Consider the following 112,444-nt stretch of genomic DNA (forward strand, 5'->3'; position numbering starts at 1 on the left):
TGCCGCCGCTTCGTCCTCGCCGAGATCGCCGTCCTCCAGGCGTGCCGCAACGATCATTTCGATGCCCGAGTTCCTCAGCCGCTCGATGTCGGCAGCGTCAACCACGTGGCCCTTGGGCAGAGTCCCATCCGGCATCTTGATTGAGTGTGCGAGTACGAGCCCTTCCGCGCCGCCGACATCAAATTCGCCAAAAATCATGCCTTGTCACCTTTCGGAGACGCGACGTCGCGCGAGCGCAAGGATTGGATAATCTGCGCAAGGATCGCAACGGCAATCTCAGCCGGGCTCGAGGCGCCGATATCGAGCCCGATCGGGCCTTTGATCCTCGAAAGTTCGCCCTCGGAAAGGCCCTCCTTCTTCAGCCGCTCGAGACGCGAAACGTGGGTCTTGCGGCTGCCGAGCGCACCGACATAGAAGCATCCCTTACGAAGAGCCTCGGCGATCGGCAAATCATCGATCTTCGGGTCGTGCGTGACCGCGACGACAGCTGTATAGGAATCGAGCGGGCGGTCCTTCAGCACATCGGCCGGCCAGTCGGCGGTGAGATCTATGCCAGCGAAACGCTCCGGCGTTGCAAAGGCGGTTCGCGGATCGATGATGTGGACGTCGAAGCCTGCAAGCGCCGCCATCTGCGCCAGAACCTGGCTGATATGGACCGCGCCGATGATGACGATATGGGCTGGCGGCCGGTGCACATTCAGAAAGTATCTGCCACCATCGATCTCGCAGATGCCGGACTTGCCGGAACGGAATGCCGCAGCGACGGTATCGCTCAGTGCGCTGTCTACCGGCCCGCCTTCGACGATCACGCGATCCGTCCCATGCTCCAGATTGGTGACCAGTATCACGGCCTTGCGTGCCCGCCGGGCGGCGTTCAATTGCTCCAGATTGGCGGCGTCCATCAGGTAAGCCTTTCGACAAAGACGCGGATGCGGCCGCCGCAGGATAGCCCGACGCGCCAGGCGGTCTCGTCGGCAACCCCGAATTCCAGCATCCTCGCCTTGCCGTCGCCTATGACGTCCATTGCCTCCGCGATCACCGCACCTTCGACGCAGCCGCCGGAGACCGAGCCCTCGAAATTTCCGTCATCATCGATCACCAGATGGCTGCCGACAGGACGGGGTGCCGAGCCCCAGGTTTCGATGACCGTTGCGATGGCAACGTTGCGGCCGCTTTTCATCCATTCCTCCGCCGTCATCAGGGGATCGAGGCCGAAAGACGTCTCGCTCATGCATAACCTCTCATTCTGTCGAGATAGCGCCGCGGATCGTGCGCCGGCGATCTGCCCGCGCCGAGCGCCGCAGCGAGGTCGCTCAAGGATGATAGATTGTGAACCGGACGGAATTCGTCAACATGCGGCAGCATGGCGCGAACCCCGCGAGCCCGCGGCTCGAAGCCCTCGAAGCGCAGAAGCGGGTTCAGCCAGATCAGCCGCCGGCAGGATCGGTGCAGCCGGTCCATTTCTTCTGCCAGCAATTCGATGCCTTCACGCTCCAGACCGTCGGTGATCAGCAGCACAAACGCGCCCTGCCCGAGGACGCGGCGTCCCCACAGCCGATTGAATTCCCTCACCGTTTCGCCGATACGGGTACCGCCCGACCAGTCCTTGACGGCGGCGGCACATTCGTTCAGCGCCTCGTCCGGATCCTTGTGGCGCATCTGCCTGGTGACATTGGTAAGCCGCGTGCCGAAAAGGAATGTATGGACGCGGCGCCGGCTCTCCGTCAGCACGTGCATGAAATGCAGGAAGATACGGGTGTACTGGCTCATGGAGCCCGAAATATCCGCAAGCACAACCAAAGGAGGCTGGATTTCTTTGTGTTCACGATAACGTGGCAGGATCAGCGACCCGCCGGTGCGCAGCGCCGAGCGCATCGTCGCGCGCGGATCGACCTGCCGGTGAACATGCGATTGCCTGAAACGCCGCGTTGGAACGCTGTCGAGCGGCAGTTGCAGCCGCGCGAGTTCCTTTCTTGCCAAGGCGATTTCCGCCGCCGACATCTGTGCGAAATCCATCCGCCGAAAGACTTCGTTTCCGGAGGTCGTGAACCGCGCGTCGATTTCGACATCCGGCTCATCACGAGTGGGCCTGTTGTCGCGCCGATCACCGAGGAGCGCATCGCTGGCGCGCGTTTCGCCGGCCTTTGCCTTTTCCCTTTCACGGTTGTCCGGCGCCCGCGGCAACATCATCGCAATCATCTTCTCCACGAGATCGCGGGAGCGCCAGAAAAGCCGGAAGGCTTCGTCGAAAACCGGTTTGTCCTCGTGCCGTTTGACGAACACCGAAAAGAGCGCCGCGTGGAATTCCTCGCGCGAACCCATGCCGATCGCCTCGACAGCTTCGATAGCATCGGCAATCGATCCCGGGCCGATCTTGAGCCCTGCGTTACGGAGCACTCTGGCGAAGAAGACGAGATTGTCGGCAAAGCGGCCCTCGGCCGGCGGCAGCGGCGGAGCGACCGACCCATCCTGCACCCCTTGCGTCTTCGTCTTCAACCCGCTGCCCTCAGTACGTCCTTGACCTCCGTCAGCACACGAGCGCCCTCGCCGCCCTGAATGCGCGCAATGTCGTCCTGGTATTTCAGGAGCGTGCCGATCGTGTCGGAAATGGTCTCCGGATCGAGCGCCAGACGGTCGAGTTCGGTCAGGGCCGTCGCCCAGTCGATCGTCTCTGCCACGCCGGGATTCTTGAAGAGATCGAGCGTTCGAAGCTTCTGCACATAGGCGACAATCTGCTGCGAGAGAGCCTCGTTGCAGCCTGGCACCTTCCGGCGGATGATCTCCAGTTCCTGCGCGGCCTCCGGATAATCGACCCAGTGATAGAGGCACCGGCGCTTCAACGCATCGTGCACTTCGCGCGTCCGGTTGGTCGTGATGATGACGATCGGCGGCTCGGCGGCCTTGATGGTTCCAAGCTCGGGGATCGTCACCTGGAAATCCGAGAGCACTTCCAGCAGGAAGGCTTCGAAGGCCTCGTCGGTACGGTCGAGCTCGTCGATCAGGAAGACCGGCGCACGGCCTTCCACGGACGAAAGCGCCTGCAACACGGGGCGACGGATAAGGTAGCGTTCAGAAAAAATATCGGATTCGATACGGCTGCGGTCGGTCAATCCAGAAGCTTCAGCAAGCCGGATCTCCAGCATCTGCGCCGGATAATTCCACTCGTAGACGGCCGATGCGATATCGAGGCCCTCGTAGCATTGCAGCCGGATCAGTGGCCGATCGAGCGCCTTCGACAGCACCTTCGCGATCTCGGTCTTTCCGACGCCGGCCTCTCCTTCAAGAAACAGCGGCCGCTTCATCTTCAGGGCGAGAAAGAGCACCGTCGCCAGCGACCGGCCTGCGAGATAATCCTCTCTTGCCAGCATGGCGATCGTCTCGTCGATAGACGCGGGTGGCAGTGGATGATCGGGCATTTGTCCTCCCTTTTGGGGAGTTATAGCGTGTGGTAGTCCCGGTTCATATAGAGCAGGGCCGGTTTTGTTTCGTTGAAACGCACGGCCACGACCTCACCGAAAATGATGTGATGGGTGGACATCTCCTTGATTTCCATCACCCTGCAATCAAAGGAGGCAAGCGAATCCCAAAGCACCGGGGCACCTGTGACAAGCTTGTCGAATTTGCCGGTCGCAAACCGCTCGTCGTTGCTCATCGGCTTGCGTCCGGAAAAGGCGTCGGCCAGCGCCTGATGATGCGCGCCGAGCGTGTTCAGCGCGAAAATGCCGCTCTGGAAGAAGATATCATTCTTCGGATTGCTGTTGTTGAGGCAGACAAGGACGCAAGCCGGATCGTCGGACACCGAACAGGCTGCGGTGATGGTGACCCCGCGCCGTGTCTGGCCAAGCACCGTCGTCACGAGCTGCACATGACCGCCGAAACGGCTCATGGCATCGCGATACAGCTGCGGATCGATCGGCTGCCTGTTCAACAAATGCTGTCTCCTGCGGCCGCGCCGCCTGTTCTTGTGCCGCTAATATGGATGCCATCGGTTACCTTTTCTACAATGAAGCCGACGAAATGCCGCGCATTCCGCCTGTTTTTCTTTGACGATTGCCGCCGGGCCGCTAAAAGGGCATGAAGGGCGACAGGGAAGCGGCGATTTTCATGAATATTCTGCGTGGCATAGCGGCTTTTTCGATGCTGTTTCTTGCAGCAGCCGAAAGCAATGCCGCGGGCGTCACGATCGGCGTCGTCGCTCCGCAGGGCGGCGACCTGCAGCAGCTTGGCGGGCAGATTTTCGCCGGAGCGAACTATCAGATCACCAAGGACGGCAATACGATCGTCACAATCAACGAGCCCTGCGAGGAAAACAGTGGTGCCGCGATTGCCGATGCACTGGTGAACGCCAAGGTGCAAGTCGCAATCGGCTTTCTCTGCAGCGAGACGCTGGAAAGCGCACTGCCGAAGCTCAAGGATGCAAACATTCCGGCGATCACCGTCTCGGTACGCGCACGCATTCTGATGGAAGACGCATTGAAGAACGGCTGGCCGCTCTTTCGGCTGGCGCCAGCTGATGGCGCTGAAGCCGCACGCATCATCGAAGCGATCCTCAACGACTGGGAGGCGGCGCCGATCGCCCTCATCGAAGACGGCACCATCCATGGCCGCGAACTGACCGAAGCCATCCGGAATGCGCTTGAGGAAAAGGGGTTGAAGCCCGTCTTTACGGACACCTATCGCCCCGGTCAGGACCAGCAGATCGCCCTCGTCCGCCGCCTGAAGAAGGCCGGGGCCACGAAGGTTTTCGTCGGCGGCGACCGCGCCGACGTCGCAGTCATCGCCCGGGATGCCGCAGCGGAGAGGATTCCGCTCGCTATTTTGGGCGGAGATGCGATGCGCGCGGCAAACCAGCCGCTGCCGCTTCCCGACGGCGTGCGTGCGGTCACCATGCCGGAATACGACACTTTGCAGCCCGCGCAAGCTACAGCGGCGGCATTGCGCGCCCAAGGCATCGAGCCTGAAGGTTATGTCCTGCCGGCAGCCGCAGCAGCGGCCGTCGCGCAGCAGGCGGTAACGGCCGCCACGACAGAAGGAAAGACGGTAGCGGAAAAACTCGTCGGCACGACGTTCGCTACGCCAATCGGCGATCTGACCTTCACGGCTGGCCAGGAGCTTTCGGAGAACCCTTACAGACTGTTGGAATGGCGCCGCGGCACCTTCGCCGCGCCTGACGGGCCTAAAGATTAGCCCGAGACGAAAATGGCGTTTTATGCGGAGGTCACAGGTGCAGCGACGATGCTGTTGCCCGTTCGGTTGAGCCCTGCTAAACCGCCGCGAGTTCCTCAAGGAGAGAGAAGAGTGTCATGACCCTGCCGATCCGGATCGCCCCCTCCATTCTGGCTGCGGACTTTGCCAAGCTAGGACAGGAGGTGCGCGATGTGACGGCGGCAGGCGCAGACTGGATCCATCTCGACGTCATGGACGGCCATTTCGTCCCGAACATCTCCTTCGGCGCCGACGTCATCAAGTCGTTGCGCTCCTATACGGACGCGACTTTCGATTGCCACCTGATGATCTCGCCGGCCGATCCTTATCTGGAAGCCTTCGCAAATGCTGGCTGCGACCGCATCACCGTTCATGCTGAGGCAGGACCGCATCTTCACCGCTCGCTGCAGACGATCCGCAATTTCGGTAAGAAGGTCGGCGTGACGATCAATCCGGCAACGCCGTTGTCGGCGATCGAGAGCGTTCTCGACGACATCGACCTCATCCTCATCATGTCGGTAAATCCCGGCTTCGGCGGCCAGAAATTCATTCCCGCGATGGCCGGGAAAATTGCATCCGCGAAATCCCTGATCGGTGACAGGCCGATCGAACTTCAGGTCGACGGCGGGGTCACGGTTGAGACCGCGCCGATCATCGGCAAGGCCGGCGGCAATGTGCTCGTCGCCGGTTCGGCGATTTTCAAGGGTGCCTCCGTCGAAGCCTACCGCACCGCCATCAGCGATCTGCGAAGCGCTGCAAACGACGGGCGCTCATGAAATCGGCGTATCGTTGACGATGGACCGGATACGCGCTGCCAGACCACCCTATTTCGAGCTGTTTGGCGGCGCCGCGGTTTGGGGCCTCATGATGATGGCCTCGGCGATGGCGTCGCTTTACATGCGCAACCGTTTCGAGACGGAACACGCGGCCGAATTGGCGCTTCTCTATTTCGCCGGCGGCCTTTTCTCCTGGCCCTTCATGCTGCCGATCGGCCGCTTCTTCGCCTACCGGCGCCGGATCGAGACACGCTTTGCCGCCTTCTTCGTCTGCCTGACGGCGGGAACGATGCTGATGACGGCATTTCTCTTTTCGATGGACTACCGCATTTTCTATTCGCGCTGGCATGCCCCGTTTGGCAGCCTCGTATGGACCTACCAGTTCATCTTCACCGGCGCGAATGCGGTCTATCAGTTCCTGGTGCTCGGTCTGCGGCTCTTCCTGCCGTTCGGTCTCGTCTGCCTGCTTGCAACCAGCTACGTCCTTGCAAAACGCATGCGTTGAGATTACCGCGCGTCTTTGCTACAGGGGCGCCAGATAGTCTTCCTCGCAACGAAAGCAGTGAGCCATGATCCCGCGTTACTCCCGCCCAGAGATGGTCGCCATCTGGTCGCCCGAAACCAAGTTCCGCATCTGGTTCGAGATCGAAGCACATGCCTGCGACGCGTTGGCCGAACTCGGCGTCATTCCAAAGGAAGCGGCAAAGACGATCTGGGAAAAGGGAGGCGCGGCAGAGTTCGACGTTGCCAGGATCGACGAGATCGAAGCGGTTACTAAACATGACGTCATCGCCTTCCTGACGCATCTAGCTGAATTCGTCGGGCCAGACAGCCGTTTCGTGCACCAGGGCATGACCTCGTCCGACGTGCTTGACACAACGTTCAACATCCAGCTGGTGCGGGCCGCCGACATTCTGCTCGCCGATATGGACCGTGTACTCGCAGCACTCAAGACGCGCGCCTTCGAGCACAAGGACACGGTCCGCATCGGCCGCAGCCACGGCATCCACGCAGAGCCGACCACCATGGGGCTCACCCTCGCCCGCTTCTATGCCGAGATGGGCCGCAACCACGCCCGCCTCGTCGCAGCACGCGCCGAGATTGCCACCGGTGCGATCTCCGGAGCTGTCGGCACCTTCGCCAATATCGACCCTCGCGTCGAAGAACATGTCTGCGCCAAGCTCGGCCTCACGCCTGAGCCGGTCTCGACCCAGGTCATTCCGCGCGACCGCCATGCGATGTTCTTCGCCACACTCGGCGTCATCGCATCGTCGATTGAGAACATCGCAATCGAGATTCGCCACATGCAGCGCACCGAGGTTCTGGAGGCCGAAGAATTCTTCTCGCCGGGCCAGAAGGGCTCGTCTGCCATGCCGCACAAGCGCAACCCGGTGTTGACCGAAAACCTAACCGGACTTTCCCGCTTGGTGCGCATGTCGGTCGTTCCGGCACTGGAAAACGTAGCGCTGTGGCACGAGCGCGATATCAGCCACTCGAGCGTCGAGCGCGCCATCGGCCCGGATACGACGATTACCCTGGATTTTGCCCTGAACCGCCTGGCCGGCGTCGTCGAAAAGCTCGTGGTCTATCCCGAGAACATGGAGAAGAACCTCAACAAGTTCCGCGGCCTTGTCCATTCGCAGCGTGTTCTCCTGGCCCTTACCCAGGCAGGCGTTTCCCGGGAGGACGCCTACCGCCTCGTGCAGCGTAACGCCATGAAGGTCTGGGAACAGGGCAAGGATTTCCTCGAAGAACTGCTCGCCGACGAGGACGTCCGCTCGGCACTTTCGGAAGACGATCTCCGAGAAAAGTTCGACCTCGGTTACCATACCAAGCACGTCGATACGATCTTCAAGCGCGTTTTTGGGTGAACTGGATCTATTCGAAAACGGCGCCGCAGCAACGGCGCCGCTGTCATTTCTGCCTTGCGCGATCTCGATGGCGAGCGCGTTTGTTTTCCGGCTCTGCGGCTTCATAGCTCCGCCCGGATTGCATTGCCCGCCTCCGTCCGGCTTTTCCCAGTCAGCTCTTCGTGCCTGTATTGATCAACCGGCAGGTTTGACAACAGTCAAATAACGGCCCCAAACCCGCCTGGACAATGACGGCCGAGACTGCGAGAACGCAGATGGCCGGCCCGTCCGCCCAAGCGGGTAAGGACGTGCTGCTGGCAAGAAAGCCTCATTCAAAGACATCCTCAGATCAACTTTGAAGGAGGCTGCAGGTTCCGCTTGCGTGACGCAGGCTGCATCGCGCCTTACGCAGGCGTAATCAATTTTCTGTAGAGATGCCATGTTGCGTGGCCGAGGATAGGCATCACCAGTGCCAGCCCGACAAATAGCGGGATCGTGCCGATGACCAGCGCCGCAGCAATGATCAGGCCCCACAGCATGATCGGCACCGGATTGACGACAGTTGCGCGTATCGAAGCTGCCATAGCAGCCACGAGTCCTACATCGCGATCGAGAAGCAGGGGGAAGGTGACGACGGTCGTCGCCAGAACCACGATGGCGAAGACCAGCCCGAGCAGATTGCCCCAGATGATCAGTTGCATGCCTTCGGGCGTACCGAAGATCTGGGAAATGAACACTTCGATCGACCGCGGGAAAACATCGCCGAACAGGTTCGTGTAGAGCGTCTGCGCTGCGACGAGCCAGACGATGAAGAAGCCGAACAGCAGCAGCCCGCCGACGATGATCGACGGCAAGGCCGGCGAATGTCTGACGTCGAGCGCATGCGTCCACGACGTATCAAGACCGGCCTCGCGGCGGCGGCTGATTTCGTAGAGTCCGATGGCGGCAATCGGCCCGATCAGCGCAAATCCGGACATAAGCGGAAAGATCATCGGCAGAAGGTTGGCGTCCGACGACGCAAGGGCAAGGAAAATGCCGGCAATCGGATACATGAGGCACAAGAACACGTAATGGGAGGGCTTTTCGCGAAAATCGTCCAGCCCGCGACGTAAAGCGTCGAAGACGTCCGCGGTGCTGATCTTGTTGATAGCGAGACGTGCGTAGCGCTCGCCTGATCCTGTCATAACATGAAATGCCGACATGGCTTTCTCCTCCGTAAGCCGATCGGCCGGCGGCGGAAATGCATCGGCATTGACGCAGCCGACACGAGAAACCGCAACCGGCAATGGCGCGATCATAACGAATTTCACCGCCCTTGTCGCGCTTTCCCTTGACAGAACCGTCAAGCTTTCTCACATCGGCGGGATCATGAAAGCTTCAGACATCGATATCCTCATCATCCCTGGCTACACGAATTCCGGCCCCGACCACTGGCAGAGCCGCTGGGAAGCAAAGCTCAGCACGGCGCGACGGGTCGAACAGGCCGAATGGTCAAAGCCAGTCCGCGACGATTGGGTCGCCCGCATCGCCGAGGAGGTGAACGCCTCGTCCCGCCCCGTCGTCCTTGTCGCCCACTCGCTCGGAATTCCCTCGGCAATCCATGCGATCCCGCATTTCCGGAAGAAGGTGGCCGGCGCTTTCTTCGTGGCACCACCGGACGTCGCCAACCCGAATATCCGCCCGAAACACCTCATGACGTTCGGCCCCTACCCGCGCGATCCGCTGCCGTTTCCTGCGATTACAGTGGCAAGTCGCAACGATCCCTTCGGCAGCTACGAGCATGCCGATGACATTGCAGCAAGCTGGGGCTCGCTTTTGATCGACGCCGGTGAATCCGGCCATATCAACGCGGAGTCAGGTCATGGCCCCTGGCCCGAGGGAACGATGGTCTTTGCGCAGTTCCTGAGCCGCCTGAAGCCTTAGGCTCTGGAAAGCCGAAAGTTTTCCACGTCTTCCAGGCACTGCTTAACAGTTATTTTATTCAATGACTTCAGACTGCAGGCACGCGAATTGAGCGAGCGCACAGTGAAGCAGCGAAAACAGATCAGCGCGATCAATACTGGCAACAAGCTTGCGATGGAACCGGCACCGGACACCTCCGATCTGGCCGAGCGCGAGAGCCGTTGGAACTATGCGCTCGTCGGCTCCGGCCTCGGCGTCTGGGACCACAACAACCTCACCGGCACGAAATACTACTCCAATACATGGAAAGAAATCCGCGGCATGGCTCCACACGAGCAAGCCGACGGAGACTACGAGGAATGGCTCAAGCTTCTTCATCCCGATGACCGCGATTTCGTCATAATGGCCATCGAGAGGCAGATCGCAGGCGACCCGGATTTTCACGTCTTCGAGTACCGGGAGCGCCACAAGGACGGCCGCTGGGTCTGGATCGAATGCCGCGGCGCCTGCGTGGAATGGGACGAAAGCGGCGCTCCTGTCCGCATCGTCGGCACGGACACGGACATCACGGCCCGCAAACAATCCGAAGAGATGCTCGAGCACCTGTCGCGCAGGCTGGATCTCGCTCTCGACATCTCGCGCATAGGCGTTTTCGAAGCCGATCTTAACGCTGGAACAGTCGAGTGGGACGACCGCTTGCTGGCGATGTACGGGCTTGAAGGCACGCCTCGCGTGAAGCTCAGCGAGGCATGGGAGCAGGCCTTGCACCCAGACGACCGCGAGCGCACGCTGAAGAACCTAGAAGCAAGCCTGGAAAAAGACCGCGGCCTGCTGCAGGAGTTCCGCATCATCCGCGGCGACGGCGCCGAACGCGTCATTCGCGCCCGTTCGGCTTTCTTCTTGGATGCCGAGGGAAAGCGCAAGCTCATCGGCGCAAATTGGGATGTCACCGAAGAGGTCAGTCTTCGCAACGATCTTCAGAAGGCGAAAGATCTGGCGGAAGCCCGTAACCGGGAACTCGAAGCCGCCAGGGAAAACATCGAGCATCTGGCGCTTCACGATTTTCTCACGGAACTCCCCAACCGCCGCTATCTCGACCGCATCCTCGACGAGCGTTCCGCCGGATGCCGCGAGAGTGGCTTGACGCTCGCGATCCTGCATATCGACCTCGATCGCTTCAAGCAGATCAACGACACGCTCGGCCACCGCGCCGGCGACGCCATGTTGAAACATGCAGCCAGGGTGCTGAAGGATTGCGTTCGCTCGAGCGATTTCGTTGCGCGCATCGGTGGCGACGAGTTCGTCGTGCTTTGCACGATCGACAGCTCTCCGAAGAAGCTTTCCAATATGGCAGCCCGAATCATCCGCGAACTCAGCAAGCCGGTCCGCTACGAGGGCCATGACTGTCGCTTCGGCGCCAGCATCGGCATCGCCGCGGAAAGCGGCAAGGATCTCGACGCAAAGCAGTTGTTACTCAACGCCGATATCGCGCTTTACCGTGCCAAGGCCGCAGGCCGCAACCGCCATGAATTCTTCTCCAAGGACGCCCGCCGCACCATCATCGCGGCCAAGCGCTTGTCGGACGAAATGCTGCAGGGACTGGAGCGCAACGAATTCATTCCCTTCTATCAACTGCAGTTTCATGCCCATACCCTTGAAGTTGCCGGCGTGGAGACGCTGGCGCGCTGGCGGCATCCGGAACACGGATTGCTGACACCCGGCCACTTCCTGACGATTGCCGAAGATCTTGACGTCGTCTCAGCGATCGACGGCCTGATCCTGGAACGAGGGCTGGCCGATCGCGCCGCATGGGCGAGAGAGGGTTTCGTCACTCCGAAGCTCTCGGTGAATGTCTCTTCTAGGCGCCTGGGCGATCCGGGCCTTGGCAAGAAACTGCGGGCGCTGAAGATCGAGCCGGGCATCCTGTCCTTCGAGCTCCTGGAATCCATATCGCTTGACGATTGCGACGATGCAGTCCTGTCCAATCTCAGGCAATTGCGCAAGCTCGGGATCGATATCGAGATCGACGACTTTGGTACCGGCCACGCCTCGATCGTCAGCCTGCTCAAGCTCAGTCCGCGCACGCTGAAGATCGACCGGGAACTGATCCGCATGCTGCCGCAGTCGGCCGAGCAGAGAAAGCTCGTCCGTTCCATCATCGATATCGGCCGTTCGCTGAACATCCTTGTCACGGCCGAGGGTGTCGAAAGCATGGATCATGTCCGCATCCTTGGCGATCTTGGCTGCGACATGCTGCAGGGCTATGCGCTGGCTCGACCGATGCCGGCCATGCAAATACCGGCTTTTGTACGCAATGCGGGATGGCGGCGGCACGACGCAGACGCCTACGCCCTTCAGAGCGTTCTTCGCCAGCAGATCAAAAGCAACCGCAGCAAATAAAGCCTGCATAAGGGGCCGCGCGGTCGGCTTTGATTCCACCGCATCACAAAAAACTGTAAGCTTATCTCCAGAAAATCTTCGATTCTCTTGGGTCGCGTGCCTACATATCTGGAATCCGGGGAAGGAGTGACAGGCGCATTGTGAAACTCTCTCTTTTCCTTTATGGGGACGCCACGAGATCCATCCACTCGCGCTATCCCAAGAGCGCCAACGACAGAGAACAACTAAAATGAACCGTCGCCGCCGTATCTACGAGGGCAAGGCCAAGATTCTATATGAGGGACCGGAACCGGGGACTTTGATCCAGTTCTTCAAGGATGACGCCACGGCCTTCAACAAGAAAAAACACGAAGTCATCGATGGCAAGGGCGTTCTGAACAACCGAATTTCGGAATACATCTTCAGCCATCTGAACAAGATCGGCATCCCGACGCACTTCATCCGCAGGCTCAACATGCGCGAGCAGCTGATCCGGGAAGTGGAGATGATCCCGCTCGAGATCGTTGTGCGCAACGTCGCTGCCGGTTCGCTGGCCAAGCGCCTCGGCATCGAGGAAGGCGTGGTTCTGCCCCGCTCGATCATCGAATTCTACTACAAATCCGATGCTCTCGACGATCCGATGGTCTCGGAAGAACACATCACCGCCTTCGGCTGGGCAAATCCCGCCGAGCTCGACGACATCATGGCACTCGCCATACGCGTCAACGACTTCATGACCGGTCTCTTCCTTGGCGTCGGCATTCAGCTTGTCGATTTCAAGATCGAATGCGGCCGGCTGTTTGAAGGCGACATGATGCGCATCATCCTTGCCGACGAGATTTCTCCCGATTCTTGCCGCCTCTGGGACATCGAAACCCATGAGAAGATGGACAAGGATCGCTTTCGCCGCGATATGGGCGGGCTTCTCGAAGCCTATTCCGAAGTAGCGCGTCGCCTCGGCATCATCAACGAAAACGAGCCTGTGCGCGGCACAGGCCCGGTTTTGGTCAAGTAAGACGTTCTGGTCAAAGACAGGGAAGAAGAAGTGATCAAGGCTCGTGTAACCGTCACGCTGAAAAACGGCGTTCTCGATCCGCAGGGCAAGGCAATCGAAGGGGCGTTGAGCGGCCTCGGCTTCATGGGCATTGGCCATGTCCGCCAAGGGAAGGTCTTCGACCTCGAACTCGAAAGCGCCGACAAGGCCAAGGCCGAAGCCGACCTCAAGGCCATGTGCGAAAAACTCCTCGCGAACACTGTGATCGAAAATTATACTATTTCGCTCGACTGACGGTCGCCGAGGACTTGATGGCTGACCTGACGTGGGAATCACGGTTTGAAATCTTGAGAAAAACCCAGTCCGATAGAAAAAAGGGACAGAGGGACAATTGTCGAGATATCAACAGCCTCAGCAACCATATGCGGGCCATGCAGGGCGACACGAAGAACCTGCGTGGCACGATGAGCCAGGTCCTTGATCGCCTGGGCCGCATTGAAAATCGTCACGAACTTCGACAATTGGCAGAAGCACAAGCAAGGTTTGAACCGCACCCATGAAATCAGCCGTCGTTCAACTTCCGGGCCTTAACCGCGATCGCGACATGATCGCAGCGCTGACGAAAATCTCCGGCCACGCGCCGGTGACGATCTGGCAGACGGAAACCGATATTCCCGATGTCGATCTGATCGTTATCCCGGGCGGCTTTTCTTATGGCGATTATCTGCGCTGCGGCGCGATCGCGGCTCGCATGCCGGTGATGCAGGCGATCGTCGACAAGGCCCAGAAAGGCGTCAAGGTGCTTGGCGTCTGCAATGGCTTTCAGATCCTCGTGGAAGCCGGCCTGCTGCCGGGTGCTTTGATGCGCAACGCCTCGCTGAGGTTCGTCTGCCGCGAGATTAAGCTTGAGGTCGCCAACGCCAATACAGCTTTCACCCGCGCTTATGCCAAGGGTCAGGTCATACGTTGCCCGGTTGCCCACCACGACGGCAACTATTTCGCGGATCCCGAGACGTTGGCTGAGATAGAAGGCAATGGCCAGGTGGTTTTCCGTTATGCGCACGGCACCAACCCGAACGGATCGATCAACGACATTGCCGCGGTGATGAACGCCAGGGGCAACGTTCTCGGCATGATGCCGCATCCGGAAAACCTGATCGAAGCAGCCCATGGCGGCTCCGATGGACGCGGTCTGTTTGCTTCGGCACTCGACCTGATCGCTGCCTAACCCTTGCCGCGCAAGACGCCTTTAGCAGGTCCACCGGAGCAAAGATTGATGCGCCCTTCCACGAATATCGCCGCCGTTGCGGCGGCAAGCACGCTTTGCATTTTGCTCGCGTCGTGCCAGTCCAGTGCGCCCTCCTCCGGACCGGATCGCAGCGCGCTTTCCACCATGGAGCGCGTCGCCGTCGGGGCCAATTCGTGCTGGTTCAAGTCCGGCGATGCTGCGTTTTCGGCCTACCGCCTTGCGCCGGAACTCAACTCCTTCACCGGCCGCCCGCGAATTCTGGTTGTCCACAAGAACAGCCCGGAAGGCCGCCCGCTGCTCGTCGTTCAGGCAGAAGGCAACCCCGCCCGCCTTCAGGCCTTCGGACCGATGATGTCTGAGCCGGTCTCCACTCGCATTGCTAGCGATGTGACCCGCTGGTCCGGCGGCGGAAAAACCTGCCGCTGATCAATCCCAAAAACGGGACTTTTTGATTTCTTCCGCAGCATCGGCCCGCGAAAGCCCGATGTCGCGCAGCTGCCAATCCGCCATCTCGCGCAAGGCTCGCCGCCCCTGGCGTTTCACGCTCCAGCAAGACAACATTTCCAGGATTCGCGAAAACAGCCCTTGCGCCGACGCGGGTTCCAAAATGCAACGCTCGCCAACGGCAACAATTGATACAATATGCTGGTCGACCTTCTGGTTGATAGACATTGTCATAAAGTCCGCTTCATCACCGATGATTGTTCATACTCTTGACAGATAAAGGGTGACAATCTATCAAATTGTTACCATGACAAATTGGCTCCCTGATCTTTCGCGCGGCTCCGGCCCGGTCTACATGCGTCTGGCAGACAGCATAGAGTCAGCCATCGCCAGCGGCGCCCTCCCCGCTGGCAGCAAACTGCCGCCGCAGCGGAATCTTGCCTACGATATCGGCGTGACGATCGGCACAATCGGCCGGGCCTATGCTTTGGTGCACGAACGCGGACTGGTGGCGGGCGAAGTCGGGCGTGGAACCTTCGTGCTTGATCGCGCAGAGACGGCGCCGGGAGAACAGGCCGATCCTCTGACGATGTCGCTTGGAGGCACGCGGGTTCTCGACGCGCCGGCGAACAAGATCCGCTTCGACACGACTGCGGCTCCCGATCTCGGACAGGGCCGCATTATCGGTCAGATCCTCGCCAAAATCGGGGAACAGAACATGTCGGAGATATCCTCTTACTCACGCAACTTTCCGCGAAACTGGTTCCTGGCCGGGCAGAAGTGGCTGGCGCGAAACGGCTGGACGCCGGAGACGGAGAATATCGTTCCCACGCTGGGGGCCCATGCGGCCGCCGTGTCGATCATCTCGGCCGTGTCTTCGCCCGGTGACAAGATCGTTTTTGAAAACCTGAGCTACACGCAGGTGAGCCGCAGCGCCCGCCTGCTGGGCCGGCGGACGGCAACCGTCGATTCCGACGAGTACGGCGTTCTTCCTGATGATTTCGAGCGGCTATGCCAGCAGCAGCATCCCAAGATCGCCTTTCTGATGCCGACCGCGCACAACCCAACCCTTGCAACCATGCCCTATGAACGCCGCGCAGCGATCGCTGCGACGGCGCGCAGACATGGCGTCTGGCTGATCGAGGACGATCTTTATGGCGGTATGACGGGCGACGAGATCCCTTTGCTGGCGTCGCTGGCGCCCGACCGCACCTTCCTCGTCAACGGGCTTTCCAAATCCGTCGCTGCCGGCGTGCGCGGCGGATGGGTCGCCTGCCCGCCGCATTTTGCCCAGCGGATCAAGGTCACGCACAAGATGATCACCGGCGGCTTGCCCTTCATTCTTGCGGAAACCTGCGCGCGCCTCGTCGAAAGCGGCACCGCCCATGCCATGCGCAAGGCAAGCATCACCGAACTTGCCACGCGCGAGCGGCTCGTTCGCGAATTGCTCGAGGGGTTCGATTTCGAATCACATCCGCATGTTCCCTTCCTCTGGCTGAAGCTTCCCGATCCCTGGATGTCCGGCACCTTCAAGAACGCCGCGTTTCGCGATGGCGTGCTCGTCGATGACGAGGATGAATTCAAGGCTTCGCGCGCCGACAAGGTCTATCACCGCGTGCGCATAGGCTTCTCCTCGCCGAAGGACAAGGACGCGCTCAAAGACGGGCTGATCATTCTAAGGAGCCTGCTGGAAGGCGGCGGCTCGGCCTATGTCGGCGAAATCTAACGTCCTCCCAGCCTAAAAGAATGAAATTTCCGGTGGCGGCTCAGGCTGGACTTGCGCGTTATCTTAAGACGAATTCGACGCCTTCGATGACCGTGTCCGGCCAGGATTGCCCGGCGCAAGCAACGAGCGGTTGATCCCGGCCTTCTGCACGAGACGATTTGAAAGGACTGGATGAGTTCACGCTGCTAGGGAAGGCGCAACACAGGACCTCGTTCAGGCTTGGAAGCGACTCATGCTACCAATTTACCTGAACGCCCGGTCCCAAAGCGCTTCGTCCTCTCTTTGTTGACGGTGGACATTTTCCTGTCGCCTGGCGTCGCTACATAGGTTAAAGACACCGCAAAACGCGCAACGGCAGGGACTTTCGAGAGCTCATGACCATATCCAATACCCGCCCGATCACCCCCGAACTCATCGCCAGCCACGGTCTGAAGCCGGATGAATATCAGCGGATACTGGATCTGATCGGCCGCGAGCCGACCTTTACCGAACTTGGCATCTTTTCGGCCATGTGGAACGAGCACTGCTCGTACAAGTCTTCCAAGAAGTGGCTTCGCACGCTGCCGACCAAGGGGCCGCGTGTTATCCAGGGCCCAGGCGAGAACGCCGGCGTTGTCGATATCGACGACGGCGATTGTGTGGTCTTCAAGATGGAGAGCCACAACCACCCCTCCTATATCGAGCCTTATCAGGGCGCTGCGACAGGCGTCGGCGGCATCTTGCGCGACGTCTTCACCATGGGCGCCCGCCCGATAGCAGCGATGAACGCTCTTCGTTTCGGCGAGCCTGATCATCCGAAGACCCGCCATCTCGTCTCTGGCGTCGTCGCCGGCGTCGGCGGGTATGGCAATTCCTTCGGCGTTCCGACGGTCGGCGGCGAGGTCGAGTTCGACGCCCGCTACAACGGCAACATCCTCGTCAACGCCTTTGCGGCGGGGCTGGCGAAGTCGAATGCCATTTTCCTGTCGCAAGCCAAGGGCGTCGGCCTGCCGGTCGTCTATCTGGGCGCCAAGACCGGCCGCGACGGCGTCGGCGGCGCGACGATGGCCTCGGCCGAATTCGACGAGTCGATCGAGGAAAAGCGCCCGACCGTCCAGGTCGGCGACCCCTTCACCGAAAAGTGCCTGCTGGAAGCCTGCCTTGAACTGATGCAGACCGGCGCCGTCATTGCCATCCAGGACATGGGCGCGGCGGGCCTCACCTGCTCGGCAGTCGAAATGGGAGCCAAGGGCGATCTCGGTATCCTGCTCGAGCTTGACAAGGTACCGGTCCGCGAAGAGCAGATGACCGCCTACGAGATGATGCTCTCGGAGAGCCAGGAGCGTATGCTCATGGTCCTCGAGCCGGACAAGGAAACGATCGCCAAGGCGATCTTCGTCAAGTGGGGCCTCGATTTCGCGATCGTCGGCAAGACCACCGACGACCTGCGCTTCCGTGTCGTGCATCAGGGTGAGGAAGTCGCAAACCTGCCGATCAAGGAGCTCGGAGACCAGGCGCCGGAATACGACCGCCCCTGGCGGCAATCCGGCAAGCGTGCTCCCCTTCCCGCTGAGCTCGTAGCAGCACCGGACGATTATGGTCAGGCGCTGCTGCAGCTCGTGGGATCGCCGAACCAGTCCAGCCGCCGCTGGGTCTACGAACAGTATGATACGTTGATTCAGGGCAATTCGCTGCAGCTTCCAGGCGGTGACGCCGGCGTTGTCCGCATCGAGGGCCATCCGACCAAGGCGCTCGCATTCTCTTCCGATGTCACGCCGCGTTATGTCGAGGCCGATCCGTTCGAAGGCGGCAAGCAGGCTGTCGCCGAATGCTGGCGTAACATCACCGCCACCGGAGCCGAGCCGCTGGCCGCGACCGACAACCTCAATTTCGGCAATCCGGAGAAGCCCGAAATTATGGGCCAGTTCGTCGAAGCAGTAAAAGGCATCGGCGAAGCCTGCCGTGCACTGGATTTCCCGATCGTTTCCGGCAACGTCTCGCTCTACAACGAGACGAACGGCATCGCGATCCTGCCCACCCCGACGATCGCAGGCGTCGGCCTGCTGCCAGACTGGCAGGCGATGGCACGCATCGGCGGCGCATCCGAAGGCGATCAGTTGATCCTGATCGGCACGGACGGCAGCCATCTGGGCTCCTCGATCTATCTGCGCGATATTCTCGGCAGCAGCGATGGTCCGGCGCCCGAAGTGGATCTCTTCGCCGAGCGTCGCAATGGCGATTTCGTCCGTTCGGCAATCCGCAACGGCCAGGTCACCGCCTGCCACGATATCTCTTCCGGCGGCCTCGCCCTGGCGCTCGCGGAAATGGCGATGGCATCGGGCAAGGGCCTGATGGTGACGCTTGCCGAGGGCAAGGGCGCGCCGCATGCCCTCCTCTTCGGGGAAGACCAGGCACGCTACGTCGTCGCGGTCAGACCAGACGTCGCCGATTTCGTCTGCGCCAATGCCGAAGGCGCCGGCGTGCCCTTCCGCCGCCTCGGCACGCTTGCCGGCAGCGACCTCGTTGTCGATGATCTTTTGTCGCTCCCCATTCAGGAATTGCGCAACGCCCATGAATCGTGGTTCCCTGAATTCATGGATAGCGCAGAGGCACTTGTCGCTGCGGAATGATGTGCAAGGAGTTACGATCATGGCCATGAAACCCGGCGATATCGAAGACATGATCAGGGCCGGGATACCCGGTGCCAAGGTAACGATCCGCGACCTTGCTGGCGACGGTGATCATTACGCCGCCGAAGTCGTGGCCGAAGCCTTCCGGGGCAAGAGCCGCGTCCAGCAGCACCAGATGGTGTATGAGGCCCTCAAAGGAAACATGGGCGGCATCCTGCACGCACTGGCGCTGCAGACATCGGCCCCAGAATAATGGTTCGATAGCTGAAAATGCCCGGTCACAAGCCGGGCATTTTTTGCAGTCCTCCATCCGCGACAAGTGCGGCAGGCACCGGTCCGGCCGTCAGCAGCGTGAAATCGAAGGTTGCGCGCAGGTCCGGCCCCAGCACGTATTGCCGGTGGACCCGCAGAAAATCCAGCTTGATCTTCTTGTAGTGTTCCGGCGTCAGCATCTGCTTGACGCGGATGAACTGCATTCTTGCCTGTGGGGCGTCCGGATGGCCTGCCGCGGCGACAACCGGCACCTTGTAGAAATGGATGGCGCCGGTCAGGCAGTGGACGTCGAGCCAGAAGACGGATCGGCAGCGCGCGATCAGCCCAACACGGGCGCGCAGCGCTTTTGCCGATGACAGCAGCGCGCATTGCAACACCGCCGAACCAAGCGAAGCAAAGACGACCTGCTTGCCGTCGAAGAGTGCCGGCTCCTTCTCAAGCAGCAAACCGACGACATGCGCAGCAACGCTCGAGCCCATGCTGTGCGACGAGATCACATATTCGTCAGCATCCTCCAACAGCGCCTCGCGCGCCGTAGTCGCACAGCGTTCGAGCCATGCGTCGAACTCGGGCCGATCCATGCGCCCGAGCGCAACCGCCATTTCCCAATCCGCGAAGAGATGCAGTGTGTAGAAGCGTTCGGCGAAAGACAGGAAAAGATAGAAGAAGGCAGCCGCTGCCGGCAGGCTCCAGATCATATGCCGGACATTGAGACCGAAGCCCATCGGCGCCAACGCGATCACGGCCATCAGCATGAGGCCGAGCAGCATCAGCACGAATGGAAATGTAAAGAATAGACCGAAGCGCCAGGCATGGCGGAAATAGCCGACCAGTCCCCCGTCCATGATGATGCTGCCGCAGGCGGCAAAGCCGTCGACTATGCGCTTTGCCGCCGGCTTGGCGCTAAGCTGTTCCACCAGCACGTCGTGATCGAAAACATGAATCCTGCTTTCGGTCTGCCAGAAATCGGAGGCGGCGAGCACGTCGAATTTTGCAAATCCGTGGCGATTGTCAATTTCGCCCAACTGCGCCTGGAAGCCCCAGGCCTTTCCGCTCTGCCTGGCGGTTCGCTCGTAGCGCGCCCGGTGGGCCTTGCCGTCCAGCGGCTCAAAACCGGGGAAGTGAAGCACCACCCTTTTCTTGATCAATCTCATAAATATCTTTCCGGCGAGCTCGGCGCGCCAAATCGCAAAACGCGCATGCATGTGAAATGTGGCGGAAAAAGTTCGCCTGCTGTTGAAGCAGCGCTTGCTAACCGAAAGCATCCGCAATTCAATAGCCATGAAGCGTTTTGGTTGCTGGAGGGACAGAATGGCTGACATCATGAAGGAACTCGTGAGCGGCGTTGTCGAGACCGTTCTCAGGGAAATCCTCAAGAAGACTGCGGTTCGAAACACCACCAAGCGAAAGAAGCGAAAGACACGCTCTTCCACGACCGGCCGCTTCACCCGCACTGCCTCAGCAGCCATTAAACCCGCCCGCAAGCAGGTGAGCAAACGGCGTACCGCCACTTCCCGCAGCAGGCAGCGCAGCCGCTAGGCGTTCCGGCATCGTGCCATCATCTACCGTAAGCATGCTTATCTTTTTTGATTTTGGCGGCTGGAATTTGAGCCGTCACATGCTATTTAAGGCTCACGATTGAAACGGCAGGCCTTTAACCTGCCTGTTGGAAGGATTAGGCCTTATGAGCGGTATAAACGAATTCATCGACAACGAAATCAAGACCAACGACGTCGTCCTTTTCATGAAGGGCACGCCGCAGTTTCCGCAGTGCGGTTTCTCCGGCCAGGTCGTCCAGATCCTCGATTACCTCGGCGTCGACTACAAGGGCATTGACGTGCTAGCCGATTCGGAAATCCGCCAGGGCATCAAGGACTATTCGAATTGGCCGACAATCCCGCAGCTTTACGTGAAGGGCGAGTTTATCGGCGGCTGTGACATCGTGCGGGAAATGTTCCAGGCGGGCGAGTTGCAGCAGCATTTCCAGGAAAACGGCGTGACGGTTCGCGCCGCTTGACAGGTCACCGGGCGTCCGTCCGGTTTCCAAATCTGTTCTAATTCGAGTTCAAGGCGCTGTGCCAACAGCGCCTTGACCTGTTTATGGGATTTTCATCGTGACAGATTCATCTCAAGCCGTGTCCGCGGGCCAGACGCCCATGGGCAAGCGTGAATTCATCGCGCTGGCTGCCTTTTTGATGGCAACCAACTCACTGGCGATCGATATCATGCTGCCGGCTCTGCAGCAGATCGGCTCCAATCTGGGCGTGGAAAGCGAAAACCACCGGCAATTCGTCGTCTCGTCCTATCTTCTCGGCTTCGGTGGCGCTCAGCTCTTCTATGGCCCGATTTCCGACCGCTTCGGCCGCCGCCTGCCGCTTCTCGTCGGCCTGGCAATTTATATCGCGTCCGCGATTGGGATTGCTTTCATACCCTCGTTTGCCGGCTTGCTCGTTCTGCGTTTCATCCAGGGCATCGGATCTGCCGCCACGCGAGTCATCACCATTTCGATCGTCCGCGACATCTACGGCGGCCGGCAGATGGCCGAAGTCATGTCGCTGATCATGATGGTGTTCATGATCGTGCCGGTCGTCGCGCCCGGCAGCGGCCAGATCATCATGCTCTTTGCGAGCTGGCACATGATCTTCGTCTTCATCGCCGCAATGGGGGCGGCAATCGCCGCATGGACCTTCTATCGCCTGCCCGAGACGCTCGATCCGCGCAACATGCGGCCCTTCACGGCGCGCTCGATCCTCAGTGGTTTCCAGCTCGTTCTGACGAACCGCATTGCACTTTGCTATACGCTTGCGACGACCTTCATCTTCGGCTCGCTATTCGGATTCATCAACTCCGCTCAGCAGATCTATGTTGGCATTTACGATCTCGGCGTTTATTTCCCCTTCGCCTTCGCCGCTGTCGCGGTCTTCATGTCGATTGCGTCGTTTCTCAATTCACGCTTCGTCGGCAAGTTCGGCATGCGTCGGCTGTCGCATGGATCGCTGCTCGGTTTCGTCGCCGTCAACACGCTGTGGATGATCGTGCAGGTCGTTGGCCCGCAGCCCATGCCCTTCTTCCTATTCATCGGCTTCTTCGGCATTGCGATGTTCCAGTTCGGCTGGATCGGGTCGAACTTCAACTCGCTCGCCATGGAGCCCCTCGGCCACGTGGCGGGTACTGCCTCCTCCGTCCTCGGCTTCATGAGCACGATCGGCGGCGCAATCATCGGCGCGGCTATCGGTCAGGCCTTCGACGGGACCGCGTTGCCGATGGTCTCGGGTTATTTCGCAGTGTCGATCATCGGACTCGTCTTCGTCCTGATTGCCGAGAAGGGCCGTCTGTTTCGGCCTCACAATCCGCGTCTCTGAGCGATCCACTTTCCATTTTACATTCACTGGATTTGACGAATGGTCCTGCAGCATAAACCGCACACTGAAAACCAGGGCTCCAGCCGCATCGGCATGGGATTTACGGAATTTGTCATAACCATTGCGATCATGACTGCCAGCATCGCCATGGCAATCGACAGCATGCTGCCGGCGCTTCCCGCCATCGGCCGCTCGCTGAGCGTGACGAGCACCAACGACGCACAACTGATCATCGGCGTCTTCTTCTTCGGCTTTGGTGTCTCGCAGATCGTCTTCGGCAGCCTCTCCGACACCTTCGGCCGCCGCCGCATCCTGCTCGGCGGCCTTGCCGTCTACGTGCTGGCGATGTTCGGCGCGGCACTGATCGGCAGCTTCGAGATGCTGCTCGTCATGCGCTTCGTCCAGGGAATTGGTGGTGCCGCGGTGCGTATCACCACGATGGCGATTGTCCGCGACTGCTTCGGCGGCCGCGAAATGGCTCGCGTCATGTCCTACGTGATGATCGTCTTCATGATCGTGCCGATCGTCGCGCCTTCCGTCGGCCAGCTGATCATCAGCTACGCCGACTGGCACTGGATCTTCATCCTGCTCGGCATCGTCGGCGCGATCCTCTTCCTCTGGGCGCTGCTGCGCCTTAAGGAGTCGCTGCCGGTCGATGAGCGCATCCCGCTCTCTGTCGGCTCGATCATCGATGGCTTCAGGACAGTTCTCACCAACCGCATCACCTGCGGCTATATGATCGGGCTCACGATGTTCACGGGCGTAATCAGCGCCTATGTGATCTCCGTGCAGCAGGTTTTCGGTGAAGTCTACGGCCTGGGCGATTGGCTGCCGGTCGCCTTCGCGGCAACGGCAGGCGGCATTGCCATCGCCAATTTTGCCAACGGCTTCTTCGTGCGCACCTTTGGCATGCGCCGCATCTCGCACACCGCAATGATCCTCTTTACGGTGATTTCGGCATTCGGTTACGTCATGGCGCTCGATGGCAATGTCAATTTCGCGTTGGATTACGCTCTGTTCTCCATTCTGCTGATGATGTTTGCAGTCATCGCCACCAATTTCACGGCAATCAGCCTCGAACCGATGGGCAATCTTGCAGGCACGGCGACCGCCATCACCGGCTTCGTCTCGACCTCCGTCGGCGCGCTGCTCGGAGGAGGCGTCGGCCAGCTTTTCAATGGCACCGTCCAGCCGCTCTTTGCCGGCTTTGCGGTCTTCGGCACGATCAGCATTGTCGCCACGCTCTTTGCCGAAAAGGGCAAACTCTTCACCCACCCGGGCGACAGCCCGCAACCCGAGCCGGGTGCTGCGCATTTGTGAAATCTGGCCGCGTCAGACGCGGGCTGAGACATCATCGCGTTGAAAAATGACTGGCCGCGGGCCGGTAGGCCCCAGTCTTTGCCGGTACCGAACGGATCCCCAATATCAGCGGAACCGATCACAGCGGATCATACAACATATTCCAGGTGCGCCTCGCTGGCGGCGACCAAAAACTTCTTGCGCACCTCAGCGGCCGGTGTCGCATCGTTGAAGGCATCAAGACATGTGACCTCGGCGCGGTAAAGCGCCGGGCCATCGTGGATCGGCCATTCGGTGACCATCAGCTTGTAGGCATGGTGGACCGTTCTGACAACGCGAAAGCGCCCGCCGAGTTTGATCCTGACGGGCTGGAATTTGCCGATATCCTTTTTCCCCATGACGCAGTACCTCACGCAAAACATTCGACTCAACGAATCACCTGGCGACTCGTTCCAGCGCAATCGCACGGGCAGCGAGCAAACTGACGGGCACGCCGCTCGCAATGATGCGGATGCCTTTTATGACGTTCTGTTCATCTGGCGTTCATATTTCTTGTGGCCATCGCCCTTTCGGGCTAGTCTGCCCTGGCAACGATGGAGCAAGAGATGATCAAGACCACCGTCGCGGCTTCTGTATTTGCCGCTTATGCCTTTGCGATGTTCGCAATCGCATCCCTTCCGCAAAACTCGCCCGGCATCCCGGTCGATCAGGTGACGACGAGTTCCACGAACTAAACGCAGCCCGACGCGAAACACCCCGCTTTGAAGCGGGGCGGTATCGTGATCAAATCAGCTTGGGAGGAAATATGTCTCTCCCTCTATGTCGGGCATTGATCGAGGCTTACGCCCCCCAAGGTCTCACACCGTGAAAACTTCCCGCCGCAGCAACTCCCACGACGCCTTGTCCGGAGCGACCAGCAACCCGCCGTCGACGTGATGCGGCAGGTAAGCCGTTCCATCGAAACGCGCCGCATGGGCGCCTGCCTCCTGGCAGATCAGCGTTCCCGCCAGATGATCCCACGGCATCAGCTTGTTGTACATCAGGTAATGCACGTGCCCCGACGCGAATGTCCTGTATTCATGCGCGGCGCAGCGGTAGTTCACGAGAAAGCGTACCTTTGCGAGATTCGAGAGGATTTCCGGACGCTTCTCTTTCGGCAGGTAGCCGGTCGACGCCATACCGACCATCTGTTCCAATGCCACCGGCGCTGCCACGGAAAGCCGCTCCGACTCGCCCTCCGGCCGTCGCAGCCAGGCGCCGCTCCCCTTCTCCGCCATCACCCAGTCGTCGCCCATGGGGTCGTAGATGATGCCCGCAACGGTTTCACCCCTCGACACGACCGACGCCATGACGCCGAAGGCGGGAATGCCGGAAGCAAAATTGAAGGTGCCGTCGACCGGATCGACGACGATCGCAAGATCTGCTCCCTGCAGCTTGCCGAGCAGCGCAGGATCGGCAGCAACCGACTCCTCGCCGATGAAGACTGCACCCGGCCATCGTTTTGCCGCCTCAGCCTTCATCATCCGCTCAGCCTGCTCATCGGCTTCCGTTACCAGGTCAGTCGCCTCGGTCTTGACCCGTACGTCACCGCTGCCAAGCTTTCGGAAGCGCGGCAGTATCTCGGCCTTCGCCGCCCGCCTGAGGAGATCGCAGAGCGTCGTCACGTCAATTGTCGAAGTCATCGCATGTCCTTATTTTGAGCGTAAGCCAGTTACGCGCTCTTCGGTTACGGCTCTGTGACCATCAGGGCGGAGAAATCGAAAAGCTTCGGATCGAGCAGGTGTGAGGGGTTCACATGCGCGAGCGCCCGCAGCATCGTGTCCTTGCGGCCCGGCATGCGTCGCTCGATATCCGCAATCATATCCTTCATCGCATTGCGCTGCAGGCCGTCTTGCGAACCGCACAGATCGCAGGGGATGATTGGAAACTGCATGGCAGCCGCAAATTTCGCCATGTCGTCCTCGGCGCAATATGCAAGGGGCCTGAGCACCATGAGGTCGCCCTCGTCGTTGAGCAGCTTCGCCGGCATGGAGGCGAGACGCCCGCCATGGAAAAAGTTCATGAAGAAGGTCTCGAGGATATCCTCGCGGTGATGCCCGAGCACCAGGGCATCACAGCCCTCCTCCCGCGCGATGCGGTAAAGGTTGCCCCGGCGAAGACGAGAACAGAGCGAGCAGTATGTCCCGCCCTCCGGTACCTTCTCCTTCACGATCGAATAGGTATCCCGGTGTTCGATGCGGTGCTTCACGCCGATCTTCGTCAGATAATCCGGCAGGACATGCTTCGGAAAGTTCGGCTGGCCCTGGTCGAGGTTGCAGGCGATCAGCTCGACCGGCAGCAGTCCACGCCATTGCAAGTCGAGCAGCAGCGCCAGCAAACCGTAGGAATCCTTGCCACCGGAAATGCCGACCAGCCAGCGCTTCTGACCCTTCAGCATGCCGAAATCGTCGAAGGCTTGGCGAACCTGCCGGAGCAGGCGCTTGCGCAGTTTGTTGAACGAGACGGAATGCGGGGCATCGGCAAAGAGCGTATGGCCGGTCACGCCGTCTTCGGCGGCCTGTCGGAATTCCTCATCGATGTTGGCTGCGATATTCATCGTCCTACCCACTCCAATAATTCTGCCTTAGCAGAAAGCCTGGCGTCAACGAAGCATCAATCGCCGAAAACCGACCAGCCTGTGCGCGCTGCAAGCATTTCCAGCGCAACGGCCCCAAGCTGCGAATTGCCCACCTTGTTCAAACCTGGCGACCAGGCGGCGATAGAGGCGACCCCCGGGGCAACGGCGAAGATGCCGCCGCCGACGCCGCTCTTGCCGGGAAGGCCGACATGATAGGCGAAATCGCCCGAGCCGTCGTAATGGCCACAGGTCAGCATCAGAGCATTGATGCGCCGCGCACGCTTCGGCGACACGACCGAATGGCCGGTCATGGGATTGCTGCCGCGGGCTGCAAGGAACAGCCCGGCCTTTGCTAGTTGCTTGCAACTCATAGAGAGCGCGCATTGATGGAAATACACGCCAAGCACATGTTCGACCGGATGATCGATGTTCTTGTAGGCGCGCATGAAATTGGCGAGCGCGAAATTCCGGTATCCGGTCTGCGTCTCCGAGCGCGCCACCTTCTCGTCGATCGTTACCGATTCGTCGTCGGCGAGATAGCGAACGAAGCGCAGCAGCTCACCTATCGCTTCGCGCGGCGCATGACCTGCCATCACGACGTCGGTGACAGCGATTGCCCCTGCATTGATGAAGGGATTGCGCGGGATTCCATGCTCATGCTCGAGCTGGACAATAGAATTGAAGGCTGAACCGGAAGGCTCGCGCCCGACGCGCTTCCAGAGTCCCTCGCCGACCTTGCCGAGCGCTAAGGTCAGCATGAAGACCTTGGAAATGCTCTGGATGGAGAACGGCACGTCGGCATCGCCTGCGCGGTAGATCTTGCCGTCGACCGTCACGACCGCCATGCCGAACTGGTTAGGATCGATCTTTGCAAGCTCGGGGATATAGTCTGCGACCTTGCCCTCGCCGATACGGGGCGCCAGCTCCTTGTAGATGCTGTCGAGGACGGCCTGCAAATCTACCATGGCTTCTCTCCAGAGAACAAAAAAGCCGCCCAGCAGGCGGCTTTTCCGTATGCGAAAACGCCTCGCGTTGATTAACGCGAATAGAATTCGACCACCAGATGCGGCTCCATGACGACCGGATAGGGAACGTCGGAGAGCGAAGGAACGCGGGCGAAAGTCGCAACCATCTTGTTGTGATCAACTTCGATGTACTCCGGAACGTCGCGCTCAGCGAGGCCGACGGATTCCAGGACGGTCACGAGCTGCTTCGACTTCTGGCGAACCTCGATGACGTCGCCGGCCTTGCAACGGTAGGAACCGATATTGACGCGAACCCCGTTCACAGTCACGTGGCCGTGGTTCACGAACTGGCGGGCAGCGAAAACGGTCGGAACGAACTTGGCGCGATAGACGATCGCGTCGAGACGGGACTCCAGAAGACCGATCAGGTTTTCCGAGGTGTCACCCTTGCGGCGGTTGGCTTCGTCGAAGATCGCGCGGAACTGCTTCTCGCGCAGGTCGCCGTAGTAACCCTTCAGCTTCTGCTTGGCGCGCAGCTGCACACCGAAGTCCGAAAGCTTACCCTTGCGGCGCTGGCCATGCTGGCCCGGGCCGTATTCGCGGCGGTTCACCGGGGATTTCGGACGGCCCCAGATGTTTTCGCCCATACGGCGGTCAATCTTGTACTTGGACGATTCGCGCTTGCTCATCGTATTTCCTTTCAGAGTGTTAGGACGGTTCTTTACAAAACCGCGCGAAGGAAACACGCCCTCCTTTGGCCTTCTTTCGAAAGCCCGACAGGACTATCCCATTACGCGAACAGGACAAATCCACGGGACATGTCAAATGAAACACCGGACATTGCTGCCCGGTGCACGCGGTCTTTAGGGGCTCGCCATAAAAATGTCAACAGCGGAGGCACGTTAAGGGATATGGCGTTTATCGCTATATTCAGCAGTCCATTGATCGCTAGCGCGAACGTCACATCGGTGGATCGAAAACTCCCAGGACAATTGGACGATATTGTGAATTGTCCGCCTGATGTTTGGCAATGCGAGCCGAACTAGAAGCTCATCGAAGATATGAGTTCTGACCGTGCCGGTAATATGACCTTGTAACGTTCGACCGACGCATCACCGAGCCCGTCCGGCGATGGCAAGGCCTTTATCTGTCAAAAAGTCAGCTGTGGGTTATTCCGCCGCCTGTCGCGCATCATCAGGCGCATTCGCATCGCCCGGCGCAGTCTGGCAGTTCATATCCGGGAAAGCTACGATGCGCTTACCCGCGAAATCCGTGTGCACGACGATCGTACCCTGTTCCTCGAAATAGCCAAGTAGGCGCCTGGCCCTGCGAGCCGAATGTGTGCCGTAGGCGCGCGCTATGCGGGCGTCGGATGGGCAAGGCTCGCCGCAGACCGCGGCCTTGGCCAGCATCAGGAACACGCCCTGCAGATCGTCGGTCACGCCGGTTGAAAGCGACAGCGCCGTCGCCCAGGTTCCCGTCCCGGCCGTTGCGGCATCGACGCCCGACCGCGAGATTGCCACGTGCCGGCGGAACTCCGGCAGCGACATCGGTGGCCCGGGCATGCGGCGCATGCGCAGCCGCACCAGGAATTCCTGATAGAGTACCGAATCCGTCCGGAAGCTCGAAGCCGGATCGTCGAGGATTTCCCGAAGCACGGCCGTAAGCCGTTCCTCGCGCTCCTCGGCGGTGAGATCCGGATGGTTTGCACGCGCCTCGGCCGGCACTGCCGTCGCAGCGGGCGCGGAACGCGAAAGTTCTGCCAGAATGTCCGTCGTCGGCCGCGGCGCCGGTGTCGCCCGGCGCATGACTGGTCTCTGGAATTCCTCAGGATCAGGCGTAAAGATCAGATCCTCGACATCCCGCGGGGCATCGGGCAGTGGCATCAGCTTCGGGCTCGACGAACGCGCCGACGTTTCCACGGCACCGATCTGGATGGGCAGCGGACGGCGCGAGAGTGCCGGACCGAGGGCCACGAAGTTGCCGCGCTTCAGATCGCGGAACATTTCCGCCTGGCGCCGGTCCATGCCGAGAAGATCGGCGGCACGGGCCATGTCGATGTCGAGGAAGGTACGGCCCATCAGGAAGTTCGAGGCTTCCGCCGCAACGTTCTTCGCAAGTTTCGCAAGGCGCTGCGTGGCAATCACGCCCGCCAGCCCCCGTTTGCGGCCACGGCACATCAGGTTCGTCATGGCGCCCAGCGACATCTTGCGGGCGTCTTCGGAAACATCGCCACCGACCGAAGGGGCAAACATCTGAGCCTCGTCGACGACGACGAGCACCGGGTACCAGTATTCGCGATCGGCATCGAACATACCGTTAAGAAAAGCGGCCGCAGCGCGCATCTGCTGCTCGATGTCGAGGCCTTCCAGCGTCAGGACGCAGGAAACGCGATGCTGGCGGATACGGTTGGCAATGCCGGCAAGCTCAGCTTCGGTCCGCTCGCCATCGACGACGACATGGCCGAATCGGTCGCTGAGCGTGACGAAGTCGCCTTCCGGATCGATGATGACCTGTTGGACCCACTGCGCGGACTGTTCAAGCAGCCGTCGCAGCAGATGCGACTTACCGGAGCCAGAATTGCCCTGAACGAGAAGGCGGGTCGCCAGAAGCTCCTCGATATCGAGCGTCGCCGGGGTGTTCCCTGACGCCATTCCCATATCGATACCAACCTGCAAAGCAATGACCTATTCAGATGAGACTCAATGATACGAAGCGCCATTGTCTTGAAACGGCGCACTTCGGTCTATCAAAGATTTCCGCGGATTTCGCCCACACGATTGCGAAACCCACAGCGAATGCGGATCGTCCCCAACGCGGTCTGGCGCTCATCGCCGGGCCGGCTTCCTAGGCTGCGCATGCGCCCATGCCATGCGCAATGCATTTTCGAGATCCTCCCCGCCCAGCCGCGACAGTTCGGCGGCGGTCCAGCCCCGCCTGCCCCATGCGTTCGGCACCGGCGAGAAGGCATCTGGTAACATCATGCACTTGAATTGCTGTTCGTCGGGCGTGAAATTGAAGTTCGCCGTCCGGCCGTCGGCACTGAGCGTGACGTAGATCCGGGCGACCTTGAACGCCATTCGATCGAAATGCGGGGCCACGACCGTGCCTTCCAGTGATAGCGCGATGCGCCGCAAGTCCTCGCCCGTCGCCATGTCACGCCTACCTTCGACATTGATCCGCACGTGCCCAGTACCTATCACGATTGAGTACCGGAAGCGTCACCTGACTTTCAGCCCGAAACCCTGCATCAAGCGTGTCGTGGAGAAATCCGGATTGCCGGTGGTAAAGACCGCAAAGTCGAAATCGTCGGGGTGAACGGAATCGGCCACCTGCGGCACAAGGCTTCGCGCCCGCCTAGCGATTGCCTCCGCCGGATCAAGCCAATCCACGGGCCATGGCGCCAGCCTCCGGAAAAGATTCGCCATGAAGGGATAATGCGTGCAGGCAAGTACGACGATGTCCGTCTTGCGGCCGTCCTTTTCGACAAAGCATTGGTCGATCTCCGTCATGACGGCCTCGTCCGAGACGGCATCACCGCGGATATAGGCCTCCGCCATGCGCGCCAGGTTTTCCGAGCCGACGAGGCGTACATGGCATTGCTGTGCGAAGGACTGGATCAGATCGCGCGTATAGGCGCGTTTGACCGTACCGGGCGTAGCAAGCACGGAGACGAGCCCGGATCGCGTCCGCTCGGCGGCGGGCTTGATCGCAGGCACAGTACCGACGAAGGTCGTCTGGGGAAAGGCTGCGCGTAGATCGGCACCGACCAGCGTGAAGGCCGTATTGCAGGCGATGACGCAGACTTCCGGATCATACTGGCCAAGAAGCCTGCCAAAAAGCGTGATGATACGCTCCTTCAGCGCCTGCTCTTCCCAGCCCCCATAAGGAAATCCCGCATCATCGGCGATGTAGATGAAGCCGCGTTCCGGCATCAGCACACGGGCTTCGCGGAGCACGGTGAGCCCCCCGATGCCGGAATCGAAGATCAAAACCGGTTTCAGCTCATTCGCCGCTGATGTCATCTTTTGGCTGTTCCTTGGCGTCTGCAGGCGGACGGCTTCCGCGCGGATACTTGCGCGAAAAGCGGTCAAGGGAGGATATCACACCGCGCAGTACGCTGATTTCCTGTTCCGTGAAGGCGCGGCGGGAAAGGACTGCCCGCAGATTGTCCACCATTTTGGGCTTTTTCCCGGCAGGATGGAAGTAATTGCGTGCCTCTAGCGCCTCTTCCAACTGGTCGAAAAGGCCGAAGAGCTGTTCCTTTGTCGATTGCGTCTGCGACATCGCCTGGAACGGCACGGCACCGGCATCCTCCATGCCGGATTTCATCCACTCGTAGGACATCAAAAGCACAGCCTGCGCGATGTTCAGCGAGGCGAAGGCGGGATTGACCGGGAAGGTCACGATCTCGTCGGCGAGAGCCACTTCCTCGTTGGTGAGGCCCCACCGTTCACGGCCGAAAAGGATGCCCGTGCCTTCGCCCGAGCGAAATTTCGCCCGCAGCGTTTCAGCCGCCACCACCGGGGAACGCACCGGCTTGAAGCCATCGCGTTCGCGCGCCGTCGTCGCATAGACGAAATTGAGGTCAGCGACCGCCTGCTCCAAGGTGTCGAAAACCTTCGTGCCTTCGATGACATGATCGGCTTTTGAGGCGGCAGCCTGTGCCTTCTCGTTCGGCCAACCGTCGCGCGGATTGACGAGGCGCAGTTCGGCAAGGCCGAAATTCGCCATCGCGCGCGCCACCATGCCGATGTTCTCGCCCATCTGCGGCTCGACCAGAATGATGACCGGCCCTTCGGCTAAAAGTTTACGCTCGCTGTTCGTGCCTGCCATGAATGCCGTCCTTGCTTTCATGCGGGGAATAGCTTTGCACGATCGAAACGGCAAGGCCCTGCCGCAGGATAGACCTCTGGGAGGCGGCGCCGATCAACTCGCAGTCTTCACCCGCCCTTGGCGATGGTCACCATTTCCGCCTTCAGCGACCGCAGTTCCTTCGGCCCGGCACTCTCCATCATGATGTCGTCGATCAGTGGCTTGCTGCCATCAGTGACCATCTCGAAACGTACTGACGAGATCGTCTGCGCCTCAGGACCAATGCCGCAGGCCATCTTGCGGAAGCGCACGACGATCTCCTGCCTGCCCTCCGCAGCCCCCTGAGGTGTCAGCGTCAGGTCTTGGAGCGGGCATGCGTCCTGGGCATTGACGATCACGTCATGGTCGAAGGGCGAGATGCCCTCCTCCATCGCCGGGTGCTTCAAAGCCTCCTGATACTTTGCGACAAAATCCTTGCTGTAGAGTTTGTCGAGCGTTGGGGGGTCGAATATGTCGATCCATCCGGTGTCGTTGCCCGACCAGTTCTTGACGGTCGCATCCATGATTTCCTGCACTGGCGCCGTAATCTCCGCTCCGTTGCAAACCGCAGGAAGGCCAGCAACGGCGAGAAGCAGAAGGGCGATCTTCCTCATGTTGAAATATCCGCTCCGAAAGGCAATTTCGACGGACACTAGCCGAGTCTCGAAACTTGGCAAGGCACGCCAAAATGCGCTTCGAACGGCGCTTGCGGCTTTGCGTTCCCGGCTCGCAATGCTATAGCGCTCGGGATTTTCCATCACCCACCGGGACATGCGTCCCCATCCAAGCTTACGAGGCAGATACATGAAGAAGATCAAGGTCGCCAATCCCGTCGCCGATCTCGACGGCGATGAAATGACTCGCATCATTTGGCAGCTCATCAAGGACAAGCTGATCCATCCGTATCTCGACCTCGACATCGACTACTACGATCTTTCGGTCGAAAACCGGGATGCGACCAATGATCAGGTCACTGTGGACGCCGCCAACGCCATCAAGAAATACGGCGTCGGCATCAAGTGCGCAACGATCACGCCGGACGAAGCACGCGTGAAGGAATTCAGCCTCAAGGAAATGTGGAAGAGCCCGAACGGCACGATTCGCAACATCCTGGGCGGCGTCATCTTCCGCGAACCGATCATCTGCAAGAACGTTCCGCGCCTCGTTCCGGGCTGGACCCAGCCGATCGTCGTCGGCCGTCACGCCTTCGGCGACCAGTACCGCGCAACCGACTTCAAATTCCCTGGCAAGGGCAAGCTCACCATCAAGTTCGTCGGCGAAGACGGTCAGGTCATCGAGAGGGAAGTCTTCAACGCGCCGGGCGCAGGCGTTGCCATGGCCATGTACAACCTTGATGAATCGATCCGCGAATTCGCCCGCGCCTCGATGATGTACGGCCTGATGCGCAAGTGGCCGGTCTACCTCTCGACGAAGAACACCATCCTCAAGGCCTATGACGGCCGATTCAAGGATATCTTCGAGGAAGTCTACGAGAGCGAATTCAAGGATCAGTTCAAGGAAGCCGGCATCACCTACGAGCACCGCCTGATCGACGACATGGTCGCTTCGGCGCTGAAGTGGTCCGGCGGCTACGTCTGGGCGTGCAAGAACTACGACGGCGACGTCCAGTCCGACACTGTCGCCCAGGGCTTCGGTTCGCTCGGCCTGATGACCTCGGTTCTGCTTACCCCGGACGGCAAGACGGTCGAAGCCGAAGCCGCTCATGGCACGGTCACCCGCCACTACCGCCAGCACCAGAAGGGCCAGGAGACCTCGACGAACTCGATCGCCTCGATCTTCGCCTGGACCCGCGGCCTCGCGCACCGCGCCAAGCTCGACGACAATGCCGAACTCGCCCGCTTCGCCTCGACGCTGGAAAAGGTCTGCGTCGACACCGTCGAAGCCGGTTTCATGACGAAGGACCTGGCACTGCTGATCGGCCCTGACCAGCCGTGGCTCTCAACCACTGCCTTCCTCGACAAGATCGACTCCAACCTGCAAAAAGCCATGGGCGCCTGAGGCACCTTGAGATATCGAACAAACAAACGGCGGGTTCTTCCCGCCGTTTTCATTTCAGGGAGAAGAATGGGGAGCACAACAATGTCTACGACCATCCGCCCGCTGCAGCCGTCTGATCGCCTCGCCTGGGAGGCTCTGTGGGCCGCTTATCAGCAATTCTACCAAGTCGTTATTCCGCTGGAGACCACTGGGCTGACCTGGAGCCGCTTCCACGACCCGGCCGAAGAGATGTACGCACTTGGCGCCTTCGACGGCGATGATCGCCTCACCGGCATCGTGCACGCCATCTTTCACCGCTCCTGCTGGCTGCCGCAATGGACCTGCTATCTGCAGGACCTTTATGTCGAAGCCGACAAGCGCGGCCTTGGAACAGGGGCGGCCTTGATCGAGGCCGTTGCCGAACTTGCGCGCAAGAATGGCGCCGGGCGCCTCTACTGGATGACACATGAGACCAATGTGACGGCGCAGCGCCTCTACGACCAGATCGCCGAACGCTCCGGCTTCATCCAGTACCGCAAATCGCTTTGAGCGAAAGGCTTGATTTTGCTTAAGCCCACGCTAAACCGGACTTAAGAACAAGTGGAGGAAAACATGGCGCAAGAGCTGGTATTCTATACGAACCCGATGTCGCGCGGCCGTATCGCCCGCTGGATGCTGGAAGAGACCGGCGTTCCCTACCGCACGGAAATCATGACCTTTGGCGGCACGATGAAGGCGCCGGAATACCTGACCGTGAACCCGATGGGCAAGGTGCCGGCGATCCGCCATGGCGATACGATCGTCACGGAATGCGCCGCGATCTGCGCCTATCTCGCCGAGACCTTTCCGGAACACGAGCTCGCTCCAAGACCGAATGAACGCGGCAGCTATTACCGATGGATGTTTTTCGCCGCCGGTCCACTTGAGGCCGCTGCCACGAACCGTGCACTCGGCTTTGTGACACCCGCCGAAAAAAGCAGGATGGCTGGCTACGGCAGCTTCGGCGACGTCATGGACACGCTCGAGAAAGCTGTCAGCGCCTCGCCCTATATCGCCGGCGACCGCTTCACCGCCGCCGATGTCTACGTCGGTTCGCATATCGGCTGGGGCATGGGCTTCGGCACGTTCGAAAAGCGCCAGGCCTTTGCGGATTATCTTGGCCGCGTGACCAACCGCGACGGCTACAGGCGAGCCACCGCGCTGGACGACGAAGCGTTGAGATCTTCCCCGCCTTCTGCATGACGTCGTGGCTTCGTGCAGCCGCGCGCCGCCGACGTCACCAACCAGATCTCCGGTTCTGTCAGGGCCGCGGGCATGGAGTACGCAGAAGAGCGTCTCGAAGGCCTTGCAGATCTGTATACGGGAACCTGTATGGGGAATGCATGATCAATCGATCGGCACTGTCTTGCGTAAGGTTATGTCGAACAAGGCAGCTCTTTTTCCGTTAGGTGAGGTTTCAAGGGTTTTTTAGACTTCCCTTTTTCCGGTAGCGCCCAGGCGGCTTGCCGTAGGCCGACTTGAGATGCGGTTGAAAGATTGGTGATTGGGGTGGCCGGATCCCTTCGCAATCTCGCTGATAATGAGATCCGTGCGGACGATATCGCCTGCCGCGCAATGCAGCCGCAGCCGCTTGACGGCGCCGCCAGCGTCTTGCCGTAAACTGCGTGATAAATCCTGTGCCAGTGATGGCTCGACATGCCGGCGATTCCAGCAAGGAGCTCCATATCCAGATCCTCGTCGAGATGACCGTGGATCTAGGCCAAGACCCGCCGCAAGCGGATCTGGTTTCCAAGCCGTTTCGCCATCTCGTGCAAATCGTTCGGCTGCAGAAAACCGTAACCGATTTGACAAATCCTGCGGAACTGCGTCCCGTTCACCCGGGCAAACAGAGGCGGAGGGTTAGCCTCCGCCATTCGAACCGGAATGGCAGATGAAATCAGCTTGCGAGCGCTGCCGCCACCGCCTCGATCGCCAGGTCGGCCTTAGAGCCGTCTGGACCGCCCGCCTGTGCCATGTCCGGCCGACCGCCGCCGCCCTTGCCGCCAAGGGCAGCAGATGCGACGCGCACGAGATCGACGGCGCTGAAGCGCGCCGTCAGGTCCGGCGTTACGGCAACGACTGCACTCGCCTTACCGTCGTGCGAAACGCCGATCAGCGTCACGACGCCCGAGCCGATGCTGGACTTGCCATCATCGGCAAGGCCCTTGAGATCCTTCGGATCGACGCCGGTAACCGCCTTGCCGAGGAATTTTACCCCGGCGACCTCCCGCGTCGCGTCCGCCGAGCCGCCCTGCCCGCCGCCCATGGCAAGCTTGCGCTTGGCATCGGCAAGTTCCCGCTCGAGCTTGCGGCGTTCGTCCATCAACGCTTCGACGCGCGAGAGTACGTCGGCAGGCTGAACCTTCAGCGACAGAGCAAGCGCTTTCACGCGCTCGTCCTGTTCGGCCAGATATTCGCGGGCGGTATCACCGGTGACAGCCTCGATGCGGCGGACACCCGCGCCGACGGCACTTTCTCCGAGGATGCGCACAAGCCCGATCTGACCGGTCGCGGAGACATGCGTGCCGCCGCAAAGTTCGATCGAATAGGGCTTTCCGGCCTTCGTGCCGCGCACGCCCTGCCCCATAGCGACGACGCGCACTTCATCGCCGTATTTCTCGCCGAACAGCGCCATCGCCCCTTCGGCAATCGCGTCGTCGACGCTCATCAGCCGCGTCGTTACCGGCGCGTTCTGCAGCACGATCTCGTTTGCCATCTCCTCGACGACCTTGAGCTCTTCGGCAGACATCGGCTTGGGATGCGAAACATCAAAACGCAGGCGTTCGGGCGCGACCAGCGAACCCTTCTGCGCCACGTGCGTACCTAGCACTTCGCGCAGCGCCTCATGCAGCAAGTGCGTTGCCGAATGATTGGCGCGCAGGCGCGACCGGCGGGCATGGTCGACAGTCAGCGCGACGGCATCGTCGGCCTTCAGCGAACCTTCGACAACAGTCCCTGAATGCACGAACAGGCCTTCGCCCTTCTTCTGCGTATCGGTGATCTCCACTTTCGCATGGTCCGAGCTGATGATCCCTGTGTCGCCCATCTGGCCGCCTGATTCGCCATAGAACGGCGTCTGGTTGACGACGATCTGCACCTTGTCGCCGGTCGAGGCGGATGGGACGGCAGCGCCGTCCCTGACGATCGCCTGGACGACGCCTTCGGCGGTCTCCGTGTCGTAGCCCAGGAATTCGCTCGCGCCATGCTTCTCCTTGAGTTCGAACCAGATGGTCTCGGTCGCCTTGTCGCCTGAGCCGGCCCAGTGCGAGCGGGCTTCTGCCTTCTGGCGCTCCATCGCATCGGTGAAGCCGGCGAGATCGACGCCGATTTCGCGGGCGCGCAGCGCATCCTGCGTCAGGTCGAGCGGAAAGCCGTAGGTGTCATAGAGCTTGAATGCCGTCTCGCCGTCGAGCATATCGCCCTTGCCAAGCGTCGTCGTCGCCTCGGAAAGCAGCGACAGACCGCGCTCCAGCGTCTTGCGGAAACGGGTTTCCTCGAGCTTCAGCGTCTCCGAAATCAGTGCTTCGGCGCGCGCGAGCTCCGGATATGCGCGGCCCATCTGCTGGACGAGCGTCGGCAGCAGCTTCCAGATCAGTGGTTCCTTGGAACCCAGGAGTTGAGCATGGCGCATTGCCCGGCGCATGATGCGGCGCAGCACGTAGCCACGGCCCTCGTTCGACGGCAGCACGCCATCGGCAATGAGGAACGCGGAGGAGCGCAGATGATCGGCGATGACCCGGTGGCTCGCCCGGCGCTCACCCTCGGCCTTGACGCCCGTTGCCTCTTCCGAGGCTTCGATCAGCGCGCGAAACAGATCGATATCGTAATTGTCGTGCTTGCCCTGCAGCACGGCCGCCACGCGTTCCAATCCCATGCCGGTATCGATCGAAGGACGCGGCAGGTCGACACGCTCGTCCTTCGTCAACTGCTCATACTGCATGAAGACGAGGTTCCAGATCTCGATGAAGCGGTCCCCGTCTTCTTCCGGAGAGCCGGGCGGGCCGCCCCATATGTGATCGCCGTGATCGTAGAAGATTTCCGAACACGGACCGCACGGGCCGGTATCGCCCATCGCCCAGAAATTATCGCTGGTTGGAATGCGGATGATCTTTTCGTCCGAAAGCCCGGCGATCTTCTTCCAGAGGTTAAAGGCTTCGTCGTCCGTATGGTAGACGGTCACCAGCAGGCGCTTTGCGTCGAGGCCGAATTCCTTGGTGATCAGGTTCCAGGCCAGCTCGATCGCCCGTTCCTTAAAATAATCGCCGAAGGAGAAATTGCCGAGCATTTCGAAAAACGTATGGTGTCGCGCGGTATAGCCGACATTGTCGAGGTCATTGTGCTTTCCGCCGGCGCGGACGCATTTCTGCGCCGTCGATGCCGTCCTGTAGGGGCGCTGTTCCAAGCCGGTGAAGACATTCTTGAACTGCACCATGCCGGCATTGGTGAACATCAAGGTAGGGTCGTTGCGCGGCACGAGCGGGCTCGACGGCACGATCTCGTGGCCGTTCGTCTTGAAAAAGTCGAGGAAGGTCGACCGGATATCGTTCACGCCGCTCATGCTATGCCCTTCAATGCTGCCCAAGGCAGGTCAAACTCAAATCCAGTGGCTTTTATCGTCCGCATTAACCACTGTCCAGCAGACAAAGAGAACCGGCCGCATTCTGATCAAGGAATGCGGCCGGTTTCGATAAATCGAAGCTGAAGCTACAAATTACATATCCGTGTCTGTATCGTCATCGTTTGCATCTGGCCCGCCATTTTGCAGGAATCGGTCCGCAATCAGTCCCGCATTCTGCCGAAGCGCCATCTCGATCTCGCGGCCGAGATCCGGGTTGTCGCGGATGAAGAGCTTGGCATTCTCCCGGCCCTGGCCGAGACGTTGGCTGTTATAGGAGAACCAGGCCCCGGACTTCTCGACGATGCCGGCCTTGACGCCAAGGTCGATCAATTCGCCAGTCTTCGAGACACCCTCGCCGTACATGATGTCGAATTCCACCTGCTTGAAGGGAGGCGCCATCTTGTTCTTGACGACCTTGACGCGGGTCTGATTGCCGACAACCTCTTCGCGCTCCTTGACAGCGCCGATGCGGCGGATGTCGAGGCGGACGGAGGCGTAGAACTTCAGCGCGTTACCGCCTGTCGTCGTTTCGGGCGAGCCGAACATGACGCCGATCTTCATGCGGATCTGGTTGATGAAGATGACCATGGTGTTCGACTTGGAGATCGATGCCGTGAGCTTGCGCAGCGCCTGGCTCATCAGGCGGGCCTGCAGGCCAGGAAGGCTGTCGCCCATCTCGCCCTCGATTTCGGCGCGCGGTGTCAGCGCTGCAACGGAGTCGACGACGAGAACGTCGACGGCGCCCGAGCGCACCAGCGTATCGGTGATTTCGAGCGCCTGCTCGCCGGTATCCGGCTGCGAGATCAGGAGGTTCTGGAGATCGACTCCGAGCTTGCGGGCATAGACCGGATCGAGCGCATGTTCTGCATCGACGAATGCGCAGATGCCGCCCTTCTTCTGCGCTTCGGCGATCGTCTGCAGGGCAAGCGTCGTCTTGCCGGAGCTTTCCGGTCCGTAGATCTCGATGATGCGGCCTTTGGGCAAACCGCCGATGCCGAGCGCGATATCAAGGCTGAGGGAACCGGTCGAAATGGTTTCGATCTCGACAACGTTCTCGTTGGAGCCGAGTTTCATGATCGAGCCCTTGCCGAACGACCGCTCAATCTGTGAGAGTGCCGCTTCAAGCGCCTTGCTTTTGTCCACCGATTTGTCCTCTACGAGCCGCAATGAATTTTGAGACATCCGATCCACCTTTAGGTTATTGAAGCCGCTTGAGCAATGTCTGGTTTGTACCCTATTTGTTCCGATCGCGCAATGGCTGCCCAAACAGTTGAAAGAAAAAGGTAAAAAAGCCCGTGTTCTATGTATGTTTTATCACTGCAAAGCAACGCCTTAGGAATCGTAACGCCAAGGATGGCGCATGCGGCGCCCTGGTACGATTCGTTTCATCCAACGGGTGGGGGCACTCCGGCCGATGAAAAGAATCCTCGTTCTCGGCGGCGCCCATATCGACCGGCGCGGGCGCATTTCCGGCGAGACCGCGCCAGGCGCCAGCAACCCGGGCGCCTGGTTCGAGGAACCGGGCGGCGGCGGCTTCAATGCTGCGAGAAACCTTGCACGTCTCGGCGTCGACGTCACCATGATTTCGCCGCGCGGCGGCGACCCGGCGGGCGAGATGGTGACGGAGGCTGCAAATGCAGCCGGCATCACCGACCGGCCCTTCGTCTTTCTCGATCGCCAGACACCGAGCTACACGGCGATCCTGGAGCGGGACGGCAACCTGGTGATCGCGCTCGCCGACATGGAGCTTTACCGTTATTTCGTCCCGCGCCGGCTGGCGATCCGCTGGGTGCGCGAAGCCTTCGCCTCAAGCGACCTCATCCTTTTCGATGCGAACTTGCCCGAAGAGACGATCGTGGCGATTGTCAGCCGGGCCAATAGCCTTGGCGTACCTGTGGCCGCGATTGCGATATCGCCGGCCAAGGTGGTCAAGCTCAAGGCCTGCATCGGTGGCATCGACCATCTCTTCCTCAACGAAGCGGAGGCCGCAGCCCTGACCGGCCAATGCCCGGACAAGCCGGAGGATTGGGTGTCACTGCTTGGTGACATCGGCCTGAAGAGCTGCGTCATCACGCGCGGACAGCGCGAACTGATCGCCTTCGGCAAAGGTGGTACCTTCTGCCTGCAGCCACCACCGGTCGAGACCATTGCCGACGTAACGGGCGCCGGGGATTCGCTTGCAGCCGGCATCCTCTCTGCCTTGATGCAGGACCTGCCGCTCGAGGAGGCCCTGCGGCACGGCGTGGCCGCTGCTGCACTCACGGTCCAGTCACCCTATGCCGTCAACGAAAAACTCTCGTCGGAACTGCTTGCCGAAACGCTAGCCCTTGTTCAGCGTGCCAGAATTCTACATTGAAGCGGCAACATCGATGAAACGGAAGAGACAATGACGAAACCGATCTCCCCCCTCCTGCCCGTCTCCTATTCCAAGGAGGTTGCCGCCGCAAAGCAGCGCGGCGCACCGCTGGTGGCGCTTGAATCGACGATCATCACTCACGGCATGCCCTATCCCGGCAATATCGAAATGGCTCGCAGTGTCGAGGCGATTATCCGTGAGCAGGGTGCCGTTCCCGCAACGATTGCCGTCATTCACGGGGTCCTGCATATCGGCCTGGAGCCGCAAGAGCTCGAGAAGCTCGCGAAGGAAAAGGACGTGATGAAGGTCTCGCGCGCCGATCTCGCCTTCGCGATCGCCGAGCGCCGCACCGGTGCCACAACGGTTGCTGCCACGATGATCGCCGCAGCCCGTGCCGGCATCAAGGTCTTTGCGACCGGTGGCATCGGCGGCGTGCATCGCGGTGCCGAAGTAAGCTTCGACATCTCGGCAGACCTGCAGGAGCTTGCCCGCACCGGCGTCATCGTCGTGTGCGCCGGCGCAAAGGCGATTCTTGATATTCCAAAGACGCTCGAGGTACTGGAGACCAGCGGCGTTCCCGTCGTCACCTACGAGAGCGCCGAATTCCCCGCCTTCTGGTCCCGTTCCTCTGGCCTACGCAGCCCGCTGACGTTGAACAGCCCGGCCGCCATCGCCAATTTCCAGATCACCCGCGAACAGCTCGGCATCGAGGGGGGCATGCTGATTGCCAATCCGGTTCCGGAAGAAGATGAAATTCCGCGCGAGGAGATGGAAATCTATATCGAGCGGGCACTCGACAGCGCCGAGCGTGACGAAATCAGCGGCAAGAGCGTGACGCCCTATCTACTCGGCACGATATTCGATCTGACAGACGGCCGGAGCCTTCAGACGAATATCGCGCTTGTCGAGAACAATGCACGCCTGGCAGCAGAAATTGCCGTGGCGCTCGACGATTGAGATCATGACGGGAGGCGCTCGCCGCCTCCCTATTCGCTTTCCAGGGTTTCCTTGACGACGACGGCGAGCTGCTTCAGCGAGAAGGGCTTCGGCAGGAACCCGAACTTGGCGTCCGGCGGCAGGTTGCGGGCGAAAGCGTCTTCCGCATAGCCGGAAACGAAGATGAATTTCAGGTCCGGATATTTCTTGCGCAGTTCGCGAAGCAGCGACGGCCCGTCCATTTCCGGCATGACGACGTCAGAAACGACGATATCCACCTTGCCGTCCAGTTCGTCCATGATGTCGAGCGCTTCGACGCCCGAGCCGGCCTCGTGCACAGTGTAGCCGCGCGTTTCCAGCATGCGCTTGCCGCCACGGCGCACCGCTTCCTCGTCCTCTACCAGCAGAATGACGGCGTTGCCCGTCAGATCTTCCGGTTGTTCGGGCTGAGGTGCGGCCGGCATTTGTGCTGCCGCGCCCGCCTCGGCCGCCGCAACAGCATCCGCTTCGGCGGCGACAGCCGCGTCGATGACGTGGCGCGGCAGGAAGACCCGGAAGGTCGTTCCCTTCCCGACTTCGGATTCCGGCTGAATATAGCCGCCGGATTGTTTGACGATGCCGTAGACCATCGCCAGCCCGAGACCCGTTCCCTTGCCCACCTCCTTGGTCGTGAAGAAGGGCTCGAAAATCTTGTCCATGATGTCGGGCGCAATGCCGGTGCCGGTATCGGCCACCTCGATCAGCACCATGTCCTCATGCGGCATGAAGGAATAATTGAAAGCGGCCACCTCCGCCGCCGTCACGTTGCGGGTGCGCAGCGTCAGCTTGCCGCCTTCGGGCATCGCGTCGCGCGCATTGACGCAAAGGTTGATCAGCACCTGCTCGAACTGGGACAGGTCAGTCTTTACCGGCCAGAGATCGCGGCCGTATTCGACATCGAGCTTGACGTTGGTGCCGGATAACAGCCGGTCGACAAGCATGCGCAGGTCGCCCACGACGTCCGTGAGGTTCAATACCGTCGGACGCATCGTCTGCTTGCGCGAGAAGGCAAGCAGCTGGCGGACGAGAACCGCGGCGCGGTTCGCATTGCGCTTGATTTCCATCAGGTCTGCAAAGCTTGCATCAGATGGGCGCGCTTGCAGCAGCAGGTGGTCGGAAGACAGAAGGATCGCCGTCAGCACGTTGTTGAAGTCGTGCGCGATTCCGCCGGCAAGCGTGCCGACCGCATTCATCTTTTGAGTCTGCGCCATCTGCGCTTCCAGCGCCTTCTGCTCCGTCATCTCGACGGCATAGACGATCGCTGCCTCTTCCGGCGCCTCGTCGCTCTGGTCGATGACGGCGTTGACGTAGAAACGGAAATGGCGCGCTTCGTCGTTGGGCATGCGCGAGTCGATCGGCGGGATATCCCCCTGGCGGTCCTTTGCCGCCACCAGGGCATCCTTCAGCCTCTGTCGATCGCTTTCCTGAAGGATCACTTCGAGCGCTGCGCCATTTTCGACGTCATCGCGCGAAACGATGCCGGAGAAGAGCTTGAGGAATGGTGCATTCGTGCGCAGGATCCGACCGTCGCCGTCGACCGATGCGATCGCCATCGGCGTGTTATTGAAGAAGCGCGTGAAGCGCATCGCCGCGGCAGAAGCGGATTGCTCGTTTTCGCCGCCCGATTGCCGCCTGAGCACGATCGTCCGGCTCTCGCCCGGCGCCCCATCTCGCATGGACGTCACGCTGTGTATGATCTGCACCGGCAGGCTCTGTCCGTTCGCCTTCTTGAGGTCGAGGTCGAGCGTATCGGTTTTCTTGAGGCCGGGCTCGGCCTGAACCGACTGGATCAGTGCCAGCCCGCCGCCCGCCACGAGATCTCCGATCGTCATCGAGCCGGGCACGAACTTAGTAAGATCGAGCCCCAGCCATTCGGCAAGGGTTGCGTTCAGGTAGAAAATCTCGCCCTTGCGCCCTGCCGAGAAGAAACCTGCCGGCGCATGGTCGAGGTAGTCGATTGCGTTCTGCAGTTCCTTGAAGAAGCGCTCCTGATCGTCTCGTTCGGCGGTAATGTCGCTAATCTGCCAGATATGCAGCGGCTTGCCGGCGCCTTCCTCGGGTCGCAGCGTTCGCGCCTTGAGACGGTACCAGTGAGCGCCGGAATTGTTCGTTGCCGGGCCAAGGGAGCGCAGCAGACGGAATTCCTCCTGGCCCTCCTTGCCCTCGCGCAGCCCGTTCGACAGACGGTAGAGCGCTTCGTTCGATTCGCGGTGGCGAGAAAGCAGCGCTTCGAGCGTCTGCACTTCGGTCGGTTTGCGGGCGCCAGTCAGCTTGCCATAGGCCGCATTGGCATAAATGATCCGGCCCTTGCCATCGGTAATCAGCGAACCGTCCGGATGGCTATTGAGAAATGACCGGGCGAGGCTATCCGACTGCCGCTGGGGCATGACCTCGATGAAGCCGATGACCGAGGAAACAAGGAAGAAGATGCCGACCATGGCCAGCACGCCCAGCACGCCGAGGACCATTTCGTTTTCGAGCGAATCCTTGAAGTACACAAAGCTGCCTGCGGCTGCGACAAGCACAAGCGCCAGAAGAATGATGCGAACAGCCGTTCCCGAGCGTCCTCCGCGATCCACGATCGGGGCATTGTAGTCGTCAGCCTGACGTGGTGTCGTCATCTATTCCTCACATGAGCCTGTCCAACATTCGCTTATAATCTCAAGACAAAGCAGGAATCAGGCGTTCGTTCCTTCTTAGCAAGTTGCTGCGTCCGCAAAAACACTGTGAGAGCCAAGAATGCTTGAATTCACAACGAACGGCGCCACTTTCGACAACCAAGCGCGCCGCAGAAACATTCCCTGGCGTGGGGACATGACTGGACAATCAGTCAGGCTATTGCCTAAGGAGCTGAAAAGCCGTCATGTTATGGCGATCGCGGCAAACCGGAGTAATAGATCATGTTCGACGAAGTAATGGGCGCCTATGGCAGCCGTTTCCTCCTCGCAGCTGGCGGCGTCGGAATCGCGCTGCTGCTCCTGATCGGGATCTTGTGGATCCTCCGCAGCCGAGCGCCCTCCCCCTTTGTACGTGGCGGCAAGAACCGTCAGCCGCGATTGCAGGTCCTGGATGCCGCAGCCGTCGATACGCGCCGCCGGCTGGTGCTCGTGCGCCGTGACGACGTTGAGCATCTGATCATGATCGGTGGTCCGACCGACATCGTTATCGAAAGCCGAATCCTGCAGGATGCAGATGAGGATTCCGAGCACGCCTTCATAGCGCCCATTGCCCCGCCGGCGTCTCGTTCGCAGCCTGTCGTGTCGTCCGAAGAGCCGCCCGTCGGCTCGGCAAGGCCCGTCACGCCGAAACCTGACGAACCCTATGTTCCGGCTCCGGCTCCCGCGCCTGCTGTCGAGCCGCGTCTGCATCCAGTCGCAAGCGCTCCTGCCGCGGCGCCCGCTGAACAGGCGCCCGCAGCTTTGCATGCGGCAACATCGGCAGTGGCGGAAAAAATCGAGCGGGAGGCCGCAAGCCCTGCTGCTTTGCCGCCGATCATTCCGCGGCCTGCGGAGCGGGCCGCAGGCCCGGTGATAGAGCCAGCCAGCGCCGCCGACATCCTCGACGCGGCGCGCCAGCGCGTTCTGCCGCAGCAGCGGATGGAGCCGCAGGTCTCGACGCCACCAGCACAGAGCCTTCCGACCGTTGCCGAAGGCATACCTGTCGTGACAAGCGACGCGGCCACCGCCTCGAAACCAGCGCCTGGCGACTTCGAGCGCATTCTTCAGGAAGAGATGAACAATACGCTTGCAGCGCAGCGCATTGTTCCGGCAGCGAACGCCCCTGCCCGCCCAGTTCCGCCACAGCCCGGCAACCCGCAGCGCCGCGATCCTGAAATGGCACCGATCACCGGTGCCGACGCCGAGCTTCAAAAGGAAGTGGCCCGGATCTTTGGCGAAATGAGCGTCAATCGCGAAAAGTAGGCTGCCGGGCCTGGGAAAGCCATCGCAATCGGGATAGGGGGGAGCCTTGCGGTTCCGCCCCTCCCACACCACCCTGCGTACGGGTCCGTACAGGGCGGTTCGGCTGGTTATGCGGCCTTGGCGGGCACAACGGAAGCGAGGCCTATGCTTGCGAGGAAAGCGTTCGGCAGGGCAATGGCGAGCGCGGGGCTGTTGCTGATGCGCCATGGGCCGCGTGCACTGCCGGCGGTTTGTGCCGCCAGATCGTGACTGACACCACGGCGCCGCAATTCCGCAAAGCGGGTGTGCCCGCGCTTCCACTGTTTCCATACGATGGATCGCAGCCTTCGCCTGATCCACTGGTCGAGGCTGTGCAACACCGACGGGGTTTCGCAAAAGCCGAAGTAACCGCGCCACCCTTTCAGATAGAGCGACAGCTCCTTGGCTATCTGCGCGAGGCTCGCGCCCCGCGTCCGCATCGTCAGCACACGCACGCGCTCCTTGAACCGGACCACAGCCTGCGGTGCGATCCGACGCCTTGGCATCTTCTCGTTCGTAAAGCTGAAGCCGAGGAATTTGCGCCGGTGCGGCGGGGCGACTGCGCTCTTCTGCGTGTTGACCTTCAGCTTCAGACGCCTGTCGAGGAAGCGTTCGATACTTGCCATCACCCGTTCGCCTGCCCGCGCACTGCGCACATAGATGTTGCAGTCGTCGGCGTAGCGCACGAAGCGATGGTTGCGTCGCTCCAGTTCCTTGTCGAGTTCGTCCAGCATCAGGTTGGACAGCAGCGGCGAGAGCGGGCCACCCTGCGGCGTTCCTTCGTCGATTGGACCGATCAGCCCGCCTTCGAGCACACCCGCGGTCAGAAAGTCACGGATCAGGCGAAGGATACGCGGATCGGACACCCGCTTGGCCACCAGCCCCATCAGGATGTCGTGGTTGACCCGGTCGAAGAACTTCTCCAGGTCGATGTCCACTACAATGCGATGACCCGACGCGATGAACGCTTGCGCCGCGGCAACCGCCTGATGAGCCGAGCGTGCGGGCCTGAACCCGTAGCTCGACGCGCTGAATCCGCCGTCCCATGCAGTCTGCAGCACCTGCATCACCGCCTGCTGGATGAAGCGGTCGAGCACCGTGGGGATGCCGAGCGGACGGGTGCCGCCGGACGCCTTCGGGATGTCGACACGTCGCACCGGCTGTGGTTTGTAGGCGCCTTCGAGCAGTTGGGCGCGAAGTTCGGGCCAGTGGTCTTTCAGATGCAGCGCCAAGGCATCGACACTCATACCGTCGACCCCCGGCGCTCCCTTGTTGCGCCGGACCTGCGCCAGCGCCTTCCTCAGATTGTCGCGATCGACAATCGCTTCCATGCACGGTCCGGCCATTGCCGCCGGACTTTCGGGGGCGGCGTTCGCCGCACAGGCTTCGGTCCCTGCCCCAAGGCGATTGCGGGATTCACCCGCTCCCTCCACAGGCAAGGCCAGCTCAAGCTGATTTTTCTGCCGCATGGCCAATGCGAGAACTCCGTCCTACTCGTCCTTCCAACCGTTCGGGCCTTCGTTTGGCAGACACCTCCCTACTATGCCCTGTGCTGACCTCTGCACCGCGATCAGCGCGCCTCACGGCGGGCTCAGTCCGGATTTCCGGACACGGCGCAGATCTCCCGAGGTAAGATCGACCGCCTTCCCCGCACACCGGCCGGATTTACCACCCCGGTCCTTGATGACCATGGACTTCGCGGTCATCTGCCCGCTCGTCCGGCCGGGTAGGCCTCGTATCCGGTTCTTGTCCATCGGGTCGCGGGTTTGCTCCACGCTTCCTTCAGACCCCGCCTCACGACGACGCCCTTGCGCTTCGCTAACCCTTCGCCGCCATCAGGCTGGGTAAAGGACTTACACCTCCAAGCTGTCGATCATGCTCGGCACACAGAAAAAAGGCACCGCAGACTGCGGTGCCTTCAATTTCCACGAAGGATTCCGAAAAGCTCACTCGTCGCGATAAACCTTTTCGCGCCGCTCGTGGCGCTCCTGCGCCTCGATCGACAGCGTTGCGATCGGACGTGCGTCGAGACGCTTGATGCCGATCGGCTCGCCCGTTTCCTCGCAGTAGCCGTAGGTGCCGTCTTCGATACGCTGCAATGCTGCATCGATCTTGGAAATCAGCTTTCTCTGACGGTCTCGAGCGCGAAGTTCGATCGCCCGGTCCGTTTCGGAAGAGGCTCGGTCCGCGAGGTCCGGATGGTTGGCGCTTTCTTCTGCCAGATGATCGAGTGTCTCGCGCGCTTCTCTAAGGATGTCGTTTCGCCAGGCAACAAGTTTGGCTCTGAAGTAAGCCCGCTGGTTTGCGTTCATGAATTCCTCGTCTTCCGAGGGAACGTAGCTGCTAAGATCGATCTTCTCACTCAACGCGATTCTCCTGAAGAACATCTCATATGGCGGGGTGTATATCCCAAGCGCTATCGCGGGTTCAAGCCAAATACGACACGTAAACAGATTTTTAAATCTGTAACATTTTTAAGCTAACGGTTTATTTTCGCATCACTATTAGCAATGCTGGTTTTTGCTTACCGTTCAAGAACGCGTGTTGAGCTTACTGTTTTGCGCCATCGCTATGCCGATGCGGTTGACGGCGGTGATCCGCGGGCGCTACTGAAAAGGCTCCTTCGCTCGTGGAATCTTCTATGGCCGCAACCTTGCCTTCGCCCTCAAGAATTTATTTGTTGCGGCATGCAGAGGCCGCCTGGGCGCAACCGGGCGAACGGGATTTTGACCGGCCTTTGAATGAAAAGGGCTATGACGACGCGGAAATCGTGGCGGACCGCGCAGCCGACAAAGGCTACCGACCGGAGGTTTTGATAAGCTCCACTGCACGGCGCTGCCGCGAGACCACGCAAGCCGTGCATCGCGCTATGGGATTGTCGCTCGACATCCGCTATGTCGACCAACTTTACAACGCCACCCCGGAGGTCTATCTCGATATCATCGACAGCCAAACCGTCGGCTCCGTCATGCTTGTCGGTCACAACCCGACAACCGAGCAGACGCTTGAAGCGCTGATCGGTCACGATGCACTGCTCCGCGCAATCCCGGACGGCTTTCCCACGGCGGGACTTGCAGTCCTCGATTTCGACCATGCCTCCGCGGGCTGGAAGCTTATCGACTTCGTGCACGACTGATCTCTTTCGCGCCGCTTCTTTTTCGGAAAGCATCCACGTCCTATATGCTTGAGCACTGACAATCGGAAATCCGCCTTGCCGCCAAGCCTGACATCCCTTACCGGCGACGCGCGTATCGCGCTCGACAACCTCGCAGACCGCGCCTCGGGTCTCGTCAAACCGACCATCCGCCTCGGCGTCACCGGGCTTTCCCGCTCGGGTAAGACGGTCTTCATCTCGTCCCTCGTTCATAACCTTTTGCATGGCGGACGCCTGCCGCTTTTCGAGCCGGTCCAGTCCGGCCGGGTGTCAGGCGTGCGGCTGGAACATCAGCCGGATGACGCTGTTCCGCGCTTCCAGTACGAGGATCATATCCGGGCGCTGGTGAAAGACCGCATCTGGCCGGAGTCGACCCGCGCCATATCCGAACTTCGCATCACGCTGGATTATCAGAGCGCCAGTGGCTGGAACCGTCTGTTCTCGCCGGGACGTCTCTCGATCGATATCGTCGATTATCCCGGAGAGTGGCTCCTTGATCTACCGCTGTTGGCCAAGGATTACCGGACCTTCAGCGAGGAGACGCTGGCGCTCGCCCGCAGCGGCATCCGCGCGAAACTTTCCAGCCGCTGGATGATACTGACTGAAGCCACTGACGTGAAGGGACCCGCCGATGAGATGCAGGCGCGCGATCTCGCGACGGCTTTCACCGGTTACCTCAAAGCCTGCAAGGCAGACGATCGCTCGCTTTCGACATTGCCGCCCGGCCGCTTCCTGCTTCCGGGCGATCTTGAAGGTTCTCCCGCACTCACCTTCGCGCCACTCGCCTTGCCCTTTGAAGGCAAACCGCCCAAGGGTTCTCTCTGGGCGATGATGGAGCGCCGCTACGAGGCCTACAAATCCGTCGTCGTCAAACCTTTCTTCCGCGAACATTTTGCCCGGCTCGACCGCCAGATCGTCCTCGTCGACGCGCTGCAGGCAATGAACCGCGGCCCGGAGGCGATCCAGGATCTGGAACGTGCGTTGACGGATGTGCTTGCCTGTTTCCGTCCCGGTACGAACTCGCTTCTTTCGTCGCTCCTTCGCCGCCGCATCGACCGTGTTCTCGTGGCCGCTACGAAAGCCGATCATCTGCATCACGAAAGCCACGACCGCCTCGATGCGCTGACGCGCCGCCTCGTCGAGCGAGCCATCCACCGGATCGGCATGGCAGGCGCCGGCATCGACGTCATGGCACTTGCCTCGGTGCGCGCCACGCGGGAGGCGACCGTCAAGCGCGACGGCCACGATCTTCCGGTGATTGTCGGCACGCCGATCGATGGCGAAACGATTGCCGGCGAACACTTCGACGGCATGAAGAAGACGGCGGTCTTTCCGGGTGACCTTCCCGAAGACCCCGAAAGCCTGTTCGACGGCATTGAATCTGCAGGTGGTGATGTCCAATTGCCGGATGTGAACATTGTGCGCTTCCGGCCACCGCAGCTCGAGGAAACCGGCAGCGGCATCAAGCTTTCGATACCGCATATCCGGCTCGACCGGGCCATGCAGTTTCTGTTTGGAGACCGCCTCGCATGAGCAAACCCGCTTCTGGAGATTCGCACCGGCCGCGCCGCATACCGGCGGCCTTTGCCTATGAGGACGACCCGCGCGCCGGCGAGACGGACAGGAAGCCGGAGGCCCGCAAGCCGGCAAGCTTCGGCGGCGAAGTCGTCCTCACATCGGACGAGGACGACCCCTTCAACCCGCACAAGGATATCGCCTCCCTGCCGGTCGCAGTGCCGCGCAAGCGGCATGCCTCCTTTGCCAAGATCGCGCTAAGCGCATTCGGCGTGCTTTTTTCGCTCGCCTTCGGCCTGTGGACCGACAGCCTGATCCGCGACCTCTTTTCCCGCGCCGACTGGCTTGGTTACACGGCGCTGGCGGCGCTCGCGATCGGCATTCTCGCCGTCGTCGCCATCGTTATCCGCGAAACGGCGGGTATAATGCGCCTCGCGGCGGTGCAGACGATCAAGCTCGAGGCGGAGGCCGCCATACTGGAGACGAGGCCCGCCAGGGCACGCGCCCTGGTAAAGCACCTTTCACAGCTGCTTGCAGGAAAGCCTGAAACCGCCAAGGGCCGCGCAACCCTGAAAGCCTCCGAAGGCGACATCATCGACGCGCCGCATCTCGTCGCACTCGCAGAACGCGAATTGCTGGCGCCTCTGGACCGCCAGGCAAGAGCGCTGATCGTCAATTCCGCAAAGCGCGTTTCGATCGTCACCGCTGTCAGTCCGCGCGCGATCGTCGATCTTCTCTACGTGCTTTTCGAAGCCTCGCGCCTGATCCGCGCCATCGCCGAGCTTTATGGCGGCAGGCCGGGCACGCTCGGCATGATCCGCCTGATGCGGGACGTTCTGGCGCATCTCGCCGTCACCGGCTCGATCGCCGTCGGCGACAGCCTCGTGCAACAGGTCCTGGGCCACGGCCTTGCCTCCAAGCTTTCAGCCAGGTTCGGCGAAGGCATTATCAACGGGTTGATGACAGCCCGGATCGGCATAGCTGCAATGGATCTGTGCCGTCCGCTTGCGTTCCGCGCATTGAAGCGGCCGGGAATCGGCGACTTCATCAGCGATCTGGCGCCATCCGTAACGCCGCGCACCAGTGGCAAATGAACATTTGCGCAGCTAGGTGCCTTGCGTAACGGAAAGAATTACAAAACGCAGGAAATTCATGACACTGGCAATATGAATTGAATTCGCCGAGCCGCCCGAAATCCCTCGAATCCATGCATTTAGACGCTCTAGAAACCAAGCATTAACCATTATTCGGCAAAACTCATGGCTGACAACGGGTGGTGTTTGCCAAGGAAAATCCATGTATTCGCGCAAAGTTCTCTTCATAGGCGGGCTCATCGCCGCGGCATTGTCTCCGGCGGCCGATATTGCCCCTGCTGCAACTGCCGCCACACGTGACAAGGCATTCTTTGAGTCTGTTGCCGGCAACTGGAGAGGTCCGGGCGAAATCGTGGCCGGCAAATACAAGGGCACGAAATTTAGCTGCAACCTCATCGGTTCTGCCGTGAGCGATGGCGGCGCCGGCATCAAGCTCGACGGCTCTTGCCGCGTTGGCGTGTTCAAACAGCCGATGTCCGCCCTCATCACCCAGTCGCGCGGCGGCTACAAGGGAAAATTCCTTGATGGCGCCGCCGGTAAGGGTCTCGATGTCGTCTCGGGCACCGTCACGCAGGACACCGTCGTCGTCGGCCTGAACCGCGCCAAGCTGAACGGCGCGATGATCGCCCGCGTTCGCGACGACAAGACGATGAATGTCACCGTCTCGGTGAAGGTCGAAGATCGCATGGTCCCGGTGATCGGCCTGACGCTGACCCGCCAGATCGATGAGATGACGGTCGGCTCCGTCGAGTAAGAGCTGCATGTTGGAAGGCATCCCAAGCGGCGGATTTTCCGCCGTTTTTCATGTCACGCGCTACGCCACCACTCGCGATTGGCGTCGGCGATCTCGATGCCTTGGATATCTGCTCGGGAAAGCCAATCCGCGACCGTCCGACCCTTAACGATGACGTCCGGCGCAAAATCTGCAAGCGGCATCAGAACGAAGCCTCGCTCGGTCATGCGCGGATGCGGCAGCTCCAGCCTCGGCGCCCCCTGTTCGATATCGTCGAAAGTCAAAAGATCGATGTCGAGCGTTCGCGGTCCCCAACGCTCGATGCGCTTGCGTTTCATGTCGCGCTCGATGCCGAGACAGACATCGAGCAGAGCCTCCGGTTCGAGCAAAGTATCGAGTGCTGCGCATGCATTAAAGAAGAAGGATTGGTCCGTCTTGCCCCAAGGCGGCGTGCGGTAGAGCCGCGAAACGGCGGTGACGCGGCAATCATCACGCCCGTCGAGCTTCCGCAGGGCGGCAGCCATCGATTTCACGGGATCGCCGAGATTGCCGCCGAGACCGAGCGTGGCGGGCCTGAAAGGATCAGCCGGCAACGTGTTCAATGCTCACCTGTACGAAATCGAGAACGCCGGGCACCGGCGCATTCGGCTTGCGCACCGTGATCTTGGCGCGCCTGATCTGATGAAACTTTTCGCACAGGCCCTTGGCTATATCGAGCGCCAGCGCTTCGATCAAATTGCGGCGCTTGCCCGTGACGATGTCCTCGATCACTGTGAAGGCAATCCCGTAATTGACGGTATCGTCGATCGAGTCGCTTTCGAGTGCACCGGCCGCGACGACGTCGAGCTCGGCATCGACAAAGAACCGCTGGCCGAGGAACTCTTCTTCGTCGTGAACACCGTGACGCGCAAAGAAGGCGCAGTTCTGCAGCGTGATTGTATATTTCGTGCGCATCAGCCTTCTCTCCGCTCGTACTCCCGGCGCGCCGCCAGCATAGCATCCGCGACCGCCAGCGCATCCCTGTTGATTGCGACATTGTGCACCCGGAAAACCGCAGCACCCTGTAGCCTGAGCAGTGCGCTGCTTGCCGCAGTTGCAACATCGCGATCAGCCGCATTCCGTCCTGTGACCGCACCGACGAAGCGCTTTCGCGACGTTCCGGCCAGAAGCGGCAATCCGAAACGCTGCAATTCAGCAAATCGCGCCATCAGTTCCAGATTCTCGTCGGCATCCTTGGCAAAGCCAAATCCCGGATCGAGGACGATCCGCTCGCGCATGACGCCTGCTTGCGCGGCGATCTCCAGGGAGCGCACCAAGAAATGGTATTGGTCCGCAATCACGTCCGGAAGCTTCTCGCGTTCGCGGCCCGTATGCATGAGGCAGAGCCCGGCGCCCGTATCGCTCGAAACCTTCGCGATCTCCGCGTCCTTCTGCAATCCGAAGACATCGTTGATGATATGCGCGCCTGCCCCGACGGCCAGCCGCGCCGTCTCCGCCCGGTAGGTGTCGATCGAAATCAGCGCATCGCTTTTGCCGCGCAGAGCCTCGATCACCGGCAGCACGCGGGACTGCTCTTGCGCGGGGCTGATTTCGGTAGCACCCGGACGTGTCGACTCCCCGCCGATATCGATGATCGCGGCGCCCTCGCTGACAGATTGAAGGGCATGCTCGACGGCGGCGTCCACGCTTTCGTAGCGTCCGCCATCCGAAAAAGAATCCGGCGTCACGTTGATGATCGCCATGATTACGCCGCGCGGCCCGAGTTCTATTTCGCGGCCATGCGCGACGCGCCAGAAACTGCTTCGAAGCTGTAGCATCGGGGTTTATCCCATTGATAATAAAAAAAGCCGACGACCCTATATTGCGCTCGCGGTGGCTATGCCCCAAGCTCCGCCAAACTTCAACACGGGTAGCGTCAAGAATGCCTTCCGCATCGCGTTATATGCGTTTCGTCCTTGCTTTTTCCATGACGGTTGCCCTTTGCATTCCCGCCTCGGCTCAAGTCGTTGCGACCAAAAGCTACTCCTATTTCGATGTCCGCGGAAAGAGTGCCGGCGAACTCGATGAGGAACTGAGCCGTCGCGGACCGACGGCGAGCGGCTCGTCGGCGCGCCACCCCGGGGCCACGAAAATCCGCTTCGGCGGCGAGGCGACCTACGTGCAGAGCAACGGCCGCTGCCGCATCTCCAGTGCAAAGGTGACCGTTCACACGCAGATCATCCTGCCGCGCTGGCGAAACCGCAACGGCGCCAGCAAACAGCTGTCGACGATCTGGGATGCACTTTCGAGCGACATCAAACGGCATGAGGAGCGGCACGCGGAAATCGCCCGCACCCAGGCACGTGTCATGGAAAGACGGATCCTCGCGCTGCCCGCCCAGCACAGCTGTGGAGCCATGCAGGAGCTCGTTACGGAAGCGTCTAATCGCGGGATAGAAGAACACGACAGGTTGCAGGCCCGTTTCGATCGCATCGAGGCGGTCAACTTTCAGAGCAGGATGATGCGCTTGCTCAACAAACGACTGGGTTCGTCCGGCCGATAAGCAGGTAATATCGTTAGCTGAGCAACGAAACCGATGCGACCCTTTCCTTCTCCAAAGCCTGTTAATGACGAAAATTAGAGATATGCGACTCAACCCGCACGCGCTAATATGAACACATTCAGAAGTTCAGGTGGTTGACCTCACCTTCTGTTGCTGGGTTCTCCTGGCGCGTTCTAAGCCGCGGGCGGTCCTCCCTCGTCCGATGGTTATGCGCCCGCCTCGCCTCGCACGTCATCTGGCGCGCGAGGCTTTTTTTGCGCTGATCAGGCCTGCCGCTCGGGCACGTGGACGATAAGTCCGTCGAGCACCGCCTTCATTCTGATCTGGCAGGAAAGCCGCGAAGTCGGGCGCACATCGAAAGCGAAGTCCAGCATGTCTTCTTCCATCGCTTCGGGCGGACCGACGCGCTCGGCCCATTCCTCGTCGACATAAACATGACAGGTCGCACAGGCGCACGCGCCGCCGCACTCGGCCTCTATGCCAGGCACCGAGTTGCGCACGGCATTCTCCATCACGGTGGAGCCTTGATCGACATCCAGATCGAAGCGCGTGCCGTCGAAGGCAACGATAGTCAGTTTGGGCATGATGCTTTCCGGTATTACATGAAGAGGGAGGGTCGAAATTTTTCTTCCAACAAATCCGATGGGCAGTCAACATCGACCGCGTCTACGGCTTCATTCCATATTTAAAAGCGACGGGCTTTTCCATTTGCGTCATACCGCTGGCCACAAAAAGACCCGCTGTTCCGGAATGGAGCAGCGGGCCGAGTGGCTTAAGATGCTCGGCTCTAGCGGCTGAGCTTGAGAATGAAATTTTCGGCTTCGACGACGGCGGCTCCGACAGCGGCCATGCACGCTGCATTTGCGCAATTATTCTCGAACATGTCCGCCGCTTCGGACACCTGGAAAGCCCCAACCGCGCTCGCTGCCCCCTTCAGCCGATGGGCAGCAGCTTGCATCTTCTTTGCATCGCCCGACGAAATTTCCTGCAGGCAGGCGCGTGCCTGGCGCGCAAACATCTTAAGGACCTCGACTTCGAGTGCCTTGTCGCCCATCGTCTGCTTTGCCAGATGCACAAGGTCGATTGGGCGTGACTTCGAGGGACAAGGCCCGTTTGAATTATCCGGCGCCTCGAACGCAATACTGACTGCTGCCATTGTGCCAATTCTCCCGTCTTTACCCCACAGGTGGATTCACACTGCGGTTGGAGAGTGGCGATCTCGTTAAATTCTGGCACATCGAAGCCGGAATTCTCCCGCTATGGTTAACAACCGCTTAACACCCCTAAATTATTGGTTTTTCGACGTCCCTCCGTCGTTAAATTATGTTAACAACTGGTTAATGGACGGTGATTAGCAAGGCTTCATTAATTGTCTCGGAAGCCCGGATGTGTCACTACGATACTAGTAGAGTAGGTTTGTGGTACGCGCCTTTGCTGGCCAAGTGGATAGTGGTAATGTTTTGATACCGTCCGTTTGAAAAAGCGGCTATCTACTCTGAAATGACATGCTTATCCGTCCGACGGGCTCGGATGGGAAGGTCAGAGGCAAAGGTTGGAATCCGGATGCGGCACTGTCCGGGGATGCGGCTGAACCGGCTGAGATGTAACGAGGCGTAACCGAATGGCGAACAACAAGTATAGCGAGTCGATCGAGGACAAGGCGTTCAAAGCATTGGACGAAGCCCTCCAGATTGACTTCAGCCAGCAGAAGGCGCCGCCTCGCGGCGCTAAAACGCCTGACGCCCCGGAGGCCAATGTGTCCGATACGCCCTCTGCCCGCAGCAGCCAGCAGGACCAGGATGACAGCCAGCGCCGCCGCGGCCGCGGCTCCCGGGCAGAGCAGGTAGCCCGCACCCCAGCGCTGGCCGCGGCCAACGATGCCAATCGCATGACTGCGGCCTCCATTCTCAAATCGCTGGACGGCGGCTCGACGCGCTCGGCCGTGCGCAATGCCACGCTCTTCTCGCTGCTGTGGATCGTCGGCGGCGTTGGCCTGATGGCCTTGCTCTACTCGCCGCAGATTTGGCAGATCCGTTCCGTCACGGATCTCGTGGCACTCCCCGGCGTCATTGCCGGTGTCATCGGCATCATCGTGCCGGTGCTTCTGTTCTATGCCTTTGCAATCATGATCTCGCGCGCCCAGGACATGCGCAACGCCGCCCGCTCCATGGCGGAAGTGGCTCTGCGCCTCTCCGAGCCGGAAACAATCGCATCCGAACGCATCATGACGGTCGGCCAAGCCGTTCGCCGTGAAGTCTCCGCCATGAACGAAGGCATCGAGCGCACGATCGCGCGCGCCTCCGAGCTTGAAACCCTGGTTCACTCCGAAGTCAACGCGCTTGAGCGCAGCTATGCCGATAATGAACTGCGCGTGCGTGGTCTGGTTCATGAATTGGGCTCCGAGCGCGAAGCCATCGTCAATCACGCGGAGCGTATCCGCAGCTCGATCGTCGGCGTCCATGACCAGCTGAAGGAAGACCTTTCGCTCGCAACGGAAGAGATCGCGGTGCGCCTTGCAACGTCAGGCGAAGCCTTCGCATCGATGATCGACACCCGGGCTGCGACGCTGACGGAAAAATCGGAAACCGCGATCCAGTCGCTCGGCTCGCTCCTCGCAGCCAAGACCGACTCGCTGCTGCAGACGCTGACGTCCTCCGGTTTTGCGCTGGCGCACGAATTCGACACGCGCCTGGAATCACTCACCTCCAACCTCAATGATCGCGGTGAGCAGTTGCTTAGCCAGTTCGAAACGCGTGCCTCCACTATGGACAGCAGCGCCGAGAAGCTGAATGCGGCGTTGAACGACCGCGCCCGCCAACTGAACGAAATCCTGATTGCCCGCACCCGCGAAATAAACGAAAGTCTGACCGGCGGCGAACGCGAGATCACCGGCACGCTCGACGACGTGCTTGCCAAGCTCAACGCATCGCTCGACGATAAGAGCGCGAGCTTCCGTCAGAGCCTGCAGTCCAGCGCCGACGACGCCATCATGGACCTCGACCTGCGCTCCGGATTCTTCGACGAGCGCCTGCAGGCAACCGTCGCCCAGATGTCGACCGCCTTCGACGAGCGCGTGGCGGAATTTGCAAATGCCTTCGATAAGCGCGCCGGTTCGCTCGACACCAAGTTGATGGAAAGCCTCGCGCGCATCAACGAGACGCTGGCCGGTGGCTCGGAATCGATCGACGGCATCCTCAATTCCAGCATCGAGCGCCTTGGCGCCTCGATGACCGACCAGTCCTTTGCGCTGGCCACCGCGCTGAGCACCGGCCAGGAGGTTATTGAAAGCTCTCTCGGCAGCAAGGTCGACGAAATCTCGAATGCTCTTTTGGCCCGCACCAGCGAGATCACGTCTGCCCTTCAGTCTGCGAGCGGCGGGATTTCGGAGGCGCTCGCCGTGGGTGTTTCCGAGTTGCATGGCAGCCTTTCGGCCCGCACCAGCGAGATCACTTCTGCGTTGCAGTCTGCAAGCGGCGAGATTTCTGAGGTGCTCGCCTCGGGCGTTTCCGACCTGCATGGCAGCCTTTCCGGCCGCACCAGCGAACTCACCTTCGCGCTGCAGAGCGCAAAGGATGAAATTTCTGAGACTCTGGCGTCCGGCACCACCGATCTGCGGACGAACCTTTCGAGCCAAACCGGCAAGCTGACCTCCGCGTTGAAAAATGCTAAAAGCGAGCTCTCCGAGGCTCTCACATCCGGCACGTCAGAGCTGCAGGCGAATCTCTCGGGCCGCACCAGCGAATTGGCATCGGCCCTGCAGAACGCCACCGGCGAAATTTCGCTGGCACTGGCAACCGGCACCTCCGAACTCCATAACAATCTTGCGGCGCGTTCGACCGAATTCCGCGAGACCCTGCTGTCGACCACGTCCGACCTCACGGCTGCCGTCTCCGCAGGCACGGAGCAGATAACTTCGGCATTCGGCCGCGCCGACGAGCTCAACAACGTTATCTCCCAGCGCGCCGCTGCGATCACGCACGCCCTGGATTCTGCCCATGAACGCATCGACGGTGTCATGGCCGAACGCAGCAGCGCGCTCGTCAGCGCGCTCTCCAGCAACCACGATCGCCTCGCCGACGCCCTTGACGAAAAAACGATGGCGCTCGCCATATCGCTGGACGACAGCCAGAGCCGCTTCGACAGCGCACTTGAAGCCCGCACCAGCGCGCTCCTCGATACCGTTGCAGGTGCTGAGGCCCGGGTTGCCGGCGCCTTCACCGACAAGGCAGAGGGGATCCGCAGCGCTTATACTGACAACCAGGAGCGGCTCGAAAGGTCGCTCAGCGAGCACGTCGCGGTGCTTTCCTCGACACTCTCGAGCAGCAACAACCGTCTTGAGACGCTGACGGGCGAAGCAGCCGCACGGATGGAATCGCTTACCAGCGAAGCTGCCGCCCGCATCGACAGCGGCCTTGCATCGGCCCATGATCGCATCCGCGCAACGCTGGACGACCGCGCCAACGCCATCAGCCTTTCGCTCAGCGACGCGCATTCGCAGCTCAAAAATACGCTGTCCGACCAGGCGACGACCATCGGCGCCTCGGTCGCTGCAAGCGCCAGCATGCTCGAAATGTCGCTGGAAGATCATGAAGCCTCCATCCGTCAGACGATCGACAGCAGCGCCAGGTCGCTCGAAGAGCGCCTGCGTGAAGGCGCCGGCCAGATCGCCGGCCGCTTCCAGGATGCGGCAAGCGAAATCTCGCGTTCGGCCGAGACTTTCTCCATGCACCTCGATCAGTCGATAGACGGTATGACCGGCCGTTTCGCCGAAACCGGTTCGCGCGTCGAAGCAGGCCTTGCCGCTCTCGAAAACCGCATCCGCGACGGCGTCGGCGGAGTCGCAACGCAGGTAGATGCCGCAGGCAGCCGCCTTGCCGAAACACTCAACGACAGCATTTCGCAACTGCGCGAACTCGGCGACGATGCCGCCTTGCGCGTTACGACTGTCCTGGAAAGCACGAGCGATACGCTTACCGGCGCAATCGATGAGCGCACGGCAAGCCTTGCCGGCGCAATCGACGAACGCACAGCAAGTCTCGCAGCTGCTATTGGCGAGCGGGCTTTGGCTCTGACCGCCGCTGTCGATGAACGCGCTGCAAATCTAACGATGACGATCGACGATCGTGCCGCAAATCTCGCAACCTCCATCGACGACCGCACGGCAAACCTTGCACAGGCGATGCACCGCGGCAGCGAGCACATCGACGAACGCCTGTCCACCATGGACCGGGCGCTCACCCTTGGCCTCAACGCCGTCAACCAGACGATCGAAGGCAAGGCCGCCGGCCTCGCCTCGACGCTGCGCAGCGCCGTGGCCGATGCTGCCCAGGGCATGGATGCCGAAGCCGCACGCACGGCGGAACTGATGGCCCGCACTGGTCAGCAGTTTACAGAAGGTCTTGACCAGAAGAGCGGCGAGTTCGCGCGCGCCATGGATGAACGCTCCGAACAGATCGTCGGCCGGGTTTCCGAAGCGCAGAACCGTCTCGCAAGCCAGGCAGCCGCCGTCGCTCAGACCTTTTCCGAGGCGGGCAATGCGATCGTCAACAAGGTCGCAGAAGCCGAAACGCTGGTTAGCGGCCAGGTGAATGCCATTTCGCAGGTTCTCTCGGAGGCCCAGTCGTCGCTGGAGAGCCGCGGCGACGCAATCCGTTCGACGATCGCAAGCGCCAGCGAAGGCATCGCCACGACCATGTCGGACGTCGACAGGGCTCTTGAAGCCCGCAGCAGCGCGATCCGCTCCGGTTTGGAAGAGCGCGCACGCGAAATCGATGCGACCTTGAGCGACGTTGAAAAGGCGCTCGAAGCCCGCGGCCATACGATCCGCTCGACGCTCGACGAGCGCACCCGCGAGCTCAACTCCATGCTCGCCGGCCGTTCTTCCGAATTGTCGCGCCTGATCGACGAAACCGCGAATCCGATGATCGAACGCTACACGGAAGCTGGCAAGGAGGCTGCGGCCCGCATCGCCGCCGCCGCCGAGCAGAGCGCGGACCGCCTGCGCGCCGAAAACGCAGTCCTGGCGAATGCGATCGCGGCGCGCACCGAGAGCGCTTCCACGGCGGTCAATGCGATTGAAACGAGCCTGCTGGCCAACGTCAACGCCCTCATCGAGCGTCTGTCCGAAAATAGTGCGTCGATGGCAGGTATGATGAACCGTGCGGCGGAAGATCTTGCCAATGTCGATGGCCGCCTCGGCGAGACCACCTCGCGCTTCACGGACTCGGCGTCGAAGGCGGCAGAGATGGTTTCCGCCTCGACCCGTCTTCTCGAAGGCAAGGTCGACCGCCTCTCAGACATATCGGGCCAGACATTGGCACAGGTCGGGGGCATCATCAGCCGCTTCGACGAGCACTCGAAAGTTCTAAGTCAGGCTTCAAACCTGCTCGCAGCTGCGCAGTCTAATCTTGTCTCGACACTGGAGGAACGCGAAGGCGCGCTGCAAACCCTCTCCGTCGGCCTCGTCCAACGTTCAGAAGAGATCGAAAAGACCATGCGCGCCCTCTCCAGCATGGTCGAGAATGCGTTCGAGCGTGCCGAGCAGCGCTCCAACCAGGTCACCGGCAATCTGCGCCAGGGCGTGCAATCCTCCTTCGCCGACATCGGCCGCGTTCTTTCGGACGCGGAAAAGCGCGCCGAGGAAGCCGCCGAGGCGATGCGCAGCTCAATCGTCAAGGCTGGCGAAGAAGCAAACGCAACGATCGAGGGTACCTTCGACAATGCCGAACGCCGCTCGAACGACTTGGTGAACCGCCTACGCGGCGGGCTGACCGCGTCGCTTTCGGATGTCGAGCGGATGCTGGGCGAGGCAGGCCGCGCATCGGACGGTGCTGCCCAGCAGCTCCGGGAATCGCTTCGCGAAGCCGTCGAGGAAGCGGTTGCACGTTTCTCCGGCGCCACCGACGAAATCCGCCGTTCTGCCGGCGATATCCGCAAAGAACTCGACATGACGCGCAGCGAATTGAAGCGCGGTGCATTCGACCTTCCAGAAGAAGCCAAGGAAAGTGCGGCCGCAATGCGCCGCGCCGTTGCCGAGCAGATCAAGGCGCTGCAGGATATTTCGCAGATCGTCAGCCGTTCCACGCAGCAGCTTGAAATCTCCGAGCCGGTCGCCCGCGCCGCCGCACAGGCCCAGCCCGTTCCGCGCCCGGCGCCGGCGGTCCAGCAGCCTGGTCCGACGCCCGCCCGTCCGGCCGTCGTCGAAGACGGCTTTGCGCTCCGCGGCACGATCGCTCCGCCGGTATCGCCTGCCCCGCAGCGCGCCGCGCCTGTACCGGCCACGCCTGCCCGTCAGGAAACCGGCGGCTGGATCAGCGACCTGCTGCGCGGCGCCTCGCGCGATGAAGGCGCCGAGGACGCGCCGACTGCACGCCCGGCAGCCCCGGCAGCCCCGGCCGCCCAGCCCGCGCCGGCACAGCGCAGCGCCGATAATCGCAATCCGCGCCACGTCGTGGAATCGCTGAATTCGCTCTCGGTCGATATCGCCCGTGCGATCGACCACGACGCCTCGGTCGATCTGTGGCGCCGTTATCAGCGCGGTGAACGCGACGTCTTCACCCGCCGCCTCTACACGCTGAAGGGCCAGCAGACATTCGACGAGATCAAGCGCAAATACGATCGCGAACCGGAATTCCGCACCGCCGTCGACCGCTACATTGCCGATTTCGAGAAATTGCTTGGCGACGTCGCCCGCACGGATCGCGACCGCACGATTACGCAATCGTACCTGACGTCGGACACCGGCAAGGTCTACACGATGCTGGCCCACGCCGCAGGCCGCCTGAGCTAGCTAACGGAAGCAAAGCACGGTGATGGTGGAGAGACTTGTAAAATTTGCCGCGGCCGTAATGACAACCAGCATTGCGGGGGCAGGAATTGCCCGAACACGACACTGAGCTTTCGCCGAACCGAAGGCCGACTGGGCGGCCCCGAAAAACCGGCTCGGTCAGATCGATCGCAGTGTCCAATCGACGATTTCGCCAGTCACCGCTGCAAATGCGCGATCGAGCGCTCTCACGTAGCCCTCGCTCGATCCGCCGCCGGCAGGAACGGCCGCACGAAAAACCTTCTGGGCGCGGACCGTACCATTACGATCGTTGAGGATGTTCGCGGAGATTTCGACGATCGCCCGGCCGCCGGCGCTGTTGTCGATCTCGAAGGAGCGGATGTCGGTCACGACCTGGTAGTCGATCGCAAGGCCCTGCCCCGGCTTGCCGACTCCACCGAGCTTGCCGGAGTTTTCGAAGGCCTCGACCAGCTTCGATTGCACGATGCGCGGCAGCCTGTCGCTCCATTGCGAACGTGACAGGTACTGGATTTCGGATGGCGAAACCCGGACAACGATCTGTTCGCCGTCCAGCGCCTTCAGCGCCGTCGGCGCCGGCACCAGGATCTGGCTTCGCTTCGCAGCCGGGCCATCAACGCTGACGGAGGCGGAAAGATCAAAGGTGTCGTTCTTGGCCGCCGTGCCGCAACCGCTCACTGCCAGCGCCATAAGCGGCAAAAGGAACGCCGTCCTTGCCAGCAATGAACGGCGTGCCAAAACATGCGATACGGCCATATTCCAATACCCCTGCTTTTCAAATATCGATGTCAACGGCGCGTCCGGCCGTCAAATTGCTTCACCGTATCGCCACCAAATATCAGCCGCTGCGGATTTTGATCGAAATTGCTGATCGCACTGTTGAGATTCTGCATGGTCCGGCGAGTATCCTCGACCAGCGACTGCACGTCGCGCAAGCCGCCGCTTGAGAATCGCTGCAGATTGTCCGCGATCGGACCGATGCGGGCGTTGAGGTTGTCCGCCATTTTCTTGAAGGATTCGAGCGTCGCGCGCGCTTCGGTAAAGAGCGACTGCGAATTGTCAGTGGCGAACAGCGCGTCAAGCTTGATCAGGATGCCGTCGACGCGCGTCGACGCAGAGTTCAGCTTGTTCGCCATCTGCGAGACGTCCTGTATCGTCTGGTCGATATCCTTCTGGCGCGCCGAAACCGTATTGGCCACATCCCTGATGGAAGCGACCGCGACGCGCGCATCCTTCGTCGCCTGCGCAATATCATCGACCGACCCCTTCACCTTGGCAGGATCGATCTGCGCCACAAGGGTATCGACGCGATCGAGGGTCGTTTGCGCCTTCTTGCCGAAATCGTTGAACGTCGTCGCCGTGTCATTAAATCTCTGGATCGCACCCTTTAGGTCGCCAGAGGCGTTCGCGATATCGCGGCTCACCTTTTCAGCATTGCCGAGGATCGTATCGATCTTCTTCGCATCGACCGCACGCACCAGCGCCTCGACGGCTTCCAGCGTGGAATCGACTTTGCCGGAAACGTTGCGCACTGTTTCCGAAAGCTGCCCGACGCTCTGTAGGAACGAATCGATGTTGCCGGAATTCTTCGCCAGCGCGTCCGAGAAGCTTTCGGCATTCTGCAGGGTCTTCGTCAGCGGTCCGCGCGCGTCGCGGACAAACCCCTGAACCTCTCCAACCGCATCGTTCGCCCGATCGAGGATCCTGTCGGCCGTCGCCAGGAGGTTCGTCACGCTCGATTGGTCCGCGACGATGACTGCGCGCTTGCCGGTCTCGATAGCCTTCTGCAGGATGTTCTCCTCACCCACCTTGCCGCCCGAAAGCTCGATATAGGCCGCACCGGTCAGGCCCTGGATTTCAAGGATGGCCCTGGTGGAAGGATAGATCGGTGCATCGACACGCACCTCGGTGAAAGCCAGCGAATATTGCGGGTCGTCGGCATCGATCGACAGCGACGTCACCGAACCCACCTGGATGCCGTTGAACCGCACCGGCGAGCCGACGCTGAGGCCGTTTGCCGAGCCAGGAATGCGCACGACGAGCTCCGCCATGGGACCGCTGCGTCCGTACTCGGCCATCCAGTAGACGAAGCCGAATGCGGCTGCGATCACCAGAACAGTGAAAAAGCCGACGATCGTATAGTTCGCTTTGGTTTCCATCTTTTCCGGTCACTTCCCGCGGCTGTCGCCAACTTCGGCACGGCCGGCGGCTGTTTCTTCTTGCGGCACGATCGAGCGCGCGCGCTTACCCTTGAAATAGGCCTGAACCCACGGGTCATCAAAGGCCAGCATGTCGTCGATCGTGCCCTCAACCATTACTCGCTTGTGTCCAAGCACGGCAATACGGTCGCAGACGGAAAACAGGCTGTCGAGGTCGTGGGTTACCATGTAGACGGTGAGCCCAAGCGTATCGCGCAACCGGGCGATCAGTTCGTCGAATTCCGCAGCCCCGATCGGATCGAGGCCTGATGTCGGCTCGTCCAGGAACACCAGTTCCGGATCAAGCGCCAGGGCCCGCGCAAGGGCGGCGCGCTTGATCATGCCACCGGAAAGCTCGGAGGGATACTTGTCCGCCGCATCGGCAGCAAGGCCCACAAGCCGGATCTTCAGGTGCGCCAGCTCGTCCATCAGCGATTTAGGCAGATCCAGATATTCGCGCATCGGCACCTGGATATTCTCCCTCACCGTCAGCGAGGAAAAAAGCGCGCCCTGCTGGAAAAGCACCCCGAGCCGCATATCGAGCGCGTTGCGCTGGTTTTCATCGAGCTTATCAAAGTTCTGCCCCAGGATCTCGATCGTGCCGGAGCGGCGCGGCAAAAGGCGCAAAATGGTCCGCATCAGCACCGATTTGCCGGTACCCGATGCCCCGACGAAGCCCAGGATCTCGCCGCGGTAGATATTCAGGTTCAGCTTATCGAGCACAATTTTCGAGCCGAAGCCGACGGTGACGTCCCGCGCCGAAAGCACGATGTCCCGCTCCTTTTCCTCACCCGGCTCTGGCTGCTGCCCGTTCACGCTGAACCCTTAAAAATTGATCGCCGCATAGAACATGGCGAACAGCCCGTCCATGAGGATGACGACGAAGATCGACTTCACCACGGAAGCCGTCACGTGTTGGCCGAGCGATTCGGCGCTGCCTCCGACCTTAAGGCCTTCCACGGCCGCGACAATACCGATGACGAGCGCCATGAAGGGCGCCTTGATCATGCCGGAGAGCACCGTCGACAGAGTGATCGCCTCGTGCAGGCGCGACAGGAAGGTTGCGAAGGTGATGCCAGAATAGGCCCAGGCGACCGCGGCCGCGCCGAACAGCGAGGCGAAGTTCGCCAGCACCGTCAGAAGCGGGAGCGCCACCGTCAGCGCCACAAGCCGCGGGAAGATGAGCACGCCCACCGGATTGAGGCCCATGACCTTCAGCGCATCGACTTCCTCGCGCATCTTCATCGAGCCGATTTCGGCCGTGATCGCGCTGCCCGAACGGCCGGCGATCATGATTGCCGTCAATAGCACGCCGATTTCGCGGAGCTGCAGGATGCCCACGAGGTCGACGACAAAGACTTCAGCCCCGAAATAGCGGAGCTGGAAGGCACCCTGCTGCGCGATGATGGCGCCGATCAGGAACGACATCAAAAGGATGATCGGAACGGCGCGCACGCCCATGTGGTCGATCTGGTTGACGATGGATGCCGGAGAAACGCCGCTGCCACGCCCGAACTTCATCTGAGCGCCGCGCACAGCCGAGCCCAAGATATACATCGCGGCCGTGAGGTCATTCCAGAGGTCCATGGTCACCTTGCCGACCGGGGCAAAGATGCGCTGGGCGATGCCGCTTTTCATCGCTGCCTCGGTCACTTCCTCCACCGGTTTCTCGGAGAATTCCTCGATCATCTCGTCGATGTGCGGATTGGTGCCTTCAAAACGAACCTGCCGCCCGGCCGCCTCTTCCTGCAGCTTGAGCCGGCAAAGCAGCCAGACACCGGCCGTGTCGATATCCTTCACGCCCGATAGGTCGAGCGTCAGATCACCTTTTCCACGGGAAATCTTTTCGAAGTCTTGGAGGACGAGGTGGATGTTCGCGCTGCGCCAATTGCCTTCTAGATGAACGCGGCGACCTCCACCATCGGCTCGGTCGTCCACGTGCAGTGAGGCGGCTTTGCGGGTGTCGGGCTTCAAAATGCTTGTGTCTTTCAAGGCTTGCGGCGACATTGCCGACTCGCGAACAAATCGCTCACGCCCGGCGCGTCAATATACCGAAGACACGCAGAATTTCCATGCTCGCAGGATTGCAATTATGCCACGCTCGCTCGAAATCCAGACGAATTCCTTTCCCATTGCGGGAAGTTTCACGATCTCGCGTGGCGCAAAGACGTCGGCGGACGTCATCACCTGCATTCTGACGGAAACGGGCAGGCGCGGCTGGGGCGAATGCGTTCCCTACCGACGCTATGGCGAAACGATGGAAAGCGTCGCCGCTCAGATCGAAGCCGCCCGGCCACTGATCGAGAAAGGCATTTCAGGCGAAGAGCTGCTTTCTGCCATGCCGCCCGGCGCAGCGAGAAATGCTGTCGATTGCGCGATATGGGATCTCGAAGCCAAGCTCGACGGAAAGCGCGTTGCCGAACGCATTGGGCTTGCGGCCGCAAAACCGCTTATGACCGCCTACACGATCTCGCTCGGCGAGCCCGAGACGATGACAGCGCAAGCGCTCGAACATTCTGCAAGGACGCTGCTCAAGGTCAAGGTCGGCACCGGCGACGATGAGAGCCGCATACGCGCCGTGCGCGAAGCCGCGCCTGACAGCATCATCATCCTCGATGCCAACGAGGGCTGGTCCGAGGAAACGCTGGAACACCACTTGCGCATCGCCGCCGAAATGAACATCGCCCTTGTCGAGCAGCCCCTGCCCGCCGGCCGGGATGAAATGCTCGCTGGCATCGCGCGCCCGGTCCTCGTCTGTGCCGACGAGAGCGTCCATCACACCGGCGATCTTGCAAGCCTGCGCGACCGCTATGACGCGATCAACATCAAGCTCGATAAAACCGGCGGCCTGACGGAGGCACTATTTATGAAACGAGAGGCAAAGCGCCTCGGCTTCCAGATCATGCTCGGCTGCATGGTGGGCACATCGCTCGCAATGGCACCAGCCGTGCTCTTGGCGCAGGACGCGGATTTCGTTGATCTCGACGGTCCGCTGCTTCTTGCCTGCGACCGGGAATGCGGGCTGCGCTACACCGCTTCCCTTGTCTGGCCGCCTGAGGCCGGCCTTTGGGGCTGAAGGTAGGAGGCGACGAAGACCAGAGACATCCCCAGCGCCGCGACGAGCGCCATCACGTAGAAGCCCGCGAGGCCGAGCCAGGCATAGATATAGCCGGAGGCGAGCGTCATCAGGCCCATGAACATGCCATTATAGAAGAAATAGGCGCCCTGGGCCGACGATTCCTGCGTCTCCTGTACGGTTGCCACGATCCGCCTCTGCACGCCGGAATGCACGAAGGCGAAGCTGCAGGAATGGAAACATTGCAGCACTAAAAAGCCAAAGAATCCCCAGTGCACTGGGAACAGGATCCAACGGCAGATGCAGACCGCGCAGCCGATGCGGATGAGCGTCCAGGCGTTGAAGCGGCGGTTCAGATGTTTGGAGACGAAGAACACCATGACTTCGGATGCGACGCCCGCACTCCAGAGCAAAGCCACCTGCGTTCCCGAAAAGCCGAGGTGATGCCAGTAAATGGAGGCGAAAGCATAAAGTAGCGCGTGGCTCGACTGCTGGATTGCCACGCCCCAAAGCAGCACCAGCAGGTGGGGCTGCCGCAGCGAACTGCCAGTGGCAGCCGGCAGGTCGACCGGCGTTCCGCGCCGGCGCGTCGGCCCGATGCGTGGACAGTGGATCGCCATCAGCATCGTCGCGACGAAGCCGAAAATCATCACCGGCAGCACCATCGAGCCACCCCAATGGCCGATCATCTCGCCGCCGATCAGGGTCGATGCGATGAAGGCGATCGAGCCCCATACGCGCATCGAGCCGTAGTCCAGTCCCCATCGGCGAACGCCAGAAATGACGATCGATTCGACGACCGGCAGGTAGGGCGCAAAGGTCGCTCCCTGCATACTGAAAACGATCAGGACCGGCCAGAAACTAGTCGTCCAGCAGAGCGCGACCGCCGTCAACAGCGACAGTCCGCCGGACCACAACAACACGTCGGCGCGCTCCTTCATTCGATCGGCATACATCGCGACGACCGGCGCGACGAGGACGCGCACCACCATCGGCACCGCCAGGATGATGCCGATTTCATGATCGGTGAATTCGTGGAATGCGAGCCAGACTGGAAAAAAGGGAAGAACGACACCGTTTACGGTCAGCGGTGCGCAATAAGACAGGGCGCTGAGCAGCCGGAAGCGCGGCGGCGCCTCCTCGCCTGTCGGAGCATTCTGTGCGGGAATCATCGTTGGACCTGCAGGAAACCAGATGGTTGCCTATCACATCAACCCAAGGTCTACTATGGTCAGAAATAGCCTTCCGGAAACGTTGTGAAAAAAGCTGAACTACTCCGCTTACAACCCATGCTCAGCGTCGTTTCGTCCAACGTTGCGGCGATCCGGCTTTACAGATCCATGGGTTTTAAAGAGTGGGCCGTCGAGGTCGAAGCTTTAAAGGTGGGTGATATTTACCATGACGAGATCCTCATGCGGCTGGAACTAGGCCCATGATAACCGGCGCCACAAGCAAGCTCGCTGCATCGACTGGATTCCGTCGGATATCGCTTCAATATTCACAAATGAGATTCAGGCGGCCTGCGGCTCGAGTTCGCTGTCGCGATGCTCAAGCGCCATCGGGATGGCCTGAGCGTCGGCAATCGTGCTCCAGGTTATGAGTTCGAACGTGCCGTCCTCGTGCTCGGCAATTGCCGTACAGCTCTCCACCCAGTCGCCGGTGTTGATATAGCGCACGCCGTCCATGTCCTCGATCACAGCATGGTGGATATGGCCGCAGATGACGCCGTCGGCGCCGTGCTTGCGGGCTTCGTCGGCCACGACGCGCTGGAACTCGCCGATGAAATTGACGGCATGCTTCACCTGCAGTTTCGCCCAGGCGGAGAAAGACCAATAGGGCATGCCCATGCGGCGGCGGATCGCGGCCAGCACGACGTTGATCTTGATTGCCGTGTCATACGCCCAGTCCCCGAGATAGGCGAGCAGGCGGGCATTTCGCACGACGACGTCGAACTCGTCCCCATGCAGGATCAGGTATTTCTTGCCGTCCGCGCCGTCATGCATCATGCGCTCGGCGACTTCGATGCCGCCGAAATGCATCCCGGGGAAGTCGCGGAGGAATTCGTCGTGATTGCCAGGGATATAGACGACGCGCGTGCCCTTGCGCGCCTTGCGCAGCAGCTTCTGCACGACGTCGTTGCAGACCTGCGGCCAGTACCAGCTGCGCTTCAGCCGCCAGCCGTCGACGATGTCGCCTACCAGAAATATCGTATCGGCGTCGTGATACCGAAGAAAATCGAGGAGGAAGTCCGCCTTTGCCGCCTTCGAGCCGAGATGCACATCGGAAATGAAGAGAGTACGGAAATGTCGAATATCCATATGTCGTTCACAAGCATCTTGCCTGCGTCCCATCGTTCATCTGGCCTTCCAAAATCAGACTCGTGTTTCAGGAAGATGACAGATGCGCGAAATGGCGCATTCGCAGCGCTCGCGAGTTTTCCGCTCGGATGCGAAATTCTGACTGTCCCAGCCAGCCGATTGTTGTATGGAGAGGTCTTCAAAAGATGTGAGTGCGCAAGCGGAGACGGCAATGGATCATCAGGAAAAATCCAAGACGGAGAAAGACGAGACCGGCGGAAACCTCGACGAACAGGCGCTTTTCTTCCATCGTTATCCCCGTCCCGGCAAACTTGAAATCCAGCCGATCAAGCCACTCGGCAACCAGCGCGACCTGGCACTCGCCTATTCGCCCGGCGTCGCAGCACCATGCCTTGCGATCCGTGACAATCCGGAGACGGCGGCTGATTATACCTCGCGCGCCAATCTCGTCGCCGTCATCTCCAACGGCACAGCGGTTCTCGGCCTCGGCAATATCGGCCCGCTCGCCTCCAAGCCCGTCATGGAAGGCAAGGCCGTCCTGTTCAAGAAATTTGCAGGCATCGACGTCTTCGACGTTGAAATCGAGGCGCCCACCGTCGACCAGATGGTCTCCACCATCGCCTCGCTCGAGCCGACCTTTGGCGGCATCAATCTCGAGGACATCAAGGCGCCGGAGTGTTTCGAGGTGGAACGCCAGCTTCGCGGGAAGATGAAGATCCCGGTTTTCCATGACGACCAGCACGGCACGGCCATCATCGTCGCCGCAGCGATCCTTAACGGACTGGAGCTTGCCGGCAAGAAGATCGAGAATGTGAAAATCGTCGCCTCCGGCGCGGGTGCCGCTGCACTTGCCTGCCTCAACCTCCTGGTGACGCTCGGCGCGAAGCGAAAAAACATCTGGGTCCACGATATCGAAGGCCTCGTCTATGAAGGCCGCACTGAACTGATGGACGAATGGAAGGCTGTCTATGCACAGAAAAGTAAGATGCGTACGCTTGCCGACAATATCGGCGGCGCCGATGTCTTCCTTGGCCTTTCGGCTGCCGGTGTCCTGAAGCCCGACCTGCTGTCACAGATGGCGGAAAAGCCGCTCATCATGGCTCTCGCCAATCCGACCCCCGAAATCATGCCTGACCTTGCGCGTGCCGCCCGCCCGGATGCGATGATCTGCACCGGCCGCTCGGATTTCCCGAACCAGGTGAACAACGTCCTCTGTTTCCCCTATATATTCCGCGGCGCGCTTGATTGCGGCGCCACAGCCATCAACGAAGAAATGAAGATGGCAGCCGTTAAGGCCATCGCGGGACTTGCCCGCGAGGAAGTATCGGACGTCGCGGCTCGCGCCTATTCCGGCGAGACGCCCGTCTTCGGCCCGAATTACCTTATTCCCTCGCCCTTCGATCCGCGTCTCATCCTGCGCATCGCCCCGGCTGTCGCCAAGGCCGCGGCCGAGACGGGCGTCGCGTCGCGGCCGATTGCCGATTTCGACGCCTACCTCGATCAGTTGAACCGGTTCGTTTGGCGTTCGGGCTTCGTCATGAAGCCGATCTTTACCAGCGCCAAGCTTTGCGAGAAGAAACGCGTCATCTTCGCGGAGGGAGAAGACGAGCGCGTCCTGCGCGCGGCCCAGGTTCTGCTGGAAGAAAAGACCGGCGAGCCGATTCTAATTGGCCGCCCCTCGGTCATCGAGGCACGCCTCAAGCGGTTCGGCATCCGCATTCGCCCGAACATCGACTTCGCCGTGGTGAACCCCGAAGATGACCCGCGCTATCGCGACTATGTCGACGACTACTTCGCGCTCGTCGGCCGTGCTGGCATCAATCCGGAAGCCGCCCGCACGATCGTGCGCACCAACAACACGGTTATCGGCGCCTTGTCGGTGAAGCGCGGCGAGGCGGATGCCCTCATCTGCGGCGTGGAAGGTCGCTTCGACCGCCACTTGAAAGACGTCGGCCAAATCATCGGCAGACGACCGGGTGCCTGCACCTTCGCCGGCCTCAGCCTGTTGATCACCCAGAAAGGGCCGGTCTTCTTCGCCGATACTTTCGTGAACTACAATCCGACCCATGAGGAAATCGCCGAGATCGCCGTTCTCGCTGCCCAGGAGGTTCGCCGCTTCGGCATCACTCCTAAGGCTGCGCTCATCTGCCATTCGAACTTCGGCTCACGAAACTCCGAGAGCGCACGCAAGATGCGCGATGCCCTGCAGCTCGTGCGCGATCGCGCCCCGGATCTGGAGGTCGATGGTGAAATGCAAGCCGGTTCTGCACTGTCGGAAGCGCTGCGCAAGCGCGCCATGCCGGATAGTTCGCTTGCCGGCGAAGCCAACCTATTGCTCTTCCCGAACCTCGATGCCGCCAACATCTCCCTCGGCCTCGTCCGTACCATGATGGATGCGCTCCATGTCGGCCCGATTTTGCTGGGAACTGCACAACCTGCGCATATCCTGTCGACTTCGGTCACCTCGCGCGGCGTTGTCAACATGGCGGCGCTTGCCGTCGTTGAGGCTTCTCAGCCGGCGTAAGTTGTCGCCAACTGCAAAAATGCGCTACTATTGCCTCGCCAGCTTGTTAACGGAAGCAGGTGTCGCGCCGCGCTCTGGCCCGACCTTGCTGCGGATGATGCCGTGAAACGCCGAAACCTGACCCTTGCGATCCTGCTTGTCCTGGCCGCGCCTGCTGCCGCGCAGACGAATGAGATCTGCGACGACCTGCGCGGCCGCATCGCCGATCTGCCCCAAGTCATCGGCAACGGCCCCGAAGTCCGCCAATATGCGAGCGCTATCGCCGAGCAGAATCTCGAGCTTAGAAAGGTCCGCAACGACCTGCGCGGCTACGGCTGCTCGGTGGACAGCATGGTCGTGATCGGCGGCGAGAATGCGGACTTTTGCAGCGAGCTCCAGCAGTCCGAGGCGCGCATGGTCGACAACATTCGATACCTGCAGGAGCGGCGTAACGAACTGCGCGATCAGGGCGGCGCCGATTATCGCGTCCGCCGCGAGCTGATGGCGGCGCTCGAAGACAACGGCTGCAACGACGAGCTCGATTATGCGCCCGACCCGCAGGCCTATGCACCGGCGCCAAGTCCAGAAGAACAGGCGATGCGGAGCGATACCTTCATTCCGCTTGGAGAAGGCGAACAAGGCGACATCCAATACGGCGTGCCGGACGGCGAGCTCATGTCGCATGTCAGCACCATGTGCGTGCGCACCTGCGACGGCGGCTTCTTCCCGATCACAACGAATGCAACGTCGATCGATTTCAACCGCGACGCAGCGACGTGTTCGAGAATGTGCCCGGGTATCGAGACGGAGCTTTTCTATCAAGACATCTCGAATACCGATGCCGCAAACATGATCTCGGCCTCGACCGGTGCGCCCTACAGCGCCATGCCGAATGCCTTTGCCTACAAGAACCGCGCGCCCGGCGAAAAGTCCTCCTGTTTGTGCAATCTCAGCGCCTATTACGAGAACATGCGCAAGAATCAATCGATCAGCGAACCGCCGACGAAAGGCTCGATCACCAGTATCAAGACGAAGCCGCCATCGGGCGCCGCCTCCACGCCTGCCCGCCAGCCGCAGGTGCCGGACCGCCCCTATGACCCGGCGAACAGTAAAGTCCGCCAGGTCGGTCCGCAGTTCCTCGCTGGCGATCAGGGTGCGATCGATCTCAAGAACCCCGCAACGCCCGGACCGCAGCCCCAGCAGAACTGACGCGTCGTTAATGGCTTCCCCATCGGTCGCAGAACACCAGGTCTTTCAGCGGCAGGCGCTGGCGCCAGCCTTTCACGGCAAGTTCCGGCGCTGTGTAAAGCTGATCGACATAACCCACACAAAGCCAGGCGACGATTTCGATCCGCTCTGGAATGCCGAGCAATTCCCGAATATCCGCATCGTGGAAGATGCTAACCCAGCCGACCCCGATGCCTTCGGCCCGGGCAGCAAGCCACAGGTTCTGCACGGCGCAGACTGTCGAATAGACATCCGTACGCCGATTGTGGGTGCGGCCGATGACTACCGGCCCTGCCCTGTCGGGATCGCAGGTGACGCAAATGCTGAGCGGCGCCTTCCGGATGCCTTCGAGCTTCAGGCTTGTGTACATATCCCGCCGCTCCTCTTCAAACATGTCGGCCGCTTCCCTGTTGGCGCGCGAAAACGCCTGCCAGGCGGCCTGGCGCACCTTCGGATCGCGGATCACGATGAAATTCCAGGGCTGCATGAAACCGACCGAGGGCGCGGCATGCGCCGCCCCCAGCAGCCGCGACACCAGATCGTCAGGCAGGGGATCGGGCAGAAACTGATCGCGCACGTCGCGGCGCGTTTCGATGGCTCTATAGACGGCGGCCCGGTCATCGTCGGAAAAATGGCCGGCCGGCACCAGGGAGCGGGCAAAAGGTTCAAGTTGCATCGTCAAATCCCCAACAATGCTTCAGCACCCGCGCACAGGCGCGGGAAGCGTCAAAACTTCGCCGCCGTCCACGCGGTTCGGTCTATCTTGTCAGGCCGGTCTTCTGACTTGGCGTCACCCGCTTGCCGCGGCCTTCCCGGCAGATGCCAGTGGCCATTGTTGCAGAAAGCGTCAGCCTCACAGCGTTGGGCACGTTCCGGTCCTTCACCGGATTCCCGATTCTCCTGCTGGATGCAGGCACCTGACGCAGTCTCTATCGTCCGAGTCGGCGGCTCGTTCAAGTCCCGGGGAAATAACGCACATAGGCAAATTCGTCACCATCAGGTGACCAGCAGGGTACATTGATCGTTCCCTGTCCGCCGAAGAGCTCGAACAGCGTGGTCAGGTTGCCGCCGTCTATGTCCATCAGCCGCAACCGCACATCGAGGTCGCGCGGATGATCGAAGACCTCCGGATCGTAAGAAAGGATCAGCACCTTGTCGTTCTTCGGCGAGGGATGCGCAAACCAGTTGCCATAATTGTCGAATGTCACCTGTTCCAGGCCGGTTCCATCCGGATGGATGCGCCAGATCTGCATGAGACCGGTGCGGCTGGAGTTGAAGTAGATCCATCTCCCGTCAGACGAATAATCCGGCCCGTCGTTTCGACCCTCGCCATGCGTCAGCCGTTTTTCGGGGCCACCATCGACGGAGATCGTATAAATGTCGAAGAGGTCGTCGCGAATGCCGCAATAGGCGAGCTCCCTGCCGTTCGGTGACCAACCGTGCCAATAGGAGGGCAGATTTTCGGTGATCAGCCGCGGCGTCCCGCCAGCCGCCGGCAGAATATAGATCGCCGACTTGCCGAATTCGGTCTTGTCGGAAATGACGATTTGCGTCCCGTCCGGCGAAATGCCGTGATCGTTATTACACTGCGTTGCAAAATCCGTATCGACCTGTTGGAGGCCGCCGGTACCGTCCGGCCGCAGCCGGTAAAGCAACCCGTCGCCATTCAACAGCACATAGCCGCCATCGGGCGAAAAATTCGGCGCCTCGATCAGCTTTTCCGTCTGGACGACAATCCGGCTTTCGCCGGTGCGAATATTGTAGATCTCGACCGAACTGCGCATGCATACTCCCGGATCTTGGGTTACCGGTCGCGGAACCGGTTGGTAATCGGGTAGCGGCGATCGCGCCCAAAGTTCTTCTTGGTTATCTTGACGCCCGGAGCCGATTGGCGGCGTTTGTATTCGGCGAGATAGAGCAAATGCTCGACGCGGTGGACGGTCGCCACATCATGCCCGCGCGCGAGGATCTCCTCGACCGCCATCTCCTTCTCGACGAGGCATTCGAGGATGTCGTCCAGAACCGGATAAGGCGGCAGCGAATCCTGGTCCGTCTGGTCCGGGCGAAGTTCGGCGGACGGCGCCTTGTCGATGATGTTCTGCGGGATCACCTTGCCGGACGGCCCCAGCGCGTCCGGCGGCACATGACTGTTGCGCCAGCGCGACAGCGCATAGACCTGCATCTTGTAAAGGTCCTTGATCGGATTGAACCCGCCGTTCATATCGCCGTAGAGCGTCGCATATCCAACCGACATTTCCGATTTGTTGCCGGTCGTGACAACCATCGAGCCGAACTTGTTGGAGATTGCCATCAGGATCGTGCCGCGCGCACGGCTTTGCAGGTTCTCCTCGGTAATGCCGCTATCGGTTCCTTCGAACAGCCGTGAGAGCGCCGAAGTGAAGCCGTTCACCGGGTCCTCGATCGGCACGATGTCGTAACGACAGCCGAGCGCCTTGGCGCAATCGGCGGCATCCTTCAGCGAATCGGTTGACGTGTAGCGATACGGCAGCATCACCGTTCGAACGCGCTCCTCGCCCAGAGCATCGACGGCGATCGCCGCGCAGAGCGCCGAGTCGATACCGCCGGAGAGACCAAGGACGACATTCTTGAATCCATTCTTGTTCACATAATCACGGAAACCGACCAGGCAGGCGCGATAGTCGGCCTCGTCGGGCTCGGGAATCCGAGACATGGGGCCTTCGCTGCAGCGCCAACCATGTTCGCCGCGCTTCCAGGTCGTCACCGCCAGCGCCGTTTCGAACTGGCTCATCTGAAAGGCCAGCGTCCTGTCGCCATTGAAGGCGAAACTCCCACCGTCGAAGACGAGTTCGTCCTGGCCGCCGAGTTGATTGGCAAAGACGAGCGGTAGGCCGGTTTCGATCACCTGCTTGAGCGCCACCTGATGGCGCACGTCGACCTTGCCGCGATAATAGGGCGAACCGTTCGGCACGAGCAGGATTTCGGCGCCACTTTCGGCAAGTGTCTCGCAGACGTCGAGATCGTTCCAGATCTCTTCGCAGATCGGCACGCCGATCCGCACACCGCGGAAATTCACCGGCCCCGGCATCGACCCTTCGGAAAAGACGCGCTTCTCGTCGAACTCGCCGTAGTTCGGGAGGTCGATCTTGTCACGCAGCACCAGGATCTGGCCGCCGTCGAGAACTGCAACCGAGTTGTGCCGCCCGGTCTTTCCCTGCCGCGGAAAGCCGACGATGACGCCGGGGCCGCCGTCTGCGGTATCGGCTGCGAGGTCCTCGACCGCCTTCAGGCAGGCCCTTAGGAAGGCCGGTTTCAGCACGAGGTCTTCCGGCGGATAACCGGAAATGAAAAGCTCCGTCAGAAGCAGCAGATCCGCGCCCTGGCGGGCCGCATCGGTGCGTGCCTCACGAGCTTTGGCGAGGTTTCCGGCGACATCGCCGACTGTCGGGTTCAACTGGGCAACGGCAATCCGGAGCGTATTCAAAGGAGCGTTTTCCTGTGTCATGTCATCCATTTAGCGCGGGTCGCCCGCCTCTTCAATTGCCCGTTCCATGAAAAGACGCCGGGTATGGCGGGCGAAAAACTCAAACCCTTGGGAAAAGCCGGCGCCCCGCAAGGTTCATCTAGCGTTCATGACGGACATGTGACACTTCGGTGAAAATTTTATGACATCGGAGCATACCGTTGATTGCGTTGATAATGAAGTCTCTACCCTCGAGCAAAGCAGCACTGCTTTCCGCCGGTTTCGGGTCGAGTTTAAAGTCTCCGGCAGCGCGCGCGGCAATCGGCATCCTGTTTTCGTTTTCCCTCGCTTTCCTCAGCGTCGTCGCTGTCGAATGGATTGCGCGCGGCACCTTGACCGATGTGGGCGAGTTCCTGACATCGACGGTCAGGCCCGGCATGACGACCGTCGCCATGCTGGCGATCGTGATGTTGACCCTCGATGCCGTATTTGGCCGGCGCCACCAGTCGGCATTTGTATTGATCCCGCTTTTTCTGGTTCCTGCCTTTGTCTCCAATCAGAAGCAGCACTTTCTCTCCGACCCCTTCTATCCGTCAGACATACTCTTTACTCGTCAGATCATGGAGCTGCTGCCGGTCATGGTGCGAGACAGGCCGTTGACCGCCGCAACGCTTCTCGTCGGCATCGTGCTTTTCGCCTCAGGCATAGTTTTCGCATGGCGTTATGCATGGCAGAACTTTCCCAAGCTCTCGCGCCAGGCACGCCTGCGCCACCTCTGCCTTGGGCTGCCGGTGATAGCGGCCTTCGCCTCGCTCATGGACTATTCGCAATATTCCTACGTTCGCGACCGCCTGCAGGTCGTACCGATGATGTGGGACCAGAAGGAAAACTACCGCAGCAACGGTTTCATACTGGCCTTCCTCTTCAACATCCCGATGGCCGACGTCGCAGCGCCCGCCGGTCTCAACGCCGATGCACTCGACGCGATTCCCTCGCGCAACTACGGCTATCTGACGGGCCCGAAAGAAAAGCCGGACATCATTATGCTGATGAGCGAGTCCTTTTGGGATCCGACGAGGTTGAAAAATCTCTCGTTCAGCGCCGACCCGATGCCGAACGTCCGCGCCGCGCAGTCCGGATACGTCTTCTCGCCGGAATTCGGCGGCATGACCGCCAATGTCGAATTTGAGGCACTGACCGGATTTTCGAACGCCTTCCTGCCTTACGGCAGCATTCCTTACCAGCAATATGTCCGCAGCGACGTGCCCTCGCTTGCCACCTTCTTCCGCGGCGAAGGCTATATCGCCCGCGCCTTGCACCCCTTCAGTGGCTGGTTCTGGAACCGCAACCAGGTCTACAAGGATTTCGGTTTCGAGGAGTTCCGGACCGAAGAAACGATGCCGCCGATGGAAAAGCGCGGCATCTTCGCCTCCGACGATTCCCTGACGAAGGAGATCATGCGCGAGGGCGACGGCCTCGATAAGCCATTCTTCTTCTTCGCCGTCACCTTGCAGGGACATGGTCCCTACGAGCCGTATCGCTATGCACGCAACACGATTGGCATCCGCGGCAACATTCCAGAGGCCGATCGTGCGACGCTTGCGACCTATGCGCAGGGCGTGAAGGAAGCTGACGACAGTCTCAAGATGCTGATGAATTGGGCCTCGAAGCGCGAGCGCGAAACGATCATCGTGCTCTGGGGCGATCACCTGCCGCCGCTCGGCAACGTCTATATGAGCGCCGGCTACATGGCGGACCAGGTGGCCACCCGCAGGGCGCCGCTCGACGTAATGAAGCGCGAGCATGAAACGCCGCTGGTCATCTGGTCGAACAAGAAAGGGGTGAAGCAGAACGTCGGCACGATCAGCCCGTCGCTGATCTCCTACAACCTCCTCAAGTTCGCCGGTTTCGAGCATCCCTTCTACACCGGCTTCCTCGGCCGCGTGCAGAAGAAATACGACATCATCGACCGTTACCAACTGGCGGCGCGCAACAAGAATGTGACGCCGGACTGGTTGCGCGACCGGAAAAAACTCGACCCCCTTGTGCGTGATTACGGCTACCTGCAGCACGACATCATGTTCGGCAAAGCGCGGACGCTGGAGCGCTTTTTCCCAAAGCACGACCTGCTCGCCGAGGGCCACCTGAGCCATTGAGTGCAGTCGGCGGCTCCGTTGCACATGTAACTCGAAGATCGCATGACGATCCCAATCTCGACGAGACGCTGAAACAGCGGCTGCGGATTCGCGCCGCACGCATGGCCACTCCCGGAAGACGAAGCCCGTCACCCAGCCGCTGACGTCGATTTCAACATCACCGGCTTCGGCAAATTTGGCCTTGATGTTGTCAATTCCTGGAGGAGTCGGATAGTGGCAAGGCGCAAGCTGAGCGCACATTCGCTGACTAAGCAGATCTTCCGCGCGGGTGCCAGATATCGGAGCCAGTCATGAATAATATCTCGAACTTCGTTCACCTGCATTTCGACAGGCCGACTGAGCAACTCGGCGACATCGAAAAGCGCGTCCTCAGGAGGACGCACGAACGCAAGATCATCTCGACCGACGTCAATGAAGCCTTTTCCGCCGAGGCGACCTTCGGAGCGCGCGTCGCTGACGGTATCGCAAGGGTGGGCGGCTCCTGGTCCTTCATTATCGCCTTCCTCGCTTTCCTGGCGATCTGGGCGGTAATAAACACCATTGTCCTTGCAACGCGCGCCTTCGACCCTTATCCCTTCGTCTTCCTGAACCTGATCCTCTCCATGCTGGCCGCTCTCCAGGCGCCGATCATCATGATGTCGCAGAACCGGCAGGCCGAGCGCGACCGCTTCGAAGCAGCCAAGGATTATGAAGTAAATCTCAAGGCCGAGCTCGAGGTCATGTCACTGCACCAGAAAATCGACATGCACGTCGTGACTGAACTCGCCGCGCTGCGTGAAGAGGTCGGGCGCCTGAACACTTTGCTGGCCGGAAAAGGGGCTTAAACACCTTTTGCGTATTTCAGCGCGCCTTCGTCAATCTCATAGAAGTCGCCCTTGTCGGCACAGTAGATATGATAGCCGAAGGAAAGCCCGCTCGGCAGGTCGAAGGCACCGGCCATCACGGAAACTTCTGGCGATCCCTTCCGCTGCCAAAAGAGCGCCGAACCGCAGTTTTCGCAGAAGCCGCGCTCAGCCGTCTCGCTCGACCGGTACCAGCGGATCGAGCTATTGCCCTCGATCGTCAGGCTATCTAGGGAGACGTCGCAAGACGCGTAGTAGAGCCCAGTCTGCCGTCGGCACTGTGAGCAATGACATGCGACAACTGGTCCGGGCTTGCGCCGGCTTAAAAACCTCACCGCCCCGCAGGCACAGCCACCCGTATATTCCTTTGTCATTCGCAGCTCCGTTTTCGATGGAATGCGAAATTGGCCGCTTGCCTGGAGCTGCGTCAAATCCAATTCCTTGAAGCACAGCGTCAAGAATTTTGATGCCGGACTTCCTAAAAGCCCTGACCAGCAATCGGTGCATGTTCAAGAGAGAATAAACGGTGTTAGAGGTCAGGGACTTGCCTGATGAGATCTCGCATTCTTGCGTTGAGCGTGATGACGATTTTGCCCTTGACGGCGCCCATGGCGACCTTCGCGGGTTTGCTGTTTTTTCTAGTGCGTGACCAGGTCGGTGGTCGGTCCTAAAGAGCTGACCGAAGTCTTTTGCGAACTGCCTGATCTGTTTGGCGTTCACCCGTGCCACCGGCAACTGCGTCGCCAGCAGTGCATCGGGCCTCATAGCCGCCGGTCGGCTCCAGGACGAGCCGCTCGCCCCCTCAAAAGGGGCAAGATCCCGGCAGCGGTGTTGGCAAAACTCGCCGACTGCTCCTCTGGCAAAAGGCAGACGTCAAAGGATGTTTTTGATATGTCGATGCCGACAAACCGGATAGGTATAGGTCTTGAAGGGCTTATCCCTCTTATGCGCGAGCGTGAAACCCTCTCAACGGTTCGACCTAGCCTTCAAGTAGCAAAAGATTCTTTACTTACGAACGAAAGTTCGGGTCCGGAAAGACAAGCCGCTTTGGGCACCGCCATTGCGGTTTTCAATCACCACAATGACAAACGCGGCCAGACCGTCATAGCACTGTCCCGCCTTGCAATGTATAAGGCCCGGCGCTGAGCCGGGCTCTCGATTTCGTTCATTCGTGCAGATCAGCCGTTGACGGCCATCCGCTTCTCGTCGCGGCCGCCCTTCATGCGCTCGGCGAGCAGGAAGGCCAGTTCGAGCGCCTGGTCGGCATTGAGGCGCGGGTCGCAATGCGTGTGGTAGCGGTCCTGCAGATCGTCCGCAGAAACGGCGCGGGCGCCACCCGTGCATTCCGTCACGTCCTTGCCGGTCATCTCGATATGAATGCCGCCCGGATGCGTGCCTTCTGCGCGGTGGATCTGGAAGAAGCTTTCGACTTCCGACAGGATGCGCTCGAACGGACGCGTCTTGTAATTGTTGAGCGTGATCGTATTGCCGTGCATCGGGTCGCAGGACCAGACGACCTTGCGGCCTTCGCGCTCGACCGAACGGATGAGGCGCGGAAGGTGGTCGGCAACCTTTTCGTGGCCGAAACGGCAGATCAGCGTCAGGCGGCCGGCTTCGTTTGCCGGGTTCAGGATGTCGATCAGGTTCAAGAGGTCGTCCGCCTGCAGCGACGGGCCGCATTTAAGCCCGATTGGATTCTTGATGCCTCGGCAGTATTCGACATGCGCATGGTCGGCCTGGCGCGTGCGATCGCCAATCCAGATCATGTGGCCGGAAGTCGCGTACCAGTCGCCGGAGGTGGAATCGACGCGCGTCAGCGCTTCTTCGTAGCCGAGCAGCAGCGCCTCGTGGCTGGTGAAGAAATCCGTCTCGCGCAGGCTCGGGTGGTTCTCGGACGTGATGCCGATCGCCTTCATGAAGTCCATGGTTTCGCTGATGCGGTCGGCAAGCTTGCGGTAGCGCTCGCCCTGCGGGCTGTCCTTGACGAAGCCGAGCATCCACTGGTGGACGTTCTCGAGGTTGGCATAGCCGCCCATCGCGAAGGCGCGCAAGAGGTTCAGCGTCGCGGCCGACTGGCGGTAAGCCATGGCCTGACGTTCCGGGTTCGGAATACGCGCTTCCTCGGTGAATTCGATGCCGTTGACAATATCGCCGCGGTAGCTCGGCAGCGAGACGCCGTTCTGCGTTTCGATGCCCGAAGAGCGCGGCTTGGCGAACTGGCCGGCAATGCGGCCGACCTTGACCACAGGCAGCTGTGCGCCGAACGTCAGCACGACGGCCATCTGCAGGAAGGCGCGGAAGAAGTCGCGGATAGTGTCGGCACCGTGCTCGGCGAAGCTCTCGGCGCAGTCCCCGCCCTGCAGCAGGAAACCGTTACCTTCGGAGACATTGGCGAGATGTTTCTTGAGACGGCGCGCTTCACCCGCAAATACGAGCGGCGGATAGGTGGCGAGCTGGGCTTCCGTTGCCGCCAAAGCGGCCTGGTCGGGATAGTCCGGGACCTGCTGGATCGGCTTTTGCCTCCAACTGCTCGGGGTCCAAGTCTCTGCCATTTTAGTCACCTTTGTCTCGCCGGGATCGCTGCCCGGCGCCTGTCGTCCACAATAACGGCGGCTTATAAACCTTTAGCATCCGCTTGCCTAGCGCCGTTCGACATCGTTCTGAACGGAAGCCAATGCTGCCACGCTTACAAGATAAGCCCCTGATGCGCCTTCAATCCCGCCCTCCGATTTACGTTACATATACTATAAATTTTTGGGGGTAATTCAGCAATTTGTGTCAAACACGAATCTGAAACTGCACGCCATGAAGAGCGCGCTTCGTCTTCGCCGATGATCGGCCCGATCCTGGGGGAATGATATGAAGAAGCTGGCGCGCCGCCTTGTGGGCGATCGTTCGGGAAACTTTGGAATAATGACAGCATTGCTTGCCGTGCCGGTCCTTGGCGCGGCGGGCATGGCAGTCGATTTTGCCCACGCACTCAGTCTCAGGACCCAGCTCTATGCGGCCGCGGACGCAGCGGCTGTGGGTGCCATTTCCGAGAAATCGCCGGCGGTCGCAAAAGCCATGACCATGCAGGGTGATGGGACCATCACAGTAGGCTCTGAAGACGCACAAACGATGTTCATGGGCCAGATGGCCGGCGAAACGAGCAAATTACCGATCAACCTTGAGATCAACGTTACGAAGACCGGCAGCGTCATCGCATCACGCGTGGCCTTCAGTGCTGCGATGCCGACCACCTTCATGCAGCTTCTGGGCCGCGAGACAGTCACGATCGGCGGCACGGCGACAGCGCAATACCAGACGCCGTCCTACATGGACTTCTACATGCTGCTCGATAACACTCCTTCGATGGGCGTCGCCGCGACGCCCGATGATATCGAGCGAATGAAACATGCCACCCGATTTGGCAACGCTAAGGGCAAGGACGCTAAGTGCGCGTTTGCCTGCCATATCGTTTCCGAGAAAGGTGTCGAAGACAAAACCAGCTACTACAATGTCGCACTGAACAACAACATTCCAATCCGGATCGATGTGGTTGCGCAGGCGACAAAGGCACTTATGGAAACGGCAGAACAAACCCAGACGGTTAAGGGGCAGTTCCGCATGGCCGCTTACACCTTTGGCAAGACAGCTCAGGATGCGCAGCTTTTCAAGGTCGCAGAACTGGACGAGAATCTGTCGACAGTCGGCGAAGCGACCAAAAACATCAAGCTTATGAGCATCCCCTTTCAGAACTACAACCAAGATCAGCAGACCAGCTTCGACGATGCGCTGACCAAAATCGAAAAAGAGATCAAAGAAATTCCCGGCCAAGGCACAAGCAGCGCGGACCGCCAGAAGATCGTCTTCTTCGTCTCAGATGGCGTGGGTGACCACGCCAAGCCCACCGGCTGCACCAGCCCGAAAGGCCGAGTCAACAGCACTCGCTGCATCGAACCTATCGATACGAAGTTCTGCGAATATCTGAAGAATAAGAATATCAAGATAGCCGTTCTTTATACGACCTATCTGCCCCTGGAGGATAACGGCTTCTGGAAGGACTGGGTCAAACCGTTCGACGGCATCATCGCCACCCGGATGCAAGAATGTGCGAGCCCCGGCTACTTTTTCCAGGTGTCCCTGACGCAAGGCATTACCGAGGCTATGGACACCCTCTTCCACAAGATCGTCAGCACGCCGCGTCTCACCGGGTAATGCGCGGCACCACCCAACGCGAACCTCAAACCCGCTCACCACGGCGAATTCGATAGCTCGGCACATACATCGTCACGAGCTCTTCCGCCGCCGTGGGGTGCAGTGCCATCGTTCGGTCGAAATCCTCCTTGGTGCATCCGGCCTTCAGCGTAATCCCGAGAATCTGCGCCATCTCGCCAGCGTCGTGCCCGAGGATATGGGCGCCGACGACTTTGCGGCTTTCTGTATCGACGATCAGCTTCATCAGCATCTTTTCGGACCGGCCAGAAAGCGTCGCCTTGAGCGGCCGGAACTGCGCCCGGTAGACCTCGAGCTCCCTGTAGCGTTTCGCCGCCTCCTCTTCCGAAAGGCCGACCGTGCCGATCTCGGGCTGGGAGAAGACAGCTGTCGCGATCGTTTCGTGATCCGGCTTCGTCGGATTGTTCTTGTATTCCGTCTCGATGAAGCACATCGCCTCGTGGATCGCGACTGGCGTGAGTTGCACCCTGTCGGTGACATCGCCGAGCGCGTAGATGTTGTCGGCGCTCGTGCGCGAATATTCGTCGACGACGATCGCGCCGCGCTCGTTCGTTTTCACACCTGCCGCCTCAAGCCCAAGGCCTTCGGTATTCGGATCGCGTCCAAGCGCAAGCAGCACGGCGCCGGCATTCAGCGTGCCATTATTCAAGGTCTCGACAGCAAGCCCTTGTTCGCTCTTCGACACCATTTCCAAGGTGTCACGGCACAGGATGCGGATTCCCTTGGCAACCATGGCTTCATGCAGGCCGCGGCGCAGATCCTGGTCGAAGCGCGAGAGGATTTCCGCCCCGCGGTAGACGAGCGTCGTCTCGACGCCCAGTCCATGGAAGATATTGGCAAATTCCACGGCAATATATCCGCCCCCCGCAATCACGATCGCCTTCGGCAGATCTTCGAGATGGAATGCTTCATTGGAGGAAATGCAAAGCTCGTGCCCTGGCAGGGCGGCATGCGGGTTCGGCCGGCCACCGGTGGCAATGACGATGGTCTTGGCGGTCACGGTCATGCCGGTCTTCACCAGCCGGATCGTATGCGCATCGACTAGCTCGGCGCGCGTTTCGAGGATTTCCGCATTCGCGCCGGAAAGCCCCTTCTTGTAGAGCCCCTCCAGCCGCGCGATTTCGGCGTCCTTGGCAGCGATCAGCTTCTTCCAGTCGAAATGGCTTTCCCCGACCGTCCAGCCGAAGCCGGCGGCATCCTCGAAATGCTCCCGATATTGCGATGCATAGACGAACAGCTTCTTGGGAACGCAGCCGCGGATGACGCAGGTGCCGCCGTAGCGGTATTCCTCCGCGATCGCGACCTTCTTGCCGAGCGACGCGGCAACACGCGCGCTTCTCACGCCCCCCGAACCGCCGCCAATGACGAAGAGGTCGTAATCATAGGAAGACATGGAAGGGTGCTCCGTGAGGAATAGGCGGGAATGGTTCGATGGATATAGTATCCATGCCTGCAAAAACAAAAGCCCGGACGATGCCGGGCTCTTGCGATCACATCAGCCGAGTTAGGGCTTTGCAGCCGGAGCAGGCGCAGCTGCCGGCTTGTCGCCAGCTGGCGGAGTCTCCGGCACAGGCTCTACCTTGATGATCTTGCTGAGTTCCGTATTGGCATTCTTCTGGAGATCGCGGGCAATGCCCTGCGCCCAGATATCGGCTGCCCTGTTCGTCTCGCGCGAAGCGATGGGACCGTCCTTCAGAAGCTTCTTGCCGACCGGCGAGTTGTAGAAGTCTGCGATGGCCTTCAGCTCTTCAACCGTGAATGCCTTCGCATAGTTCGTTGCGGCTTCCTTCTCGAGATCGGAGCGGCGCGGTGCGAGCGCCAGAGCCTGCGCGTCGACCGTGGCGCTGATTACGTCTTCGTAGTTCGGCGAATCCTGAATGAGGCCGGCCTTCAGGCGTTCGGCGAGGCCGGGCAGGATATTGTCGAACTGCGCCGTTGCGCCGATGGCGGCAACGGCTGCACGCGCGGCCTTCAACTGCTCGTCGGAAATTTCCTGCGCCTGCGCAGCTGAGCCGAAAGCGATGCCGGACAGAATAACCGTCGCGGCGGCAAAACGGCCAAGACCTGCAAATTTCTTCATGAGTTTCTATGCTCCTGTTATCTGTTCGCCTGCAGCGTGCGCGCACCCGCTGGACCCGCGATGATCGCAAGTGACGCCATATTGAGAAAAAGCCCGTGCTCAACGACCCCGGGTATCGAATTCAGCTCGCTCGAAAGCGCGTCTGCATCAGGAATGCGGCCAAAAGATGCGTCGATGATGTAGTGGCCGCCGTCCGTGGTAAATTCTCCGTCACCGGATTGGCGAAGTGTCAGGCTGCCGGTCAGGCCGAGCCTGGCAGCCTTCCTTTCGATCGCGATGCGTGTGGAAACCAGACCGAAGGGATTGACTTCGATCGGCAGCGGAAACCTGCCGAGCGTCTCGACCAGCTTGGTCTCGTCGGCAATCACGATCACGCGGTCCGAAGCCGCCGCGACAATCTTTTCGCGCAGCAACGCCCCGCCGCCGCCCTTGACCAGGCGCAGGCTGGCATCGATTTCGTCGGCGCCGTCGACGGTCAGGTCGAGTTCCGGGAGTTCGTCGAGAGACTTCAGCGGCACGCCGAGCTCGACGCAAAGCCGCGCCGTGCGCTCCGACGTCGGAACGCCCTCGACCCTGAAGCCACCGGCAACCTTCTCCGCTAGCAGGCGAACGAACTCCTCTGCCGTACTGCCCGTCCCGATTCCGAGCCGCATTCCATTTTCGACGTGGGTAAGAGCCGCCTCGGCGGCCTTGATCTTCATTTCGCGGGCGTCCATGCGCCGCCTACTCCGGTTGTTTCGTTGGATGTGCTGTTTACACGGCTCGTATGGCAAACGAAAGCCAAAATAATAACGGAAAACCGAAATGCAAAAGCATCGCTGCGGCGTTACGGCCCATAGTCTTGGCGTTGCTTTTTCAATGCCCATCACCTACTGCGGGAATACCGGATTTCATGAAGAGGCGATTTCCTTGACCCCTGCTCTTGTCGTATTCGATCTCGACGGCACGCTGCTCGATACACATGCCGATCTCGTCGAGAGCCTGAATTTCACGATCGCCGCGCTCGATCTCGCGCCAGTAACTTATGCCGATCTGACCCATCTTGTGGGCCACGGCGCCAAGGTGATGATCGAGCGCGCCTGCGCGCTGCGCGGCCACCCGCTTTCGGAGACCGAGCTGCCGCCGCTGCTGGAACGCTTCATCACCCATTACACCGATGCGATGCCCGGCCATACACAGCCATATCCCGGCTTGATGGCCGCCATGGATACCCTAAAAATCAAGGGGTACAAGCTCGCCGTCTGCACCAACAAGCTGGAATCGCTGACGCTGACGCTTCTGCGAAAACTCCACCTCACCGGTTATTTCGACGCCATCACCGGCGGCGACACCTTTTCGGTCCGCAAACCAGATGCGCAACACCTGACCGGCACGATCGAACGCGCCGGCGGCACACTGGCACGCACCATCATGATCGGCGACAGCCTCAACGACATCGCCGTCGCCAGAAACGCCAACGTCCCATCGATCGCCGTCCCCTTCGGCTATTCCGACGTGCCGGTCGAAACGCTGCGTCCGGACCGGATCATCCTGCATTATGACGAACTGACGCCTGAACTCGTCGAAACCGTCATCGGCGATTTTGCGCGGTCGAACGCGGTGGTTGCTTCTCGCTGAAATTCGCGATCAAGCGCGCGGCAAACTCATTTGGAATGCGACTCGATATTTGCCGAACGGCGGCGACCCCGAAGACCGCCGCCTACATTCCGGATCGGAAACACTCAGATCTGAGCGTCCCGCGCCTTCGTCGTCGCCTCGAACGCCTTCTCGACATAGGCATCGCGCCCATAGACATCGTCGAAATATTCCACGACGCCGTCCTTGTTCGGCCATGCAGTGAAGTAGGACACGTAGACCGGCACTCTCTGCGGGACCGAGACCGCCTTGTTCTGACCGGCGGCGATCTGCCTTGCCACATCGGCGACGCTCGTGTTGAGCACAGCCGCCGCCATCGCGCGCGGATCGGCAAGGCGCACGCAGCCATGGCTCAGTGCACGCATGTCGCGCTTGAAGAAGCTCTTCGACGGCGTGTCGTGCATGTAGATCGCATGGCTGTTCGGGAACAGTATCTTCAACTCGCCCAGCGCATTGTCGCCGCTCGGGGGTTGGCGCACGGAAACATTGGAGGTCGAGCCGTACCAATCGACGCTGGAGGACGGAACCGCATGGCCATTGATCGCCACTTCATACCCGAGGCGGTCGAGATAATTCGGATCGGCGCGCAGTTTCGGTAGCATCTCGTTGATGATGATCGACTGCGGAACGCCCCAGAACGGATTGAACTCGACGGTTTCGATCTCGTCCTGGAAGAAATAGGTCTGGTTGGACTTCTGACCGACCACGACGCGCATCGACAACTGTTCCTTGTTGTCGTTGTGGTAGTAGACCATAAAGGCTGGCTGGTTGATGAACACGTAGCGCGAACCGAGGTCTTCCGGCAGCCAGCGTGCCTGCTCCATCGCGACGGTAAGCTTCTCGATCTTCGAAGCATTGCTGTCGCCACCGGTCATGATACGCACGGTCGCCTGGCCGATTACGCCGTCCGGCTTCAGATTGTGCTCCTTCTGGAAACCCTCGACCAGTGAAACCAGCTCGGGCGAGTAGACGAAGCCACCGCTATAGGCATCCAGCGTTGCCGCATGCTGCGCCTTAAGCGCTTCCGAGCCGTGCCTGCCAATGGCCTTGACTATATTGGCGACCTCCGGCGAGCTGTCGCCCGGGCGCAGCAGCCGATCGAGCGATATCGTGATCGGCTCGTCGCCAGCCGTCTCGGCCTTGAGCTTGGCGAGTTCTTCCTTGAGTGCTGCAAATTGCGGTCCGTCCGGCGTGCGGCTGGTAAGATAGGCGCCGATATCCGGGCTCATACGTGCAAGCTTGAGAACCGGAGCGAGGTTGACCTGCTTGCGCCTGAAATCGTGGTATCCCGAAATCTTGTTCGGATCGATGCGTCCACGAACCGTATCCTGGACATAGGCGAGGACCTTCGAGGAAAGCTGCAGCTCGAACTGCGTAAGCGCGCGGTCGCGGGCAGCCGGATCCGGATTGACCGGGTCGACGGCCGGCACTTCGACAGTATAGTCGGCCGGATCGAGGCCGACAGAACCTACACCGGAAAGAAAACTCATCGCCGCCTTGGCACGATCGTTGATCTCTGCGCCGGTCAGCCAGACAAAGGGGTTCTTGGGACTGCCGTAATAGGTTTCGAGAGCCTTTGCGACATTTACGTCGGCGCGAACCTTGGCTTCGGCGAGGAACCGGCGCTCGACGACCACCGGCGCGATGGCCGCCTCACCGGACGCCGACGCAATCGCGCCCGTCACCGTCGGCTCGGCAAAGCTGGTAATATTGACGAAGCGCATCGCGTCCGGCTTATAGGTATAGTAGCGGGGACCGCTGACCTTCGGTAGCGGCATTGCCGGCATCTCGCCGAACGCGCCTGGATTGGCAGGGTTGATGATCGGAGTCCGCTCGCGGTGGCCGCGGATCATGTCCATCAGCGTATAAGCATGCGCCGGCGCGGCCATCGCCGCAAATCCACAGGAAAGTGCCAGTGCGGAGACCGCACCCTTGAAAAACGATGTCATGCTTTTTCCAGTCCCAGTATCACGCTGTCCTTGGCCGAGGCCAAGCCCATTTATAAATTCAAACCGTCTGGCTTTCCCGGTCCATTGTCAGAAACCTGCTCCGAGCGCCAGAAGCACCGGCACAACTTGTGTGACGCCGTCAAAGCGTGCCGCCGGCAAACAGTTCACACAAAATTATGAAATTATTAGTTAATTTTTTACCGAATTTCGCGCGATTGCCATAGTGGTCAAACGCGCCCTCTGGGCATAAAGTTTCAAGCGTGTCCTAAAAACAACGATGAATACTATAAAACATGAATAACGCTTTCATATTTCGTCTTCGGCCTGGTTTTCTTGAGATCCGTTCGGACCTATAAGACCGACCTGAAACGAACGCGCTTCGGCGCATGCGACAGGAAGGCATTGCTATGACCTCGAACCGTACCGAAACAGATACCTTTGGCTCGATCGACGTGGCAGGCGACCGATATTGGGGCGCCCAGGCGCAGCGCTCGCTCGGCAATTTCAAGATCGGTTGGGAAAAACAGCCGCTGTCGATCGTGCGAGCCCTCGGCATCGTCAAGCAGGCAGCCGCCAGGGTGAATATGGAACTCGGCCAGCTCGATCCAGCAATCGGCAAGGCGATTGTCGATGCCGCTCAAGAAGTCATTGACGGAAAGCTCAACGACCATTTCCCGCTCGTCGTGTGGCAGACAGGTTCGGGGACGCAGTCGAACATGAACGCCAACGAGGTGATCTCCAATCGGGCGATTGAAATGCTCGGCGGCGTCATGGGGTCCAAGAGGCCGGTGCATCCGAATGACCACGTCAATATGAGCCAGTCTTCGAACGATACTTATCCGACGGCCATGCACATCGCCTGCGCCGAGCAGATCGCCCACCACCTGCTACCGGCCCTGAAGCACCTGCATGCCGCCCTCGACATGAAGGTCGTCGAATTCAATCACATCATCAAGATCGGCCGCACGCATACCCAAGACGCAACGCCGCTGACGCTCGGGCAGGAATTCTCCGGCTATGCGGCACAGGTCGGCTCCGCTATCAAGCGTCTGGAGATGACGCTTCCGGGCCTTTGCGAACTGGCGCAAGGCGGCACCGCCGTCGGCACCGGGCTGAACGCACCGGCCGGCTTTGCGGAAAAGGTGGCCGAGGAGATCGCCAAGATTGCCGATATGCCATTTGTCACCGCGCCCAACAAGTTCGAGGCGCTTGCCTCACATGACAGCATGGTATTCAGCCACGGCGCCATCAATGCCGCAGCAGCCGCGCTCTTCAAGATCGCCAATGACATCCGCCTGCTCGGCTCCGGCCCGCGTGCCGGCCTCGGCGAACTGTCGCTGCCGGAAAACGAACCGGGCTCATCGATCATGCCCGGCAAGGTCAACCCGACGCAGTGCGAGGCGCTGACGCAGGTCTGCGCCCACGTCTTCGGCAATCATGCCGCCCTCACCTTCGCAGGCAGCCAGGGTCATTTCGAGCTCAACGTCTATAACCCGATGATGGCCTATAATTTCCTGCAGTCCGTCCAGCTTCTCGGCGATGCGGCGATCTCCTTCACCGACAATTGCGTCGTCGGCATCGAGGCCCGCGAAGACAATATCAAGGCTGGCCTGGAGCGTTCGCTGATGCTCGTCACCGCGCTTGCGCCGACGATCGGCTACGACAACGCCGCCAAGATCGCCAAGACGGCGCACAGGAACGGAACGACGTTGAAGGAAGAAGCACTCGCAAGCGGGCTCGTCACCTCCCAACAGTACGACGAGATTGTCCGCCCCGAGCAGATGATCGGCCCCAAATAGCCGGCGCGATCTCGTCCGCCTACACAAACCCGTCCGGTAAGCGAAAGCGGGAGGGCGATTCGGCACCAAAAACAAGAAAGGCTCGCAGAGGTCAATCAAGCCTTCCGCATTGATCGGCTGCGATCGGCCGGGACTGCCCGCGCGCAGGCTCAGCAGTTCAATACGAAGAACGCCGAAGTCCCCGTTTAGAGCCCGCATCAGCCCGCATCATCACAACTCGTTCGTGAACGTCGAATGATGACGCCGCTCCCTTCGTCGTGCGATGGGGAGCAGCGAGGCCAGGTCAGCGATTGCATTTGCCGTTCGCCCGATTTAGATCGGTTCCAAACTGTGCGATGCCAATTCTCAAGAAAGGTCAATTCGATGGCTGACGATCTCTTCCCGCTCGGCAAGGACACCACCGCTTATCGCAAGATCAGCAGCGACTACGTCTCTGTCGACAGCTTCAGGGGACAGGAGATCCTGACGGTAGAACCAGAGGGCATGCGCCTGCTTGCCGAAACTGCCTTTGCCGACATCAACCATCTGCTGCGGCCCGGCCACTTGAAGCAACTTGCAGCCATCCTGGATGATCCGGAAGCAACCGAAAACGACCGTTTCGTCGCCTACGACCTTTTGAAAAACGCCAATATCGCGGCAAGCGGCATCCTCCCCATGTGCCAGGACACCGGCACTGCGATCATCATGGGCAAGAAGGGCCGCCGGGTGTGGACCGAAGGCGGCGATTACGCAGCGCTCGCAAAGGGCGTGATGGATGCCTATGAGAAGAAGAACCTGCGCTATTCGCAGCTCGCGCCGCTCAAGATGTTCGAAGAGAAGAACACCAAAAACAACCTGCCCGCCCAGATCGACATTTATGAGGAAGGCACGGATTCCTACGATTTTCTCTTCGTCGCCAAGGGCGGCGGTTCGGCAAACAAGACCTTCCTCTATCAGGGAACGCCCTCGCTTCTGACGCATGACCGCATGATCGACTTCCTCAAGGAAAAGATCCTGACGCTGGGGACGGCGGCCTGCCCTCCCTACCATCTGGCGATCGTCATCGGCGGCACCTCGGCCGAAATGAACCTCAAGACCGTCAAGCTCGCCTCGACACATTACCTCGACGGCCTGCCGACGCAAGGTTCCGAGAGCGGCCACGCCTTCCGCGATGTCGAGATGGAAATGGAAATCCACAAGCTGACGCAGCAAATGGGTGTCGGCGCCCAGTTCGGCGGCAAATATTTCTGTCACGACGTGCGCGTCATCCGCCTGCCCCGCCACGGCGCATCGCTGCCGATCGGCCTCGGCGTCTCCTGTTCCGCCGATCGTCAGGCCAAGGGCAGGATCACCCGCGACGGAATTTTCATCGAACAGCTGGAAAACGATCCGTCCAGGTATATGCCGGAGATCGACGAGACGAAGCTGTCGGAATCGACGGTCCGCATCGACCTCCACCAGCCGATGGCCAACATCCTTGCCGAATTGACCAGGCATCCGGTCAAGACCCGCCTTTCGCTGACGGGAACGATCATTGTCGCGCGCGACCTCGCCCATGCAAAAATCCGCGAACGCCTCGAAAAGGGTGAAGGCATGCCGGATTACTTGAAGAACCACCCGGTCTATTATGCCGGTCCGGCAAAGACGCCCGCCGGCTACGCCTCGGGCTCCTTCGGCCCGACCACCGCCGGTCGCATGGACAGCTATGTCGACCAGTTCCAGTCATTCGGCGGCTCGATGGTAATGCTTGCCAAGGGTAACCGTTCGCGCGCGGTGCGCGAAGCCTGCAAGGCGCATGGCGGCTTCTATCTCGGCTCGATCGGCGGTCCGGCCGCCCGCCTGGCGCAGGATTGCATCAAGAAGGTCGACGTCTTGGAATATCCGGAACTCGGCATGGAGGCCGTCTGGAAAATCGAGGTCGTGGATTTCCCGGCCTTCATCGTCATCGACGACAAGGGCAACGACTTCTTTCAGGAGCTCAATCTCGGCTGAGTGCCATCAGTGAACCGCCGCGGTCTTGCGCGGATCGATCTGCTGGGTGCTTGCCAGACCATTCAAAGCCTGAAAATCGGCAGCGCCCAGCGATTCCTCGGCCCTTACGCTGGCGAGGATATCGGTGCGGAACGCGCCGTCGAAGAAGCCGCTGTCGTGCAGCAACAGTGCCGAGCCGGCGACAATGGCAGCCGCAAGAATGACCGGGGACGGTTTCCATAATCTCATGCCTTCTGTTGGACCGCTCCAGGTCCATTGAGAAGGAATGTGCACCTCGCCCATCGTTTACGACAGAGAACGTTTTCGACACCGACTGTCAACAAATCGAAGACGTCCAAAGTCGTCGGAAATGTCCGCGTATTGGGGCGTCACTGGGGCGCAATGCGCGAAAGCGTCAGGAAAATTGAATTTTCGCCTTATTTTGATTGCCTAGTATTTCATCGATGGTGGAGCAGAATACTCATATCTAATCTTTAGTATATGTGCCTTTAATCCTTTCCCAACGAATTTAAGCTAGTCATTAGAAGATTGCCTTCGAAATCTCATTGAGGAGTATGCCGAATGACTGCGGCTGCAGCGCCAAAGGCGCAGGTTCCCGACGTGGCAGGTCAGATCACATATGCCATGCGCTCGATGGGGGTCGCGCCAATCCCGCGCAATTACGAGCTCTTCTATGAGGCCTATATCGGCTCCAATCCCGCCTTGACGCGCGATCTTGCTGCTCTTGGTAGCCAGGCGACGCAGGAAGAACTCGACGCACTCGGCGCGCGGCACTTCACCCATTCGCCCGCCCGTGTCTTCGACGATGCTCACAGGCGCATCGCCGCCGAGCTGGAAGGGCTCCTGCGTGTCCTGCGCCAGGAGCAGACCTCGCTCGAAAGCTACAACAAGCTGCTTGGCGAAACCTACAAGCGCATCAATTCCAAAAGTGCCGCAAGCGTCGAGCTCATCGAAAACGCCATCACAATTCTTTCGGAGGCGACCGGCGATACGATGGCGCATGGCGAAAGGACGGTTGAAAACGTCGCCCAGCGCTCGCAGGAGATGGACCGGGTCCGTAAGGAACTCGATGAATACAAGCGCATAGCCAATACCGACTCGCTGACGCGCCTTTCCAACCGCCGCGCCTTCGACGATCGCCTCGCCGCCGTCTTCGACAATCCCGCACTGAAGCCCATCACCGCGCTGGTACTTGCCGATATCGACAATTTCAAGAAGATCAACGACACCTTCGGCCATCCTGTCGGCGACAAGATCCTCGCGACCGTGGCCTCCGTCATCCGCGCCAATGTACGCCGCGATATCTTCGTCGCCCGCACCGGCGGCGAGGAGTTCGCGTTGGTCGTCGATGGCAATACGCCGGAGGAAGTGATGAGCATGGCCGAGCGCATCCGCCGCACGCTCGAGGCTACCCCTTTCAAGAATTCCCGGACCCGCGTGAATTATGGACCTGTGACCGTCTCCATGGGTGTCTGCATGGCATCGAACGCTGATGATCCGGGCGAGCTTTACTACAAGACCGACATCGCTCTCTACGGAGCAAAGAATGCCGGGCGCAACTGCAGCGTCCTCTACCAGGAAGGCATGCAGAAAGATTTCAGCAAGAGCTGGCTGATCTACAAGTCGTAACGGCCGTCATTGGGTGACGGCTGCCTACCACATCGTCTTTGCCGCACGGCCCGCCCACTCCCGGTCGTAGGTTTCATGATCGAAATCTTCCGCCGCCTCCTTGAGCATCAGGCCCGGGGTCGGCAGCTTCGCCGGATCGGAAAAATTCTCCGGGTTCCAAAGCTGCGCTCTTATGAGAGCGCGGGCGCACTGGAAATAAACCTCGTCGATGGTGATCACAACGACGGTGCGCGGATGCTTACCATCCATCTCGAAGCTCGAGAGCAGTGCCTCATCGTTCGACACCAGCCCGCGGCCGTTGATGCGCATCGTCGTGTTCGAACCCGGCACCAGGAACATGAGTGCAAGGCGCGGATCGCGCACGATATTTGAAAGCGAATCGACGCGGTTGTTGCCGCGCCAGTCGGGCAGATGCAGCGTCTTTTCGTCGATCACCCGCACGACGCCGCCGATGTCGCCTCGCGGCGAGCAGTCGAGCCCTTCCGGCCCGACGGTCGCAAGCGCCATGAAGGGGGAAGCTTCGATCATCTGGCGGTACAGCGGCGTCAGGCCCTTCGTCACCTTGGCAAGGGACGCCTGTGTTAGGCCTCCCGCATAGATTTCAGCGAGTTCCTCGACCGTCCTGATGACTTTCATGATCGTCCTGCCACGTTTCAAAGACCGGCCATTAGCCGCCCGAAATGACGCTACAATGACGCCCGTCTGCCCGGAAGGCCAAAAAGCGGAATGATCCCAACATCATTTTTTATGGGATTGTCGGCAAGGAACCGCTGGATCTCCGCAAGCACCGGCTCGGCGCTGACGATCCGTCGGTGGCCGAAGCCGTTGGCCCAGAAGAGCCGCACGCTCCGGCCCGAGGCAGCGTAGCGCCGCGCATGACTGGCGCTGACTTCCTTGTCGTCTTGCGCGTGGATCACCAGCATCGGGCGCCTCATCGTTGCAGCCGCCTCCCCCGCATCGAAATCCTCCAGTCCCCGGCCGGTCAGCCGATGCACCTCGCCTTCAAGCGCCGTCTGTGCCGCCTTTTTGAGGCCGACCATCCTGCCGAAGTCGGCAAACAGCCATTTCATCTCGCTCGGCGAGCCGATCGTGACGATCTTTCCGGTCGAAAGCGGCTCGATTTCAGGCAGAAGGCCGGCCGCCGAAACCATCAGCGCCGCGCCGCCGAAGGAATGGCCGACTGTCGCGTCGAATGGCCCAAACCGCGCCTGGGCTGCGGCGATCGTCTGTACGGCAAGCCCCATATGCAGGAAGCGTCCGCCTGCCCGTCCGTGGCCTGGAAAATCGACACCGATCACCTCCGCGCCGCTTGCAGCAAGCGCACCGATCAAATCGGTCATGTATTCCATGCTCGATCCCCAGCCGTGCGTCACAAGGCAACGCTGCCGCCTGCCGGCAGCACCGCCGTTGATCCGGTAGGCATGCGCCCGCCGCCCACCTGCAAGGCGAAGCTCGATTCGCTCTGCCGATTGCAGGAAAGCCCGGCCGGCCGCATGCGCCGCCTTCGCCTTTGCGCCCTTTGGCTTTGGAGACGGTGTCAGGCAAAACAGCCTGAATGCCGCCTTACCCGCAAGACGCGGGGAAACCGCCTGCAACAGCGACAATCCGAGGCGGGTGACCTTCAGTGCAAAGTTTGGCATAGTGGGAATCCAATAATGTTCAACACTGAACAATAAAGTACAACGATGAACAAAAATCAATCCCTTCCCTGGGATCATCCGCGTTTTCGCAGCTGGGTCGCCGTCGCCCGCGCCTGCCAGTTGATGCAGCAATCGCTGGGCCGCTCGCTGGCAGGGCTCGATATCAAGACCCCGCATCTCGATATACTGATCAATCTTTATCGCTTCGAAGGCATCTCGCAGCAGGAGCTTGCCCGCAAGCTCCTCGTCGGCCGCTCCAATATGAGCATGCTGCTGCCACAGATGGAAAAACGCGGCCTGATCGAGCGCCGCGGCGACGACAAGGACAAGCGCGTGCTGCGGCTCTACCTGACACCGGAGGGCCGCAGCGTCACCGAGCGCGCCATGGTGATCCAGACCGACCTGATCGAGCAGGTGCTCTCCACCGAGCCGATCGAGCAGTGCATGGCCATGGCAAGCTCGATGGAACGCATCATCGGCCTGCTGCAGCAGGATCTGCGCGAGGCGGATTGACGTCAGTGCAGCATGCGTTCGGCCCGCTGGCCGGCAAGCGATCTGTATTCCCATGCAGCAACGAAGATCAGCACCAGCGTCGCCAGAATGCCCATTACATAGACTTCGAGCACCGGTGCCAGGAACGCCAATAGGACCAGCAGCACAAGCCCTGCCAGGTGCGAAAGCGGCGCCCGCCCGCTCGTTGCGCCCTTGAACCAGAGATTGCCAGCAAGAAAAAGTCCCGAGCCCCCGAGGATTGCAGTCATCACACCGATATCACCGCTGTCGTGCGGATGCGAGAACATGAACTCGACGGCCACCGCATGAACGATGATGCCCGCCAGAATCGGAATATGCGCATAGGTGAAAGCCTGGCGCGCAAGGCGACCCGGCGTTTCGTCGTGCTCGATCCTGTGTGCGGCCCGCTGGTGCCCGAACCGGAAATAGAGCCACCACATCGCCACGGTTCCAACAAAGCCCGTGACGAAAACGACGGTCGTTAGGCCGGAAAAAGGAAGTTCCGAAAAGGTGCGGCCGGAAACGAGGATCGCTTCGCCGAGGCAGATGATGATGAACAGCGCGCAACGCTCCGCCATATGTGCGCCCGAGACATCCCAGTCCGCCGCCGTCGACTTGGACAGCCCCGGCACGAAGAAACCTGAGGCCGGACCCGCATAATCGATGAGGAGCGCGACAATCCATGTAATCAACCGCGCCTCATGGTCTAGAAAACCACCGGCGATCCAGAAAACGCCTGCAACCGAAAGCCATGTGCTGATACGGATGAAGTTGAGATAGTTCGAGCGGCCGGCATCCTTCATCGCATAGAGCGCAAAGAACGACCGTCCGACCTGCATCAGCACGTAGGCAGCGGCAAAAAGCAGTCCCTTGTCGCCGAAACCTTCTGGAATCGAAGCCGAAAGTACCAATCCGAGCAGCATCAGAACAACGAGCATGCCGCGCACCGGCATCTTTTCCGGATCGAGCCAGTTTGTTACCCAGGCGGTGAAGACCCAGACCCACCAGACAGCGAAGGTCATCAGCGCCGCTTCGACTGCGCCGAGCAGCGTATAGTGGGCCGCCAGCGCGTGGGAAAGCTGGGAAATGGAAAAGACGAACACCAAGTCGAAGAAGAGTTCGAGAAAGCTGACCTTGCTGTCGGCCGGACTTTCCTTCGAACGCAGCCAGTTTTTACCAGCGGTTCTCGCCATTTCCCCCCCCCTTTATGGCTGTTTTCGGCTCAGCGCGGCTTTTCCGCGACGTCGCGGCTCATGCCCTTGTCGCCGAGTTCCTTCTCGTATTCCGCAAAGAGCTCCTCGCCACGCTCGCCGAGTTCGCGCAGATAGCTCCAGGTGAAGATGCCCGTGTCGTGCATGTCGTCGAAGCCGATGCGCACGGCATAATTGCCGGTCGGGGTCATCGAGATAATTGCTACGTGGCGCTTGCCGGGAACCGTCAACTTCTGCCCCGGCCCATGGCCCTGTACTTCTGCCGAGGGCGAAAGCACGCGTAGCATTTCGGCCGAAAGATCAAAGCTCTGGCCGTCGTTGAAGGTCACGGTCAGACGCTGACGGTCCTTCGAGACACGCAGTTCAGTCGGCCAGATATCGCTCATCGCTCCCTCCAATTGTCACGAAGCAGTAGGCAATCGAGCATTTCGAGGCAAGCTCAATTTACCGTGCGTCCCCGCCTTTCCCTTGACGGTGCAGCCACATCTGTCCACATTACCATGACGACGGAGGTATTGGTGAACAGCAACGTTGGAACGATAGCAAGCGCATCGCCGCTCGTGGCAGATGCAGCCCCGATGGTCGACCCATTTGGACGGGCGGTCACTTATCTGCGCGTCTCCGTCACCGACCGCTGCGATTTCCGCTGCACCTACTGCATGGCGGAAAACATGACATTCCTGCCGAAGAAGGACCTTCTGACGCTGGAAGAGCTAAACCGGCTCTGTTGCGCCTTCATCGCCAAGGGCGTGCGCAAGATCAGGCTGACCGGCGGCGAGCCGCTGGTACGCAAGAACATCATGTTTCTCGTCCGCGAGCTCGGAAAGCGGATCGGTTCCGGCCTCGAGGAGCTGACGCTGACGACCAACGGCTCCCAGCTCGCCCGCCATGCGCAGGAGCTCTTCGACTGCGGCGTGCGCCGCATCAACGTCTCGCTCGATACCCTCGACCCCGTCAAATTCCGAAAGATCACCCGCTGGGGTGATTTCGCCAAGGTCATGGAAGGCATCGACGCGGCGCAGAAGGCAGGCTTGAAGATCAAGCTCAATGCGGTCGCACTCAAGGACTTCAACCAGGCCGAGATACCGGACATGCTACGTTTCGCGCATGGCCGCGGCATGGACCTCACCGTCATCGAAACCATGCCGATGGGCGAGATCGACGAGGACAGAACTGACCAGTATCTGCCGCTCTGCGAGCTTCGCGCCGAACTCGAACGTCAGTTCACGCTAACCGATATCGGCTATAAGACCGGCGGTCCGGCACGCTATGTCGAAGTCACTGAGACCGGCGGCCGTCTCGGCTTCATAACGCCGATGACGCATAATTTCTGCGAAAGTTGCAACCGCGTCCGCCTCACCTGCACCGGCACGCTCTACATGTGCCTCGGCCAGAACGATGCCGCCGACCTCCGCTCTGCACTGCGCGCGACGGAAGACGACGGCCTGGTCTATGCCGCGATCGACGAGGCCATCACCCGCAAGCCGAAAGGCCACGACTTCATCATTGATCGCACCCATAATCGCCCGGCGGTCTCCCGCCACATGAGTGTCACCGGGGGGTGACGGGCTTCAAATTGAGTGCCTCAAGCCGCCCCGGCGGGATCGCCGATCGGTAACAGTGCCGGATCGACGGGCGACGGCTCGTCGGAATCCTTGTCGTTCGAAGGGGCATTGGCCGGTTTTAACGGCGGCTTTTCCCGAACCCGGTCGGGCGCGTCCGTCGCCGGTGCGGGACCAGGCGGCGATTTAGTGGAACTTGAAACATCTTCCGACATGATGTGTCTTCTTTTTTCTGGAGGAAGCCCGGCCAGAGCCGGGCAAATGCTCAATGCCAGGTCTGGCGCTCGTACCAGTCATCGACCTCACGATGGATGCGATCCTTGCCAATGCCGTAGCGCTCCTGGATCTTGCCTTCAAGTTGCTCGCGGCGCCCCGCAATCTGGTCGAGATCATCGTCAGTGAGCTTGCCCCACTGTTCCTTGATCTTGCCCTTCAACTGCTTCCAGTTCCCTTCGACACGATTCCAATCCATCTACCTTCTCCTCTTCACTTGGACATGAATGGAGAACGCCAACAGCCCGGATTTGTTCAAATTTCCGGACAAAGAGTGGCTACGTGCGATTGATCGAAACGCCGCCGTCGGCGAGCATTGTCGAACCGGTGACAAAGCTTGCCATGTCCGAGCCCAGAAAAAGCGCCGCCTTGGCGATCTCTTCCGGCTGGGCGACCCGCTTCAGCGCGTGTAAACCCTTGACGAATGCGATCGTCTGCGGAGCGGCGTCCTTGAAGTTGATCGGATTTGCCTGCGTGTCGACGCCCCCAGGAAGCAATGCGTTCACGCGCACATTCTTCGGCCCCAATTCAACCGCCAGGACCTGCACGAGCCCCATCAGCCCCGCCTTCGCCGCCGCATAAGCGCCCATGCCGGGCATGCCTGCCGTGTGGCCGACGAAGGTCGAGGTGAAGATGACAGACCCGCCGCCGCGTTCAATCATCGCCGGCGCCTGATGCTTGGCGGCAAGAAATCCGCTTGTCAGGTTGAGGTCGACGGTATCGCGCCAATCGCCGAGCGAGATATTGCCAAGCGCGCAATAGGCGCCAGTGCCGCCCGCATTGTTGAAAGCGATGTCGAGGCCTCCGAACCGCCTTGACGCCGTTTCCACGAGAAATCGATGCAGTTCCTCGTCGCGTATATCGCCTGCAACGGCAACCGCCTGTCCGCCGTCCGCCTCGATCTCCTCGACGAGCGTCCCCAATTCCGCCTGCCGCCGTGCTGTGACGACAAGTTTCGCTCCCTCGGCGGCAAAGAGCTTGGCTGCGGCGCGGCCGATACCGGCACTGGCACCACTGACGATTGCGATTTTTCCATTCAGGCTGTTCATGCCCGCCTCCATTCATTGCAGAAGACCAAGTTCGGCAACCAGATCGCAAGAACGTGCAGCTGCCGCCACCCGTTTCCGGCGCTGCCTGAAGAAAACAATAGACAACGGACCGTCGACTCCCAATTCTGCCGGAGGCGATCTTTCAGACGGCGCGAGCGCATCCCCAACTCACCCCGCACTCCGGTCCATGCGTCCTGACGCTCGGTCTTGTCCGAAGGGCGTGTCGAGGCGCTGGCGCCAAGGCCTGGATTTCGCCACTCTGGTGCGTTCTGCTGCGCGATGAGCTCTTCGTCCTTGGCCGCTTGGCTCACCTCCCGGATGCCGATGGTTGTTCGCCGACCCGCGATAAGGCCGATTGAGCTGAACGACGAACAGAAGGACTTTCGTGACAATGCAGCGGGTTTGCAAAAACGGGCGATGAAATGAACTGGAATAGCCCTCAATGAGCGAGGTATAAGCACCTTCATTCCAGCGTGCCGGAGCCTTCAGGCCATTGCACTGGAAGAGATTTACCTGGAAAAACAGTGGCTTGAGCAGTTTCTGCCAGCAAACCCGGCATTGTTCCGCTTATTGTGCACGCGCGATCGATTTATTCTGGATGTGACTTTCATTGGATTCCCTTAATGCGCGATCCCCTCTAAAAGGACGGCACGAAAATCGGGAATCTCTTTTTATGCCGCGGTCTCGAAACACCCAGGGCGCAATCTTCATGAGCCTGGCCATGGCCGGCTTTTCCTCTAGCGACGCCCTCTCCAAGTCGGTCATCAGCTATATGAACGCTGGCCAGATCATCTTCATCCGTGGCGTCTTCACGAGCATTCTCGTCTATCTGATCGCCCGCCATCTGGGGGCACTTCGCTCCTGGCGCATCGTGCTGAAGCCGATCATCATCCTTCGCGTCGTCTGCGAAGTGCTTGCCGCTGTCTCCTACATCACGGCGCTGGGCATGATGCCGATCGCCAACGCCTCGGCCATCCTGCAGTCCCTGCCGCTCGTCGTCACTTTCGGAGCAGCACTCTTCTTCGGCGAGCCGGTCGGCTGGCGGCGCTGGTCGGCGATCCTGGTCGGCCTCCTCGGCGTCATGATCATCATCCGTCCCGGTCCCGAAGGATTCACACCCGCAGCCCTTCTCTGCGTCGCCAGCGTCCTGGTGACGGCAGGGCGCGATCTCGCAACCCGCTCCATAGATCCAGAAATTCCCTCCCTGATGGTGACCGTCGTCACCGCGATGTCGGTCGCCTTCTTCGGCGCGCTCCTCATGCCGGCACTCGGCGGCTGGCAGCCCGTCAGCCTCACTTCGCTTTCGCACCTGCTGCTCGCTTCCGTCCTGGTGCTGATCGGCTACCAATCCGTCATCCTCGCGATGCGCACCGGCGAGGTTTCGTTCGTCGCGCCCTTCCGCTATACGAGCCTGATCTTCTCTGCACTTCTCGGCGTCTTCTTCTTTTCCGAGGTGCCGGATTTCTGGACGCTCTGCGGGGCCGCGGTTGTCATCGCGTCGGGCCTTTATACCTTCTATCGCGAGGCCAAACGGCGCGTGCCGCCGATGGCGCAGGAATCCGAGCCGAGAAGCCCCGTGTGAGAACCGCCATGGCCGATTTTTCCCTGCACAACACCAACATTCCCGGCGTCATCCTTGCCGGCGGCCGCTCGACGCGCATGGGGCAGGACAAGGCCCGCGTCATGCTCGGCGGCCACTCACTGCTCGATCATGCCATCACGCGGCTGGCCCCGCAGGTCTCCACAATTGCAGTGAATGCCGACAGTGAGCCGCAATGCGGCCTGCGCTTCATTCCCGATATTGTCCCTGGCAAAGCGGGGCCGATGGCCGGCATCCATGCTGCAATGGCGCATGCGGCCACGTTTGCGGACGTCAGCCATGTGGTGACCGTTTCGATCGACAGCCCCTTCTTTCCGGCAGAGCTCGTCGCGGATTTCGTCGCCGTAATCGATTCCCCGGCAAAGATCGCTATCGCCGCCTCCGAAGGCCGCCCTCATCCCGTCTTCGGCCTTTGGCCGGTTTCGCTGAGGGACGAGCTCGCCGACTGGATCGCAACGGACGAAAAGCGGCGCGTGCGCGACTTCCTGTTACGCCACGACGTTGCGGAAGTTGCCTTCCCGCTGCATCCGACGCGCGCCAGCCTGCTCGACCCTTTTTTCAACATCAACACGCCGGACGACTTGGTGGAAGCCGAGCGCTGGCTGCAGGTGCTGTCATGACCAGACCACTGATATTCGGAATCGCCGGCTGGAAGAATTCGGGCAAGACGGGCCTTGCCGTACGACTCGTCGAGGAGTTTACCCGCCGCGGCTACCGCATCTCGACGATCAAGCACGCCCACCACGATTTCGATATCGACAAGGTCGGCGCCGACAGCTACCGCCACCGGCAGGCCGGTGCGCATGAGGTGACGATCGTCTCCGGCACCCGTTACGCCATCATGCATGAATTGCGCGGCGCGCCCGAACCGGGCTTTGAGGAAATCCTTGCACGCCTGGCTCCCTGCGACCTGGTGCTGGTCGAAGGCTACAAGCGCGAACCGATCCCCAAGATCGAAGCCCGCCGCCTGGAAGCGGCCAGACGCGATCTTCTGGCGCCGACCGATCCTCATATCTGCGCCATCGCCGCGGACCATCCTATCGCGGATGCGACCTTGCCGGTCTTCAGTCTCGACGACACGACAGAGATCGCCGACTTTATCGCCGCCAAGATCGGCCTTTCTCAGGCTTTCGAATAAAAATGCCGCCGCGCTAGCGACGGCATTTTCTCCTCGATCTGCTTACCTTACTGGTTCGATGCGACCGGGCGCACCAAAGCCGTGACGCGGCGAATGGTCACGCGGCGGTTTTCCTGTTCCGGACCATCCACGTTGACCTTCAGATAGCGCTCGCCATAACCCTGCGTCGCAAGGTTTTCCGGCGGAATACCATAGACGTCGGTCAGCACGTTGGCGACTGACTCGGCACGCTGGTCCGAAAGGACGAGATTGCTCTCATCCGAGCCGACGGCATCCGTGTGGCCTTCGATCAGGAAGGTCTCGCTCTGATCCTTTTCAAGCACCTCGTTCATCGCATCCGCAACCTTGCGCAGGCTGCGGGCCTGGCTCATCGGGATCTCGGCACTGCCCGTGGCGAAAGTAATCGTATCGAGGTCGATGCGACGGACCTTGTCGCGGATACGGGCCGAGTACTTCACCTCGTTCAGCGAATAGACGCGCTCGACGGGTTCCACGGGAGGCTCGCTCAGGAACTCGTAGTAGTCGCGATCCGGATTGCTGCTTGTGTCGATGATGTAGTCGCGCACCGGAATCGCCAGCCGCATCGGCGGCAAATCTGCGCCAGGATCCTCGAAGTAGCCGCGGTCGGGATCATCGTAAAGTTCCGGCGAATAATAGAGTACATATTCGCGGCCGCGACTGTCGATGCGCGAGCGTTGGATGATATCGCCATAGCGGTTGCGGATGGTCACGATGCGATAGCCCTCGGGGCGCTCGATCGTCTCGCGGTAACGATCCCGCGAAAGCTGCTCATAGAGCGGCCGTTCGCCGTCCCTGAGGAAGCGCCGCTCGTCATCGCTGCGCACCACAATCCGGTTGTTGAACTGTATGATGGTGCGGTTGTCGTCACCCTCGTAGCGCTCGACGCGCGCACCTTCGGGGCTCATGAACTCAGGCCTGCGGTCGAGCCTGCGGCCCTCTTCGCTCGTCACCGCCTCAAACTTGACGGGAGGACGACGCTGGCCCTCCGGCGCGAGCTGTGCATCGGCATCTGACTTGGGGACGGCGATGACCTGCTGCTCTGCAGCGCGCAGGCGATCACGTTCACGCCGTCCGCCCCGACCGACGGTCCGGTCGGCATCCTTGTCGCTATCGAGTACGGCGGCACCGTTCTCGACCGGCAGGACCACGGTCTCGTTGCTCTTGCTCGGATCCTCGGCGATCTGCTTGCGGCGATCGAGCTCTTCGGGCGTCACTTTCTCGGGAGCGGGAATTGCCTGCTCCGTCGGCTGCGCATCGCCGGTCGGCTGTTCGCCGGTCGGCGCTGCGGGCGGTACCTGCTCGCCCTGCTGTTGCAGCGGCTCTTCGCCACCTTCGGCAGGCTTTTGCGCCTCGTCAGGCTCTGCGGGAACCGGCGGCTTTTCGGGTGCCGGAGATTCTGCGGGCACAGGTGTCTTCTCGGGCGCCGGTGATTCCTTCGGAACGGCTGCCTTGTCCTCGGCCGGCTGCTGCTCAGGCTGAGCTTCCTTCACGGGTTTTCGGCCGGGTTTTGCGGCAGGCTGCTGCTTTTCGCCTTCAGTTGCTTGCTGCTTTTCGCCTTCAGTTGCTTGTTGCTGTCGCTTGCGCGGACGCTGTTGCTCGGGCTGGGCTTCATCCGTCTGCTGTTGCGGCTCGTCGGCCTGGGGCTGGGCTTGGTCCTGCTGGGGGACTTCCTGCTGTGCGGGCTGCTGCTCGCGCTGCTTGCGGCGCGGCCGCTCGCGATTCTGCGCGGGCTGCTGTTGCGGTGCAGCCTCAGGCGCTACCTGTTCTTGCTCTGGTTCTGGCTCGGCCTGCTCCGGTGAGGCTTGGCGCTTCTTGCGTCGTGGCTGCTCCTCGCTCGGCTGAGCCTGCTGCGCTTCTGGAGCCTGCTCTGATTGAGGTGCTGGCTTGCGCTGCTTGCGGCGCGGCGCTTCCTGTTCGGCCTGCGGCGCCTCCTGCTGGGGTTCTGCTTCAGGCTGCTGTTCTTCGGCAGGCTGCTCGGCAGGCCGCTTGCGTTTCTTCTTCAGAATCTCTTCATCCGACGGCGCGGCATCCTGGGCGACCTCGTAGCTTCCGCTGATCACCTGCGACACGGGCCGCACTGCACTGACACCGGCTGCAGTCGCTGCATGGGCCGGCGACATGGCAAGCGACAGCGAAAGCAGCGGGAAAGCGGCGCTAGCAAACAATCTGGATTTCATGCCCATTGGGGGGTTTCCTCATCTTCTTGTTGAGCCTTGGCACACCCGCAGGGCGTCCCGACGTCTGTGGGCGGATTCAGGATCGAAATCGTCCAAATCCGGATTTGTTCCCGCTGTTTTAGGAAGCCGCTTATTAACCCGGTATGAATGAAGCGGTTCGGTCCCGTTCATCTTTGCCACAGTTTTCGCCGCACCATTTGGCTGCGATTCCAGTTGCAATTTCCAAAAAAAAGGTTTGATTATCGCGCCAAGGCGTGTGCCTCGTGCCCGCCGCATTCAGGTCGCTGGCGGATAAGAAGAAGACGCAGCGGCCAACCAACAGAGAGGATCCTCATGCGTATCTCCACCCGCTTTCTCGCAGCTGCTTCACTCGCAGCGCTGTCGCTTTTCGCAGGCTCGGCAATGGCCGACGGCGAGAAGTACGTGATCGGCACCGACTCGACCTACCCGCCCTTCGAATTCGTTGACGCCAGCGGCGAGATCAAGGGCTTCGACATCGACATCGCCAAGGCGCTCTGCGCTGAAATGAAGGCCGAATGCACCTTCGTCAGCACCGACTGGGACGGCATCATTCCGGCGCTGCAGGCCAAGAAGTTCGATATGATCGTTTCATCCATGTCGATCACGCCGGAGCGTCTGAAGCTCGTCGACTTCACCAACAAGTACTACAACACGCCGCCGGCCGTCGCCGTGCCGAAGGACTCGACGATCACCGATGTCGCCGGCCTGAAAGGCAAGACGATCGGCGCACAGACCTCGACGACGCACGCCAACTACGCCGAAAAGCACCTTGCCGACACGGAGCTCAAGCTTTACCCGACCGCCGACGAGTATAAGCTCGACATTTCCAGCGGCCGTATCGACGCCGCCATCGACGACGTCGTCGTTCTCTCCGAATGGATCAAGTCGGAAGCCGGCGCCTGCTGCAAGATCCTGACGACACTTCCCGTCGACAAGGAAATCAACGGCGAAGGCGCTGGCATTGCCGTGCGCCAGGGCGACCCGCTCAAGGACAAGCTGAACACCGCGATCGCAGCGATCCGCGCCAGCGGCAAGTACAAGGAAATTCAGGACAAGTACTTCGACTTCGACGTTTACGGCGAATAAGAAAACTTGTAACTGACCGGCAAAGATGATGGCGGAAGGCTTGCTCTTCCGCCATTTTTGTTTGACAACCATGGAAAGATCAAAACGGCATAAGCCGTGAGGGGAAAGTTGGCATGGGCGGATTGTTTTCCGCGCCGGGCTCGTTCTGGGCCTGGATAGGATATATCTTTGATCCGCTCTGCGGACCTTCCGGCGTTTTCACCTGGTTCGGGCAATCGACCATTCTCGCCTGTGGCAATGCAGGCTGGGGCGACGAAATCGCGCTCGGCCTGAAGACCACCGTGAGCGTGGCGCTTTTGACGCTTCCCGTCGGCCTCATCATCGGCTTCTTTGTCGCGCTGGGCCAGCAATCGGAAGAAAGGTCGGTGCGCGTTGCATCGGGCATCTATACCACGATCTTCCGCGGCCTGCCCGAACTCCTGACCCTCTTCATCATCTACTACGGCCTTCAGATCCTGATACAGTCGGTGCTCACCTCCTTCGGCTACGAGCAGCGGGTGGAGATCAACGCCTTCGTCGCCGGCATGATCGCGCTCTCGGTGGTCTTTTCGGCCTATTGCGCGGAAGTGCTGCTGTCGGCCTTCCGCGCCATACCGAGGGGCCAGTACGAAGCCGGCTATGCGCTTGGCCTTCATCACGGCCGCACGCTTGGCCTGATCGTGCTGCCACAGTTGGTCCGCATTGCCCTGCCCGGCCTCACGAACCTGTGGATGATCCTGCTCAAGGACACCTCATACGTCTCGATCATCGGCCTTGCCGACATCTTGCGCCAGACCGGCGTTGCCGTCCGAGTCACCAAGCAGGCTTTCTTCTTCTACATCATCGCCTGCGGACTTTACCTCGCGCTTGCGATCATCTCGTCGATCGGCCTCAGCTATATCGAACGCTGGGCCAAGCGCTCCGAGGCCCGCCGATGAGCTATGCGCAAACCCTCATTCCGCCGCAGCCGGCGCCGAAGGAAATCGTCAAGCCGATAACGGGCACGCGCGTCGTCGGCTCGCTCCTCGTCCTGCTGTGGGCGCTGCTTGCCGCAAGCCTGATCTACATGGTGATCGCCGGCTGGGACGTGGACAAGTTCGCGCGCTACGGTCCGCGCTACCTGCACGGACTGATGACGACGATCATCCTGGTGACGATCTCCGTGATCTTCGGCGCGGCACTTTCCCTGCCGCTCGCCTTCGCGCGCATGTCGAAGAACAGGATCATCAGCACGCTTGCCTATTGTTACGTCTACGTCTTCCGCGGCACGCCGCTCCTGGCACAGCTCTTTCTGATCTACTACGGCCTCGGCGGCTTTCGCGCGCATCTCGAAGCCGCCGGTCTGTGGTGGTTCTTCCGCGACGCCTGGTATTGCGGTCTCTTCTCGATGACGCTCAATACCGCCGCCTATCAGGCCGAAATCCTGCGCGGCGCCATCGAAAGTGTGCCGCGCGGCCAACACGAGGCAGCCTCAGCACTCGGCATTCACAAGGCCGTCGCCTTCCGCAAGATCGTTCTGCCGCAGGCGCTCATCGTGGCGCTGCGCCCCTACGGCAATGAAATCATCCTGCTGATCAAGGGCTCTGCCGTCGTCGCCATCATCACAGTGCTCGATCTGATGGGCGAAACCCGCTACGCCTTTTCGCGCACCTTCGACTACCAGACCTATCTCTGGGCTGCGATCTTCTATCTTTCGATGGTTGAGGCGCTTCGACATTTCTGGAACTGGATCGAGCGCCGCCTGACACGGCATCTGAAGCGCTGACGACGCTTGGCAGCACTCCCATATGAGCGCTGCCAAGTCATTGAAATCAAAAACAAATAGCCTTTTCTTCCCGCATCTGTCAAGCTTCGGTTAACCGACGCGTGTTTCCATTTCAAATCATGTTCACAAACGTGGCATGGGAACGAAAGCGAGGCTGAGATGAACAAGGACTTCGAAAAGCAGCTTCAGGGATACGGGCTGACGACCGCCCACATCCTCTACCACCTGCCGGATCACCCGGCGATCCTCCAGACCTACATCTGGCAGGAATACGATCTTGCTCCGGAATTTCCCGAAATGCGCGGCTTTCTGAAATTCTGGCAGGAGAAACTGGACGGCCCGCTGCATTCGGTGCGCTACATCCACCGCAAGCTGATTTCGGCGACGGAATGGCGCGCCCTGAAAGGCGAGTTCATCCTGCATTGAGGTCGTCAGACATGTGCTTCGCCATGAATGAACTCGCCTTTGTCGGGTTCCCGGCGTAACACGCCATAGAGGATGGCGAGATAGAAGGCCACCACGAGGGCAATGACCACGAGCCCTGGAAGCGGCCCAAGCACGGCATTGTCGATCACATAGGTCCAGGAATGCGTCTGTGCCAGTGCGCTGCCCTCGGTCTGCAGTTTCGGCGTCGTGATTTTCAGCGCCCAGGCAAGCAGCATGATGAGATACATCCAGCTGTAGTTGCGCCGCAGCCGCCGCTGGACGGCGTCTGCGTAGGTCAGCAGGAACTTCGGCTTGCGCAGGCTGCTTGCGACCACCGGACCCCAATCGCGCGCGGAATTTGCCTCCGGCGACAGGATCTGCGCGAAATAGTTTTTTTCGACCTGCCGGACGCGGGCGCGGTAGATATCGAAGAACCGATAGCGCCTCGCCTCGATGAGCAAGAGCAGCGAGATCAGCATTATTCCGAAGAGAAGCACGCCATGATGGGCAGTCGGCGTCGACAGCGAGAGTGAGAGCAATGCCGCGACCACCGTGATCGCCCAGTTCGACGTCCGGTCGATGCGATCGCGCCAACTCGTCATGCGTCCGAGTTCGCCGCGATAATAGTGCGCCAGGGTATTGGTGATTTCGACCGGGGTCAGCGGCAGCGGCGGCGTCGCCTCCTTCCGGGCGCTCTCGTCAAGGCCGGGCTTGCTGATGTCGGTCGTCATGGCATTCCTCCCTGTCCTTCTTATTGAGGTCTCCATTTACATTCTGCGCCTCAAAGGCCGCCATTGCAAAAGGCACCGAGGCGCCTTACAGGCTTGACTGAACTCGAGAAGGTGGTGACGGCAATGGCGAAGAAGATCGACGAGGAAGCGCTTGCGGAAGCTTATAATCGCGCCCTTCGTCTCGAAAAGGCCGGTGACATCGATGCTGCCGTGAAGGCCTATGAGGAGGTGCTGGCGATCGACCCGGAAGACCACGGCGGTGCCGCCGTCCGCATCGCATCGCTGGGCCGCGGCGAGACGCCGGTCAGGGCGCCGGATGCCTACGTCGAAACCCTTTTCGACCAGCATGCCGAAGTTTTCGAGGACGTTCTTGTCGAGCAGCTCAGCTACCACGTCCCCATGTTGGTCCGCCAGCGCCTGCAGGAACTGAAGCTCGGCCCCTTCAGGCGCATGCTCGACCTCGGCTGCGGCACGGGGCTCACGGGCGGCACGCTGCGCGACCTGTGCGAGGAGATGACGGGCATCGATATTTCCGAAAACATGGTCGAGATCGCCCATGAAAAGGATATATACGAGACCCTCTTCGTCGCCGAGCTCGAGGACTTCCTCGACGACAACGACGAAGACGCCTTCGACCTCATCACAGCGACCGACGTGCTGCCCTATCTCGGCGCCCTGGAGCCGCTCTTTTTCGGCGCCGCTGAAAACCTGACGCCCGGCGGCCTCTTCATCTTCTCATCCGAGACGCTCCCGCCGACCGACGGCCGCCTTTACGCCGTCGGCCCGCACCAGCGCTTTCTGCACGCCGAAGCCTATATCCGCGACCGCCTGACTGCGACCGGCTTCGATCTTGTGGAGATGAGCGAAATCAACGTCCGCATGCAGGAAGGTCGGCCCAGCCCGGGACATCTGATCATTGCACGGTTGGCCGGTTGAGGC

At 60.5% G+C, this 112,444-nt stretch carries 106 protein-coding genes, 2 pseudogenes and 1 riboswitch (1 of these 109 running past the window's edge); of the genes and pseudogenes, 52 read left to right on the forward strand and 56 right to left on the reverse strand.

Annotation, left to right across the window (positions count from 1 at the left end):
* The 6 genes in view from AM571_RS10700 to AM571_RS10725 are tightly spaced (at most 20 nt apart) and all read right to left on the reverse strand, a layout consistent with a single transcriptional unit that may run on beyond the window.
* Window positions 1–198, reverse strand: partial view of an NTP transferase domain-containing protein gene (locus tag AM571_RS10700; RefSeq protein ID WP_074061381.1) — the beginning only. The gene continues 1,437 nt to the left of window position 1, outside the view; only the first 198 of its 1,635 coding nucleotides appear in the window; it begins with the start codon at window positions 196–198; the stop codon falls past the left edge of the window.
* A complete protein-coding gene (locus AM571_RS10705) occupies window positions 195–902 on the reverse strand; it encodes an XdhC family protein (protein WP_074061382.1) in 708 nt (235 codons plus the stop codon). Before AM571_RS10705 ends, AM571_RS10700 begins: the two co-directional genes overlap by 4 nt.
* Window positions 902–1,231: an XdhC family protein gene (locus AM571_RS10710; RefSeq protein ID WP_074061383.1), complete on the reverse strand. Its 330-nt coding sequence runs from the start codon at window positions 1,229–1,231 to the stop codon at window positions 902–904. Before AM571_RS10710 ends, AM571_RS10705 begins: the two co-directional genes overlap by 1 nt.
* On the reverse strand, window positions 1,228–2,475 hold the full coding sequence (locus AM571_RS10715) for a vWA domain-containing protein (RefSeq protein ID WP_074063173.1): 1,248 nt from the start codon (window positions 2,473–2,475) through the stop codon (window positions 1,228–1,230). Before AM571_RS10715 ends, AM571_RS10710 begins: the two co-directional genes overlap by 4 nt.
* A 17-nt stretch (window positions 2,476–2,492) precedes the next feature.
* Window positions 2,493–3,416, reverse strand: a complete 924-nt coding sequence (locus tag AM571_RS10720) for an AAA family ATPase (RefSeq protein WP_074061384.1) — start codon at window positions 3,414–3,416, stop codon at window positions 2,493–2,495.
* A 20-nt stretch (window positions 3,417–3,436) separates the two neighbouring features.
* Entirely contained in the window at window positions 3,437–3,931 is a 495-nt protein-coding gene (locus AM571_RS10725) for a flavin reductase (protein ID WP_074061385.1), read from the reverse strand.
* Between the two features lie 173 nt (window positions 3,932–4,104).
* Between AM571_RS10725 and AM571_RS10730 the strand changes: the two genes are divergently transcribed.
* The 4 genes from AM571_RS10730 (at window position 4,105) to purB (ending at window position 7,852) form a co-directional block, all read left to right on the forward strand.
* A complete protein-coding gene (locus tag AM571_RS10730) occupies window positions 4,105–5,187 on the forward strand; it encodes an ABC transporter substrate-binding protein (protein ID WP_074063174.1) in 1,083 nt (360 codons plus the stop codon).
* A 116-nt stretch (window positions 5,188–5,303) separates the two neighbouring features.
* Window positions 5,304–5,981: a ribulose-phosphate 3-epimerase gene (gene rpe / locus AM571_RS10735; RefSeq protein ID WP_074061386.1), complete on the forward strand. Its 678-nt coding sequence runs from the start codon at window positions 5,304–5,306 to the stop codon at window positions 5,979–5,981.
* Between the two features lie 19 nt (window positions 5,982–6,000).
* Window positions 6,001–6,486: a hypothetical protein gene (locus AM571_RS10740; protein WP_074061387.1), complete on the forward strand. Its 486-nt coding sequence runs from the start codon at window positions 6,001–6,003 to the stop codon at window positions 6,484–6,486.
* Window positions 6,487–6,550: 64 nt separating this feature from the next.
* A complete protein-coding gene (gene purB / locus AM571_RS10745; RefSeq protein ID WP_074061388.1) occupies window positions 6,551–7,852 on the forward strand; it encodes an adenylosuccinate lyase in 1,302 nt (433 codons plus the stop codon).
* Between the two features lie 383 nt (window positions 7,853–8,235).
* On the opposite strand, the gene AM571_RS10750 is transcribed toward purB, so the two are convergent.
* Window positions 8,236–9,033 (reverse strand): DUF2189 domain-containing protein, encoded by a 798-nt coding sequence (locus AM571_RS10750; protein ID WP_074061389.1) that lies wholly within the window; start codon window positions 9,031–9,033, stop codon window positions 8,236–8,238.
* A gap of 166 nt (window positions 9,034–9,199) precedes the next feature.
* Between AM571_RS10750 and AM571_RS10755 the strand changes: the two genes are divergently transcribed.
* The 7 genes from AM571_RS10755 (at window position 9,200) to AM571_RS10785 (ending at window position 14,781) form a co-directional block, all read left to right on the forward strand.
* Window positions 9,200–9,754: an RBBP9/YdeN family alpha/beta hydrolase gene (locus AM571_RS10755; RefSeq protein WP_074063175.1), complete on the forward strand. Its 555-nt coding sequence runs from the start codon at window positions 9,200–9,202 to the stop codon at window positions 9,752–9,754.
* 153 nt (window positions 9,755–9,907) lie between these two features.
* The gene (locus AM571_RS10760) at window positions 9,908–12,133 is read left to right on the forward strand and encodes a putative bifunctional diguanylate cyclase/phosphodiesterase (protein ID WP_081377140.1); all 2,226 of its coding nucleotides are present in this window, start codon (window positions 9,908–9,910) and stop codon (window positions 12,131–12,133) included.
* A gap of 229 nt (window positions 12,134–12,362) precedes the next feature.
* Window positions 12,363–13,127, forward strand: a complete 765-nt coding sequence (gene purC / locus AM571_RS10765; protein ID WP_022715264.1) for a phosphoribosylaminoimidazolesuccinocarboxamide synthase — start codon at window positions 12,363–12,365, stop codon at window positions 13,125–13,127.
* 30 nt (window positions 13,128–13,157) lie between these two features.
* A complete protein-coding gene (gene purS / locus AM571_RS10770) occupies window positions 13,158–13,400 on the forward strand; it encodes a phosphoribosylformylglycinamidine synthase subunit PurS (protein ID WP_074061390.1) in 243 nt (80 codons plus the stop codon).
* 17 nt (window positions 13,401–13,417) lie between these two features.
* Window positions 13,418–13,666 carry a hypothetical protein gene (locus tag AM571_RS36185; protein ID WP_074061391.1) on the forward strand — a complete coding sequence of 83 codons (249 nt, stop codon included), beginning with the start codon at window positions 13,418–13,420 and terminating at the stop codon, window positions 13,664–13,666.
* Complete coding sequence (gene purQ, locus AM571_RS10780) at window positions 13,663–14,334, forward strand: phosphoribosylformylglycinamidine synthase subunit PurQ (RefSeq protein WP_074061392.1); 672 nt, start codon at window positions 13,663–13,665, stop codon at window positions 14,332–14,334. Before AM571_RS36185 ends, purQ begins: the two co-directional genes overlap by 4 nt.
* Before the next feature lie 48 nt (window positions 14,335–14,382).
* A complete protein-coding gene (locus tag AM571_RS10785) occupies window positions 14,383–14,781 on the forward strand; it encodes a hypothetical protein (RefSeq protein WP_074061393.1) in 399 nt (132 codons plus the stop codon).
* Here the strand turns inward: AM571_RS10785 and AM571_RS10790 are convergent, their stop codons facing one another.
* On the reverse strand, window positions 14,782–15,027 hold the full coding sequence (locus tag AM571_RS10790; RefSeq protein ID WP_074063177.1) for a DUF1127 domain-containing protein: 246 nt from the start codon (window positions 15,025–15,027) through the stop codon (window positions 14,782–14,784).
* A gap of 79 nt (window positions 15,028–15,106) precedes the next feature.
* On the opposite strand from AM571_RS10790, the gene AM571_RS10795 reads away from it, so the two are divergent.
* The 3 genes from AM571_RS10795 (at window position 15,107) to AM571_RS10805 (ending at window position 19,387) form a co-directional block, all read left to right on the forward strand.
* A complete protein-coding gene (locus AM571_RS10795; RefSeq protein WP_074061394.1) occupies window positions 15,107–16,525 on the forward strand; it encodes a PLP-dependent aminotransferase family protein in 1,419 nt (472 codons plus the stop codon).
* A gap of 374 nt (window positions 16,526–16,899) precedes the next feature.
* A complete protein-coding gene (purL, locus tag AM571_RS10800; RefSeq protein ID WP_074061395.1) occupies window positions 16,900–19,134 on the forward strand; it encodes a phosphoribosylformylglycinamidine synthase subunit PurL in 2,235 nt (744 codons plus the stop codon).
* Between the two features lie 19 nt (window positions 19,135–19,153).
* Window positions 19,154–19,387: a BolA/IbaG family iron-sulfur metabolism protein gene (locus tag AM571_RS10805; protein WP_039845020.1), complete on the forward strand. Its 234-nt coding sequence runs from the start codon at window positions 19,154–19,156 to the stop codon at window positions 19,385–19,387.
* Window positions 19,388–19,412: 25 nt separating this feature from the next.
* Here the strand turns inward: AM571_RS10805 and AM571_RS10810 are convergent, their stop codons facing one another.
* Window positions 19,413–20,561 (reverse strand): hypothetical protein, encoded by a 1,149-nt coding sequence (locus AM571_RS10810; RefSeq protein ID WP_074063178.1) that lies wholly within the window; start codon window positions 20,559–20,561, stop codon window positions 19,413–19,415.
* 157 nt (window positions 20,562–20,718) lie between these two features.
* Here AM571_RS10810 and AM571_RS10815 point away from each other — a divergent pair, with 157 nt between their 5' ends.
* The 4 genes from AM571_RS10815 to AM571_RS10830 all read left to right on the forward strand — a co-directional run bounded on the left by AM571_RS10815 (window position 20,719) and on the right by AM571_RS10830 (window position 24,089).
* The gene (locus AM571_RS10815; RefSeq protein ID WP_074061396.1) at window positions 20,719–20,946 is read left to right on the forward strand and encodes a hypothetical protein; all 228 of its coding nucleotides are present in this window, start codon (window positions 20,719–20,721) and stop codon (window positions 20,944–20,946) included.
* 145 nt (window positions 20,947–21,091) lie between these two features.
* Entirely contained in the window at window positions 21,092–21,424 is a 333-nt protein-coding gene (gene grxD / locus AM571_RS10820) for a Grx4 family monothiol glutaredoxin (RefSeq protein ID WP_022715234.1), read from the forward strand.
* 139 nt (window positions 21,425–21,563) lie between these two features.
* Complete coding sequence (locus AM571_RS10825) at window positions 21,564–22,769, forward strand: multidrug effflux MFS transporter (RefSeq protein ID WP_074061397.1); 1,206 nt, start codon at window positions 21,564–21,566, stop codon at window positions 22,767–22,769.
* Window positions 22,770–22,808: 39 nt separating this feature from the next.
* Entirely contained in the window at window positions 22,809–24,089 is a 1,281-nt protein-coding gene (locus AM571_RS10830; protein ID WP_074061398.1) for a multidrug effflux MFS transporter, read from the forward strand.
* Window positions 24,090–24,217: 128 nt separating this feature from the next.
* Here AM571_RS10830 and AM571_RS10835 read toward each other — a convergent pair whose 3' ends face one another.
* Window positions 24,218–24,466: a DUF982 domain-containing protein gene (locus AM571_RS10835; RefSeq protein ID WP_074061399.1), complete on the reverse strand. Its 249-nt coding sequence runs from the start codon at window positions 24,464–24,466 to the stop codon at window positions 24,218–24,220.
* 207 nt (window positions 24,467–24,673) lie between these two features.
* On the opposite strand from AM571_RS10835, the gene AM571_RS38010 reads away from it, so the two are divergent.
* Window positions 24,674–24,802, forward strand: coding sequence for a hypothetical protein (locus tag AM571_RS38010; protein WP_257788081.1), 129 nt, complete (start codon window positions 24,674–24,676; stop codon window positions 24,800–24,802).
* Between the two features lie 123 nt (window positions 24,803–24,925).
* Here AM571_RS38010 and AM571_RS10840 read toward each other — a convergent pair whose 3' ends face one another.
* The 9 genes from AM571_RS10840 to AM571_RS10880 all read right to left on the reverse strand — a co-directional run bounded on the left by AM571_RS10840 (window position 24,926) and on the right by AM571_RS10880 (window position 33,118).
* Entirely contained in the window at window positions 24,926–25,750 is an 825-nt protein-coding gene (locus AM571_RS10840) for an inositol monophosphatase family protein (protein ID WP_074061400.1), read from the reverse strand.
* Between the two features lie 44 nt (window positions 25,751–25,794).
* Window positions 25,795–26,664, reverse strand: a complete 870-nt coding sequence (ttcA, locus tag AM571_RS10845; protein WP_074061401.1) for a tRNA 2-thiocytidine(32) synthetase TtcA — start codon at window positions 26,662–26,664, stop codon at window positions 25,795–25,797.
* Between the two features lie 56 nt (window positions 26,665–26,720).
* The gene (locus AM571_RS10850) at window positions 26,721–27,650 is read right to left on the reverse strand and encodes a glutaminase (RefSeq protein ID WP_074061402.1); all 930 of its coding nucleotides are present in this window, start codon (window positions 27,648–27,650) and stop codon (window positions 26,721–26,723) included.
* 71 nt (window positions 27,651–27,721) lie between these two features.
* On the reverse strand, window positions 27,722–28,339 hold the full coding sequence (gene rpsD / locus AM571_RS10855; protein WP_074061403.1) for a 30S ribosomal protein S4: 618 nt from the start codon (window positions 28,337–28,339) through the stop codon (window positions 27,722–27,724).
* Window positions 28,340–28,819: 480 nt separating this feature from the next.
* Window positions 28,820–30,328, reverse strand: coding sequence for an ATP-binding protein (locus AM571_RS10860; RefSeq protein WP_074061404.1), 1,509 nt, complete (start codon window positions 30,326–30,328; stop codon window positions 28,820–28,822).
* Window positions 30,329–30,478: 150 nt separating this feature from the next.
* Window positions 30,479–30,805 carry an MmcQ/YjbR family DNA-binding protein gene (locus AM571_RS10865; protein ID WP_074061405.1) on the reverse strand — a complete coding sequence of 109 codons (327 nt, stop codon included), beginning with the start codon at window positions 30,803–30,805 and terminating at the stop codon, window positions 30,479–30,481.
* Window positions 30,806–30,871: 66 nt separating this feature from the next.
* On the reverse strand, window positions 30,872–31,675 hold the full coding sequence (gene murI / locus AM571_RS10870; protein ID WP_074061406.1) for a glutamate racemase: 804 nt from the start codon (window positions 31,673–31,675) through the stop codon (window positions 30,872–30,874).
* Window positions 31,656–32,486, reverse strand: coding sequence for an RNA methyltransferase (locus tag AM571_RS10875; RefSeq protein WP_074063179.1), 831 nt, complete (start codon window positions 32,484–32,486; stop codon window positions 31,656–31,658). The genes murI and AM571_RS10875 overlap by 20 nt, the downstream gene beginning before the upstream one ends.
* Window positions 32,487–32,593: 107 nt before the next feature.
* Window positions 32,594–33,118, reverse strand: coding sequence for a hypothetical protein (locus AM571_RS10880; protein WP_074063180.1), 525 nt, complete (start codon window positions 33,116–33,118; stop codon window positions 32,594–32,596).
* A gap of 190 nt (window positions 33,119–33,308) precedes the next feature.
* Between AM571_RS10880 and AM571_RS10885 the strand changes: the two genes are divergently transcribed.
* The 3 genes from AM571_RS10885 to AM571_RS10895 all read left to right on the forward strand — a co-directional run bounded on the left by AM571_RS10885 (window position 33,309) and on the right by AM571_RS10895 (window position 35,744).
* On the forward strand, window positions 33,309–34,523 hold the full coding sequence (locus AM571_RS10885; protein WP_074061407.1) for an NADP-dependent isocitrate dehydrogenase: 1,215 nt from the start codon (window positions 33,309–33,311) through the stop codon (window positions 34,521–34,523).
* An 81-nt stretch (window positions 34,524–34,604) separates the two neighbouring features.
* On the forward strand, window positions 34,605–35,051 hold the full coding sequence (locus tag AM571_RS10890; protein ID WP_074061408.1) for a GNAT family N-acetyltransferase: 447 nt from the start codon (window positions 34,605–34,607) through the stop codon (window positions 35,049–35,051).
* Window positions 35,052–35,114: 63 nt separating this feature from the next.
* A complete protein-coding gene (locus AM571_RS10895) occupies window positions 35,115–35,744 on the forward strand; it encodes a glutathione S-transferase family protein (protein ID WP_074061409.1) in 630 nt (209 codons plus the stop codon).
* Between the two features lie 63 nt (window positions 35,745–35,807).
* Here the strand turns inward: AM571_RS10895 and AM571_RS37345 are convergent.
* The 3 genes and pseudogenes from AM571_RS37345 to recA all read right to left on the reverse strand — a co-directional run.
* Window positions 35,808–36,256, reverse strand: a pseudogene (locus AM571_RS37345) (helix-turn-helix domain-containing protein); the annotation flags it as partial.
* Window positions 36,257–36,438: 182 nt separating this feature from the next.
* Window positions 36,439–39,099, reverse strand: coding sequence for an alanine--tRNA ligase (alaS, locus tag AM571_RS10905; RefSeq protein WP_074061411.1), 2,661 nt, complete (start codon window positions 39,097–39,099; stop codon window positions 36,439–36,441).
* Window positions 39,100–39,252: 153 nt separating this feature from the next.
* Window positions 39,253–40,341: a recombinase RecA gene (gene recA / locus AM571_RS10910; protein WP_074061412.1), complete on the reverse strand. Its 1,089-nt coding sequence runs from the start codon at window positions 40,339–40,341 to the stop codon at window positions 39,253–39,255.
* Window positions 40,342–40,573: 232 nt separating this feature from the next.
* Here recA and AM571_RS10915 point away from each other — a divergent pair, with 232 nt between their 5' ends.
* Window positions 40,574–41,515 (forward strand): carbohydrate kinase family protein, encoded by a 942-nt coding sequence (locus AM571_RS10915; RefSeq protein ID WP_074061413.1) that lies wholly within the window; start codon window positions 40,574–40,576, stop codon window positions 41,513–41,515.
* A gap of 30 nt (window positions 41,516–41,545) precedes the next feature.
* Entirely contained in the window at window positions 41,546–42,472 is a 927-nt protein-coding gene (locus AM571_RS10920; RefSeq protein ID WP_074061414.1) for a pseudouridine-5'-phosphate glycosidase, read from the forward strand.
* A 29-nt stretch (window positions 42,473–42,501) separates the two neighbouring features.
* Here AM571_RS10920 and cckA read toward each other — a convergent pair whose 3' ends face one another.
* Complete coding sequence (gene cckA / locus AM571_RS10925) at window positions 42,502–45,111, reverse strand: cell cycle histidine kinase CckA (protein ID WP_074061415.1); 2,610 nt, start codon at window positions 45,109–45,111, stop codon at window positions 42,502–42,504.
* 279 nt (window positions 45,112–45,390) lie between these two features.
* Here cckA and AM571_RS10930 point away from each other — a divergent pair, with 279 nt between their 5' ends.
* The gene (locus AM571_RS10930; RefSeq protein ID WP_074061416.1) at window positions 45,391–46,410 is read left to right on the forward strand and encodes a flagellar biosynthetic protein FliO; all 1,020 of its coding nucleotides are present in this window, start codon (window positions 45,391–45,393) and stop codon (window positions 46,408–46,410) included.
* 107 nt (window positions 46,411–46,517) lie between these two features.
* Here the strand turns inward: AM571_RS10930 and ltrA are convergent, their stop codons facing one another.
* The gene (gene ltrA / locus AM571_RS10935) at window positions 46,518–47,897 is read right to left on the reverse strand and encodes a group II intron reverse transcriptase/maturase (protein WP_081377061.1); all 1,380 of its coding nucleotides are present in this window, start codon (window positions 47,895–47,897) and stop codon (window positions 46,518–46,520) included.
* Window positions 47,898–48,374: 477 nt separating this feature from the next.
* Entirely contained in the window at window positions 48,375–48,794 is a 420-nt protein-coding gene (gene dksA, locus AM571_RS10940) for an RNA polymerase-binding protein DksA (RefSeq protein ID WP_028739636.1), read from the reverse strand.
* A gap of 275 nt (window positions 48,795–49,069) precedes the next feature.
* On the opposite strand from dksA, the gene AM571_RS10945 reads away from it, so the two are divergent.
* From AM571_RS10945 to AM571_RS10960, 4 genes are all read left to right on the forward strand, one after another.
* Complete coding sequence (locus AM571_RS10945; RefSeq protein WP_074061417.1) at window positions 49,070–49,564, forward strand: SixA phosphatase family protein; 495 nt, start codon at window positions 49,070–49,072, stop codon at window positions 49,562–49,564.
* A 75-nt stretch (window positions 49,565–49,639) separates the two neighbouring features.
* Window positions 49,640–51,115 (forward strand): YcjX family protein, encoded by a 1,476-nt coding sequence (locus tag AM571_RS10950; protein WP_074061418.1) that lies wholly within the window; start codon window positions 49,640–49,642, stop codon window positions 51,113–51,115.
* The gene (locus AM571_RS10955) at window positions 51,112–52,191 is read left to right on the forward strand and encodes a YcjF family protein (RefSeq protein ID WP_074061419.1); all 1,080 of its coding nucleotides are present in this window, start codon (window positions 51,112–51,114) and stop codon (window positions 52,189–52,191) included. The genes AM571_RS10950 and AM571_RS10955 overlap by 4 nt, the downstream gene beginning before the upstream one ends.
* Before the next feature lie 202 nt (window positions 52,192–52,393).
* Window positions 52,394–52,945 (forward strand): hypothetical protein, encoded by a 552-nt coding sequence (locus tag AM571_RS10960; RefSeq protein ID WP_074061420.1) that lies wholly within the window; start codon window positions 52,394–52,396, stop codon window positions 52,943–52,945.
* A gap of 53 nt (window positions 52,946–52,998) precedes the next feature.
* Here AM571_RS10960 and folK read toward each other — a convergent pair whose 3' ends face one another.
* Genes folK through folP form a run of 3 tightly spaced genes read right to left on the reverse strand, consistent with a single transcriptional unit; the run spans window position 52,999 to window position 54,741 of the window.
* Entirely contained in the window at window positions 52,999–53,448 is a 450-nt protein-coding gene (gene folK, locus AM571_RS10965; RefSeq protein ID WP_237358553.1) for a 2-amino-4-hydroxy-6-hydroxymethyldihydropteridine diphosphokinase, read from the reverse strand.
* Between the two features lie 58 nt (window positions 53,449–53,506).
* Window positions 53,507–53,878, reverse strand: coding sequence for a dihydroneopterin aldolase (gene folB / locus AM571_RS10970; RefSeq protein ID WP_074061422.1), 372 nt, complete (start codon window positions 53,876–53,878; stop codon window positions 53,507–53,509).
* Window positions 53,878–54,741 (reverse strand): dihydropteroate synthase, encoded by an 864-nt coding sequence (folP, locus tag AM571_RS10975; RefSeq protein WP_074061423.1) that lies wholly within the window; start codon window positions 54,739–54,741, stop codon window positions 53,878–53,880. Before folP ends, folB begins: the two co-directional genes overlap by 1 nt.
* A 104-nt stretch (window positions 54,742–54,845) precedes the next feature.
* Here folP and AM571_RS10980 point away from each other — a divergent pair, with 104 nt between their 5' ends.
* The gene (locus AM571_RS10980) at window positions 54,846–55,466 is read left to right on the forward strand and encodes a DUF922 domain-containing Zn-dependent protease (RefSeq protein ID WP_074061424.1); all 621 of its coding nucleotides are present in this window, start codon (window positions 54,846–54,848) and stop codon (window positions 55,464–55,466) included.
* A 263-nt stretch (window positions 55,467–55,729) separates the two neighbouring features.
* Here AM571_RS10980 and AM571_RS10985 read toward each other — a convergent pair whose 3' ends face one another.
* Window positions 55,730–56,050 (reverse strand): 2Fe-2S iron-sulfur cluster-binding protein, encoded by a 321-nt coding sequence (locus tag AM571_RS10985; RefSeq protein WP_074061425.1) that lies wholly within the window; start codon window positions 56,048–56,050, stop codon window positions 55,730–55,732.
* A gap of 203 nt (window positions 56,051–56,253) precedes the next feature.
* Window positions 56,254–56,622 carry an Hpt domain-containing protein gene (locus AM571_RS10990; protein WP_074061426.1) on the reverse strand — a complete coding sequence of 123 codons (369 nt, stop codon included), beginning with the start codon at window positions 56,620–56,622 and terminating at the stop codon, window positions 56,254–56,256.
* A gap of 465 nt (window positions 56,623–57,087) precedes the next feature.
* Between AM571_RS10990 and AM571_RS10995 the strand changes: the two genes are divergently transcribed.
* A complete protein-coding gene (locus tag AM571_RS10995; protein ID WP_074061427.1) occupies window positions 57,088–63,255 on the forward strand; it encodes a hypothetical protein in 6,168 nt (2,055 codons plus the stop codon).
* A gap of 156 nt (window positions 63,256–63,411) precedes the next feature.
* Here the strand turns inward: AM571_RS10995 and AM571_RS11000 are convergent, their stop codons facing one another.
* The 4 genes from AM571_RS11000 to AM571_RS11015 are packed head-to-tail and all read right to left on the reverse strand — an operon-like array spanning window position 63,412 to window position 67,460.
* Window positions 63,412–64,026 carry an ABC-type transport auxiliary lipoprotein family protein gene (locus AM571_RS11000; protein ID WP_074061428.1) on the reverse strand — a complete coding sequence of 205 codons (615 nt, stop codon included), beginning with the start codon at window positions 64,024–64,026 and terminating at the stop codon, window positions 63,412–63,414.
* Window positions 64,027–64,058: 32 nt separating this feature from the next.
* A complete protein-coding gene (locus AM571_RS11005; RefSeq protein ID WP_074061429.1) occupies window positions 64,059–65,429 on the reverse strand; it encodes an MCE family protein in 1,371 nt (456 codons plus the stop codon).
* Between the two features lie 9 nt (window positions 65,430–65,438).
* Entirely contained in the window at window positions 65,439–66,284 is an 846-nt protein-coding gene (locus tag AM571_RS11010) for an ABC transporter ATP-binding protein (protein ID WP_074061430.1), read from the reverse strand.
* 9 nt (window positions 66,285–66,293) lie between these two features.
* Window positions 66,294–67,460, reverse strand: a complete 1,167-nt coding sequence (locus tag AM571_RS11015) for an ABC transporter permease (RefSeq protein ID WP_237358554.1) — start codon at window positions 67,458–67,460, stop codon at window positions 66,294–66,296.
* 100 nt (window positions 67,461–67,560) lie between these two features.
* On the opposite strand from AM571_RS11015, the gene dgcA reads away from it, so the two are divergent.
* Window positions 67,561–68,544: an N-acetyl-D-Glu racemase DgcA gene (dgcA, locus tag AM571_RS11020; RefSeq protein ID WP_074063182.1), complete on the forward strand. Its 984-nt coding sequence runs from the start codon at window positions 67,561–67,563 to the stop codon at window positions 68,542–68,544.
* Here the strand turns inward: dgcA and AM571_RS11025 are convergent.
* Window positions 68,496–69,716, reverse strand: coding sequence for an MFS transporter (locus AM571_RS11025; RefSeq protein WP_074061432.1), 1,221 nt, complete (start codon window positions 69,714–69,716; stop codon window positions 68,496–68,498). The two genes, dgcA and AM571_RS11025, sit on opposite strands and share 49 nt — an antisense overlap.
* A gap of 84 nt (window positions 69,717–69,800) precedes the next feature.
* Between AM571_RS11025 and AM571_RS36190 the strand changes: the two genes are divergently transcribed.
* The gene (locus tag AM571_RS36190) at window positions 69,801–69,980 is read left to right on the forward strand and encodes a GNAT family N-acetyltransferase (RefSeq protein WP_155774431.1); all 180 of its coding nucleotides are present in this window, start codon (window positions 69,801–69,803) and stop codon (window positions 69,978–69,980) included.
* 75 nt (window positions 69,981–70,055) lie between these two features.
* Here AM571_RS36190 and AM571_RS11030 read toward each other — a convergent pair whose 3' ends face one another.
* Entirely contained in the window at window positions 70,056–70,862 is an 807-nt protein-coding gene (locus AM571_RS11030; RefSeq protein ID WP_132550105.1) for a UDP-2,3-diacylglucosamine diphosphatase, read from the reverse strand.
* Window positions 70,863–71,073: 211 nt separating this feature from the next.
* Here AM571_RS11030 and AM571_RS11035 point away from each other — a divergent pair, with 211 nt between their 5' ends.
* Both AM571_RS11035 and AM571_RS11040 read left to right on the forward strand, forming a co-directional pair.
* Window positions 71,074–73,386, forward strand: a complete 2,313-nt coding sequence (locus tag AM571_RS11035; RefSeq protein ID WP_074061434.1) for an NADP-dependent malic enzyme — start codon at window positions 71,074–71,076, stop codon at window positions 73,384–73,386.
* 102 nt (window positions 73,387–73,488) lie between these two features.
* A complete protein-coding gene (locus tag AM571_RS11040) occupies window positions 73,489–74,574 on the forward strand; it encodes a DUF2865 domain-containing protein (protein WP_074063183.1) in 1,086 nt (361 codons plus the stop codon).
* Window positions 74,575–74,581: 7 nt separating this feature from the next.
* Here the strand turns inward: AM571_RS11040 and bluB are convergent, their stop codons facing one another.
* From bluB to AM571_RS11055, 3 genes are all read right to left on the reverse strand, one after another.
* The gene (bluB, locus tag AM571_RS11045; protein WP_074061435.1) at window positions 74,582–75,268 is read right to left on the reverse strand and encodes a 5,6-dimethylbenzimidazole synthase; all 687 of its coding nucleotides are present in this window, start codon (window positions 75,266–75,268) and stop codon (window positions 74,582–74,584) included.
* Between the two features lie 75 nt (window positions 75,269–75,343).
* Window positions 75,344–75,528: riboswitch (cobalamin riboswitch) on the reverse strand.
* A 17-nt stretch (window positions 75,529–75,545) separates the two neighbouring features.
* Window positions 75,546–76,376 carry a TolB family protein gene (locus AM571_RS11050; protein ID WP_074061436.1) on the reverse strand — a complete coding sequence of 277 codons (831 nt, stop codon included), beginning with the start codon at window positions 76,374–76,376 and terminating at the stop codon, window positions 75,546–75,548.
* A 20-nt stretch (window positions 76,377–76,396) separates the two neighbouring features.
* Entirely contained in the window at window positions 76,397–78,076 is a 1,680-nt protein-coding gene (locus AM571_RS11055) for an NAD+ synthase (RefSeq protein ID WP_074063184.1), read from the reverse strand.
* 194 nt (window positions 78,077–78,270) lie between these two features.
* Between AM571_RS11055 and AM571_RS11060 the strand changes: the two genes are divergently transcribed.
* Window positions 78,271–80,190, forward strand: coding sequence for an LTA synthase family protein (locus tag AM571_RS11060; RefSeq protein WP_132550568.1), 1,920 nt, complete (start codon window positions 78,271–78,273; stop codon window positions 80,188–80,190).
* 290 nt (window positions 80,191–80,480) lie between these two features.
* The gene (locus AM571_RS11065; RefSeq protein WP_074061438.1) at window positions 80,481–81,014 is read left to right on the forward strand and encodes a DUF1003 domain-containing protein; all 534 of its coding nucleotides are present in this window, start codon (window positions 80,481–80,483) and stop codon (window positions 81,012–81,014) included.
* Here AM571_RS11065 and AM571_RS11070 read toward each other — a convergent pair.
* The 3 genes and pseudogenes from AM571_RS11070 to AM571_RS11075 form a co-directional block, all read right to left on the reverse strand.
* Window positions 81,011–81,406, reverse strand: a complete 396-nt coding sequence (locus tag AM571_RS11070) for a GFA family protein (RefSeq protein WP_074063185.1) — start codon at window positions 81,404–81,406, stop codon at window positions 81,011–81,013. The two genes, AM571_RS11065 and AM571_RS11070, sit on opposite strands and share 4 nt — an antisense overlap.
* A gap of 286 nt (window positions 81,407–81,692) precedes the next feature.
* Window positions 81,693–81,952 (reverse strand): annotated as a pseudogene (locus AM571_RS38340) (IS110 family transposase); the annotation flags it as partial.
* A gap of 258 nt (window positions 81,953–82,210) precedes the next feature.
* Entirely contained in the window at window positions 82,211–83,584 is a 1,374-nt protein-coding gene (locus AM571_RS11075; RefSeq protein WP_074061439.1) for a class II 3-deoxy-7-phosphoheptulonate synthase, read from the reverse strand.
* A 307-nt stretch (window positions 83,585–83,891) separates the two neighbouring features.
* Here AM571_RS11075 and AM571_RS11080 point away from each other — a divergent pair, with 307 nt between their 5' ends.
* On the forward strand, window positions 83,892–85,232 hold the full coding sequence (locus tag AM571_RS11080) for a TadE/TadG family type IV pilus assembly protein (RefSeq protein WP_074061440.1): 1,341 nt from the start codon (window positions 83,892–83,894) through the stop codon (window positions 85,230–85,232).
* 25 nt (window positions 85,233–85,257) lie between these two features.
* On the opposite strand, the gene gor is transcribed toward AM571_RS11080, so the two are convergent.
* The 3 genes from gor to rpiA form a co-directional block, all read right to left on the reverse strand.
* A complete protein-coding gene (gene gor / locus AM571_RS11085) occupies window positions 85,258–86,643 on the reverse strand; it encodes a glutathione-disulfide reductase (RefSeq protein ID WP_074061441.1) in 1,386 nt (461 codons plus the stop codon).
* 111 nt (window positions 86,644–86,754) lie between these two features.
* Window positions 86,755–87,330, reverse strand: coding sequence for a DUF2059 domain-containing protein (locus tag AM571_RS11090; RefSeq protein WP_074061442.1), 576 nt, complete (start codon window positions 87,328–87,330; stop codon window positions 86,755–86,757).
* 17 nt (window positions 87,331–87,347) lie between these two features.
* Entirely contained in the window at window positions 87,348–88,046 is a 699-nt protein-coding gene (gene rpiA, locus AM571_RS11095) for a ribose-5-phosphate isomerase RpiA (protein WP_074061443.1), read from the reverse strand.
* Window positions 88,047–88,188: 142 nt separating this feature from the next.
* On the opposite strand from rpiA, the gene AM571_RS11100 reads away from it, so the two are divergent.
* Window positions 88,189–88,947, forward strand: coding sequence for an HAD family hydrolase (locus AM571_RS11100; protein WP_074063186.1), 759 nt, complete (start codon window positions 88,189–88,191; stop codon window positions 88,945–88,947).
* A 104-nt stretch (window positions 88,948–89,051) separates the two neighbouring features.
* Here the strand turns inward: AM571_RS11100 and AM571_RS11105 are convergent, their stop codons facing one another.
* On the reverse strand, window positions 89,052–90,914 hold the full coding sequence (locus tag AM571_RS11105) for a L,D-transpeptidase family protein (RefSeq protein ID WP_074061444.1): 1,863 nt from the start codon (window positions 90,912–90,914) through the stop codon (window positions 89,052–89,054).
* A gap of 407 nt (window positions 90,915–91,321) precedes the next feature.
* Here AM571_RS11105 and fumC point away from each other — a divergent pair, with 407 nt between their 5' ends.
* Complete coding sequence (fumC, locus tag AM571_RS11110) at window positions 91,322–92,713, forward strand: class II fumarate hydratase (RefSeq protein WP_074063187.1); 1,392 nt, start codon at window positions 91,322–91,324, stop codon at window positions 92,711–92,713.
* A 363-nt stretch (window positions 92,714–93,076) separates the two neighbouring features.
* On the forward strand, window positions 93,077–94,684 hold the full coding sequence (locus tag AM571_RS11115; RefSeq protein WP_074061445.1) for a fumarate hydratase: 1,608 nt from the start codon (window positions 93,077–93,079) through the stop codon (window positions 94,682–94,684).
* 6 nt (window positions 94,685–94,690) lie between these two features.
* Here AM571_RS11115 and AM571_RS11120 read toward each other — a convergent pair whose 3' ends face one another.
* Complete coding sequence (locus tag AM571_RS11120) at window positions 94,691–94,912, reverse strand: hypothetical protein (RefSeq protein WP_074063188.1); 222 nt, start codon at window positions 94,910–94,912, stop codon at window positions 94,691–94,693.
* 333 nt (window positions 94,913–95,245) lie between these two features.
* On the opposite strand from AM571_RS11120, the gene AM571_RS11125 reads away from it, so the two are divergent.
* Window positions 95,246–96,313 (forward strand): GGDEF domain-containing protein, encoded by a 1,068-nt coding sequence (locus AM571_RS11125; RefSeq protein ID WP_074061446.1) that lies wholly within the window; start codon window positions 95,246–95,248, stop codon window positions 96,311–96,313.
* 24 nt (window positions 96,314–96,337) lie between these two features.
* On the opposite strand, the gene AM571_RS11130 is transcribed toward AM571_RS11125, so the two are convergent.
* Complete coding sequence (locus AM571_RS11130) at window positions 96,338–96,949, reverse strand: pyridoxamine 5'-phosphate oxidase family protein (protein WP_074061447.1); 612 nt, start codon at window positions 96,947–96,949, stop codon at window positions 96,338–96,340.
* 50 nt (window positions 96,950–96,999) lie between these two features.
* Complete coding sequence (locus tag AM571_RS11135) at window positions 97,000–97,953, reverse strand: alpha/beta hydrolase (RefSeq protein WP_074061448.1); 954 nt, start codon at window positions 97,951–97,953, stop codon at window positions 97,000–97,002.
* Window positions 97,954–97,998: 45 nt separating this feature from the next.
* Between AM571_RS11135 and AM571_RS11140 the strand changes: the two genes are divergently transcribed.
* Window positions 97,999–98,466, forward strand: a complete 468-nt coding sequence (locus tag AM571_RS11140; protein WP_074061449.1) for a MarR family winged helix-turn-helix transcriptional regulator — start codon at window positions 97,999–98,001, stop codon at window positions 98,464–98,466.
* A gap of 2 nt (window positions 98,467–98,468) precedes the next feature.
* Here the strand turns inward: AM571_RS11140 and AM571_RS11145 are convergent, their stop codons facing one another.
* Both AM571_RS11145 and AM571_RS11150 read right to left on the reverse strand, forming a co-directional pair.
* Entirely contained in the window at window positions 98,469–99,659 is a 1,191-nt protein-coding gene (locus AM571_RS11145) for a low temperature requirement protein A (RefSeq protein ID WP_074061450.1), read from the reverse strand.
* Between the two features lie 29 nt (window positions 99,660–99,688).
* A complete protein-coding gene (locus tag AM571_RS11150) occupies window positions 99,689–100,063 on the reverse strand; it encodes a gamma-butyrobetaine hydroxylase-like domain-containing protein (protein ID WP_074061451.1) in 375 nt (124 codons plus the stop codon).
* Between the two features lie 114 nt (window positions 100,064–100,177).
* Here AM571_RS11150 and moaA point away from each other — a divergent pair, with 114 nt between their 5' ends.
* Window positions 100,178–101,242 (forward strand): GTP 3',8-cyclase MoaA, encoded by a 1,065-nt coding sequence (gene moaA, locus AM571_RS11155; RefSeq protein ID WP_420493347.1) that lies wholly within the window; start codon window positions 100,178–100,180, stop codon window positions 101,240–101,242.
* A 20-nt stretch (window positions 101,243–101,262) separates the two neighbouring features.
* On the opposite strand, the gene AM571_RS11160 is transcribed toward moaA, so the two are convergent.
* From AM571_RS11160 to AM571_RS11170, 3 genes are all read right to left on the reverse strand, one after another.
* Window positions 101,263–101,454 (reverse strand): hypothetical protein, encoded by a 192-nt coding sequence (locus tag AM571_RS11160; RefSeq protein ID WP_074061453.1) that lies wholly within the window; start codon window positions 101,452–101,454, stop codon window positions 101,263–101,265.
* A 50-nt stretch (window positions 101,455–101,504) separates the two neighbouring features.
* Window positions 101,505–101,711, reverse strand: a complete 207-nt coding sequence (locus AM571_RS11165) for a CsbD family protein (RefSeq protein WP_074061454.1) — start codon at window positions 101,709–101,711, stop codon at window positions 101,505–101,507.
* A 79-nt stretch (window positions 101,712–101,790) separates the two neighbouring features.
* On the reverse strand, window positions 101,791–102,561 hold the full coding sequence (locus tag AM571_RS11170) for an SDR family oxidoreductase (RefSeq protein ID WP_074061455.1): 771 nt from the start codon (window positions 102,559–102,561) through the stop codon (window positions 101,791–101,793).
* A 673-nt stretch (window positions 102,562–103,234) separates the two neighbouring features.
* Here AM571_RS11170 and AM571_RS11180 point away from each other — a divergent pair.
* Genes AM571_RS11180 through mobB form a run of 3 tightly spaced genes read left to right on the forward strand, consistent with a single transcriptional unit; the run spans window position 103,235 to window position 105,299 of the window.
* Window positions 103,235–104,143 (forward strand): DMT family transporter, encoded by a 909-nt coding sequence (locus AM571_RS11180; protein ID WP_074061457.1) that lies wholly within the window; start codon window positions 103,235–103,237, stop codon window positions 104,141–104,143.
* Window positions 104,144–104,151: 8 nt separating this feature from the next.
* Window positions 104,152–104,781 (forward strand): molybdenum cofactor guanylyltransferase MobA, encoded by a 630-nt coding sequence (gene mobA, locus AM571_RS11185; protein WP_074061458.1) that lies wholly within the window; start codon window positions 104,152–104,154, stop codon window positions 104,779–104,781.
* Window positions 104,778–105,299, forward strand: a complete 522-nt coding sequence (gene mobB, locus AM571_RS11190) for a molybdopterin-guanine dinucleotide biosynthesis protein B (protein WP_074061459.1) — start codon at window positions 104,778–104,780, stop codon at window positions 105,297–105,299. The genes mobA and mobB overlap by 4 nt, the downstream gene beginning before the upstream one ends.
* 47 nt (window positions 105,300–105,346) lie before the next feature.
* Here mobB and AM571_RS11195 read toward each other — a convergent pair whose 3' ends face one another.
* Window positions 105,347–107,503 carry an OmpA family protein gene (locus tag AM571_RS11195; RefSeq protein WP_074061460.1) on the reverse strand — a complete coding sequence of 719 codons (2,157 nt, stop codon included), beginning with the start codon at window positions 107,501–107,503 and terminating at the stop codon, window positions 105,347–105,349.
* A gap of 327 nt (window positions 107,504–107,830) precedes the next feature.
* Here AM571_RS11195 and AM571_RS11200 point away from each other — a divergent pair, with 327 nt between their 5' ends.
* The 4 genes from AM571_RS11200 (at window position 107,831) to AM571_RS11215 (ending at window position 110,774) form a co-directional block, all read left to right on the forward strand.
* Window positions 107,831–108,604: an ABC transporter substrate-binding protein gene (locus AM571_RS11200; RefSeq protein WP_074061461.1), complete on the forward strand. Its 774-nt coding sequence runs from the start codon at window positions 107,831–107,833 to the stop codon at window positions 108,602–108,604.
* A 113-nt stretch (window positions 108,605–108,717) separates the two neighbouring features.
* The gene (locus AM571_RS11205; RefSeq protein WP_074061462.1) at window positions 108,718–109,521 is read left to right on the forward strand and encodes an ABC transporter permease; all 804 of its coding nucleotides are present in this window, start codon (window positions 108,718–108,720) and stop codon (window positions 109,519–109,521) included.
* A complete protein-coding gene (locus AM571_RS11210) occupies window positions 109,518–110,348 on the forward strand; it encodes an ABC transporter permease (RefSeq protein WP_074061463.1) in 831 nt (276 codons plus the stop codon). Before AM571_RS11205 ends, AM571_RS11210 begins: the two co-directional genes overlap by 4 nt.
* A gap of 159 nt (window positions 110,349–110,507) precedes the next feature.
* Entirely contained in the window at window positions 110,508–110,774 is a 267-nt protein-coding gene (locus AM571_RS11215) for an usg protein (protein ID WP_074061464.1), read from the forward strand.
* A 5-nt stretch (window positions 110,775–110,779) separates the two neighbouring features.
* On the opposite strand, the gene AM571_RS11220 is transcribed toward AM571_RS11215, so the two are convergent.
* A complete protein-coding gene (locus tag AM571_RS11220; RefSeq protein WP_074061465.1) occupies window positions 110,780–111,505 on the reverse strand; it encodes a DUF2270 domain-containing protein in 726 nt (241 codons plus the stop codon).
* Window positions 111,506–111,628: 123 nt separating this feature from the next.
* Here AM571_RS11220 and AM571_RS11225 point away from each other — a divergent pair, with 123 nt between their 5' ends.
* Window positions 111,629–112,441: a methyltransferase gene (locus tag AM571_RS11225; protein WP_074063189.1), complete on the forward strand. Its 813-nt coding sequence runs from the start codon at window positions 111,629–111,631 to the stop codon at window positions 112,439–112,441.
* Window positions 112,442–112,444 lie beyond the last annotated feature (3 nt).

The organism is Rhizobium etli 8C-3, assembly GCF_001908375.1.
GTDB classification, from domain to species: Bacteria; Pseudomonadota; Alphaproteobacteria; order Rhizobiales; family Rhizobiaceae; genus Rhizobium; species Rhizobium etli_B.

Coding starts and splice junctions, on each gene's coding strand:
- AM571_RS11070 (WP_074063185.1), bottom strand. CDS start 81,406: ATGACAAAGGAATATACGGGTGGCTGTGCCTGCGGGGCGGTGAGGTTT.
- rpiA (WP_074061443.1), bottom strand. CDS start 88,046: ATGGACGCCCGCGAAATGAAGATCAAGGCCGCCGAGGCGGCTCTTACC.
- AM571_RS36185 (WP_074061391.1), top strand. CDS start 13,418: ATGGCTGACCTGACGTGGGAATCACGGTTTGAAATCTTGAGAAAAACC.
- AM571_RS11145 (WP_074061450.1), bottom strand. CDS start 99,659: ATGGCGAGAACCGCTGGTAAAAACTGGCTGCGTTCGAAGGAAAGTCCG.
- AM571_RS11080 (WP_074061440.1), top strand. CDS start 83,892: ATGAAGAAGCTGGCGCGCCGCCTTGTGGGCGATCGTTCGGGAAACTTT.
- AM571_RS11225 (WP_074063189.1), top strand. CDS start 111,629: ATGGCGAAGAAGATCGACGAGGAAGCGCTTGCGGAAGCTTATAATCGC.
- AM571_RS10705 (WP_074061382.1), bottom strand. CDS start 902: ATGGACGCCGCCAATCTGGAGCAATTGAACGCCGCCCGGCGGGCACGC.
- AM571_RS10945 (WP_074061417.1), top strand. CDS start 49,070: ATGGCCGCAACCTTGCCTTCGCCCTCAAGAATTTATTTGTTGCGGCAT.
- AM571_RS11160 (WP_074061453.1), bottom strand. CDS start 101,454: ATGTCGGAAGATGTTTCAAGTTCCACTAAATCGCCGCCTGGTCCCGCA.
- AM571_RS10960 (WP_074061420.1), top strand. CDS start 52,394: ATGTATTCGCGCAAAGTTCTCTTCATAGGCGGGCTCATCGCCGCGGCA.
- AM571_RS11025 (WP_074061432.1), bottom strand. CDS start 69,716: ATGATTCCCGCACAGAATGCTCCGACAGGCGAGGAGGCGCCGCCGCGC.
- AM571_RS11100 (WP_074063186.1), top strand. CDS start 88,189: ATGCCCATCACCTACTGCGGGAATACCGGATTTCATGAAGAGGCGATT.
- moaA (WP_420493347.1), top strand. CDS start 100,178: ATGACGACGGAGGTATTGGTGAACAGCAACGTTGGAACGATAGCAAGC.
- AM571_RS11205 (WP_074061462.1), top strand. CDS start 108,718: ATGGGCGGATTGTTTTCCGCGCCGGGCTCGTTCTGGGCCTGGATAGGA.
- AM571_RS11075 (WP_074061439.1), bottom strand. CDS start 83,584: ATGGCAGAGACTTGGACCCCGAGCAGTTGGAGGCAAAAGCCGATCCAG.
- AM571_RS11150 (WP_074061451.1), bottom strand. CDS start 100,063: ATGAGCGATATCTGGCCGACTGAACTGCGTGTCTCGAAGGACCGTCAG.
- fumC (WP_074063187.1), top strand. CDS start 91,322: ATGACCTCGAACCGTACCGAAACAGATACCTTTGGCTCGATCGACGTG.
- AM571_RS10865 (WP_074061405.1), bottom strand. CDS start 30,805: ATGGCGACGGGCGAGGACTTGCGGCGCATCGCGCTATCACTGGAAGGC.
- rpe (WP_074061386.1), top strand. CDS start 5,304: ATGACCCTGCCGATCCGGATCGCCCCCTCCATTCTGGCTGCGGACTTT.
- AM571_RS10985 (WP_074061425.1), bottom strand. CDS start 56,050: ATGCCCAAACTGACTATCGTTGCCTTCGACGGCACGCGCTTCGATCTG.
- mobA (WP_074061458.1), top strand. CDS start 104,152: ATGGCCGATTTTTCCCTGCACAACACCAACATTCCCGGCGTCATCCTT.
- AM571_RS10835 (WP_074061399.1), bottom strand. CDS start 24,466: ATGGGGAAAAAGGATATCGGCAAATTCCAGCCCGTCAGGATCAAACTC.
- AM571_RS10815 (WP_074061396.1), top strand. CDS start 20,719: ATGGCTGACATCATGAAGGAACTCGTGAGCGGCGTTGTCGAGACCGTT.
- AM571_RS10825 (WP_074061397.1), top strand. CDS start 21,564: ATGGGCAAGCGTGAATTCATCGCGCTGGCTGCCTTTTTGATGGCAACC.
- AM571_RS10885 (WP_074061407.1), top strand. CDS start 33,309: ATGAAGAAGATCAAGGTCGCCAATCCCGTCGCCGATCTCGACGGCGAT.
- purQ (WP_074061392.1), top strand. CDS start 13,663: ATGAAATCAGCCGTCGTTCAACTTCCGGGCCTTAACCGCGATCGCGAC.
- AM571_RS10980 (WP_074061424.1), top strand. CDS start 54,846: ATGCCTTCCGCATCGCGTTATATGCGTTTCGTCCTTGCTTTTTCCATG.
- AM571_RS10730 (WP_074063174.1), top strand. CDS start 4,105: ATGAATATTCTGCGTGGCATAGCGGCTTTTTCGATGCTGTTTCTTGCA.
- AM571_RS11210 (WP_074061463.1), top strand. CDS start 109,518: ATGAGCTATGCGCAAACCCTCATTCCGCCGCAGCCGGCGCCGAAGGAA.
- AM571_RS10840 (WP_074061400.1), bottom strand. CDS start 25,750: ATGACTTCGACAATTGACGTGACGACGCTCTGCGATCTCCTCAGGCGG.
- AM571_RS10830 (WP_074061398.1), top strand. CDS start 22,809: ATGGTCCTGCAGCATAAACCGCACACTGAAAACCAGGGCTCCAGCCGC.
- AM571_RS11195 (WP_074061460.1), bottom strand. CDS start 107,503: ATGGGCATGAAATCCAGATTGTTTGCTAGCGCCGCTTTCCCGCTGCTT.
- AM571_RS11050 (WP_074061436.1), bottom strand. CDS start 76,376: ATGCGCAGTTCGGTCGAGATCTACAATATTCGCACCGGCGAAAGCCGG.
- recA (WP_074061412.1), bottom strand. CDS start 40,341: ATGTCTCAAAATTCATTGCGGCTCGTAGAGGACAAATCGGTGGACAAA.
- cckA (WP_074061415.1), bottom strand. CDS start 45,111: ATGACGACACCACGTCAGGCTGACGACTACAATGCCCCGATCGTGGAT.
- dgcA (WP_074063182.1), top strand. CDS start 67,561: ATGCCACGCTCGCTCGAAATCCAGACGAATTCCTTTCCCATTGCGGGA.
- AM571_RS10930 (WP_074061416.1), top strand. CDS start 45,391: ATGTTCGACGAAGTAATGGGCGCCTATGGCAGCCGTTTCCTCCTCGCA.
- bluB (WP_074061435.1), bottom strand. CDS start 75,268: ATGCAACTTGAACCTTTTGCCCGCTCCCTGGTGCCGGCCGGCCATTTT.
- AM571_RS11140 (WP_074061449.1), top strand. CDS start 97,999: ATGAACAAAAATCAATCCCTTCCCTGGGATCATCCGCGTTTTCGCAGC.
- AM571_RS10955 (WP_074061419.1), top strand. CDS start 51,112: ATGAGCAAACCCGCTTCTGGAGATTCGCACCGGCCGCGCCGCATACCG.
- AM571_RS11170 (WP_074061455.1), bottom strand. CDS start 102,561: ATGAACAGCCTGAATGGAAAAATCGCAATCGTCAGTGGTGCCAGTGCC.
- AM571_RS10720 (WP_074061384.1), bottom strand. CDS start 3,416: ATGCCCGATCATCCACTGCCACCCGCGTCTATCGACGAGACGATCGCC.
- AM571_RS10795 (WP_074061394.1), top strand. CDS start 15,107: ATGACAAATTGGCTCCCTGATCTTTCGCGCGGCTCCGGCCCGGTCTAC.
- AM571_RS11165 (WP_074061454.1), bottom strand. CDS start 101,711: ATGGATTGGAATCGTGTCGAAGGGAACTGGAAGCAGTTGAAGGGCAAG.
- AM571_RS11220 (WP_074061465.1), bottom strand. CDS start 111,505: ATGACGACCGACATCAGCAAGCCCGGCCTTGACGAGAGCGCCCGGAAG.
- AM571_RS11130 (WP_074061447.1), bottom strand. CDS start 96,949: ATGAAAGTCATCAGGACGGTCGAGGAACTCGCTGAAATCTATGCGGGA.
- AM571_RS11180 (WP_074061457.1), top strand. CDS start 103,235: ATGCCGCGGTCTCGAAACACCCAGGGCGCAATCTTCATGAGCCTGGCC.
- AM571_RS11055 (WP_074063184.1), bottom strand. CDS start 78,076: ATGACACAGGAAAACGCTCCTTTGAATACGCTCCGGATTGCCGTTGCC.
- AM571_RS11005 (WP_074061429.1), bottom strand. CDS start 65,429: ATGGAAACCAAAGCGAACTATACGATCGTCGGCTTTTTCACTGTTCTG.
- AM571_RS11090 (WP_074061442.1), bottom strand. CDS start 87,330: ATGAAGAAATTTGCAGGTCTTGGCCGTTTTGCCGCCGCGACGGTTATT.
- folK (WP_237358553.1), bottom strand. CDS start 53,448: ATGGCTGCCGCCCTGCGGAAGCTCGACGGGCGTGATGATTGCCGCGTC.
- AM571_RS11200 (WP_074061461.1), top strand. CDS start 107,831: ATGCGTATCTCCACCCGCTTTCTCGCAGCTGCTTCACTCGCAGCGCTG.
- AM571_RS11030 (WP_132550105.1), bottom strand. CDS start 70,862: ATGGATATTCGACATTTCCGTACTCTCTTCATTTCCGATGTGCATCTC.
- folP (WP_074061423.1), bottom strand. CDS start 54,741: ATGCTACAGCTTCGAAGCAGTTTCTGGCGCGTCGCGCATGGCCGCGAA.
- AM571_RS10895 (WP_074061409.1), top strand. CDS start 35,115: ATGGCGCAAGAGCTGGTATTCTATACGAACCCGATGTCGCGCGGCCGT.
- AM571_RS10990 (WP_074061426.1), bottom strand. CDS start 56,622: ATGGCAGCAGTCAGTATTGCGTTCGAGGCGCCGGATAATTCAAACGGG.
- AM571_RS11060 (WP_132550568.1), top strand. CDS start 78,271: ATGAAGTCTCTACCCTCGAGCAAAGCAGCACTGCTTTCCGCCGGTTTC.
- AM571_RS11000 (WP_074061428.1), bottom strand. CDS start 64,026: ATGGCCGTATCGCATGTTTTGGCACGCCGTTCATTGCTGGCAAGGACG.
- AM571_RS10790 (WP_074063177.1), bottom strand. CDS start 15,027: ATGTCTATCAACCAGAAGGTCGACCAGCATATTGTATCAATTGTTGCC.
- AM571_RS10785 (WP_074061393.1), top strand. CDS start 14,383: ATGCGCCCTTCCACGAATATCGCCGCCGTTGCGGCGGCAAGCACGCTT.
- AM571_RS10750 (WP_074061389.1), bottom strand. CDS start 9,033: ATGTCGGCATTTCATGTTATGACAGGATCAGGCGAGCGCTACGCACGT.
- alaS (WP_074061411.1), bottom strand. CDS start 39,099: ATGAGCGGCGTGAACGATATCCGGTCGACCTTCCTCGACTTTTTCAAG.
- purC (WP_022715264.1), top strand. CDS start 12,363: ATGAACCGTCGCCGCCGTATCTACGAGGGCAAGGCCAAGATTCTATAT.
- AM571_RS10850 (WP_074061402.1), bottom strand. CDS start 27,650: ATGGTAGATTTGCAGGCCGTCCTCGACAGCATCTACAAGGAGCTGGCG.
- AM571_RS11125 (WP_074061446.1), top strand. CDS start 95,246: ATGACTGCGGCTGCAGCGCCAAAGGCGCAGGTTCCCGACGTGGCAGGT.
- AM571_RS10740 (WP_074061387.1), top strand. CDS start 6,001: ATGGACCGGATACGCGCTGCCAGACCACCCTATTTCGAGCTGTTTGGC.
- AM571_RS10805 (WP_039845020.1), top strand. CDS start 19,154: ATGGCCATGAAACCCGGCGATATCGAAGACATGATCAGGGCCGGGATA.
- AM571_RS11035 (WP_074061434.1), top strand. CDS start 71,074: ATGGATCATCAGGAAAAATCCAAGACGGAGAAAGACGAGACCGGCGGA.
- AM571_RS10995 (WP_074061427.1), top strand. CDS start 57,088: ATGGCGAACAACAAGTATAGCGAGTCGATCGAGGACAAGGCGTTCAAA.
- AM571_RS11065 (WP_074061438.1), top strand. CDS start 80,481: ATGAATAATATCTCGAACTTCGTTCACCTGCATTTCGACAGGCCGACT.
- AM571_RS10915 (WP_074061413.1), top strand. CDS start 40,574: ATGAAAAGAATCCTCGTTCTCGGCGGCGCCCATATCGACCGGCGCGGG.
- AM571_RS11120 (WP_074063188.1), bottom strand. CDS start 94,912: ATGAGATTATGGAAACCGTCCCCGGTCATTCTTGCGGCTGCCATTGTC.
- AM571_RS10920 (WP_074061414.1), top strand. CDS start 41,546: ATGACGAAACCGATCTCCCCCCTCCTGCCCGTCTCCTATTCCAAGGAG.
- AM571_RS10710 (WP_074061383.1), bottom strand. CDS start 1,231: ATGAGCGAGACGTCTTTCGGCCTCGATCCCCTGATGACGGCGGAGGAA.
- AM571_RS10890 (WP_074061408.1), top strand. CDS start 34,605: ATGTCTACGACCATCCGCCCGCTGCAGCCGTCTGATCGCCTCGCCTGG.
- AM571_RS11135 (WP_074061448.1), bottom strand. CDS start 97,953: ATGCCAAACTTTGCACTGAAGGTCACCCGCCTCGGATTGTCGCTGTTG.
- AM571_RS38010 (WP_257788081.1), top strand. CDS start 24,674: ATGATCAAGACCACCGTCGCGGCTTCTGTATTTGCCGCTTATGCCTTT.
- ttcA (WP_074061401.1), bottom strand. CDS start 26,664: ATGAATATCGCAGCCAACATCGATGAGGAATTCCGACAGGCCGCCGAA.
- AM571_RS10755 (WP_074063175.1), top strand. CDS start 9,200: ATGAAAGCTTCAGACATCGATATCCTCATCATCCCTGGCTACACGAAT.
- AM571_RS11105 (WP_074061444.1), bottom strand. CDS start 90,914: ATGACATCGTTTTTCAAGGGTGCGGTCTCCGCACTGGCACTTTCCTGT.
- grxD (WP_022715234.1), top strand. CDS start 21,092: ATGAGCGGTATAAACGAATTCATCGACAACGAAATCAAGACCAACGAC.
- AM571_RS11115 (WP_074061445.1), top strand. CDS start 93,077: ATGGCTGACGATCTCTTCCCGCTCGGCAAGGACACCACCGCTTATCGC.
- AM571_RS10875 (WP_074063179.1), bottom strand. CDS start 32,486: ATGGCAGGCACGAACAGCGAGCGTAAACTTTTAGCCGAAGGGCCGGTC.
- ltrA (WP_081377061.1), bottom strand. CDS start 47,897: ATGCGGCAGAAAAATCAGCTTGAGCTGGCCTTGCCTGTGGAGGGAGCG.
- purL (WP_074061395.1), top strand. CDS start 16,900: ATGACCATATCCAATACCCGCCCGATCACCCCCGAACTCATCGCCAGC.
- AM571_RS10880 (WP_074063180.1), bottom strand. CDS start 33,118: ATGAGGAAGATCGCCCTTCTGCTTCTCGCCGTTGCTGGCCTTCCTGCG.
- rpsD (WP_074061403.1), bottom strand. CDS start 28,339: ATGAGCAAGCGCGAATCGTCCAAGTACAAGATTGACCGCCGTATGGGC.
- mobB (WP_074061459.1), top strand. CDS start 104,778: ATGACCAGACCACTGATATTCGGAATCGCCGGCTGGAAGAATTCGGGC.
- folB (WP_074061422.1), bottom strand. CDS start 53,878: ATGCGCACGAAATATACAATCACGCTGCAGAACTGCGCCTTCTTTGCG.
- purB (WP_074061388.1), top strand. CDS start 6,551: ATGATCCCGCGTTACTCCCGCCCAGAGATGGTCGCCATCTGGTCGCCC.
- AM571_RS10760 (WP_081377140.1), top strand. CDS start 9,908: ATGGAACCGGCACCGGACACCTCCGATCTGGCCGAGCGCGAGAGCCGT.
- AM571_RS10810 (WP_074063178.1), bottom strand. CDS start 20,561: ATGAGATTGATCAAGAAAAGGGTGGTGCTTCACTTCCCCGGTTTTGAG.
- murI (WP_074061406.1), bottom strand. CDS start 31,675: ATGACATCAGCGGCGAATGAGCTGAAACCGGTTTTGATCTTCGATTCC.
- gor (WP_074061441.1), bottom strand. CDS start 86,643: ATGTCTTCCTATGATTACGACCTCTTCGTCATTGGCGGCGGTTCGGGG.
- AM571_RS11215 (WP_074061464.1), top strand. CDS start 110,508: ATGAACAAGGACTTCGAAAAGCAGCTTCAGGGATACGGGCTGACGACC.